Below are 114,718 nucleotides of genomic sequence, written 5' to 3'. Positions count from 1 at the left end.
ACCCCATGGCCATCGAGTTCGGCCTCGACACCTTCGGCGACCGCCCCCGCCACGCGGACGGCACCCTGTACTCCCATCCGGAGTCCATCCGGGCGACCCTCGACGAGGCGGTCGTCGCCGACGAGACCGGCGTCGACGTCATCACCCTCGGTGAGCACCACCGGCCCGAGTACTCGATCTCCACGCCGGAGACCGTCCTCGCCGGCATCGCCACCCGCACCCGGGACATCCGCCTGTCCTCGGGCGTCACCGTACTCAGTTCCGACGACCCGGTGCGCGTGTTCCAGCGCTTCGCCACCGTCGACGCCCTCTCGAACGGCCGGGCCGAGGTCATCCTGGGCCGCGGGTCCTTCACCGAGTCGTTCCCCCTCTTCGGGTACGACCTCGCCGACTACGAGACCCTCTTCGACGAGAAGATCGAGCTCTTCTCCCGCCTCCTCACCGAGGAGCCCGTCACCTGGTCCGGCACGACCCGCGCCGCCCTGGAGGACGCGGACGTCTTCCCGAAGACGGAGTCCGGGAACCTGAAGACCTGGGTGGGCGTCGGTGGTTCTCCGCAGTCGGTCATCCGCACCGCCCACTACGGGTTCGGCCTCATGCTCGCGATCATCGGCGGTGCACCGGAGCGTTTCGCGCCCTACATCGATCTCTACCGCCGGGCCACGGACCAGCTCGGGACTCCCGCCCATCCCGTCGGCATCCACTCCCCCGGATTCGTCGCCGACACCGACGAGGCCGCCGTCGAGGCGTTCTGGCCCGGCTACCACGAGGTGCACTCCCGGCTCGCCGCTGAACGTGGATGGATGCCCGCGGGCCGCCGCGAGTTCGAACAGGAGATGGAGTCCGGTTCCCTCTACGTCGGATCCCCGGAGACCGTCGCCCGCAAGATGGCGCAGACCATCCGCACCCTCGGCGTCGGCCGCTTCGACATGGTCTACGCGAACGCCGGTGCCGTCGACGCCGGGGCCCGCCGCCGCGCCGTCGAACTCTACGGTTCCGAGGTCCTCCCGCTCGTGCGGGACATGCTCGCATGAGCCGGATCGCGATTCTCGGCGCCGGCAAGGTCGGCACCGTCCTCGCCCGCCTCGCACTTGCCGTCGGACACGAGGTCCACATCGCCGGATCCGGCCCCGCCTCCCAGATCGCTCTCACCGTCGAGGTACTCGCCCCCGGGGCCCAGGCCGCCGAGGCGCCCTCCCCGTCCGACACCACCGTCCTCGACGGCGCCGAGCTCGTCGTGCTCGCCCTGCCGCTCGGTCGGTTCACCGAACTCGATCCGACGCTCCTGACCGGTCACGTCGTCGTCGACGCGATGAACCACTGGCGCGAGACCGACGGTGACCGACCCGACTTGTCGGGGCCCGGGATCTCGACGAGTCACCTCGTCCAGGAACATCTGGCCGGGGCGACGGTGGTCAAGGGCTTCAACCACATGGGCTATCACGACCTCGAAGCGGGAGCGCGCCCTGCGGGCGACCCCGACCGCCGCGCCCTCGCGATCGCCGGGGACGACTCCGCAGCCCTCGCCCGCGTGGCGTCCGTCGTCGACGACCTGGGGTTCGACCCGCTCGTCCTCGACAGCCTGGCGGCGGGCATCCACCTGCAGCCCGGGAATCCGTCCTTCGGCGCGAACCTTTCGGTCGACGCACTCCGCGCGCTCCTACCGGCCGCCGCCACCCTCGCCTGACTGCCCACTCGAGTCCGAGGAACCGTCCAGTGGGCAGTTCCTCGCACTCGAGTGGGCGCTTCCTCGTCGATGAGTGCGTGGTCCGGGCACCGTACGGGCCCGGCTCGCCTCACCCCAGGAGCAGCATCACCGCGACACCGATCATCATGACGGCCACGACGCCGTCGAGGATCCGCCAGGATCGTGGGGAGCCGAGGAACCGACCCAGCCACCGCGCACCCCAACCGAGAGCGACGAACCAGACGGCACTCGCGAGGATCGCTCCGAGCGCGAACCGCCACGCGGCCTCCCCGTGCGTCGCGGCGATCGACCCGAGCAACAGGACGGTGTCGAGGTAGACGTGCGGGTTGAGCCACGTGAGGGCGAGGGTCGCGAGCGCGACGGCGAGCGCTCCGGACCGGGCACGTGCAGCACGCTTCCGATCGAGCACGGCGACGCCGCCGTTCGCGCCGGAACCGTCACCTGTCGGATCGAGACCGGCCTCGTTCGACCGTGCCGACCTCTCGTCACCATTGCCGTCCTCCACCTCCAGCGCCTCCCCGGTCCCGACGATCGCCCGCCGGGCCGCCATCGCCGCGTACACGAGCACGAAGGCCGCACCACCCCACTTCGCGACCTCGACGACCAGCGGCGCGGACCGGACCACGGCGCCGAGGCCCGCCGCCCCGGCCGCGATGAGCACGACGTCGGAGACCAGACACACGCCGACGACCACCCACACGTGTTCGCGGCGCAGCCCCTGCCGCAGGACGAACACGTTCTGTGAGCCGATGGCGATGATGAGCGCGAGACCGGCCATGAGGCCGTGGATTTCAGGAGTCACGCGATCGAGACTAGAGATCCACGAGATGAAGCACCAATGAATAATTCTCACGCAACATGATCACTGCTTCATTAGACTCGCGCCATGCCGACATCACACCCAACGCCCCCGTCCGTCGATCCGGCGCTCGCGACCACGCTCGCCGCCGTCGTCGACGAGGGCACCTTCGAGGCCGCCGCCGACGCCCTGCACATCACGCCGTCGGCGGTGAGCCAACGGATCAAGCTGCTGGAGAAGCAACTGGGTCAGCGCCTCGTCGTCCGCGCGAACCCGGTCCGCACCACCCGGGCGGGACGCGCGGTCGTCCGGTACGCGCGCCTGCACGGGCTCCTCGAAGCCGAGACCCTCACCGAACTGGGACTCGACACCCCCGAGGTGTCCCCCACGCTCCCGATCGCCGTCAACGCCGACTCGATGGCCACGTGGTTCATCGACGCGATCGCGACCTTCACCCGCGCCCATCACGCCCGCATCGAACTGTTGCGCGAGGACCAGGGGGCGACGACGCGTCTCCTGCGGGCGGGCACCGCTGTCGCCGCGGTGACCTCCTCCCCGGACCCCGCACCCGGCTGTACCGTCACCCCACTCGGCGAACTCGCGTACACCGCGGTCGCCTCCCGCGCCTGGTGGGACCGCTGGGTCGACCCGCCCCTCACCTCAACCGCCGCCGAGGCGCCCTCCCCACCCGGCACCACCGGTCCCTCCACCGCCGGGCCGTCCACGGAACGCGCAGGGACCGCACCCCGACACGACATCGGCCTCCTCACCGACGAGGTCCTGGGATTCGCACCGCGCCTCGATTACAACCGGGAGGACGGACTGCAGATCGCGTGGCTACGCGAACGCGGGCTCGACCCCGCGACACTTCCCACCCACTACATCCCGTCGACCCACGACCTCGTCGAGGCCGTTCGCGTCGGGATCGGTTGGGCGATGCTCATGCCGCACCAACTGCCGCCAGCGCTGCTCGACGCCCCGGTCGGTACGGAGGTCGACGGTCTGATCCTCCTCGGCGGTGAACCCGTCTCGACCCTGCTGTACTGGCAGATCGTCCGCACGCCCTCGACGACCCTCGACGCCCTCACGAATGCGGTCCTCGAACGCGCCCACGCCTCCCTCGTCCCGTTCCCCGAACGCTGAGCACCGGACACTGGCGGGAGAGTCGGCCGCGGGAACGGGCGAGGTGAATGTCGTCTGCCGTACTGATGCCCGGCAATCAGGTCTGATTGCCGGGCATCAGTACGGCAGACGACCGTGAAGCTGCAGGAGCCGCCGGGCCTGGAGACCGGAGTGCGGATCAGAGCAGGTGCGAGGCGAGGACTCCGGCGAGGACGATCATGAGGATGCCCGTGATCAGGTCGAGCGTCCTCCACGCCTTCGGGTACTTGAGCAGCAGCTTGCCCATCCCCTTCGATGCGACACCGAGGATCGCGAGCCACGCGACGAGCGAGACGATCACGCCGGCGGTGAACACCCAGCGCAGCGCGTCGGCGTAGTTCGAGGACATCGACCCGAGCACGACGACCACGTCGAGGTACGCCTGCGGATTGAGGCACGTGAATCCGAGGACCGTGAGCACCATCGACCACGTGATGAACGGCGCGCGCACCGTCCGTGCGGCTTCCCTGTCTTCGGCACCGTCGGCATCAGCACCGACGGGATCGACACCGCCGGCCTCCCCCGCTCCCGAGGCGCCCCGCCCGCCACCGTCACCCGTACCCACGGCGGCCGCACCTGCCCCCGCCTGTGCCCCGGCGGGGGCACCCGCGTGGGCGGGGATGCGAGCGGCGGGCGCCTCGGCGGCGGCGGAGTCGGTGAGGACGGTACCGGCGGTCGCACCGGATCCGGCCGGCTCGACCTCGTCGAGGTCGAGGATCTCGGAACCGTCCGCGTCGCGATCGGAGCGGAAGGCCTTGCGGAGGCTCAGGGCGCCGTACCCGACGAGGAAGAGGACGCCGACGACGGTGATGATCGTGACGAACCCGGGGTGGCGTGAGATGAGGGCCCCGGTGCCCATGATGCCGAGCAGGGTGAGGACGAGATCGGAGAAGAACGCCACCACCAGCAGCGGGAACATGCGCGCACCGCGGGCTCCCTGCCGGAGCATGAACACGGTCTGCGCGCCGACGGCGGCGTAGAGGACGAGACCTGCGACGAATCCGGTGAGGGCGATGGTGAGGGAGTGCATGCCTGCAAAGTTAGGAGTCGTTCAGACCTACAGACAATCGCAGGAATCTTTCATCACCTGAGAATGCCTTATGATTGAACGGGACGATCACCCGACACATGCACTCTGACCTGGCCTTTCGTCTGTTCCGACACCGCAGCACACGCGTACCGTATGAGAGGACTCACATGCCCATCCATCTCGACGACCTGCCGACCGCCGGCCTGCGGACCTTCGCGGAGGTCGTCGGCGCCGGGTCCATCGAGGCCGCGGCGGCTGAACTGGGCGTGACGGCCTCGGCGGTGTCGCAGCGGATCAAGGCGCTCGAACACCGGGTCGGCGCCGTACTGCTGCAACGCACCCGTCCCGTCCGGCCGACCCCGACCGGTGAGGTCGTCCACCGCCTCGCCCGGCAGGTCGAACTCGCCGCCCACGACGCAGCCCGCGCCCTCGACGACCTGGAGAGCGTGCACGGACTGGCGCGCGTGACCCTCGTGGCGAACTCGGACGCCCTGGCCACCTGGATGCTCGGGACCCTCGCCGACACCGCGATCGAGCACGACCTCCTCCTGGAGATCCTCCGCGAGGACGAGTCCCACACCACCGAGTTCCTGCAGCGCGGCGTCGCCATGGCCGCCGTGAGCACCCGAGCCGAGCCCGTCCAGGGGTGCACGGCGACACCACTGGGCACCTGGGAGTACTTACCGATGGCGCATCCGGCCTTCGTGCGGAGATGGTTCGGTTCCGGCTTCACCCTCGACGCGGCCCGCCGCGCCCCGGTCGTCCAGTTCGACGAGAAGGACACCGACACCCTCGACTACGCGGCCTGGGTGCTCGGCGAGACCGTCACCCCACCGCGCCACTACGTGCCCGACGCGATCCAGTACGTCGCCGCGATCGCACACGGTCTGGGCTGGGGCATGGTCGAGCAGTCGATCCTCGACGCCTACCCCGCGTTCTCCCACCTCGTACCGCTGCCGGGTTCCCGCCCCTTCCACGTCGACCTGCACTGGCACCAGTGGGCGGTCGACTCCCCGACCCTCGACGCGGTCGCCGCCGCCGTCCAGGACCGGGCACGCTCGGTCCTGTCGCCGCGGCATGGGTGATGCCCACACCGTCCACCCGAACCGGTAGATTCTCCCCTCATGCGCGCCGTATACCTGGACTCCTTCGGTTCCCTCCCCACCGTCCGTGACATCCCCTCCCCCACAGCACCCGTCGGCGGCGTCGTCATCGACGTCGAGGCGACCGGCCTGTGCCGCAGCGACTGGCACGCCTGGGCCGGCCACGACGACACCGTCTCCCTCCCGCACGTCCCGGGCCACGAGCTCGTGGGACGCGTGGCGGCCGTCGGAGCCGGGGTATCCGGCTGGTCCGTCGGCGACCGGGTGACGACCCCCTTCGTCTGCGGGTGCGGCACCTGTGGGCTCTGCACGTCCGGCAACGCGCAGGTCTGCCCCGACCAGACGCAACCGGGCTTCACCCACTTCGGCTCCTACGCCGAGCAGGTGGTGATCCACGCCGCCGACGCCAACCTCGTCGCCGTGCCCGAAGACCTCCCGGCCGAGGCGGCCGCCTCCCTGGGCTGCCGGTTCGCGACGAGTTACCGCGGGCTCGCCCACCGGGCACGGGTGGAACCCGGCGAGGTGCTCGCCGTCCTCGGCTGCGGCGGCGTCGGCCTGTCCGCCGTGATGATCGGGGCGGCACTCGGCGCCCGGATCGTCGCGGTCGACATCGACGACGCGGCCCTCGACCTCGCACGTCGCCACGGGGCCGGCGCCACCGTGAACGCCCGGGGGCTCGCCCCGGAGGAGGTGGCCACCCGGGTGCGGGGCGCCTCGGCGGCGTTCGGGACGGCAGGGCCCGCGGTGACACTGGAGGCCCTCGGCCGCCCCGAGACGCTCGAAGCGGCACTGCTCTCGCTCGAACCGCTGGGTCGGCACGTGCAGATCGGCCTGTTCGAGCACCCGCCGGTGACCGCGCTGCCGCGGGTGATCGGGCTGGAGCTCACGGTGCTCGGCTCGCACGGGATGGCCGCCGCCGACTACCCGGACCTCGTCGACCTCGTCGTGTCCGGGCGACTGCGCCCGCAGGACCTGGTGGCCCGCTCGATCACCCTCGACGAGGCGCCCGCGGCCCTGGCGGCGATGAGCGAGGGCACGCAGCCGGGCATGACGATCATCCGACCCTGAGTCGCACGCGGGGTGAATTCCCGGTCCTGAACCGGGTCGGCACTTCCGATTCCGGACGGCTCGGGGCATACTCGGGTGCGTGACTTCTTCCCCCATAGCACGCACAGGCCGTTCCTCGTCCGCACGACACGCCGCGCTCTCCGCATCCGGAGCGCTGGCGGCCGCGGTCACTCTCACCGGACTGCTCACCGCCGGTCCCACCGTGGCGACCCCTGCTGCCGCCACCCCACAGATGCAGGGCAACGCGGTCGATCTCCAGGGCAACGCCGTGGATCTCAACACCCCGGGCGACCCCGCACCCGGGACGGACACCTCCGGCGACGGGGCCGACAGCGGTGTCCCGATCGCCCCGACACAGACCTCGTGGTCCGCGAAGAAGGGCGTCCCGGGCGCATTCGCCGTCTCCGGCGGCGGGTTCGGCCACGGCGTGGGTATGAGCCAGTACGGTGCGCGCGGCATGGCCGAACAGGGCGCCGACCACGAGGAGATCCTCACCCACTACTACACCGGCGCAGAGCTGCGCGACGAGAAGTCCAAGCGCAATGCCGACATCCGGGTGCAACTGCTGGGCGGTATCGACTCGACGAACGTCTACGCCCACGGCGGCGGGGTCCGCGCGACGGTCACCACGGACGGGAAGAAGAAGACCGTCTCCGCGAGCGCCGACGCCCTGACCCTCGACATCGTCCGGGGCGACCGCGTCCGCGTGTGGACCTCCGGGAGCAGCAACGTCGTCGCCGACGCCGGGACCGAGGTCACCCTCGACTGGGACGGCACGCTCGGCGTCCCGGGTTCCACCGGTGGTTCGAACGGCACATATCGCTACGGCACCATGGGTGTCTCCGTCATCGACGGCTCCCTCAACCTCGTCAACACGCTGCGGCTCAACACCGAGTACCTCTACGGCATCGCCGAGGTGCCCGCGAGCTGGCCTGCCGAGGCGCTCAGCGCCCAGGCCATCGCCGCCCGTACCTACGCCTACCGCAACATGTCCGCACTCAAGGACGACTGCGCGTGCCACGTCTACGACGAGGTGAAGTCGCAGGTGTTCACCGGTGCGGCGCAGGCAGGCCAGTCCTCCTGGCGGAACGCCGTCGACGCGACCTACACCCCCGGCGACACCGGTGGCGTCGCGAGCGCCCAGGTGCTCGTGCACGACGGGACCTACATCGACGCCGTCTATTCCTCGGCCTCCGGCGGTGTGACGAACGATTCCGCCGACGTCTGGGGCGGTGAGGTCCCGTATCTGGTGCCGGTCGAGGACCCGACCGTCGCCGGATCGATCTCCGGCAACCCGAACGAACAGTGGGACGTCGAGATCTCCCAGGCGGACATGGCGGACGCCTTCTCGATCTCCGAGGTCGTCGGCCTGTCCTTCACGCTCGCCGAGAACGGCGTGATGGCGAAGACGGTCACCGCGACCGATGCCGACGGCAACTCGACGTCCCTGGGTGGCGAGGAGTTCCGCGCCGCCCTCGGCCTCAAGTCCGCCAACCTCATCTCCGTCGGCGGCGCCTGAGCCTCGGATGAAAGCCGCGGTACTCAGCCGAGGAGGGCGACGAGGTCCGTTCCACCCGCGGTTCCGGGCCACTCCCCGAGCAGGGAACCCAGCGTCTGCATGGGCGACCCGACGACCGTGCCGGCACCGGAATCCGGTGAGGTGACCAGCGGGAAACGGCTGACGGCGAGTCGGTAGCCGCCGACCTCGATCGAGGTGACCCCGTCGACCGTGTGGGGCACGTAGTGGTGCGCGATCCGTGGGTGCATCTCGGCGGAGTCCTGCGGGCCCGTTCCGGCACCGATGATCCCACCGGCACCGCTCTCACCCCCGAGGGGCGAACCGAGCAGACCCCAGGCGGTGGCGGAGGGCTCACGCTCCTCGGGTCCGTCCGGAGTGTCGACGTACTCCCGGACCGAGGACTCCTGTTCGATGACGGTCCGGAGCACCTCGGCGACGTAGACGGGGTCCGCCGGCGCGTCGTAGACCCAGCGGGTCCCGAGCACGGAATGCTCGAGTGTGCCGACGAGCGCGGAACCCGCCCCGTCCAGCTCCTCGTTCCGGTAGGTGAGCGGGACGTGCACCACCGTGCGCGTCCCGTCCGGTGAGATCATCTCGACCAGGTGGGTCTCGATCCCCACCTGCCCGTCGGGATCGTCGAAGCGGAAGGCACCCAGTGGTTCGATCGTCGCCCCCGCGGGGACGTCGATCCAGTCCTGGTGGGGCAGCCAGCTCCGCACGAGATCGGGTTTGGAGGGTTCGAGGGTCGCGCGGTGGAGGATCGCCATGGACCGATCATGTCACCCGGGTGCCGCGTGGGGAACAGGTCGCGGCACCCGGGGAGCGGATCAGGCGGAAGGGGAGGGCGCCTCGGCGGCGGGAGCGGTGTCCGCGTCCTCTGCAGAACCCCGGCGGCCTTTCTGCTTGCCGTCGACGATCCGGGTTCCGGCGAGGTCGCCGGTGACGTTGCACATGGTGCGGACCATGTCGAGGATCGCGTCGATGCCCGCGACGAGGGCGATCCCCGCCATCGGGAGACCCGCCTGCGTGATCGCCAGCGTGAGCATGATGAGGCCCGCACCGGGGACGCCGGCGGTGCCGATCGAGGCGAGCACGCCGACGAGCGCGACGCTCACGAGTTCGGCGATCGACAGGTCGACGCCGGCGACGTTCGAGACGAAGACGACGGCCGCACCGACGTAGAGCGCGGTGCCGTCCATGTTGATCGTCGTGCCCAGGGGCAGGGTGAAGCCGTAGGTGGACTCACGGATGCCCAGCCTGTCGGCCGCACGCATGGTCACCGGCAGGGTGCCACCGGAGGAACGCGTGACGAAGGCGGTGAGCATCGGCTCCTTGGCGGCGGAGAAGAACCGCCGGAGGGAGACGCCGAAGAGCACGAGGAGCAGCGCGTAGACCGCGATCTGGAGGGCGACTCCGCCGTAGACCGTGCCGGTGAGCTTGAGGAGCGGGAGGAGTGCGTCCGCGCCGGTCTCGCCGAGGGTCACCGCGATGAGCGCGAAGACACCGAAGGGGGCGACCTCGAGGATGCCGCGGATGGCGATGAAGGTGACCTCGGAGCCGGCCTCGAAGAACCGGCGCATGTGGGAGCCGAGACCGGACAGACGCTCGTCCGCGCTGTTCATGAGGACACCGAGAGCCATGCCGAAGACGAGGGCGAAGAAGAGGGTGGCGAGCATGTTGCCCTCGGCCATCGCCTGGATCGGGTTCGTCGGGACGATGTTGAGCAGGACGTCGACGAAGGGTTCACCCTCGCCCGACTCGGTCTCGGCGTCCGCCGGGAGGTCCAGTCCCCCACCCGGCTTGATGAGGGTGGCGAGACCCAGGCCCAGGGAGATCGCGAAGAAGGTCGTGACGGTGTGGAAGACGACGATCTTCACGCCGACCTTACCCACCTGTCCGGCACCGGTCGCGGTGACACCGGCGACGAGGGTGAAGAGGACGATCGGGACGACCATCATCTGGAGCAGGCGGAGGAACAGATCGCCGACCGGCGTCCGGATGTCGGGTCCCCGGTTCGGCGATGGATCACCACCGTTTGATCGATCGACTTGTGAGTTGCCCGGAGCACTCTACATGTTTCACAGTGTGGAACGCATCATCGGAGGTGAGTGCGGACCGGGTCGGCGACGGCCCCGTTCGGCGAACTCTCGGATTCGAAGATTCGTGCGCAGGGCGTGCAGCGGAGTAGGATTTTCGAATAGAAGATCCTCCTTCTTCCCCCGATCGCAGAGGACACCACCACGCCATGATGGGCGGACACCACGCCACCACCGGAGCAGCGCTCGGCATTGCCGTCGCGGGCACCTCGGCCCTCACCCTCGGTCTCGTCGACGGGGTCCGGACCACCGAGGTCCTCGCCGTCACCCTCATGACCGCCGGCGCCGCACTCCTGCCCGACGTCGATCACCACAACGGCTCGATCGCCAACTCACTCCCCGGGTTCGGGCCGCTCCCCAGCGTCACCGAGGTGCTCTGCCGCATCGTCGCGAACCTCTCGGGCGGCCACCGTCGGGGCACCCACTCCCTCCTCGGGCTCGCGGTGTTCGTCCTGCTCACCGCCCTGCTCGGGCGATTCGTCGTCGACATCCGGGGCGTGCCCGTGTCGATCGGTGCGGGCCTGCTGGGGATCGTGCTGGCCGCTTTCGCCCTCGACGCGCTGCGGATCAGCCGCGCCGGACGCGTCTGGCCGTGGCTGTTGGCCCTGGCCGCAGGCGTCTACCTGGCCCTCGAGTTCCCCACCGCCGGCTGGGTCCTCCCGCTGTCCGTCGGCCTCGGCTGCGCCGTCCACGTCCTCGGCGACATGCTCACCACCGGTGGCGTACCGCTCCTGTGGCCCGTCGTCGTGAAACCGCCGCGTGCCCTGTCACGGATCCCCGGCCTCAACGCGATCTGGAAGCGATCGGGCCTGTTCGCCGTCCCCGTCCTCGGCAATGCCGGATCCGCACGCGAGTGGGCCCTGTGTTCTCTCGTGAGCATCTACGTCGTCGCCGCACTGGCCGCCGAGATCGGCATCCTCGCACCCACACTCTCCGCACTGGGAGCTCTCACCGGGAAGGGGTGAGGGGCGGACGCCGCCCGGCGGTGCGTTCAACCGCCCCGATATCGTTCACGGCCCTCGATATGTGCTGACATATCGAGGGCCGTCGAACATATCGGGGCGGTGGGGTGCCGGGGCGGGGGCGGCGTCGAGCACAGCCGGGGCGGTGGGGTGCCGGGGCGGGACCCCACCCCCGAGGCGCGCTGCCCTCAGCGCCGGGAGGTGCACTCCGCGGGCGCCTCGGCGGCGGCACCGACCTTGGGGTCGACCCGACCGGACTCCCCCACCGGTGCGGCGGGTTCGACCCGGCGGGACACAAGGGTCGCGATCCCGACTCCGCACAGGGTCACGCCGAGACCGGTGACGAGCGCGCCGCCGAGCGTCTGGACGGCGACCGCGGGGATGAGGTCGACGGCACCGGCGCGCTTCTGCGCGAGTGTCCCGAGGGCGAGCGCGGTGATCGAGACGAGCCCGAGGAGCAGCAGGACGGGCGTCACCCGCCCACCCGAGGTGTCCCCGAGCAGACCCGGGACGAGGACGCCCGCGATCCCGACGAGCGACACCACGACACCGATGACGACGCCGGGCGCCGGGGCCCTCCGGGTGAGGAACGCGACGACGACGGAGGCGAGGATCTGCATGTCGGTCATGCTTGGCGGATCACCACCACCGCGCGCGCCCGATCCGTCAACCGGGACGACGGCCCCCGGGACGCACACCGCGGCCCGGAACCGGCACAGGAACCAGCCCAGTGCGCCGACACCTGGGAAGATGGGTCCCATGAAGATCAGTGCGTTCGCGGACACGTGCCTGCGTATCCTCATGCGCCTGGCCGCCGCACCCGACACCCGGGCGACGAGCGAATCGCTCGCGCAGGCGATCGACGTGCCCTACAACCACGTGAGCAAGGCCGTCCTCGACCTGCGCAGGCGCGGCTTCGTCGACGCCACCCGCGGCCGGAACGGAGGGGTGATGATCGCCCCGGCAGGGTTGCGCGCTTCCGTCGGCGCGCTCGCCCGCGATCTCGACCCCGACCTCGACCCCGTCACCTGTATCCGCGCCGACGGCACCGCCTGCCCGCTCATCGCCGGGTGCCGACTGCGCTCCGCCCTCCACACCGCGCGCGAGGCGTTCTACCGCACTCTCGACCCCCTCGTCGTCGCCGACCTGGTCCCGGAGGCACAGTCCGGAGCGTGTGACTCCGCCGGTCCCACACCACTCCCTTTCCCCGAGGTGCCGGACCCCCGTCGCTGACGCCCCCGCAGTAGGCGCCGCGACCCTGCAGTGCTCTCACCAGGGGCGTAGGATCGACCCTTGCACCCGTTTTCTACCTCGTGTAGAAATACTTCCGTAAATTTGCATTACAGATGCAAGATACCGAGCGAACGGAGCCCCCATGCTGTCGGCCACCCACCGTCCCGTCATCGAAGCCACCCTCCCCGTCGTCGCCGAGCACCTGGACGAGATCACCACCCGCTTCTACGCCGGGATGTTCGCCGCCCGGCCCGAACTCCTGAACGGCATGTTCAGCCGCGCCAACCAGCGCAAGGGCGAACAGCCCAAGGCACTCGCACGGTCGATCGCGCACTTCGCCTCGCACCTGGTGAACGACCCGGACACCCCACCGGCGACGATGCTCGCCCGCGTCGCGCACAAGCACGTGTCCCTCGGGGTCACCGCCGACCAGTACCGGATCGTCCACGAGCACCTCTTCGCCGCGATCGCCGAGGTCCTGGGCGAGGCCGTCACCCCGGAGGTCGCCGAGGCGTGGAACGAGGTGTACTGGCTCATGGCCGACACCCTCGTCGACCTGGAGGCGGGCCTCTACGCGCAGACCCCGGCACGCACCCCCGGCGACGTGTGGAGCCGCTGGACCCTCTCCGACCGGATCGAGAGTGCCCCGGGGACGTGGAGTCTGCTCTTCACTCCGACGGACCCGGACCTCCCACAGATGCCGGCGGCACCCGGTCAGTACGTCTCCGTCCGTGTCCCCGCGGCCGACGGGCTGCTCCAGTGCCGCCAGTACACCCTCTCCGGCGCTCCCGAGGCGACCTCCACCCGGACGATCACCGTCCGTCGCGACTCCGACGGTGAGGTGTCCCCCGTCCTCGTCGACGGACTCGCCGTCGGCGACTCCGTCGAGATCTCCCATCCTTGTGGCGACCTCACGGTCGAGACCGCGGGGACCCGGCCGCTCGTGCTCGCGACGGCGGGCATCGGGTGTACCCCGGCGGCCGCGGCTCTCGATGCCCTCCGAGCGAGCGATTCACGCCGCCCGGTCCTCGCCCTCCACGTCGACCGCTCCCCGGAGCACTGGGCCCTGGCGACCCAGATGACGAGCGCACTCCGGGCCCTGCCCGACGCCCGCCTGGTCTTCTGGTCGAGCCGCCTCGACGAGACGGACCTGCCCACGGCCGGCGCCCCTTTCGCTCCCGAGGCGCCCGGCCCCGCCCCCGAACACCGACCCTCGGTCGAGCTGCGCCACGGTCGGATGGACCTCGCGGGAATCCCCGTCCCGGAGGGCGCGCAGATCCACCTGTGCGGGCCGGACGGATTCATGCAGGACATGCACCGTGTCCTCGTCGCCCGCAGGGTCGCTCCCGAGGACATCAGCATGGAGGTCTTCGGGCCGGACACGTGGACACCCACGGCACGGCGGGTCGTCCCGGCCTGATCGCGGATCCCCCGGTCCGCCCGCTGACGGCGTCGGGAGCACAGACGCCACTACCCTGAGGGCATGACATCCTCGGAGAACGGTCGCCACCTTCAGGACACCGGCGCGGAGGCCGCCCTCGCACACACGCGACCCCACACCGTCGTCACCGGCGGGACCCGTGGCATCGGCGCCGCGGTGGCCCGCCGGTTGGCCGCGGCCGGGCACGACCTCACCCTCGGGTACCACCGGGACGTGGAGGCCGCCCGCGCGCTCGAGGCCGAGCTCGCCGCCCACGGCACGCAGGTGGTCCTCGTCCGGGCGGACCTCCTGACGGACGACGGGATCGGCCGGCTGTTCGAGGAGGCTGAGAGGATCGGCACAGTCACCGGGGTCGTGAACAATGCCGGTGCCACCCAGCACGTCGGCCCGCTCGTGAGCACCGCGCCGGAGACCATCCGGTCCGTCATCGACCTCAACCTCACCGCGGCAGTGCTCGTCGCCCGGCAGGCCGTCAGTCGGATGAGTCTCCGCCACGGAGGCCGCGGCGGCGTGGTGGTCAACGTGTCCTCGGCGGCCGCGACGACCGGGGCTCCCGGCGAGTACGTCCACTACGCGGCGGCGAAGGCCGGGGTCGACGCCCTCACCACCGGCCTCGCCCTCGAGGCCCTCGATCACGGTGTCCGCGTCGTCGGCTGCGCGCCGGGGACGACCGAGACCCGCATCCACGAGGACGCCGGCGATCCCGACCGTGCCGAGCGCGTGGCCCAGGTGCACCCCTTCGGCCGCGTCGCCCGGCCCGAGGAGGTCGCCGACGTCGTCGCCTTCCTCATGTCCGAGGCGGCCGGCTACGTGGTCGGCGAGACGATCCGCGTCGCCGGCGGCAAGTGACGGGAACTCAGGCCTTGCGGGTGCCGGGGATCCAGGCACCGTCCTCGACCGAGTAGTCGGCGAAGATCGCGGGGGCCTCTTCCTTCATGACCTCGGCGATCTTGCCGAAGACGAGGCGGATCTCCTCCTCGGCGCCGGGAGCGGTGCGCATCTCGACGACGTGGCGCAGCGACCGCAGGTTCGCGGTGTAGACGATTCCGGTACCCAGACCCTCGGGCGCGAACCGGCGCATGAACGAGGTCATGTGCTTCTTGTGCGCGAACTTCGTGCCCTCCTTGTCGAGCTCGAAGTGCTCGGCCATCCACTTCTGGTGCTCCTCGAGGGTGTCGAGCACCTGGAGGGAGCGCTCCATGAGTTCCTCGTCCTCCCGTGCCCAGTCCGGGAACCAGAAGGGGATCTCGTCCAGACGGACGTACCGCAGCGACTCCTGCGAGTAGGCGCAGCCGGCCCGGTGACGGATGAGTTCGTGGGTGAGGACACGCGACACGTTGTGCAGGACGAACGTGAAGTTCGCGTGTTCGAGGACCGAACCGTGCTGCGAGCCGATCACGTTGCCCAGGTACTGGGCGGAGTCGGTGCGCACGCGGGAGACGTTGGGGTTGAGGCCCGGCTGCCACGAGCGGTAGCACATGCGACCGGAGAACTCGACGAGGTCCTCGGCATCCGGGGAGTCCTGGGGCTCGACCCGTTCGGACCACTCCTCGCCGCCGACCTCACCGAGGTACTTCTTCAGCGCGTCCCAGTCGATCTGCGGCTTGGCGATGAGTTCGACGGTCGGTTCCACGTGGCGCACGGATGCTCTCCTCGGTGACGGGTGTGGGATTCGGCGGGCGCCCCCCAGCGTAGTCGACACGCGCACTCGGCCCTGCCGCCTCGTGCGGCACCGTCCCGGGCGTCACCGTTTCCTTCGTCACCGCGACCGCGGACACGACGACGCCCGGTGCACCCTTCAACCACAGGACGAGCATGACCACCGTCCCGGCACCCGACGCCATGGAGAACAGCCCGACCAGGTCGGGACCGTACAGGGCGCCGTCGAGCGCAGCCGAGGCCCATCCGAGCGTCTCCGCGACCCAGTCGGCGCAGGTCGCCGCCGCGAGCAACGCACCGGTCCCCCAGGCCGTCGCCCGCACGCGCGTCCCGTGGAGTGGTCGGGACGTGCGGTATCCGGCCTGGACGGGGAGCGCGAGTACGACGAGCACCCCTGCCGCCAACAGGGCCAGGAGGTCGAGGACGTCCCACCCGGACTCCCGCACGCCCCACCACAGCGCGACCGAGGTGCCACGCAGCAGGAGGGTGACCGTGGCGGCCACCAGCAGGGGCGCTGTCCACGGCACGGGAGGGGTGTTCGTCATGTCCTTCACGCTAGTCCTCGCGACGGACACACATCCTGCACAGAGGGTGATCAGGGGGACGTCCCGGCGCGAGTGTCGGGTTTTCCCCCGGGACGGATCAGGACTCCGTGGATCCGGCACTCCGTCGACCCGGTAGGCTCTCGGGGCACCCGTGGCACCGGCCCGAGGTGCCGGTCCGGGCCCGGACCACCACCGGACGTGCGGACGAGGAGGACACCGTGGACACCCCACCTCGTCGGCTCCACCCCCGCCGCCTCCGGGCCCGCCACCTGCGGCTCCACCTCCGCCTCGACCTCCCGGCCACCGCGCGCGCCCTCCGGGACGCACACCCGGGCTCCTCGGTCCTCTGGCTCGACGCCTCCGCCGCCGTTCCCGAACCGGCCGTTCCCGAAGCCTCCGACCCCGCCGCTCCCGAACCGGCCGTTCCGGGCCCCACCGGATCCGAAACCACGGGCCCCGTGCGCTCCCGGGACGCTGCCCGCACCTCCTCTCCCGGTTGGCGGGCGACCGTCCTCGCCACCGATGCCGGTCCCCACGCCCGGGTCCTCACCCACGACGCCGCCACCCGCACGACCACGCTCACCGAGCACGGCGCGACCCGCCGGATCACGGACACCGACCTCCTCCCGCTCCTGCGGGATCTCAGCTCCCACACCCACCTCCTGGGCATGCCCTCGGGCCTGCCCTTCCGGGGTGGCTTCCTGGGTTACCTGGGCCACGAGATGAAGACCGCGACCCTCGCCCCCGGCCCCCACCGCGCACCGACCCCGGACGCCTGGTTCGTCGAACCGCAGACCTTCCTCGTCCACGACCCCCGTACGGACACCGTCGACCTCGTCTCCCTCGGTCTCGACACCCCGATCGCCGACCGGGAGTGCGCTGCCGCTCTCGCTCGGTTCCGCGCGGCGCTCGTCGCAGCCCCGTCCGCCGCGGTCTCGTTCGCCGTCGAAGCGCCCGAGTCGGACTCCGGTCCGTCCGCGACCGGCAACTGGCGTCTGGACGACGCCGCCTACGAGGACGCCGTCCGTACCGCACACGCGCACCTGGTCGACGGTGACAGTTACGAGGTGTGCCTCACCGACACCTTCGAGACCGCGGCCGCGCGATCCACTCCGGGATCGGCACCCGACGGCCTGGACCTCTACACCCGGTTGCGCACCCGGAACCCCGCCGACCACGCCGCCTACCTCCTGCTCCGCCACCCCGACGCCGAGCCCACCGTGCGCGAGGTCGAGATCCTCTCCGCCTCCCCGGAACGCTTCCTCCGGGTCGAGGACGACGGGAGGGCCGAGAGCCGACCGATCAAGGGCACCACCGCACGCCGGGCCGAACCGGCCGCGGACGCCGCGGCCGCCCTCGCCCTGCGCACGGACGCGAAGACCCGGGCGGAGAACCTCATGATCGTCGACCTCGTCCGTAACGATCTGTCGCGGGTGTGCACGCCCGGTTCGGTGGCGGTCCCCGACCTCATGACCATCCGCTCGTTGCCCCGGGTCCACCAGATGGTCTCGACGGTGACGGGCCGCCTGGAGACCGGTCGCGACGGGTTCGACGCGATCCACGCCTGCTTCCCACCCGGATCGATGACGGGCGCGCCGAAACAGCGGACCGTCGAGATCATCGACGCCTTGGAGACCGGACCGCGCGGTGTCTACTCCGGAGCGCTCGGCGCGCTCGGGTACGACGGCACGGTGGACCTCAGCGTCGTCATCCGCACGCTCGTCCGGCACGACGACACCTGGACCCTCGGGGCGGGCGGCGCGATCGTCCTCGATTCCACGGCCCGCGCGGAACGGGAGGAGAAGGACCTCAAGGCCTCCGTGCTCCTCGACCTCCTGCGGTCACACCTGCGGCAGCACGAGCGGTAGGCGTACGCCCACCGCGTCGAGGTCCACCGACTCCCCGCCGCCGAGGCGCCCCGCCCCGGTCCCGACACCGGAGGTCCCGGCGCCGTCCGCGGAGCGCACGAGCAGGTCGAAGGGTCGGGGCGCCTCGCCCACGGAGATCGCGGACCCGTCGGACGCGGTCCCGTCGAGGGCGACGGCGGCGAACTCATCGGGCTGCACGGCGCCCGCGGTGAGCGGCCCGTAGGCGACGGTCCGCGCGCCGGAACGGGACATGAGATTCACCGCGCGGCACTCGCGGTCGAGGTCGACGAGGGTGACCTCGGCGCTCCCGTCGAACTCCAGGCGCCCGCGGTCCTCGATCACGTGATCGGTGCCGTCGACGCGCAGGACGACCCGCGAACCGACGGGCACGAAGGTCCGGTGCAGGCCCGGCAACGCGGAGAAGTCCGCGGGACCGAGCAGCCGGGCGACGCTCAGACGCCAAGGGGCGGGAGACATCACAGCGTCGGCACCCTCGACCAACCCCACCGACGCCTCGAGATCGACGAGTTCGACCGTCTCACCCAGTCCGTTGACCCAGGGCTTCGCCTCCAGGTCGGAGTACCGGCGGGCCACGCGCGAAGGTGGATCATTCCTCATGTCACCCATCACGGCACCCGGTGCGTCCATTCGTAGGTCCCGAACTTGGTGCGCACCAGGTCCTCGGCCGCGGCGAGTTCCGCGTCCGTGTACGTGTCCGCGGTGGCGCCGTAACGTTCGGTGAAGACACGGACCATCGTCGCGATGATCTCCTCGCGGGTCGCGGCCCCGGTCTGCCGGCGCAGCGGGTCGACGCGCTTCTTCGCCGAGGTGATGCCCTTGTCGCTGATCTTCGCCTCGCCGATCCGCAGGACCTCCGTCATCTTGTCGGCGTCGATGTCGTAGGACATGGTCGCGTGGTGGAGGACGGTGCCGCTGGTCAGGCGCTTCTGCGCCGCCCCACCGATCTTGCCGCCGGTCGAGGTGATGTCGTTGATCGGCTGGTACCAGGCGTCGACGCCCACCTCGGCGAGCGCGGCGATCACCCATTTGTCCAGGTAGGAGTAGGACTCGGCGTAGTCGAGGCCGGCGACGAGGGATTCGGGCACGAACATCGAGTAGGTGATGCAGTTGCCGCCCTCCATGAACATCGCGCCACCGCCGCTGATCCGTCGGACGACGTCGATCCCGTACTTCTCGACGCCCTCCTGCCGGATCTCGTTGACGTAGGACTGGAAGGACCCGATGACGGTCGCCTTGTCCTCCCACTCCCAGAACCGAAGGGTCGGGGTGCGGGCGCCGGAGTCGACCTCGCGCAGGAGCACCTCGTCGAGCGCGACGTTCACGTTCGTCGGCAGGACCGGTCCGTGGATGACCTTCCAGTCGTAGTCGGTGAAGTTCGTGGCCCGCGTCAGCGCCCGGCGCACGACGGTGGCGATATCGACCGTCGAGAAGCCGTGCATCTGCAGATCGGGGTACGCCGACAGCGCGTGGTCGAGGCGCCGGGTCAGTTCCTGCCCGCTCTCGCGCACGTGCGCACCGACGAGCGCCGGGGCGATGTCGAAGTACGCCTCCTCCGGTTCGAGGAAGAAGTCCCCGGAGATCTTCACCGCGCTGATCGCGGTGCCGGTCGTCTCCAGGTCCGCGACGACGAGTTTGCCGCCGCCCACCTTGTACTCACCGTGGAAGGTCTCCACGTCTGCAGGGTTCTCGGTCATGGTGCCCACGGTACTCCGCGCGGCGACACGATCACTCCAGCGCCCGCCCCGTCGTCTCCTTCGTCACGAACGCCATGATGACGACGGCCACGACGACGAGCGCGCCGGTGGCGACGAAGGTGGTCACGAGTCCGAAGTACGGCCACAGGAACGACCCGAACACGATCGGTGCGATACCGGTCGCCACCCGGGAGGCCGCCGAGGCCCACCCGAACCCGGAGCCGCGCAGTGCCGTCGGGTAGAGCTCGGTGATGTACGTGTAGAGCGCCGGGATGGCCATCTGGACGAGGAACCCGAAGGCGAGGATGCTCAAGACGGCCCCGGAGTTCAGCTCCGCTCCCCCGGCCCCGAGGGCGATCGCGAATCCGACGAGCGCGGCCGCGGCGGTCACGGCGGAGACCCCGAGCATCCACTTGCGCCCGGTGTACTCGACGAGCAGGGCACAGACGACGACACCCAGGATGCCGATCGCGGTCATCTGACCGGTGGCGATGAAGGCCGCCTGGTCACCCATTCCCTGCTCGCGCAGGATCTTGGGCAGCCAGATGAGCGCGGCGTAGTAGAGGACCATGACGGAGACGAACAGCAGCCAGGCCGTCGCGGTCGTCGCCGGCTGGTGCCGCCACACGGCCACGAGCTGGCCCGAGGCGCCGGCCAGGCGGTCCCGGATCCCGCGGTTCACCTCGGCGGCGGGCGCCGTGTCGTGGACCCATTCGGTCTGCGTACCACCGGTGCGTTCGACGAGGCGGCGGATGACCGTGTCGGCCTCCTCCGTGCGTCCCTTGGCGGCCAGCCACATGGGTGACTCGGGCACGCCGAGGCGGATGGCGAAGACGAGCAGTGCCGGGAGGACCATGACGAGCATGGCCACGCGCCAGTTGCCGCCCAGGCCCACGATCCCGGCGGAGACGAAGGCGCAGAGCGTCGCGCCGATCGGCCACCAGCCGTCCATCGCGGTGAGGACGCGACCCCGGTGCTTCTTCGGCGTGAACTCGCCGACGAGGGCGTAGTCGACGGGGATGCACCCGCCCAGACCGAAGCCGGCGATGAACCGGAAGACGATGAACACCGCGAGGTTGGGACTCAGTGCCCCGAGCACGGTGAACAGCGAGAACACGAGGATCGTGAGCGAGAAGGCGGTACGGCGGCCGAGTTTGTCGGCGATCCCGCCCCACACGAAGGCACCGAGCGCCATGCCGAGCAGGTTCGCGGTGGCGATCCAGGCCGCCTGACCGACGGAGAGTCCCCACTCGTCACTGAGCAGGGGGATGAGGAACCCGTTGAGGGCGACGTCCCAGGCGTCGAACATGAAGCCGAGGCCCCCGATGAGGAAGATGGCGCCCTGCGTCCTCCACTTCCAGGGCAGGTTCGCGACGACCTCCTCGGCGCGCGGGAGGGCTCCACCGGAGGCGCCGGTGCCTCCGGGAGCGGGAGTGGTGTGGCCGGGAGTCCCGGCCGAGGATGCGGATGAAACGGACATGGGGACGAGCCTACGCTCATTTGCGCGCAATTGCGCAAAGAACCGCAGGTTCGTCCCCATCTGTGCCGGAGATCACATCCGAATAGTGAGGGGTTCGGGAGCGCTGTCAGGGCAAGGCGGAGGAGTACGTGGGTTTGGTACTTCGAGCGACGACAACGCCGCCCTGGCGGTGCTCCCGGACCTCTCAGGCCAGACGCACGAGCCAGCCGTGCTTGTCCTCCGCCCGGCCGTACTGGATGTCGAGGAGAGCCCCCCGCATGGCCAGCGTCTTCTCCCCCATCTCGCCCATGTCGATGGTGAAGTCGTTCGACACCAGGCGGCTGATGGGCGTGATGACGGCCGCGGTGCCGCAGGCGAACGCCTCGGTGATGTAGCCGGACTCGACACCCTTGCGCCACTCGGCCACCTCGATGCGGCGCTCGACGGGCGTGAGCCCCAGGTCGGGGGCGAGTTCGAGAACGGAGCGGCGGGTGACACCGTCGAGGATCGTGTCGCTGAGCTCGGGGGTGAGCAGCTCACCGTCGGAGGTGACGAGCATGAGGTTCATGCCGCCGAGCTCCTCGAGGTACCGGGATTCCGCCGCGTCGGTGAACATCACCTGGGCGCACCCGTGGGCAGCCGCCTCACGCTGGGCGGTCATCGAGGCGGCGTAGTTGCCACCGCACTTGGCGTAGCCGGTGCCACCGAGGGCCGCACGCTTGAGCGTCTCCGACAACCAGATGTCGACACCCTTCGCACCCCCGGCGAAGTACGGACCGGCGGGGCTCGCGATGCACAGGTACTGCACCTCCTCGCTCGGACGGACTCCGAGGAACGTCTCCGACCCGATCATGAAGGGGCGGATGTAGAGGGAGACCTCGTCGGTCTCGTCGGCCGGGGTCGGCACCCACACCTCGTCGTGCGACACGAGGGCCTTGAGGGAGTCGACGAAGTCCTCGACGGGCAACTGCGGCAGGGCCAGACGCTCGGCCGACTTCTGGAACCGCAGGGCGTTGAGCTCGGGGCGGAAGGTCCACACGGACCCGTCGGCGTGCCGGTAGGCCTTGAGCCCCTCGAAGATCTCCTGCGCGTAGTGCAGGACGGCCGAGGCCGGGTCGAGCACGAGCGGGCCGTAGGGCTTGAGGGAGTGGGCGTGCCAACCCTGCTCCGAGGTGTACCGGATCGACGCCATGTGGTCGGTGAAGTGGTTGCCGAAACCGGGGTCGGCCATGATCGCCTCGCGCACGGCCGGGCTCTTCGGTTCGGCGTTCTTCAGGAGCTCGAAGTCTGTCATCGCTCGCTCTTCTTCTCGCAGGGTCTCGGGTGTTGCACGCAAGGCTACCGCGTTCCGGAGGACGGAATGCGGCCCACCTCATACCGTCATTCCCGCGCCCGAGGCGTCCTGCACTTCTCATGGGAAGTCCTGCACTTCTCATGGGAAGTGCAGGACGCCTCGGGCGCGGGCAGGGGGTATTCAGCCCAGCAGGGCGGTGATCGCGTCGCCGATCTCGGAAGTGGACCGGGTGCCCAGGTCGGCGCGGGCGGCGAGGTCCTCCTCGACGGCGGTGCGGATCGCCTTGGCGACGACCGGCAGGCCGAGGGACTCGGCCATGAGCGCGCCGGAGAGGATCGAGGCGGTGGGGTCGGCTTTCCCCTGACCCGCGATGTCCGGGGCGGACCCGTGGATCGGCTCGAACAGGCTGGGTCCGGTGCCATTCACGTTGAGGTTGCCCGACGAGGCGAGTCCGATCCCGCCGGTGACCGCGGCGGCGATGTCCGTGATGATGTCGCCGAACAGGTTGTCGGTGACGATGACGTCGTACCGGGCGGGGTCGTTGACGAGGTACATGGTGCACGCGTCGGCGTGCTCGTAGTTGACGGCGACCTCGGGGAACTCGGGGGCCACGTGCTCGACGACGCGGCGCCACAGGTGGCCGGCGTGGACCATCACGTTGTTCTTGTGGACGTAGGTGAGCTTGCGGTTCCGGGTCATCGACTTCTCGAAGGCGAAGCGGACGGTGCGCTCGACGCCGAACCACGTGTTGACCGAGACCTCGGTGGCGACCTCGGCGGGGGTGTCGGTGCGCATGCTGCCGCCCTGGCCGGTGTAGGAGCCCTCGGTGCCCTCGCGGACGACGACGAAATCGACGTCACCCGGATCCTTGAGCGGCGAGGGGTTGCCGGGGAACAGGCGCGAGGGGCGGAGGTTGACCGCGTGGTCGAGACCGAAGCGCATCTTGAGGATGATGCCGCGCTCCAGGACGCCGGAGGGGACGGACGGATCGCCGCAGGCGCCGAAGAAGATCGCGTCGAAGGTCCGCAGGCGTTCCATCTCCTCGTCGGTGATGGTCTCGCCGGTCTCGTGCCAGCGGCGGGCCGAGGCCTCGAACCGTTCGGTCTCCAGCCGCACGGGCTCCCCACTGAGCTCGAGGGCCCGGGTGAGGACCTTGAGACCTTCGGGCACGACCTCGGTCCCGATCCCGTCGCCGGGCATGACGGCGATCCGGTGCGTGGTGACAGCTGCGTCGGTGGTCACGGATTCTGCGCTCATGGCGCGAGTGTAGGGCGGGCGTCTCGGATCGCGGTCGGTAAATCCACGATCCGGACATGTGCGGGGCGGCGCCGGCGTGGGATCAGTGCGCGGTCGGTGCGAGACTCGTACTGTGTCGGTGCGCGACCGGAGCCCCGTGGGCGTGCAGTCCACGGTGTGGGACGTCGACGTGAGGCCCGGCACGATCCGGTCCCGAACCGGGCCGGGGGACCCGGACCCGGCCCTAGAATCGGGGGCATGCCGACCGCAACCATCCGCAATGCCCGCGCCGCCGCCCTCCCCGCCAAGCTGTCCCGCTCCTGGCTGCTCGTGAACGCCGGTTTCACCGACCTGTTCGCCGGGTGCCAGGCCTCCGAGGCGGACTCCGTGATCTTCGACCTCGAGGCCTCGGTCGCCGAGGAGGACAAGGGCACCGCACGCGACAACGTCGTGCAGGCGCTCGACTCGGGCATGTCCGGGTGGGTCCGCGTCAACGCGATGGGCACCGACCACTGGGAGGACGACCTCAAGGCGACGGCCGGGCTCCCGGGTCTGCGCGGCATCATGCTGCCGGAGACGGAGAAGCCCGAGCAGATCACGTGGACGGCCATGCGCGCCGGCGCAGGGGTCCCCGTCATCGCTCTCATCGAGTCCGCGATCGGCATCGAGAACGCCACCCGCATCGCCGAGGCGCCCGGCACCTTCCGTCTCGCCTTCGGTACCAACGACTTCCGCAAGGACACCGGCGTCGGTGACGATCCGGTGGCACTCGCCTATGCGCGTTCGCGGCTGGTGATCGCCACCCGTGTCGGTGGTCTGCCCGGTGCGATCGACGGGCCTTCCGGCGCGGACGCTCCCCGGAACCGCGTCGTCGAGGACTGCGGTTGGACGACGAAGATGGGGATGGCCGGCAAGCTCGTGCTCAACGTCGGTCAGGTGCGCACCGTCAACGAGGCACTGGCGCCGAGCGAGGACGACCGCGCATGGGCCCGCGAGATGCTCGAGACCGCGAAGAAGACGAGCTCGATCCCCGACGGCTCCTACCTGCCGCGCCTCACCCGCGCGAAGAAGATCCAGCAGCTGGCCGACAGCTACGGTCTCTGGAACGCCTGAGGCTCACCCGTCGGCGAGGGGCAGCCGCACCTCGAAGGCCGTCCCCACGTCCCCAAGGACCGGACTCGCGACGGTGATCTCACCACCCATGTATTCCATGAGAGCGTGAGCGATCGCCATGCCGAGGCCGGAGCTGCCCCCGGACGACTGTGCGGAAGCCGATCGCGACCGGCCCGAGCCGGCGGTGACGAACCGTTCGAAGACCCGGGTCCGCACCTCGGCGGGGATCCCCGGACCGTCGTCCTCGACCCGGACGATCGCGGACTCCCCGATCCCGGACCCACCGGTTCCGGTCTCCCCGACTTCGACCTTCCCCGTGCCGTCCGCGACCCGCAGTCCGACCCGCACGTGGGTCCCATTCGGGGTGTGGACGCGGGCGTTGGTGAGGACGTTCCCGATCACCTGGCGGATGCGGCCCTCGACCCCCCGGACGACGACCGGTTCCTCCGGCAGGTCGAGTTCCCACCTGTGACCGGCGGATTCCGATCGCCCGTCCTCGCCGGTTCCGCCCGCCGTGGATCCGCCCACCCCGTCAGCGGTCGCCCGTTCCGTCACGTGGGCGTCCTCGACGAGCTCGATGAGCAGGGCGGACATGTCGACATCGGTGGGGACGAACTCCTCGCGGCCGGCGTCGAGGCGGGCGAGCAGCAGTAGGTCGTCGACGAGCCCCGACATCCGAACCGTTCCCTGGTCGATCCTCTCCAGGCTCGTGACGACGGTCGCCGGCAGTGTGTCCCGCACCGGACGGGTGAGGTCCGCGTATCCACGGATCGTCGCCAGGGGTGTCCGCAGTTCGTGGCTGGCGTCGGCGACGAACCGACGCATCCGCTGCTCGGACTCGTGCCGGTCGTGCAAGGCGCGATCGACGTGCTCAAGCATCGTGTTCACCGCGGCCCCCACGTCTCCGACCTCGGTCCCGGGGGTCGACAGGTCGGCCGGCACCCGGGCGTCGAGGGCCGGGTCATCACCTCCGAGGTCGAGGCGGGACACCTCGGTCGCGGTCCGGGCCACCGCCCTCAGCGGCCGCAGCTGCCGGTTGATGAGCGCGCCCGCCCCGAGTGCCGCGAGCACCACACCCACGGCGACGACGGCCACCGTCGACCACACCGTCGTGCGCAGTGCGTGGTCGACGTCGTCCTGCGGGACCCCGTAGACGACCACGAGGTCGGTGCCCGTCGGCTGCGTCGCGACGAGGCGGTAGGCACCCTGGCCCTCGATCTCCCGTGTGGTCGGTTCGGCCCCGACGGGGACGTCGAGGAGGGAGAGGACGGTGTCCTCCGGCAGGTTCTCGACCTCGCCGAGAGCACGTCGGACGACCACGCCGGTCACGGTGGATCCGTCGGACACGACCGCGATCGACCCGTCCTCCTGTCCCGGGCGGGTGAGGAACTCCAGGCGGGAGTCCGGCGACGGACCGCCGCCGAACGCCCCACCGGAGCCCACGCCGGTGGGGCGGCCGGGGCCGTCCCGGTCGGCGTCCTCGACGAGGGAGTCGAGATCGGCGTCGAGACCGTGCATGAGGGTGCTGCGGACCGCGACGACGGCGCCCGTCCCGATCCCGGCGCCGATGAGCACCAGGATCGTCACCGTCATGAGGATCAGTCGGACGCGAAGGGTCCGTGCGCGCGTCCGCCACCGGGGTTCCCGTCCACCGGTCGTGGTCCCCTGCATCAGTCCGCCCGCAGGATGTACCCGGCCCCACGCTTGGTGTGGAACAGGGGTGGGGAGTCCGGGAACGGTGTGTCGATCTTCTTCCGCAGATAGCTGATGTAGAGCTCCACGATGTTCCCGTTACCACCGAAGTCGTAGTCCCACACCCGGTCGAGGATCTGGCTCTTCGACAACACCACCCGCGGATTGCGCATGAAGAGGAGGAGCACCTCGTACTCACGGGCGGTGAGCTCGATCGGCGTCCCGGCCCGCGTCACCTCGTGGCTCGCCTCGTCGAGTTCGAGATCTCCGACCCGCAGCGGACCGTCCTCAGGTTCCGGTGCGAGGCCGGTCCGGCGCAGGCGGGCGGCGACCCGGGCGACCACCTCGTCGAGGTTGAAGGGCTTGGTCACGTAGTCGTCACCACCCAACCGAAGTCCGGTGAGACGGTCGTCGACCGCGTCGCGGGCTGACAGGAACACGACCGGGGTCTGGTCGCCCTCGCTGCGTAGTTTCTCGATGACCTCGAAACCCGTGATGTCCGGCAGCATGACGTCGAGGATCATCGCATCGAAGGACTGTGCCCGTGCCAGACGGACCGCCTCGCGGCCGGTGCCGGTCGAGGCTGCGTCCCACCCCTGGAGGGTGCAGGCCATCGTGAGCAGTTCCGCGAGATTCTTCTCGTCGTCGACGACGAGCACGCGCATGGCGGACCCGTCGGCGTGCCGAAGTGGTGTCGAGTCCATGTCGTCCATCATCCCACCTCCGTATCCGTGTCGGCGGACGTAGCGCCGGACAGGTCGTAGACGGTCGTGCCGTCGACGTCCTGTGCGGCGAAGGTCGCCTCCACCCACGCCGTGATCTCCGCGGCCGCCGAGGACTGCTGCCCCATCCCGGCCCCCATGCCGCCGCCGGCGACGAACCAGTGGATCTGCCCGGTCGCCACGTACTGCTGGAACTGCGCGAGGGTCGGGGACGGATCGGTCCCGTTGAACCCACCGATCGCCATCACCGGTTCCCCGGTCGACAGTTGCAGGCCGGCGGCATTGTTCGCGCCGATGGCCGCTGCGACCCAGGTGTACTCCGCGGCGTCCGCGAGGAGCGCCTCCTGGAGCGCGTCGCTCGGGGTACTCGCCCCGAGAAGGCCACCCATGCCACCGCCTGCTCCACCGGGTCCGCCGCCGTCCCGTGCGGTGCCGTCCCGTGCGGTGCCGTCCTGTGCCGGGCCACCCGTCATCGCGCTCGGTCCACCGCCGGGCCCCCCGGTCATCCCACCTGGGCCTCCGCTCATACCGGAGCCCGCGATCGTCACGATCGAACCCTGTGTCGACTGCGCGATCGTCCGCGCGGTGAGGTGCGCGGGCACGGCCAGCGCCGTGAACCCGAGCAGCACGAGCAGGAGGGCGGCCACGCCCCGTCGCAGGGACACCGGTGCCTCCACCGCGCCCGAGGCGCCCTGCACCCCGGTGCCTTCCGTGGCCTCCCCGTCCTGCGGGTCACCGGTCTGCGCGACACGATCTCGTGCGGCATCGTCCAGTGCTGCGCCGCTCCGTCCGGCGTGGTCCTCCGTGTCCCGGACGGATCTGAGCACCGCTGTCCCGAGCACGAGAAGGCCTGCTGCAAGACCCGTGAGGAGCACTCCGAGGCGCAGCCAGATGGGCACGCCGCTCGTCTCGCCGATGAGGTGGTACTGCCAGGCACCCGTGAGCACGGGGATGCACGCGAGTGCCACCCGCACCCACGGACGGGTGTCCGTCCAGAGGACGAGGGTCGGCACGACGACGAGGACCGCGAGCGCCGGCGTGAGTGCGACGGTGTAGTACTCGTGGACGATCCCGGACATGAAGGACAGGGTGAGCCAGGTGGCGAGGAGCCAGGCTCCCCAGAGGACACCCGCCACGGCCGGGACCCGCATCGGAGACGAGAGGTACAGGCGCCTGCGGGTGAGCACCACGACCGCCAGCAGTACGAGGAGGCACAGTACCGTCGGCAACAGCCAGGCGATCTGGGTCCCGAAACTGCCGGTGAACAGACGCGCGATCCCGGTCTCGCCCCAGCCCCCGCCGCCCCCGACGGAACCGGTCTCCTCACCGGTGATTCGTCCCAGCCCGTTGTACCCGAGGGTCAGTTCGAGGAAGGAGTTCGTCTGGGAACCACCCACGTACGGGCGCCACGAGGCGGGCACGAGTTCCACGAGGGCGATCCACCATCCGGCACTGAGCACGAGGGTCGCCACGGGGACGAGGGCGAGGAGCACTCGTCGCTTCCACCCCGCGTGGGAGAACAGGAGCCACGCGGCCAGCAACCCCGGTGTGACGAGGAGGACCTGCAGCTGCTTGGTGAGGAACCCGAAGCCGAGCGCGATCCCGGCCAGTGCGAGCCACCCGAGGACCGCGCGACCCCGTCGGCCGGACACGACGGACCTGGTCGGTGCGGTGCCGTCCGTCGGATCCGTGCCGTCGGTCGGATCCGTGCCGTCCGTCGGTTCCGTGCGCGAGGACGCCACGGCGAGTGCCCGTTGTGTCGCGACGACCGCGACCACCATGAGGCACACCAGAAGGGCGTCGGGGTTGTTGAACCGGAACATGAGTGCCGCCACCGGCTGCAGCGCGAACACGAGCCCGACGAGCAGGGCCGCCGCCCGGGACCAGGTCACCGGGATCCGGCCGGAGTCGACCGGTCCCCGCAGCGCCAGACGGGTCGAGTGGACGAGCAGGAGCACCGTCGCGCCGGCGAGCAGCACCTGCGGCAGGAGCATGGAGAAGGAGGAGAACCCGAACAGGCGGGTACTCAGCGCCATGAGCCACAGGGACGCGGGGGGCTTGTCGACGGTGATCGCGTTGGCCGCATCGAGTGATCCGTAGAGGAAGGCCTCCCAGTTCTCGGTTCCCGCCTGGACGGCGGCCGCGTAGAAGCTGTTGGCCCACCCGTTGGCGGTGAGGTTCACCAGATAGGCACCGACCGTGCCGAGCGTGAGGAGCACGAGGAGGACCGCGTACACCCGGGCCCCTCTCCGGTCGTGCCCGTGCCGCGCCGAAATCCTCCCCGCCGTGTCGGGAGGAGAGGGGGAGGTCCGCGTGGAGGGCGCCTCGGCAGCGGGGGACGGCGACGGGACCGAATCGGCCGTGCCGACAGCGGAGGCACCCATGGAGTCGGAGATCGGACCGGTGGTCCTCGGAGCGTTGTTCATGACGGATTCCCTGTGGCGGAGGTGGAGCGGGCGAGGTGGTCGGCAGCGGTACGTCCGCGCGCCGCGGGCGGACGGGCGAAGACCCAGATCCTTTGGAGGAGGAAGCGCAGGACGGTCGCCAGGAGGTTGGCGGCGGTGACGGCGACGAGCACCTCGACGGGAGCCCAGGGGCCGTCGAGACCCGCGGTGAGGGTGAGCGCACCGGCGGTGAGAGCCCAACAGAGGACGAAGACGAGAAGTCCCTTGACGTGGTGGCGGTACAGACCCTCGGGATTCCGGACGCCGAAGGAGTACCGTCGGTTGAGCGCGGTGTTGAGGACCGTGCACCCGAGCAGTGCGAACACGTTGGCGACCTGGGGGTCCATGACGGAGCCGAGGAGGACGAAGGCGAGCGAGTACGCGAGAGTGCACAGGATGCCGACGTCCACGAAGTGGAGGATCTGCGCACCGGTGTTGGGCATCGCGGGCTCCTGGCCGACCACGGCGGCGATCTCGTCGAGCGGGTACTCGCCGGCGGCGAGGGTGCGGCGCATCCGGAACATACCGCGCAGGTCGTCACGGGCGGTCCGGACGACGTCGACGCTGGAGTCGGGATCGTCGGTCCAGTCGGCGGCGAACTCGTGCACCCGCAGTCCCGACCAGCGGGCGAGGGTGAGCAGTTCCGTGTCGAAGAACCAGGCGGTGTCCGTGACGTGGGGCAACAGGGCGCGGGCAGCCTGCCGGGAGACAGCCTTGAAGCCGCACTGCGCGTCGGAGAAGTCGACGTCCATGGTGCCGCGCAGCAACCGGTTGTAGCACCGCGAGACGAGTTCCCGGAAGACCCCGCGCTCGACCCGGGAGTCCGGCAGCAGTCGGCTGGCGATCGCGAGGTCGGCGGTGCCGGCGGCCAGGACGCTCACCATCGGGTCGAGGAGCCGGATGTCGGTGGCGAGGTCGACGTCGGTGTAGGCGAGGACCTCGGCGTCCGAGGTCGACCAGATCCGATTGAGAGCCCGGCCGCGCCCCTTCTGCTCCAACCTCACGTACCGGACGCGGTCGTGGGTGGTCGCGAGCTCCCGGCCGATCGCACCGGTGGCGTCCGTCGAGGCGTTGTCCGCCACGACGATCGTCACGTCGTGGACCGAGTCCGCGGTCTCCGCGAGGAGCCGCTCGACGGAGTGCCGGAGTTGCGCCTCCTCGTCGTACACGGGGACCAGGAGGTCGACCGTCGTCCGAGTGGCGGTGAGGGTGGCCGTGGCGGTGGTCCGGGAGGTCCGGGTGGTCGCCTCGGGAGTGGAGAGTCGGTCGGAGATGGGGGCAGAGGTGGGCGTCGACGACGGGGAGCCGCCTCCCGGAGAGGTGTCCGCCGCCGAGGCGCCGGTGAGTCGATCGTCCATGGACAGCAGGTTCCCGCCGGGTCCCAGGGCGGACACATGACACGACTGTGCCCCACCTGTGAAGGTGGGGCACAGTCGTCGGTGGGGTGCCGGGGCCCGGGCGGCGTCCAGCACGGTCGTCACGCGGCGCCGGCAGGATTCAGGCGCTCTCGGTGGCCGTGGTGTCGGTGGTCCCCGAGGTCGTGGTGCCAGACCCGGACTCCGTCCCGGACTCGGTACCGGAGTCGGACTCGGTGCCCGGTACGGAGCCCGAGTCGGAACCCGGTCCGTTCCCGGGGAATCCCCCGCCCCGTCCTTGACCGGGCCCGCCTTCGGGGAACCCGGAGCCGCGGTCCGTGGATCCGCCGTCCTCCTCGGAGTCGGCGAAAGGGTTCGTCCCGTCACCCGGTGTGAACTGCGAGGATCCCGGGTCCCCGTCGTTGCCGCCGGCGAACGCGGCCGACCCGGCCGCGCCGAGAGCGGTGCCCGCGATCCCACCGATGAGCAGGAGACCCACGCCCGCCAGCGCCGCCGGCACCAGGCTGATCCTGCGTGTACGCCACGCGCCGCGTTTCTTCCGCGTGGCCGCGGCGCCGGTCACACCGGCGGAACCTGCACCGGCGGCGAAGGAACCGGGAACGGATTCACCCGCCCCCGCCGAGCCGGGGACCCGGCCACCGGCTGCGGCCGACCCCGGGGCGATCTGTGGTGCATATCCGGGCTCCGGTGGTACCCAGGCCCCGGCCGGGTCCCCCTCCTGCGCCGGCGTCCCGGCCGCCTCGGCACCCGGGTAACCGCTCGCGGAGTCCTCGCCACTCGCAGGGCTCCCGGCGCCTGAAGGCCCTGAGACCTGGGGATTCACCCGCGTCGGGGCGTCCTCCCACGAGGCGGTCGGATCGCCGCCGTACTCCTGTGCACCCTGGTCCGGGGTCCCCCGGCCGGTGGGCTCCGCCACGGAGTTACCCTGCAGGTCGTATGCGTCGCGGTCGTGGTTCGGTGTGGTGTTCTCGGACGGCATCGTGATCTCCTTCGTTCGGTGTGTCCGTGATGCCATCACTGTCCGCCCGCGGCCTGTCCCGTCCTGTGTTCCCTGCTGTGCCCGGCCTGTGTGCTCACGACGTCGACGCGACGAGAGGGCGCATATCCGTGGATCCCACTGTGGAATCCACGGATATGCGCCCTCTCGATGTTCAGCACCGCTCGGGCGGCGTCGAGTTCAGTCCTCGGCGAGGTTCACGGCGCTGAAGCGGGTCGCGTCGACGGCACCGGCCAGCGTGTTGAGCACCTCGTCCGTCACCTCGGAGTCGACGGCCATGACCGACAGGGCGGCACCCTCGTCGGACTTCCGCGAGACCTGCATGCCGGCGATGTTGATGTCGTTGCGGCCGAGCGCCTGACCGAGCTGGCCGATGATGCCCGCCCGGTCCTGGTACTCGAAGACGATGAGGTGGTCGGTGAGCTCGATCTCCAACTCGTACCCGTCGACCTCGGTGAGCTTCTGCACGAGCTTGGGCCCGGTGACGGTACCCGAGACCCTCACCTGCTTGCCGGAGGCGGTCGTCACGACGACGGAGGTCTGGTTCCGGAAGGACTCCAGGTACCGGTCGGTGACGAGCTCCGTCGTCACCCCGCGTTCCTCGGCGAGGATCGGGGCGTTGACGTACGACACCGGTGTCGAGACGACGTCCTTGAACAGACCCTTGAGGGCGGAGAGCTGGAGCACCGAGACGTCGAGGTCGGCGATCTCCCCGCGCACCTCGAAGCGCATGTGCGTGATCGGTTCGCCGGCGAGTGCCGTGGCCGCACGGCCCAGGCGCTCGGCCAGCGGGATGCCCGGGCGCACGTCCTCGTGGATCGCACCACCGGAGACGTTGACGGCGTCGGGGACGAGGTCACCGGCGAGCGCCAGACGCACCGACTTGGCCACGGCCACACCGGCCTTCTCCTGGGCCTCCGCGGTCGAGGCGCCCAGGTGCGGGGTGACATTCACCGTCGGCATGTCCATGAGCGGGCCGTGCTCCGGCGGCTCCTGGCTCCACACGTCGATGCCGGCACCGCCGACCACACCGTCCTCGATCGCCTTCGCGAGGGCGTCCTCGTCGACGATGCCGCCACGGGCGACGTTGATGATCCGCACACCCTTCTTCACCTTGGTGAAGGCCTCGGCGCCGAGCATGCCGAGCGTCTCCGGGGTCTTGGGCATGTGGACGGTGATGAAGTCCGCCTGCGCGTAGAGCTCGTCGAGGCTCATGACCTCGACGCCCATCTGCGCGGCGCGGGTCTGCGAGATGTAGGGGTCGTAGCCGACCAGACGCATGCCGAAGGCCTTGGCGCGCTCGGCGACGAGCCCACCGATCCGGCCGAGGCCGATGATGCCGAGTGTCTTCTCGTACAGCTCGACGCCGCTGAGCTTCGACCGCTTCCACTCGCCGGCCTTGAGGGTCGCATTGCCCTCGCCGTAGTTGCGGGCCGAGCCGAGGATGTGGGCCATCGTGAGCTCGGCGGCGGAGATGACGTTCGAGGTGGGGGCATTGACCACCATGACGCCGGCCTTCGTCGCGGCGTTCACGTCGACGTTGTCGAGTCCGACGCCGGCTCGGGCCACGATCTTGAGCTTCTTGGCCGCCTCGATCGCCTCGGCGTCGACCTGGGTCGCCGAGCGGATGAGGATCGCGTCCACGTCCGCGATGGCGGACAGGAGCTCGGCGCGGTCCGCACCGTTGCAGGAGCGGGTCTCGAAGTCGGGACCGAGGGCCTCGATGGTTGCGGGTGACAGATTCTCCGCGATGAGAACCACGGGCTTGCTCACGCTTGTTCCTCCTGCTGTAGCCGTGTGTGGGCGGCGGCGGGGCCACGGACGGGCGACCCCGGGCCGGTCGCGGCCGATTCTATGTGACCCCTTGTGAAGACATTCACAAGGGGTCACATGGTGGAACACAAGGGATGATCCGAGAACCTCACGTATCCCCTCGCGCCGACACCTCAGAAGTCGTTCGGCGAGTAGGGCAGCCGCTCCAGCCCGAACATCGCCCGTGCCTTCTTCGCCGCACCCTCGGTGTTCTCCGTGATCCGCCCGGCCCGCGCGAGGATCACGGGATCGACGCCGCCCAGGTAGAGAGAGCCGAGCTGCGAGACGTCGAGCGTGAGGTCCGGCGCCACGGAGTCCGTGCACTTCTCCGTCCGGCCCGTCCCCGACCCGTCGGCCCGGACCTTGAAGGTGCCGGCAGCGTACCCCATGTCGTCCTCGACCTTGAGCACGAGATCACCGGGGACGTACCAGGGGCGGGAGTCGAGCGCGTCGACGACGTCGAGCACCCGCAGCCACATCCCGTCCTTCTCGGACACGGTCTTCACCAGACGCCGATCGGTGAGCAGCCAGGGCAGGGGCGACTCGAAGGCCGCCTCGTCGTACGTGACGGTGGTCGTGAGGTCGATCGAGGCGAGGAACGACCACAGCGCCGCGTAGGCCTCGTCCGAGATCGCCACGAAGTCGACGACGACCACGTTGCCCTTCTCGTTCCAGCCCTTCGGTGTCTTGTAGGCGACGAATCCGTCGACCTCGCCGTCGGCCGTGTAGTGGAGGGCGGCGCGCACGGCCTTGTCCTCCTTGCCGGTCTCCGGGTCCCACAGGCCGGCGGCGATCTGTGTGTACGCCTCCTGCCGTTCGATCGCGCCGGGTGCGGTGAGCAGGAATTTTCCGAACACCTCGGGCGCGATCCACTCCAGCTCCCGGGCCGGGCAGATCTCGACCCGGCGGTCCGGCTCCACGGCCATCCGGAACCGCGCCGAGGTGTCGACCTCGATCTTCCGCTGGAAGGTCGCGGCACCGAACCCGAAACGGCTGTAGATGCCACCCTCGGTCGCGGTGAGGACCGCCATCGGGAACCCGGAGTCCTTCGCGTCCTGCAGGTTCGCGGTCATCATCGACCGTAGCAGCCCGCGGCGCCGGTGGGTGGGGCGCACCGTGACCGAGGAGATGAGGTGGGCGGGCATGAGATTGCCCCCGCCCACGTGCATCTTCTTGGGGAAGTGCACGAAGGTCGCCACAGGGATCGCGGTGTCGACCGCGTGTTCCGGGGCCTTGTCGGCGTAGACGGCCGTCGCAACGCGACCGTCCTTGACGCCCCGGGCCGCGGAGCTCGCCAGCTCCTCGGCCGTCGGATCAGGGAAGTTGAACCCCAGTCGCACGGCCCGGTACCAGGCGGCGGTGCGGTCGTCAGGGGTGCCGTCGGCGTCGACGGCCACGGGGAATGTCTCGAATCGGTAGGCAGTCACCCGCCCACCGTACCGCTCCCACCGTGTCCCGGGACACATGCGAGGCGTTCCACGGTCCGGAACGACGCCGAGGCGCCCTGCACTTCCGACGGAAGTGCAGGGCGCCTCGGGAGCGGGGAGAGAACTCGCTTTCTCAGGCTCAGCCCTGAGCAGCGGCGGGGTGCCGGGGCCAAAGCGGCATCCAACTCAGCGAGCCGCGGTGCCCTCGACGTAGTCGTCGTCGGAGTCCTTGAGCCAGGCGAACATCTGGCGGAGCTCGCGACCGGTCGTCTCGATCGGGTGCGTCTCCTCCTTGGCGCGCAGCTCCTTGAACTCGGGACCGCCGGCCTTCTGGTCGTCCATGAAGCGCTGGGCGAAGGTGCCGTTCTGGATGTCCGCGAGGACGGCCTTCATGTTCTCCTTGACCTCCGGCGTGATGACGCGGGGGCCGGAGACGTAGTCGCCGTACTCGGCGGTGTCGGAGATCGACCAGCGCTGCTTGGCGATGCCACCCTCGACCATGAGGTCGACGATCAGCTTGAGCTCGTGGAGCACCTCGAAGTAGGCGATCTCCGGCTGGTAGCCGGCCTCGGTGAGGGTCTCGAAGCCGTACTGCACGAGGTGCGAGACGCCACCGCAGAGGACGGTCTGCTCACCGAACAGGTCGGACTCGGTCTCCTCGGTGAAGGTCGACTTGATGCCGCCGGCACGCAGGCCGCCGATGCCCTTCGCGTAGGAGAGGACGGTGTCCCAGGCCTTGCCGGAGGCGTCGACCTCGACGCACACGAGGACCGGCACGCCCCGGCCGTCCACGTACTCACGACGGACGACGTGGCCGGGGCCCTTGGGGGCGATCATGACGACATCGACACCCTCGGGCGCCTGGATGTAGCCGAAGCGGATGTTGAAGCCGTGGGCGAAGGCGAGCGTGTCGCCGTCCTTGAGGTTCGGCTTGATCTCGGTCTCGTAGATCTCCGCCTGGACCTGGTCCGGGGCGAGGATCATGATGACGTCGGCCCACTCGGAGACCTCGGCGGGGGTCCCGACCGTCAGGCCCTGCGCTTCGGCCTTGTCGCGGCTCTTCGAGCCCTCGGCCAGGCCGATCCGCACGTCCACACCGGAGTCACGGAGGGACAGGGAGTGGGCGTGGCCCTGCGAGCCGAAGCCGATGACGGCGACCTTCTTGCCCTGGATGACCGAAAGGTCGGCGTCGTCGTCGTAGAAGCGCTCTGCCATGGGAGTTATCTCCTCGGGGATTGTTGCGTGCACCGACCCCGGTCGGGACCGGTCGGAAGTGGTGGTCTGGTTCGGATGTGATGGTACTCACGCGCCCGGGAGGGCACGAATCGTGTCCACCCGGCGGGCGCCTCGTGAGCGGTACGCCGCCGAGGCGCCCTGCCCGCGGGCAGCCCACCGCGGTGGGCACCCGCGGCCGGCCCTCAGTGGCGGAGCACCTTGTCGGAGATCGACTTGGCGCCTCGCCCGATGGCCAGGGAGCCGGACTGGACGATCTCCTTGATGCCGAAGGGTTCGAGCACGGTGTGGAGGGCGTCGAGCTTGGACTGCTCGCCGGTCGCCTCGATGGCCACGGCGTCGGGGGCGACGTCGACGATGTGCGCACGGAACATGTCGACGGTGGCGTTGAGAGCGGCCCGTGCCTGGGCATCGGCCTTCACCTTGAAGATCATGTGCGCACGGGTCACGGACGCCTCGGGTTCGAGTTCCACGATCTTGATGACGTTCACGAGCTTGTTGAGCTGCTTGGTCACCTGCTCCAGCGGGACGTCGGTCACGTCGACGACGACGGTGATCCGCGAGAGCCCCTCGCGTTCCGTGGTGCCCACGGCCAGCGAGTGGATGTTGAAGCCACGCCGGGCGATGAGTCCGGCGAAGCGTGCGAGCACGCCGGGCTTGTCCTCGACGAGCACGGACAGTGTGTGGCGGGTCGTGGTGCTCATGCCCGATCCTCCTCGGTCGGCGTGGGGTACGTGCTCGGGGTGTCGTGTGCGGCATCGGCCGTCTCGGTGCCCGAGGCGTCGGCCGCGGCAGCGGCTGCGGCCGACGCCTCCGCGGCGCGGGTGTGCGTGACGCTCTTCATCTCGTGCGCGACGCTGCCCTCGACCCCGGCGGCCCCGCCGGAGAAGTCGGGCTGCAGGTCACGGGCGTACTGGATCTCGTCGTTGCTCACGCCGGCGGCGACCATCGGCCACACCATGGCGTCCGGCGGGACGGTGAAGTCGATGACGACCGGGCGGTCGTTCGTCTCCAGGGCCTGCTGGATCGCGGCGTCGACGTCGGCGTTCGAGTCGACCCGCAGGCCCAGGCAGCCGTAGGACTCGGCGAGTTTGACGAAGTCGGGGATCCGCACCGTCTCGTGACCGGTGTTGAGGTCCGAGTTCGAGTACCGACCCTCGTAGAACAGGGTCTGCCACTGGCGGACCATGCCGAGCGAGGAGTTGTTGATGACCGCGACCTTGATCGGGATGTCGTTGATCGCGCAGGTGGCGAGCTCCTGGTTGGTCATCTGGAAGCAGCCGTCGCCGTCGATCGCCCACACGGTGCGCTCGGGCTCGCCGACCTTGGCCCCCATGGCCGCCGGCACCGCGTAGCCCATGGTCCCGGCACCACCGGAGTTGAGCCAGGCACCGGGGCGTTCGAACTGCAGGAACTGGCTCGACCACATCTGGTGCTGGCCGACACCCGCGGCGAACACGCCCTCCGGGCCGGTGAGTGCGGCGATCCGCTCGATCACGTACTCGGGGTCGCACAGGCCGGACTCGGTGTGGTCGTAGCCGAGCGGGTAGGTCTTCCGCCAGATGTCCACCTGGGTCCACCACGCACTGTGGGAGTCCTCGAGCGCCTCGGGCACGCGGGTGCGGAACTCGTAGAGCAGGTCGTCGAGGACATGGGCGGCATCACCGACGATCGGCACGTCGACGTCGCGGTTCTTGCCGATCTCCGCCGGGTCGATGTCCGCGTGGACCACCTTGGCATACGGCGCGAAGGAGTCGAGATCACCGGTCACGCGGTCGTCGAACCGGGCACCGATCGCGATGAGCAGGTCCGCCTTCTGCATGGCGCCGACCGCCGCCACCGAGCCGTGCATGCCGGGCATGCCCAGGTGCTGCGGGTGGGAGTCCGGGAAGGCACCGAGGCCCATGAGGGTCGTGACGACGGGGATCCGGGTCGCCTCGGCGAGCTTGATCAGTTCGTCCTGGGCGCGGGACCGGACCACGCCACCGCCGATGTAGAGGACGGGGCGTTCGGCTGCCGCGATCATCTTCGCGGCGGCGCGGATCTGCTTGGTGTGCGGCTTCGTCACCGGCTTGTAGCCCGGCAGTTCCTCCGTCTCCGGCCACACGAAGGGCACCGCGGTCTGCTGCGCGTCCTTCGTCACGTCGACGAGCACCGGACCGGGGCGTCCGGTCGAGGCGATGTGGTAGGCGTTCCGGATGGCCTGCGGGACGTCCTCGGCCCGCGTCACCAGGTAGCTGTGCTTGGTCACCGGCATCGTCATGCCCACGATGTCCGCTTCCTGGAAGGCGTCGGTGCCCAACAGGCGCGAGCTCTGCTGACCGGTGATCGCCAGCAGCGGGACGGAGTCCATGTGGGCGTCGGCGATCGCGGTCACCAGGTTCGTGGCACCCGGACCGGAGGTCGCCATGCACACGCCCACCCGGTTGGTCGCGGCGGCGTAGCCCTCGGCGGCGTGACCGGCGCCCTGCTCGTGGCGGACGAGGACGTGGTTGATCTTCTCGGAGTCGAGGAGCGTGTCGTAGGTGGGGAGGATGGTGCCACCGGGCAGTCCGAAGACCGTGTCGACGCCCAGCAGCTCGAGGCTGCGGACGATGGCCTGGGCACCGGTGAGGACCTCGGGGGTCTCCGGCGACGCGGACCTGATGGTGGCCGGGGTGGGCGTCGGCCTCGCGGCCGGGGCATTCGCTGCCATGGTGTCTCCTGTGACTCCGGTGGTGTCGGTTCGGTGGTCGGGCCCGCCGTCCCCGGGGGTGACCGGTTCACGGTGGGTGGTGCCCGTCGTCCCGACGGATGCATCTGCGTGGGCTCCCTCATTCCCGGGGTGTCCGGTCATGAAAAACGCCCCGGCCGGTTTCGGCGGGGCGCGCGGGACGTCGTCGTGCGACAGCTCTACGGGGTCTCCGCGCGCTGGGTAATGACGACGACAAGAAGCTTGTGCATGCCGTGAACTGTAGTCGCTCACGTTTCGGTCGCGTCAACCGTCGTCGCATTTTTCCCGACATGCGAGACGCGAAAATGAGACAACCGAGTGATCCAGGGCACTCCCCCGCGGTCGAGGTGCGGCACCCTCCCCCGCCCCCGAGGCGCCCTGCAGTTCAGATGAGAACTGCAGGGCGCCTCGGGCGCGGTGTCAGGCGGAGCGGTGGGGTGCCGGGGCTGGGGCGGCGTCAGGCGGAGCGGTGGGGTGCCGGGGCGAGGGCGGTATCAGGCGGAGCGGAGGCGCTCGACGCGGGCGTCGTGGGCGGCGCGGAAGTGCTCGCGGGTGAACTCGCGGGCGGAGTCTACGTCCTGGGCGGCGATCGCGGCGAGGATGCGGGAGTGTTCCTCGACGGTCTCCTGCCAGCGGTCGTCGTCGACGAGCGGCGAGGACCGCGGGTGGTGGACGGGGTGGGCGACGGCGCGTTCGAGGAGTTCCTCGAGGACGGTGTGGTGGGCGGCGTGCCAGAGGGCCCGGTGGAAGGCGATGTCACGGAGGACCCGGTCGGTGACGGCGACCTCGGCGGGTGCGTCGGCGCGGTCGCGGTGGACCAGGTCCTCGGCGCGGATGAGGTCCTCCAGGCGACGTCCCCGGGCGGCGTGGGCGACGAGTTCGATCTCCAGGAGTTCCCACACCTCGAAGACCTGCTGGGCGGTACTGCTGTCGACCTCGGGGACGAAGAGGCTGCGGCCCTTCCGCACGGCGAAGCCGGACTGTTCGAGGACGGTGAGGGCCTCGCGGACGGGGGTGCGGGAGACGCCGAAGCGCTCGGCGAGCAACACCTCGCGCAGGGGCGTGCCCGGGGCGATGACACCGGTGAGGATCTCGCCGGTGAGCTCTTCGCGGATGGTCTCTCGGTCGTGTCGGCTCACGGGACGAATCTACCGCCCGGGCCGGTGGGGTGACCGGAGGTGACGGACGGGTCGACGGACCCGGGGTGACGACGCCCACGGAATTGGTGTCCGTGACGCGCTGTATCGTGCATCACGTGCTCTCCCTCCTCCGTTTCTGGCCGGACATCCGGCGGAAGTTGTACGTCTATCTGACGATCATCGCACTGACCTTCCTGGCCAACGCGATCTCCCTGTTCGTCCCCACGCTCACGGGTGCGGTGGTCGACGGACCGATCGCCGACCGCGACCTCGGGGCACTGTGGCCCTATGTGCTCGCGGTGCTCGGCATCGGCGTGGCGGAGGCCGTGGCGATCTGGGGCCGGCGCATGATCGCCGCCCGGGTCGTCTCCCAGTGGGAGATCACGTGGCGATCCCGGATCTTCGACCGCCTGCAGTACCTGTCGGTCGGCGTCCACGACTCCTGGGAGTCCGGACAGTTGCTCTCGCGCGCCATCCAGGACATGTCGCAGTTGCGCCGATTCTTCGCGTTCGGCGCCCCCTTCCTCCTCTCCACCCCCTTCGTCGTGCTCACCGGGATCATCGTCCTCACGGTGATGGAGCCCTTGTTCGGGCTGTTCGCACTCCTCATGGCCGTGCCGATGGCGGCCGGGATCGCGGTGTTCAACACCCGCTACCGCGTGATGTCGCGCGAGTCGCAGGACACCATGGGCGTCATCTCGACCCAGGTGGAGGAATCGATCCAGGGCATCCGCGTCATCAAGGCCTTCGGGCGGGCACCATGGGTGGCCGAACGGTTCCGCGAGATCTCCCAGCAGTTGCGCTCGATCGAGGTCCGCAAGTCGTTCCTCGACTCGTGGTTGTGGTCGGGCACCATGACGATCCCGCGTCTGGCCATGATGGCGACGCTGGCCTTCGGCACCTGGGGTGTGATCTCCGGGTGGACGACCGTCGGCACGGTGGTCGCCGGCGTCACCCTCATCATGGTCATCCGGATCCCGGTCGAGATGCTCGGGTTCCTGCTCTCCGACGCGATCATGGCCGGCACCGCCGCCCAGCGGTACTGGGAGGTCATGGACACGACCTACGACATCACGGACACCGACGGGGACATCTCCGACACCCCACCGGCCCGGGAGTACCGCGGGGTCCTGGAGTTCGAGGACGCCTCCTTCCGGTTCCCCGACGCCACGGACGACGTCCTCTGCCACGTGGACCTGCGGATCGAACCGGGTGAGACGGTCGCGCTCGTCGGCTCGACCGGTTCCGGCAAGACCGCCCTGGCCGCCCTCGTGCCACGCCTGCATGACGTGACGGACGGTGTGCTGCGGGTGGACGGCACGGACATCCGGGACCTGCCGGTGAACGAACTGCGCCGGATCGTCTCCGTGAGCTTCGAGGAACCGATCCTCTTCTCCGCCTCCGTCCGCGAGAACGTGGCCATGGGTGCGCCCGGATCGACCGAGGAGGAGATCTGGCAGGCCTTGGAGATCAGTCAGGCCGCCAGGTTCGTCCGGGACCTGCCGGACGGCCTCGACACCGAGGTCGGAGAGCAGGGCCTGTCCCTGTCCGGCGGTCAGCGTCAACGTCTGGCCCTGTCACGGGCGGTGATCGGTAGACCACGGATCCTCGTCCTCGACGATCCCCTGTCGGCCGTCGACGTCGCCACGGAGGAGAGGGTGCAGCGGGCGCTCAGGGAGGTCCTCGCGGACTCGACGACGCTCATCGTCGCCCACCGGCCCTCGACGACGGCCCTGGCCGACCGGGTCGCGGTCCTGGAGAACGGGCGGATCGTGGCGCTCGGCCCGCACGAGGAGCTCCTGCGCACCAGCGACGTCTACCGGGAACTCATGGGCGCCCAGGCGCTCGCGCAGGCACACGAGGAGTCCGTGGCCCGGGGGCGGGACGCGGCCGAGGTACACGAGGAGGGCGCACGATGAGGGGCTTCCGGGAGGAATCCGAGGCCGAGGACCTGCCGCCGGACATCGCGCGGAAGGCGCGGCGGCTGCTGTGGTCGCTCACGCGTCCGCACCTGCTCGGCGCCTTCTTCCTCGCACTCGTCACGCTCGTCTCGCTCGTCACCGCGGTGCTCGACCCGATCTTCGTCGCCGCGGCCCTCGACACGGGTCTGCCCGCGGCGGTCGCCGGGGACACTACCCCGCTCGTCACCGCAATCGCCGGGTTCGTGGGGGTCACGCTCGTCGCGGGCGCCTCGATGTGGGCGTCGCAGCGGATCATCGGTGTGCTCGCGCAGCGGATCATGTTCGACCTGCGCCGGCGGGTGTTCCTCCACACGCAGCGTCTGGACCTCGGATATCACGAGAAGCAGACTTCGGGGCGGTTGGTGTCTCGGCAGACCTCCGACATGGAGTCGGTGCAGCAGTTCCTCTCGCAGTCGCTCATCGACGCGATCATGTCGGTCGGCCAGATGCTGTTCATCGCGGTGATCCTCGTCGTCATGGACTGGAAGCTCGCACTCGTCGTGTTCACCGGGTTCGTCCCGCTCGTGTTCATCACCATCGCCGCGCAGAAGACGCAACGCACGGCCTTCCGGAAGACCCGGACCTCGATCGCCAAGGTGATCGTCCACTTCGTCGAGACGATGGGCGGCATCCGCGCCGTCCAGGCCTTCCGTCGGCAGCCGCACGGCCGGGATCGCCTGAGCGAGGAGGACGAGAAGTACCGCGACGCCAACACGGACGCACTGCGCGGTGTCGCCTGGTTCTCCGGGTCCACCCGCCTGGTCGGCAACCTCAGCCAGACGCTCGTGATCGCGCTCGGGGCGTGGTTCGTCATCGAGGACTGGACGCAGGTGGGCGTGCTCGCGGCGTTCATCCTCTACCTTCGTCGGTTCTACGGGCCGCTCGACGAGCTCGTCATGATGCTCAACATGTACCAGTCCGCCTCGGCTGCGCTGGAGAAGATCGCCGCCGTGCTCGACGTCGACCCGGTCATCTCCGATCCGACCGAGCCCCGTGCCCTGCCGGAGCGCGCCCCGGAGGCGGACAAGGGCCGAGAGCTCGACTTCCGGGGCGTGCGGTTCAGTTACGGCGGGGACACCGACGTGCTGCCGATCTTCGACCTCACGATCGACGCCGGGCAGACCGTCGCGCTCGTCGGGGCCACCGGTGCCGGCAAGTCGACCCTCGTCAAACTCGTCACCCGCTTCTACGACCCCACCGAGGGAGCCGTCACCCTCGACGGCGTGGACCTGCGTGACCTGGCGGACGCGGACCTGCGCCGGTCCGTCGTCATGGTCACCCAGGAGTCCTTCCTCATCAGTGGCACGATCGCCGACAACATCCGGGTCGGACGCCCCGAGGCCACCGACGAGGATGTCCGCGCCGCCGGCCGCGCGGTGGGTCTGGACGAGTACGTCATGCGCCTGCCGGAGGGCTACGACACCGACGTGAAGAAACGCGGTGGGCGGTTGAGTTCCGGGCAGCGGCAGCTCGTGTCCTTCGCCCGGGTGTTCCTCGCGGACCCGGACGTGGTGGTCCTCGACGAGGCGACCGCCCACCTGGACATCCCCTCGGAGCGCCTGGTCCAGAACGCACTGGAGACGGTGCTCGCCGGGCGCACGGCGATCATCATCGCCCACCGCCTGTCCACGGTCGAGATCGCGCACCGCGTCCTCGTCATGGACGCCGGTCGGATCATCGAGGACGGGGCGCCCGCGGACCTCATCGGCGGCACGGGCCGGTTCGCCGCGCTCCACCAGGCCTGGAGGGACTCCCTGGTCTGAGGAACGTCCTGGTCCGCTTCACGGTCACCAGGTGCTGGAGAATCTGCGGTACCGCATTCAGCTGCTGCAAGATCTGCGATTTCGCGCCGCGAAGTCGCAGATCTTCCAGCAGCTGATCTCGCTCACCTTCGGTTTCCCCGCGCACAACTGGCTCGATGTAAATGATCCTTGACATGGGATGTACAGGATCCTTAACATTTTCCATGTCAAGAATCATTTACATCCCGAGGACGGTGCCATGCCTGAACTCGATGTCGGGGCCGTCACCGTCAAGGCCGCCCGCAAAGAGGCCGGACTCACGCAGGCGCACCTGGCGCAGCGCGTCGGCGTCTCCCGGCAGACGGTCATCTCGATCGAACGCGGTGACTACGCACCGAGTGTCTACCTCGCCCTGCGGATCGCCCGGGAACTCCGGACGAGCGTCGAACGCCTCTTCCCGCTCGACTGACCGTCCCACGCCTCTTCTCCACGCACTTTCTTCACACCTCGGAGGACCACCATGAACGCCCTCACCTCGGACCCCAACCGCCTGGCCAACTCCTTCGCAGGCCTCCACGACCCGTCCATGGGTGACGAACGCGAGCGCGAGGTCGTCATGCGCGCCTACGTCTTCGCCTATGTGCTCGGCACCCTGCTCGCCGGGGTCGCGGCCATCGTCCTCGTCGCCACCGGTGCGGGGTTCCTCTCGCTCCTGCCCGTCTTCGTGTTCAGCGCTGCCGCCTGGGCTGCGATCTGGTACGCGGGCCGGGAGAAGGTCGACCTCGCAGATCTCGCCGGGTCCGCCACCCGCGGTCGCCGGGTCGCCACGAGCGCGGTCACCCTCGTGATCGTGGCCATCTGGGTCGCGCTCTACGTCTTCCACCTGGCGAACGGCCGCCCCTTCCTGCAGCTGTCCCTCGGCGTGGGCGACGACTTCTCCGGCAGCACGGCCGCCGGAATGGCCTACGGCGCCGCCGTCGGCGTGTTCGGCGTCTGGATCGCCCGGACCCTCCACCGCCGGTCCGTTCGACGCCGCGCCATCGACGAGGCCGAGGCACCCGACGAGGACTGAACTCGACGCCGCCCGAACCCCGGCACCCCACCGAGGACTGATCTTCGAACCGCCCACGTGGACGCGCTATGTGATCCGGACGCGCTATTTGGCCAAATACACCGTCCGCGCCAAATAGCGCGTCGGCCGATGTCAGCCCACCACCCGTCCGTCCCACCCGATTCCCATGCTCGCCGGTCCCGTTCCATGGGAGTCTTGGTGGATGGACACCTCGCACTCTCCGCTCACCCCTACTCCGCTCACCCACGCAGTCCGCGCCGCGGTGAACGTCGGCTCCGGGCTCCTCGCCTACACGCGTCCCTCCGACGTCCCCGCGAAGTTCCGCTGGGCCCACCGCCTCGCCTACTCGGTGGCGAACGGCGCCGCCTCCTACGTGGTCGGCAAGAAGGTCTACACCGGCCGTGACGACCTGCCGATCTCCACCCCCGGCGACGACTCCGGCGCCACCCGGTCGATCGACGTGGCGGGTACGCGTGTCGACACCGATCTCCTGTGGGCCGCCGGTACCACCGCGCTCACCTGGGTCTCCTACGACGTCGCCTTCCGGATCACCGAGAAGACCGACGATCTCCTCACGCGCCTCCACGTCCCGGCACCCCGCCTGCTCGGGGCGCTGGCGACGACCGCGCTCATGTACGGCGTCACCGCGCTCATCGACCGTGCCCCGGCGGACGACCCGGCCCCCGCCGATCTCGACGACGCCACCTCCCCGGACGAGACCTCCACCGAGGGGGACACCACCGAGGACACCGCCGCCACCCCCGCCGCCGAGGCGCCCTCCCCCACCCACACCACCACCGCGGGTACCCCGTCGGCGGACGAGGAGGACCCGGACGCGCTCGTCGCGGCAGAGCACGGATACCCCGAGGAGGACGCGGAGGAACCGGTCACGGAATCGACCGACCCGTTGCTCGCCTCGACGGTCGACCCGGAGGACGCGGGCCGCGACAGCCTGGAGGCCGGCACGGACCCGGAGACCGGTACGGCCTGAACCGCCCACCCGCCGATCCGGCCGTGTTCCCGGTACCCGCGTCCCTTCCGTCACCCGGCGTTCCGCTTCTCACGGCGGAACCGGACCGATGGGGAAGAACTGTGTCGGTGGCAGGGCGTAGAGTGCTGTCCGGCACGAACCCCTGAAGCGAAAGGTGGACATGCATGTCCGTCCCCACCCTCACCCTGAACGACGGCAAGACGATCCCTCAGCTGGGATTCGGCGTCTTCAAGGTGGACCCGGCCGAGACCGAGCGCATCGTCCTCGACGCGCTCGAGGTCGGCTACCGCCACATCGACACCGCTGCCATCTACGGCAACGAGGAAGGCGTCGGCGCGGCGCTGAAGAAGTCGGGCATCCCGCGTGACGAGCTGTTCATCACCACCAAGCTGTGGAACGACCGCCGCGGCAAGGAGGACGCCACCAAGGCCCTCGACGAGTCTCTCACCAAGCTGGGACTCGACCACGTCGACCTCTACCTCATCCACTGGCCCACCCCGGCCAGCGACAAGGTCATCGAGACCTGGGAGACCTTCGGCGAGTTCCGCGAGAAGGGCCTGGCCACCTCCATCGGTGTCTCGAACTTCGACCACCGCTACCTGCCGGCCGTGCTCGAGACCGGTCTGATCCCGGCCGTCGACCAGATCGAGCTGCACCCGCAGTTCCAGCAGCGCGAGTCGCTGCAGCTGCTGGCCGACAACGACATCAAGATCGAGGCCTGGGGCCCGCTCGGCCAGGGCAAGGTCGACTACGCAGGCGCTCCGGCCATCCAGGAGATCGCCGAGGCCACGGGCAAGACCTGGGCCCAGGTCGTCGTCCGCTGGCACCTGGACAAGGGCAACATCGTGTTCCCCAAGTCCAACCGCAAGGAGCGCATGGCGGAGAACTTCGACGTCCTCGACTTCTCGCTCTCCGCCGACCAGGTCGCCGCGATCGACGCCCTCGACAAGAACGAGCGCGTCTCCGCCGACCCCGCCGAGGTCAACTGAGCACCCTCACGCACTCACCTGCGTGACCCGGCGGCGTGAGGTCGGATCCCGTCCTCCCTCCCCCGCTCCCGAGGCGCCGGCTCCCGTTCCGATGAGAACGGAAGCCGGCGCCTCGACGCGTTCAGGGTCGAAAGCACGGACCGATGTCAACATATCTCTGCTGGCTCGGACTCCTTCCCGACCGTGAGATGCATGAAACGCCTCAGCATGCAGCCCGCGCAGACGACATCTCGAGGCAGATCCCGCATCTCACCTCTGCTCCACCTGTCTCCTTCACCCCGAGCCCAGGGAACCCGCGCTGGTCCGCCCCGAGGCACCCAGCCGTCATGCCAAGGAGGGCGCGGCGTGGAGGTGGCCCCGCACTTGTCATGCCGAGGAGGGGGCGGGGCGGAGAGCTTCCCGAGTGGGTGTGGTGGGCGTACGGAGGCAGTACGAAACCCCCGTGCCGGGACCGCGCAGGACTCGGAACAGGGGTTTCGTACTGCTGGAGTGGGCGGGAGGGAAACTCTCCGCCCCGCCCCCGGCCGTCACCGGAATGGGAGGGGCACCCCACCCCGCGCCCGGCACGTGAAATGCCGACGACAGGGCGCCTGAAGGAGCGGAGGATCAGACGGTGACCGCACCCTTGGAGGCCGACCCCACCGTCTTCGCGTACTTGCCGAGCACGCCGTGCAGGCGGGGATTCTCCGGGATCGTCCAGGTCTTCTTCCGCTCGGCCAGGACCTCCGGTTCGACGTGGAGGTCGATGGTGCGGGCGGCGATGTCGACGGTGATGCGGTCGCCGTCCTCGACGAAGGCGATGGGACCGCCGTCGACCGCCTCGGGGGCGACGTGGCCGATGCACAGGCCGGTCGACCCGCCGGAGAACCGACCGTCGGTGATGAGGAGGACGTCCTTGCCGATCCCGGCACCCTTGATGGCGCCGGTGATGGCGAGCATCTCGCGCATGCCGGGGCCACCCTTGGGGCCCTCGTAACGGATGATGACGACGTCGCCCTTCTTCAGCTCGCCGTTCAGCACCGCGTCCATGGCGGGCTGTTCGCGGTCGAAGACGCGGGCGGTGCCCTCGAAGACGTCCGCGTCGAAGCCGGCGGACTTCACGACGGCGCCTTCGGGGGCGAGCGAGCCGGTGAGCACGGTGAGGCCACCGGTCTTGTGGATCGGGTCGTCCATGGCGCGGAGGATCTTGCCGTCGAGGTCCGGCGGGTTGATCGTCTCGAGGTTCTCCGCGACCGTCTTGCCGGTCACGGTCATGCAGTCGCCGTTGAGCAGCCCCGCGTCGAGGAGCGCCCGCATGACGACGGGGACGCCACCGATCTTGAAGACGTCGTTCATGACGTACTGGCCGAAGGGCTTGACGTTGCCCAAGTGGGGCACCTTGTCGCCGATCCGGTTGAAGTCGTCGAGGTCGAGGTCGACATCGGCCTCGTGCGCGATGGCGAGCAGGTGGAGGACGGCGTTCGTCGAGCCACCGAAGGCCATGACGACGGCGATCGCGTTGAGGAGCGACTCGCGCGTGATGATGTCCTTCGCGGTGATGCCCTGGCGCAGGAGGTTGACGACGGCCTCGCCGGACTGGCGGGCATAGTTGGTGCGCGACCGGTGGATGGCCGGGGGTGCGGCGGAACCGGGCAGGGACATGCCCATCGCCTCGGCCGCGGACGCCATCGTGTTCGCGGTGTACATGCCACCGCAGGCGCCCTCACCGGGGCAGACGGCGCGCTCGATGGCGTCGACGTCGGCCTCGGTCATCTTGCCGGCGCGGCAGGCACCGACCGCTTCGAAGGCGTCGATGAGCGTGACCTCCTTCTCCGAGCCGTCGGAGAGCTTGGCCGTGCCGGGCATGATCGAACCGTTGTAGAGGAAGACCGAGGACAGGCCCAGGCGCGCGGCGGCCATGAGCATTCCCGGGATCGACTTGTCACAGCCGGCCATGAGGACGGAACCGTCCAGTCGTTCGCCGCCGAACACGGTCTCGACGGAGTCGGTGATGACCTCGCGGGACACGAGCGAGTAGTGCATGCCCTCGTGGCCCATGCTGATGCCGTCGGACACCGAGATGGTGCCGAACTCCAGCGGATAACCACCCGCGGCGTGCACGCCCTCCTTGGCGTACCCGGCGAGCTTCTGCAGGGTGAGGTTGCAGGGCGTGATCTCGTTCCACGACGAGGCCACACCGATCTGCGGCTTCTGCCAGTCGTCGTCGCCCATGCCGACGGCCCTGAGCATGCCGCGGGCGGCGGCGCGCTCCAGTCCGTCGGTGACGTCACGCGAGCGGGGTTTGATGTCGACCCCGGGCTTGACGGCGCGCTCGGCGCTGCCGGGGGTTCCGGTGCTGGGGGTGGTGTCTGTGCTCATGACCGCAGCCTACAACCGTCGGTCCACATGCTGGGAACATGATCCGCGATCCGGACTTCACTCTTCGATGACGTTGAGCAGCGGCTGTCCCTTCTGGATGCGCAGGATCTGCTCGGCGAGCAGTTTGACGATGCGCGGCTCGAACGCCTCGGTGTCGCCGCCGACGTGCGGGGTGATGAGGGTGTTCGGCGTGGACCACAGGGGGTGGTCGGCCGGGAGGGGCTCCGGGTCGACGACGTCGAGGGCGGCGCGCAGGCGGCCGGACTCCAGTTCGGCGACGAGCGCGTCGGTGTCGACGACCTTGCCGCGGGCGACGTTGACGACGAGCGCCTTGTCGGGCAGCGCCGCGAGGAACTCCGCGTCGACGAGGCCCCGGGTGGTGGCAGTGAGCGGGGTGATGAGGATGACGACCTCGGCCGTGGGCAGCAGCTGCGGGAGTTCGTCGATGCCGTGGACGGTGCCGTACTCGTCCTCGCGGGCGCGGGTGGCCACCCGGGTGAGGTCGACCTCGAAGGGGAGCAGACGGTCGGTGATCGCCTTGCCGATCCCGCCGACACCGACGAGCAGTACCTTGCGGTCGGCCAGGCCCGGATGACGCAGGTGGCGCCAGCGGTGGTCGGTCATGTCACGGGCGGACTCGTCGATCCCGCGCAGCGAGGTGAGGGTGAGGCCGATGGCGAGTTCGGCGGTCGCGGCGGCGTGGACACCGCTCGCGTTGGCGACCTGCACCTGACCGATCAGGTCCGCGACGATGTCGTAGCCGGTCGACTGCGTGTGGACGACCTTGAGGTTCGGCAGTTCGTCCAGTAGCGGCGCGGTCTTCTGCCCGTTCAGGTACGGCAGGACCACCATGTCGATGTCGGCCTTGCTCACGCCGTCGTCCTGGTGCTCGTGGGACCAGACGGGGAACTCGAGACCGAGCTCCTTGATGTCGGGCACCCGGGCCAGGACGGCGTCGCGGAGTTCGGCGGTGGGGAACGCGATGGTGTGGATGTCGAGGGTCGTCATACCCCGGATTCTGGCACGATCACGACCCCACACGGCAGCCGACGTCCGGCTCCCGGACTCGGTCCGGGCGGAGCCCGCAGCGCCTCAGTCCAGCCGATCGGCGATCGCGCGGCTGATGCGTTGCACCTCGGCTGCGTCCCCCGGACCCAGCGCGGACTCGAAGTACCGGCCGATGAGCCGCCGCTGCACGGCCCCCGCCCGCAGGTACTCCTCCATCCCGTGCGGGGTGAGCGCCACGTAGTGCGCCCGTTTGTCCTCCGGGCAGTCCTGCTTCTCCACCCACCCTTTCTTCCCCAGCACCTGCACGCGGTAGGTCAGACGCGGGGCGGAGAAGACGATCCGGCGGGCCAGCTCGTTCATGCGCAGGCGCCGGTCGGGCGCCTCGACGAGCACGAGGAGGAGGTTGAAGTCCGAGAGCGTCATCCCGGTCTCCGCCTTGAGCTCATCCTCGATGCGGTCGACCAGGCGCTGGCCGGTCTCGAAGTAGGCCCGCCACGCGTCGAGGACGGCGGTCTCCCCCAGCAGACCGGACTGTCCCGGCAGACCGGGCCCACCGATCGGCAGGGACTGCCAGGTCGACGGGAGGGACTGCCCACTCGACGGTTCCATGTCAGCGCCCGCCGAGCAGCTGGTCGAAGGGGGTGATCCCGTCCGGGTCCAACTCGTCGAACACGTCGTGCTGCTCGACGGGCCGGCCGATGATCGCCCGGGCCAGCTCACCGGCGGCCCGCTGCACGCGGGCACCCAGACCGGTGGACGCCTCGGGAGCGCCCCAGTCGTCGGTCGCGGCGAAGACCGTTGTCGGCAGTGCCAGACCGTGCAGGTAGCTGACGAGCGGACGGACGTGGCTCTCGACGACGAGCGAGTGCCGCGCGGTCCCACCGGTGGCGGCGAGCGTCACCGGAAGGCCGTCCAGCCCGCCGTCCGGGAACAGCTGGAGGAACAGGCTGAACAGCCCGAAGGGACTCGCGTTGTACACGCTGGTGACCACGACGACGCCGTGGGCCGTGCGGATCGAGTCGAAGGCCGCCTGCAGACGGTCCGAGGCGATCCCGGTGAGCGACATGTCGACCAGGTCGTGCGCGAGCGGGCGCAGGGCGATGACCTCGGTCTCCACCTCATGGCCGGGGAACTGTGCGCGGGCGGCCGTGAGCAGTCGCTCGGCGAGTTTGGTCGAGTTCGAGGGCTCCCCGGTCCCGCCGGAGAGAGCGACGATCCGGTACATCAGTTCTCCTCCGCCTCATCAGCGGCCTCTCGCTCGGCCCGGGCCATCCGGTCCGCGAAGGCCCGCGAGCCCTGGTCGCCACCGGGGACCGGCGCGTTGCCGGACTCCTTGCGCTCCTTGAGCCAGGCGTGGCTCGGGGCGTCGGGGACGTCGGCGGGGCGCGCGGCGTCCATCTCCTTGCGGATGACGGGCACGACCTCCTCGCCCAGGATGTCCATCTGATTGAGAACCATGTCGAGGGGCTGCCCGGCGTGGTCGATGAGGAACAGGAGACGCTGGTAGTCCCCGGCCCACTCACGCATGCCCAGGTACCGTTCGATCACCTGCTGCGGCGAGCCGACGGTGAGCGGCGTCTGCGCGGTGAAGTCCTCGAGGCTCGGACCGTGACCGTAGACCGGCGCGTTGTCGAAGTACGGACGGAAGGTGTTGACGGCGTCCTGCGAGTTCTTGGCCATGAACACCTGACCGCCGAGGCCCACGAAGGCCTGGTCCGCGCGGCCGTGCCCGTAGTACTCGTAGCGCTGGCGGTAGAGCTTGATCATCCGCGCGGTGTGGGAGGCCGGCCAGAAGATGTTGTTGTGGAAGAAGCCGTCGCCGTAGTAAGCGGCCTGCTCGGCGATCTCGGGGCTGCGGATCGAGCCGTGCCACACGAAGGGCGCCACGTCGTCGAGCGGGAAGGGCGCGACGGTGAAGCCGTTGAGGGGCGTGCGGAAGTTGCCCTCCCAGTCGAGGTCCTTCTCCCGCCACAGCTTGTACAGCAGGTTGTAGTTCTCGATCGCCAGCTGGATCCCCGAGCGGATGTCCTTGCCGAACCACGGGTAGACGGGGCCGGTGTTGCCGCGACCCATCATGAGATCGGCGCGGCCCTCGGACAGGTGCTGCAGGTACGCGTAGTCCTGCGCCAGACGCACCGGGTCGTTCGTCGTGATGAGCGTCGTCGCCGTCGAGAGCTTGATGCGCTCGGTGAGCGCGGCGATGTACGCGAGCAGCACCGGCGGGTCGGCGGGTGCGGCGAAGGGCGGGTTGTGGTGCTCACCGGTGGCGAACACGTCGAGACCGATCTCCTCGGCCTTCTGCGCGATGGCGAGGGTGTTCTTCACCTTCTCGTGCTCGCTCGGGGTCCTGCCGGTCGTCGGGTCGGTGGTGACGTCACCGATGGTGAAGATGCCGATGTCCATGTCTGTTCCGTCTCCTCGTGGTCCGGTACCCGGGGTCCTCCGGGTCGGGCCGCGCAGCCTGTCGATCGAGGGTAGTTCAACTCTCAACCAGTTCGTTAAAACTTTAACAGACTGAGCAACGAAAAGGGAAGGGGAGCTATTCCCCTTCCCTTCCCGTATGACCCCGGTCACCCGGAGTCACTCAGGTCGGATCCCCGCGGTTCGGATCCCCGCGGTTCAGATCCCCTCAGTTCAGATCCACAGGGCCGGGTCCTCCAGGACCCCCGCCGGCGTCGCCGCCCCGGAGTCCTCCTGGTTCTCCCGCGGCCGAGGCGCCCTGTCCTTGGCGGGCACCCCCACCGCCGAGTGCCCCTCCGGGACGTCCCGGACGACGACGGCGTTCGCGCCCACCGCGGCACCGGCCCCGATGGTCACCGGCCCCAGGATCTTCGCCCCGGCACCGACGAGCACGCCGTCACCGAGGGTCGGGTGGCGCTTCTCCTGTGCGAGCGAGGTCCCGCCGAGGGTCACCTGGTGGTAGAGCATGACGTCGTCGCCGATCTCCGCCGTCTCCCCGATGACCACACCATTGGCGTGGTCGATGAAGAAGCGACGGCCGATCGTGGCACCCGGATGGATCTCCACACCGGTGGCGGTCCGCACCGCCTGCGAGAGCAGGCGTGCGGGCGCCTTGCCGACCGGGTGCTGCCACAGACGGTGGATGCCCCGGTGGGCCCACACCGCGTGCAGGCCCGGGTAGGACAGGGCGAGGACGAGATCACCCGGCGCGGCCGGGTCCTTGCCCCGAGCCGTGTCGAGGTCCTCCCGCACCCTCTCCCGGGCACCACGGACCGCCTCGGCGGCCTTCCGCAGACCCGAGCCCAGCCGTCCGGCCACGCCCGAGGCGACCCCCGCGGCGGCACCGACGGTGCCGGTGGCACCACCGGACCTCTTCGTACGCACGGCCTTCCTCAACACGTCGACCCCCTCGATCCGGGTGATCAGTCCATGTACTCCGAGAAGAGCGGCGTCGTGAGGTAGCGCTCACCGAAGTCGGGGAGCACGACGACCACGCGCTTGCCGGCGAACTCCGGCTTGCTCGCCACCTGCTCGGCGGCGTGGAGGGCCGCGCCGGAGGAGATGCCGACGAGGACGCCCTCCTCGCGGGCGACACGGCGGGCCGACTCCATGGCCTCCTCGTTGCCGACGGTGACGATCTCGTCGTAGATGTCGGTGTCGAGGACGCCGGGCACGAAGTTCGCGCCGAGGCCCTGGATCATGTGGCCGGCGGCGTGGCCCTCGGACAGCAGCGGGGAGGCCTCCGGCTCGACGGCGACCACGTGCACGCCCGGGTTCTTCTCCTTGAGCACCTGGCCGACACCGGTGATGGTGCCGCCGGTGCCGATGCCGGAGACGAACACGTCGACCTGGCCGTCGGTGTCGGCGAGGATCTCCTGGGCGGTGGTCTCCGCGTGGATCTTCGGGTTCGCGGGGTTCTCGAACTGGCGGACGAGGACGGCACCCTCGTCGGCGAGTTCCTGCGACTTCTCGACGGCACCGCGCATGCCCTCGGCCTTCGGGGTGAGCACGAGCTCGGCACCGAAGGCGCGCAGGAGGGCCCGGCGCTCCTTCGACATGGATTCCGGCATCGTGAGGACGACCTTGTATCCCAGGGCGGTGCCGACCATCGCGAGCGCGATACCGGTGTTGCCGGAGGTTGCCTCGACGATCGTGCCGCCGGGCTTCAGTTCCCCGGACTCCTCGGCCGCGCGGATCATCGCGACGCCGATCCGGTCCTTCACGGAGTTCGCCGGGTTGTAGAACTCGAGCTTGCCGACGACCTCCGCCCCGGTCCGCTCGCTCGCGGACGACAGGTGGACGAGCGGGGTGCGGCCGACGAGTTCGGTGACGTTCGAGTAGATGTTCATTCGGTGTGTGTTCCTTCCACGGTTCCGCGGAGCGGACGCGTGGAGGTGCGTCCGCACGCCGCAGGTCTGAGTCCGGCTTCGCGTCCGGATCGATGCTTCTTCAGCGTGTACACACCGTCCAGCCAATGGCTTCAGCTGCCGGTTTCGTCAACAGCACCATTATGCCCGGTCATGACGCCCTTCACATCCCCGGATGTCACAGATCGTCGGGCGGGCGCCGCGGACGCCCGCCCACGTAGAATCCCAGGCCATGACCGTTCACCCCATCGTCGTGTACGGCGAGCCCGTCCTGCACCGCAAGGCGGATCCCGTCACCGAGTTCGACGCGGACCTCGTAGCCCTCGTCGACGACATGTTCGAGACCCTCAAGCTGTCCAACGGCGTCGGCCTGGCCGCCCCGCAGATCGGCATCGGCAAGCAGATCTACGTCTACGACGCCGACGACGAGGTGGCCGGCGTCCGCCGCCGCGGCGTCTTCGTCAACCCGGTGCTCGTGGCGAACAAGATCCCGGACGGACCGCCGGACCCCCATGACGAGTCCGAGGGCTGCCTGTCCGTGCCCGCTCTCGACTTCCCGCTCAAGCGTTCGTCCAAGGTGACGGTCCAGGGCAAGGACGTCGCGGGGAACACCGTGTCCCTCACGGTCGAGGGCTGGTTCGCCCGTATCATGCAGCACGAGTTCGACCACCTGCAGGGCACGCTCTACGTCGACCGCCTGCAGGGGCGTTGGAAGAAGGACTGGAAGAAGCAGCAGAAGAAGCTCGGGTACACCGAGCCGGGCATCAGCTGGATGCCGGGCGAGGACGAGGACCCCTTCGGTCACTGACCCCCGCGCTCAGCCTCTTTCTCCGCGTCACGGGCCCGCAGGAACTCATGGATCTGCGGGCCCGGTGTCGTCTCCGTGAGTTCACGTGCGGTCTGCCCACCCGCGGTGCGGTCCTCCTGCGCCCGAGGCGCCCCACCGGCCATCCGGTACGTCCCGTCGGGTGCCACCGCCCGGGGCATGCCCACCGGCGCGGGGGCTGCAGAGGTGCCGGGCGCCTCGGGCGCGGTGCCCTGGTCCTTCTTCCGGCGGCCCCGCTGCTTCCCGGCCTGGGACTGTGCCTCGGCCAGGCGCCGGTCGAGGTCGTCGGCCGGGTCGAAGTCGTCGAACTCGCCGGCGGTCTCCTCCAGTTCGGAGAGCAGGCCGCGGATGACGTCGGCGTGGGAGTCGGCGTCGATGTTGAGTTCGCGGAAGGTCCAGTCGGCGTCGTCGTCATCGGCGGTGCGGGCGAGCACGTCGAGCACGCGGTCGCCCAACTGCTTGGAGCGTTCGGTGTTCTCCAGGACGGTGATCTGCCGGTCGAGGTCGAGCAGGTGTTCGTAGTACTCGTGCATCGAGACGACGCGGGAGGCGATCGAGGAGAAGGCCTTCGCGAGCTTGGCCAGGTAGGCGTCCACGCGCTTGGCGGTCACAGGTTCCCGGACGGCTTCGAGCTCGGCGCGGAGTTCGACGAGTTCCTGCAGGCGGGACCCGATCGACCCGACTGCGTGGTCGAGGTCGACCCGGGAGACATGGCCCTCGAGGACCGGGTGGGTCCAGGCGCGGGTCTGCGTGATGCGGCGGGCGATGACGACGGCGAGATGGAAGAGCCGCTGTTCGTCGGTGTCCTGTCCACCCTTGCCCGCGACATAGCCGAGTTCGGCCGGGGAGATCCAGCGGGCGGCGGCCGCATGCTGCTTCTGTTCGGGGCGCAGGCGTTTGGGGTCCCGGCGCGTGGTGAGCCAGGTCCTGAGCGTGAGGCCACCGCCGAGGACCGCGAAGATCCCACCGGTGATGACACCGCCGGCCGCGAGCGTGCCGTCGATGAGCCACACGAGTCCGGTGGGGATGAGTGCCGAGGAGGTCGCGACGGTCGTCGCACCCCGGGAGAACTGGAAGGCCGCGTTCGAGGGGATGACATTCCGGCGCATGCCTGCGTGGACGAGGGCCGCCCCGGGGTCACCGGCGCCGAACCGGTACCCACGTGCGCGCCACACCTGGCGGACGGACGGGGGCACGGAGTCCGGGACGAGGACACGGTAGATCGGATCGGTCTTGCCGACCTCCGATTTCCACAGCTTGCGCCACTGACTCACCATGGCTCACCCTCCTGTGCCTCGCCCCTGCGGGAGCAGTCTAGGAGGCCCGGCTGAGCAAAAGCAGTGGGGAAACCCCACGGTTCCGGCACCTCGACGGCGGGCCGGCACCTCGACGGCGGGATCCGTACCCGGGGACCCGACGGGTCACCGCCAGTAGGCGCAGAACCGGATGCGGTCGTTCGTGAGGCCCACGCCCTTGGCGCGCTTGCGGGCGTCGAGGACCATCGGCTGGGACCCGACGGCGTAGAAGTAGTCCGGCTGCGTGACGGCCAGGTGCGCGTCGAGGGCACGCTCCCAGGACTCCCCGGCCTCCCGGTCCAGCCACCGCACGTGGACCTTGGGGTTCTTGGCACAGAAGAAGCACTCGGCGCAGGCGTTCGCACAGTGCAGGCCGCGTTCGTCATCGCAGTTCGCGACGGTCACGAGCACCGTCGTCTCGGACCCGGCCGGACGGTTGCGCACGATCGCCTCGACGCCGGGCAGGCCGGTCTCGTCGGTGAGGATCGTGACGGTGCCCGGCTCCTCGGTGGGGTCGTAGATGACCGACTGACCGAGGATCCCGGCCCGGTGACCGGGTCGGGCGAGGGTCGACCAGTGGGCGGCCAGGCCCTCCAGTTCGCCGAACTCGTTGCGGTGGAGGACGAAGTCGACGTCGAACTCCCAGCCACCGGGGTTCGCCTCGGTGACGGGGACGGCCCGGAACTCCCGGACGGTGTAGTTGCGGCAGACCGCGCGGGTGTCCTCCGGCAGGGTCGTGTACCGCTTGTACCAGCCGGCGGATCCCCCGCGCGGCAGGACGAGCTCGGCATCGGGGTCGCCCCCGGCCGGCACGAAGAGCCGGAACCACTGGTCGGCGCCGATGTAGGAGAAGGGCGGGAGCTCGCCGCCGTCGACCGACTGCAGGTCGGGCCCGAAGGTGAGGCGCATGAACCCGGGGGTCACCTGGACGCTGCGGACCACCCGGACGGTCGTCACCTGCGGGTCGGTCGCCTCGAAGGCCTCCATCGCGGCGACGGTGCGCTCGGTCATCTCCTTCTCGGCGCGGGCGAGCTCCTCGGCCCGTGCACGCGCCTCGTCCTCGGCGGTGGGGACGGTGGTCCCGGAGGTCTGTGCCGTCATGCTCATGAGTCGAGTGCTCCTTCGATCAGCCCGGTGAGTTCCTCGATCGCGTACAGCTGCGCGCCGACGGTGCCGAGCGAGTACGCGGACTGGAGGTCGCCGTCGATGACGACGGATCGTCCGTCGGCGACCGCCGGGATCTGCTGCCACTGCGGGTCGTCGGTGATCGCGGTGGTCTCGATGTAGATGGGGAACGCGACGATGAGGTCCGCATCGAGGTCGTCGAGGTTCTCCTGGGCGATGTCGACGGAGAACCCGGTGTCACCCACCGGCATGTCCGCGATCGTCGGCGAGGGGACGAAGCCCAGGTCCTTGAGGAACTCGACGCGCTCACCGGGTTCCACGTAGGCGCCCCACCCTTCCGAGGTCCGCGCCGTGGCGGTCGCGGTGAGCCCCTCCCACTCGGGGTGGGCCTCCCGGACCGCGGCGAAGGCGGCGTCGACCTCGTCGAGCAGCGCCTCACCCTCCTCCTGGAGCCCGAAGGCCTGGGAGATCATCGTGACCTGCTGTTCATTGGTCACCAGGTAGTTCTCGCCGCCCTCGGGCACACCGACGGTCGGGGCGATCTCGGACAGGCGGTCGTACCGCTCCTGATCACCGGAACTCTTGACGTCGAGGATGACATCGGGCTCCAGCGCGGCGATCTGTTCGTAGGAGGGCTCCAGGGTGTCGATGATCTCCGGCGACTCCGTGTACGCACCCTCGTTCCACGGCCCCACGCCGTCGCCGCCGAAGGCCAACCAGTCGCTGGCCCCCACCGGCTCGATGCCGAGTTCCAGCGCGGTCTCCGCGTCGCCCCAGCCGAGGGCCACGACAGTGTCCGCGTCGGCGGGCACCTGGACGGGTCCGAAGGCCGTCTCGACGACGTTCACCGCACCCGAGGCGCCCTCTCCGTCAGAGTCCCCCGTCCCTTCCGCGGTGCCACCACCGCAGGCGGTGAGCACGAGGGCCGTCGCGGCGGCGAGGCCGGCGAGCACGGGACGGGTCGGCCGGGAGACCGCACGGGAGGAGGCGCGGAGCGAGGAGAGCGACATGGGACCTCGATATCTCAACAATTCGGTTAGGCTTGCCTGGCCACAATACACAAGAAGGATCTTCGCAAAAACCCATGACCGATACGAGGACCGCAGCGGGCGCCACCCCGGAGGACACTCCCCCGGCCGCCCCACCCATCACCTCGGCCCGACCACGCCCTCGCCGACCACAGCACTGGGCCGGTCGGGGATTCCGCAACCCCGCGGTCGGGTGCGCACTCGGTGTCCTCGTCCTCCTCCTCGCCTGTGCGGCCTCCCTGCTGCTCGGCTCGCGGGACCTCTCCGTGACCCAGGTCGTCGCGGCTCTCACCGGCCACGGCACGCCGGAGACCGCGGTCGTCACAGACCTCCGTCTGCCCCGGACGATCACCGGGCTGGCGGCCGGCCTCGCCTTCTCGCTGGCCGGCGTGCTCATGCAGGCACTCACCCGGAACCCCCTGGCCGAACCCGGTCTTCTCGGGGTGAACGCCGGATCGGCCTTCGCGATCGCGATCGCTGCCGGGGTCTTCGGGTTCGGGTCCTCCGCGGCCTTCCTCCCCTTCGCATTCGGCGGGGCTCTGCTCGCCTCCCTGCTCGTCCTCGCCGTCGGTGGGGTACTGGGGCGCGGTGCCGTCCCTGCGCGCCTGGTGCTCGCCGGCGTGAGTTTCGGGGCGGTCCTCCATGGGGTCACCAGCATGATCGTCCTCGCCGATCCCGCCGCCTTCGACGCCATGCGCGCCTGGCAGGCCGGATCCCTCGAACGCAGTCGGTGGCACGAACTCGCCCCCGTCGCTCCGGGCCTCGCCCTCGCGGTGGTCGTCACACTCCTCCTCGCCCGACCGCTCAACGCCTTGGCGCTCGGTGAGGAGTCCGCCCGGGGCCTCGGAGTGCGGACCGGGACCCTGCGCGTCCTCGCACTCCTGTGTGTCACCGTGCTCGCCGGGTCCGGGACGGCACTCGCCGGCCCGATCGGGTTCGTCGGCCTCGTCGTCCCCCTCGTCGCCCGGTCCTTCATGGGCCCCGAGTACCGGTCCGTCGCACTGTTGTCCCTGCTCATGGGTCCCGCGCTCGTGATCCTCGCCGATGTACTCGGGCGTCTGGTCCTCCCGACCGGAGAACTGCCGGTCGGCATCGTCATGGGGTTCGTCGGGGCGCCGGTCCTCGTCTGGCTGGCCCGTCGGACGGAGGTGGCGAAGCTGTGAGCACGACAGGGACGTCGACTCGGGGAACGGCGCGGGAGGTGCCGGGGTCCGGGGCGCCTCGGGAGCGGTGGGTGTCCGCGGCGAGCGCCGGCGTGCTCGTGCTCGCCGTCCTCGTGGCCCTCGGTCTGGGGGACTACCCGATGTCGCCGGCCCAGGTCGTCCGCGCGATCGTGGACCCGGAGGCCGGATTCACGCGGACGATCGTGCTGGAGTGGCGCCTGCCGCGGGTGCTCGCGGCGGTCGTGTTCGGGGCGGCACTCGGTCTGTCCGGTGCGATGTTCCAGACGCTCACCGACAACCCGCTCGGGTCACCGGACGTCGTCGGGTTCTCGACGGGCGCGTACACGGGGGCGCTCGTCGCGATGATCGTGCTCGGGGCGGGGCTCGCCGGGGCGACGCTCGGGTCCCTCGTGGGCGGGATCGCCACCGCGCTCCTGGTCTACGCCTTCGCGTTCCGTCGTGGGGTCGAGGGGTACCGACTCATCATCACGGGCATCGGCGTGACGGCGGCGCTCGGCTCCGTGAACGTGTGGATCCTGCTCGTCGCCGGCCGCGAGGAGGCCATGCAGGCCGCCATGTGGGGAGCCGGGTCGCTCGCGGACGTGGGTGTGCACGACGTGGCGGGCTCCTCGGCATGCCTGGTGGTGCTCGGTGCCGGCGTCGGGCTCCTGGCGCGGGGCCTGCGGCAGTTGGAGATGGGCGACGACACGGCGCGCGCCCACGGCGTACGGATCGAGACGGTGCGGATGGCGGTGATCCTCGTGGCCGTCGCGCTCGTCTCCGTGGTGACGGCGGTGGCCGGGCCGATCGCATTCATCGCGCTGTCGGCCCCGCAGATCGCGGCGCGGCTGGCGCGCAGTGCCGGGCTACCGCTCGTGCTCTCGGCCTGTGTCGGTGCGGTGCTCCTGGTCGCGGCGGACCTCGTCGCGGCACACGTGTTGCCGGGCGGAGTGACGGCGGGCCAGGTGACGGTCGTCGTCGGAGGCGCATATCTGTTGTGGTTGCTGGTGAACAGCGGGACCGGAAGGAATCGGAAGGCATGAGGACGGAGACGGACGTGGAGACGGGAGTGCGGGGCGCCTCGACGGCGGGGGCGGTGGACGCCGGGACCGGCACCGGCGGGGCCGGGCTCGCGGCGGATGCCGGGCTCGAGGCCCGGGCCGTGCGGTTGGGCTACGACGCGACCCCGATCGTCCACGGGGTCGACTTCCGGCTGCGGCCGGGGTCGTTCACGACGATCATCGGGCCCAACGGGTGCGGGAAGTCGACGCTGCTCAAGGGCATGGCCCGGTTGCTCGCGCCCTCCGACGGGCAGGTGGTGCTCGACGGGAAGACGCTGCAGGACTGGAAGCCCAAGACGGCGGCGCGGCGGATCGGCCTGCTGCCGCAGACCTCCGTAGCACCCGAGGGGATCACGGTGCACGGGCTGGTGAGCCGGGGCCGGTACCCGCACCAGGGGTTCCTGCAACCCTGGTCGGACGCGGACGAACGGGCCGTCGAGGCCGCGCTGGAGAGGACGGGCCTCGTCCAGTTGCGGCACGCCTCGGTGAATGCGCTGTCCGGTGGGCAGAAGCAGCGGGTGTGGGTGGCGATGGCGCTCGCGCAGGAGACGGAGATCCTGCTGCTCGACGAGCCGACCACGTACCTGGACATCGCCTTCCAGCTCGATCTTCTCGAACTGTTCGCCGAGCTCAACGCCGAGGGGACGACGATCCTCTCGGTGCTCCACGACCTCACGCACGCCGCGCGGTACTCCGATCACATCGTCGCGATGAAGGACGGGCGGATCGAGGCCGAGGGCGCACCGTCCGAGGTCGTCACCGAGGCGACCGTCGAGCGGATCTTCGGCATCACCTGCGACATCGTCCCCGACCCGCGCTCCGGAAACCCGCTCGTGATCCCCCTGACGCGGGCGGGGTGAGGCTCGTGAGGTCCGCCGGACCTTCCGTTTCCCAGCAGATGGTCGGCCTCGGTTCCTAGACTGGCGCGGTGACTTCACGACGGACCACCTCGACCGCGAGCGGCTCGACGCGTCGCTCCCCGAGTGGATCGGCGCGCGGATCCTCGACCCGGAAACCGGGGCGGGGTGCGGCCACCCGCGGGAGGTCGAGCGGGACCACCCGGCGGAGATCCGGTGCCTCGACCCGCGGGACGGCGCGGGTGTCGGGGACGCGGAGGGCACCTCGGCGGCGGGGATCGGTGATGACGGGACGCACGGGGACGACCCTCGCCACGACGGTCGTGCTCGTCATGCTCGCGTGCATGGTCGCATGGGTCGCGCACCTGGTGGGTCCGGGCGGCGAGCGCACCGAGGGCGAGCGGCGCGGGACTCCCGGTCCGTCCGCGCTGACGGATGCGCAGGTGGAGAACGCGCGGACGATCATCGCGATCGGCAAGGGTGAGGGGATGAGTGACGAGGCGATCGTCATCGCCCTCATGACCGCCGGGCAGGAGAGCAGTTTCCGGAACCTCGACCACGGGGATCGGGATTCGCTCGGGCTGTTCCAGCAGCGGCCGTCGAAGGGCTGGGGTACGACGGCCCAGGTGAGGGACCCGGTGTGGGCGACGACCTCGTTCCTCGGGACGAACCCGGACGGGGAGAACCCCGGGCTCATACAGATCGACGGCTGGGAGCGGATGCGCCCCACCGAGGCCGCCCAGGCCGTTCAACGCTCCGCCTATCCCGAGGCGTACGCCAAGTGGGAACCGCTCGCCAAGGAGCTCCTCGATGCCCACCGGGACGTCGACCCGATCGGGTGAGGGTGTGAGGCGTCGTCTCAGGCGCGGGTGTGAAGGGGCCTCCGGTTCAACGTCTGCCGGTCTGTGCGTCGTGTTCGGCGAGGCGTCGGGCTTCCCGTGATCGTCGCCGACGTCTCAGGACCGCACCACCGACGGTTCCGATGCCGAGAAGCACCACCCCCGCCCAGAACGGATAGGCCGGGAGGATGTCGTAGGTGGTGTGGACGGCTTCCCACCCCTGCATCCCGTGGATGTCGCAGGTGATCGACGGCGGGACGTACCCGCCGTGGATCCGACCACCCTGGCCTTCGAGCGGGATGTCCGGGGGCGAGTCCGGGCAATACCGCGTGCCATCCATCTCACCGACGTTCGTCGACCCCACCCACAGGAACGTGAGTACCTGGGAACCGAGCACCATGAACGCTCCGAGGATGTTGACGACCCACCGCCACCACTGACGTTCGAACATCGGAGTCCTTCATCCGTCCGCGCGGGCGATCAGGCGAAGAAGTCGACGAGGAGGGCGGAGACCTTCTCCGGCGCGTGGACCGACATCCAGTGGTCGGTCCCGTCGATCCGCTCGTAACGCCAGTCGCCATCCACGTACCACTGGGAGTCCGTCATCTGGCGTTCGGTGAGCGCTATGTCCGCATCGCTCCACACACCCATGACCGGGCAGGACACGGTCGGCAGGTCCGACCGGTCCGCCGCGGTCGCAGTGAAGATCCGCGGGGGCATGTTCGCGCGGTACCAACTCAGGGCGGCACGCAGGGCACCGGGCCGGGACAGGTCGTCGATCTGGCGGTCGGCGTCGGCGTCCCGGCCCCTCGCCGCACCACCGTGGGACCAGGTGCGGAACCACGCGAAGTCTTCGGCCGCGATGATCGGCTCGACCTCCTCGTGCTGGAACCACAGGACGTACCAGGACTTCTGCTTCTGCTCGAAGCCCGCCCCGGAGAAGGCCCGCGGGTGACCGACCGACAGTGCGGCGTACCGCTCGACCCGGTCGGGGTGCGCGGTCGCGAGCATCCACCCGACGAGCGACCCGAAGTCGTGCCCGGCCAACCGGAATCGGTCGACCCCGAGGGCATCCGCGATCCCCAGGACGTCCTTCATGAGGTGCGAGAGGTGGTAGGGCGCCACACCTTCCGGACGATCGCTGTCGCCGAACCCCCGCTGATCCGGCGCGATCACCCGGTGACCGGCGGCGACGAGCGACCGGATCTGGTGGCGCCACATGAGCGCCCTGTCGGGGAACCCGTGCAACAGGATGACGGTCGACACCGGATGGTCCGGCTTGCCCGGATCCCCTGGCTCCCCTACGTCCTTCCCGGTTCCGTCCTGCTCGACGGTGCTCCCCGGGCCCACGTCGATGACCGAGAAACTCAGGTCCCCGACCTCCACCCGGGTCGTCGGCAGTCCGTCCATGGCCAGAAGGTCGACCTCTTCGTCGTGGCTCTGTGTGTCCATACGTGCAGCCTGTCACAACGACGGGTGGACGGGAGGATTCGCCCAGTGAAGAGCAGGAAGTGCCCGGTGGACGGCTCCGGCTCCGCCTCACGCCCGGGTGTCGTGGTGTCGGCCGATCGGCACGACCAGGGGCCCTCCGGACACGGGATCCGGCACGACCAGGCTCTCGAGCCCGAAGACGTCGCGGACCGACTGCGGTGTGAGCACCTCGGCCGGTGGGCCGGAGGCGTACACCTCGCCGTCACGCATCGTCACGAGGTGGTCGGCGTACCGTGCGGCGAGGTCCAGATCGTGGAGCACCATGACGATCGTCGTGCCCCGGGACCGGTTGAGATCGGTGAGGAGGTCGAGCACCTCGACCTGGTGGTTGAGGTCGAGGTAGGTGGTCGGCTCGTCGAGCAGCAACACCCCCGTGTGCTGGGCGAGCACCATCGCGATCCACACCCGCTGGCGTTGGCCACCGGAGAGTTCGTCCACCGTCCGTTCCGCGAGCTCTGCGACCCCGGTGTCCTCCAGTGCCTGCGCGACCGCCCGGTCGTCCTCCCCGGTCCACCGGGTGAACGGTCCGCGGTGCGGGTGTCGCCCGCGTCCCACGAGGTCGGCGACCGTGATCCCCTCCGGTGCGCTCGGTGCCTGGGGCAGCAGCCCGAGGCGCCGCGCCAGCTCCTTCGTGTGCACCCTCCGGATGTCGTCCCCGTCGAGCAGGACCGCCCCGTCGCTCGGCCTCAGCAGCCTGGCCATCGACCGCAGGAGCGTCGACTTGCCGCAGGCGTTCGCGCCGACGATCACGGTGATGTCACCGGCCGGCACCGTGAGCGACAGGTCCGGCACGACGGTGCGCTGCCCGTAGCCGAGCGTCACGCCGTCGACCCGTAGTGTTCCTCCGGACATTCCTACACACCCTTCCGATTGCTGCGGGCCACCAGGTACACCAGGTACGGCGCACCGAGCACACCCGTGATGACGCCGACCGGGTACCGCGTCCCGACCATCCATTGACCGACGAAGGCCGCGGCGAGCGCCGATCCGAGCACTGCGACCCCGATGTACGTCCACGGCGAGGACATCCCGAAATACGCGATCCCGATGACGACCGCGAGTGCGGCCCCGCTGTTCACCCCCCCAGGATCCCGGGGTCGGCGAGCGGGTTGCGGGTGATCCCCTGCATGACGGCGCCGGACAGCGCGAGTGCCGCGCCCACCACCACTGCGAGCAGTGTGCGGGGACGCGGCGGAACACGGCGGCCTCGCCGAAGGTCTCGATGTGGCCCTGCACGCCACGCACGACGTCCTGCCAACCGACCTCGCGTGAACCGAGGGCCACGGAGGCCAGGCACGCGGCGGCGAGCAGGACGAGCGTGAGGGTGAGCGCCAGGGTGCGGCGCGCGGTCAGGACTGGCTCGCCGCCTCGGCGAGTGCGGCGATGTAGTCCTCGGTCACGTGGTCGATGGCCAGCGACGTCGGGTTCGCGGCGGTGCCGGCGGCGGACGACCCGTCCAACCACACGATCGCGTCGTTCGCCACGGCCGGGATCTTCGACAGCAGCGGATCGGCCTTGAGCGCCTCGGCCAGGGATTCGTCCCCGTAGGCGACCATGATGTCGACGTCGTCGAAGGTCTCGACCTGCTCGGCGGAGACCGACTGGCTGACCACGTCGCCGGAGGCGTCGACCACGGACTGTGGCATCTCCAGACCCAGGTCCTCGAAGAACTGCACGCCGGTGTCCAGCGGGATGTAGAAGCCGACCTCAGTGAGGTCGGTGGGGTCCATGTGGGTCATGAACATGGCGGTCTCCTGCCAGGTCGTCCCCCATCCGGTCGTCGGGTAGGCGACCGTCGGCGCGATCTGGCTCAGCGTGTCGTAGTCCTCCTGCGTCATGCCCGGGTAGGCGGCGAGGATGACGTCCGGATCCGTGTCCGCGATGGCCTCGAAGTCGTAGCCGGCGGTGTCGTCGAAGAGCACCGGGGCGGTCTCCGAGTCGAGGCCGGAGTCCAGGTCGTCGAGTGCCTCCTGCGTCCACGGCAGCAGACCGTCGCCGTCGGGATCCGCGAAGTTCGCGGCGGCCGTGCCCACCGGGACGACGCCGAGGGCCAGCGGCACCTCGTGGTTGGCCCAGTTGACGGTCGCCACGCGCTCGGGCGCGGACTCGATGACGGTCGTGCCGAGCGCGTGCTCGATCTCGATCGGGTACTCCCCCGCTCCCGAGGCGCCCTCACCGGCGGCATCACCCGCGGCCGGTGCCTCGGAGGAGGTCCCGCCGCCACAGGCGGCGAGGGTGAGCAGTGCGGCGGCACCGGCGACGGCGACGAGGCCGCGGAGGGTCGGACGAGCGCACGGGGTCGGAGCGGTGGGTGTGAGCACACCCACGCCGGACTCAGGCACGCCTAACTTAGCCCCACCTTCCACCTTTCGCAAACATGAACGTAACCTAATTCCCTGTTACAGTTCCACCGTTTCGTTCCTCACACCACCCACCTGGGAGTTCACCATGACCATGCGCCCTCGATCGATCGCCGGGATCCACCGGCGCGGCACCACCGGCCGGGACACCACCCGAGCCGGTCTCACCCGGCGGTCACTCGGCCTCGGCGCCGCGGCCGCCGCACTCTCTTTCGGGCTCGTCGCCTGCGGTTCGGGCACGACGGAGGCCGGGACCGAGGGCGCGGGTGAGGACGACGGGCAGGGTGCCTCGGGCGCGGCCTTCCCCGTGGAGATCGAGAGTGCACTCGGCACGGCGACCATCGAGGAGAAGCCCGAGCGCGTCGTGACGATCGGGCAGGGATCGGCGGAGACGGCGATCGCCCTCGGCACGGTGCCGGTGGGCATCGAGGCCTACCCGTGGGGCGCGGACCCGGAGTCCGGGTACCTGCCGTGGATCGAGGAGGAGGTCACCGCGAGCGGCGGAGCGCTGCCCGAGCAGTGGGGCGGCGACGGGACGATCGACACCGAGGCGATCATCGCACTGGACCCGGACGTCGTGCTCGCGCCGTGGTCGGGCATCACGCAGGAGGAGTACGACGCGCTGAGCGCCTACGCGCCGGTCGTCGCCTACCCCGAGCAGCCATGGACGATCGAGTGGCAGGACCAGATCGAGATCATCGGGCAGGCGCTCGGGGAGTCCGAGGCCGCCGCCGAGGCGATCACCGGGGTCGAGGAGACGCTCGCCTCCGCCGCGAAGCCCGAGTACGAGGGGCTCACCTACTCGTTCGTCTACACGAACGGACCCGGCACGCTCGGGGCCTTCTACCCGGAGGAACAGCGCTCGGCGACGGTCGCCGCCATGGGCCTGACGCCCGATCCAGTCATCGAGGACATGCGCAGCCAGTTCGACGCGCCGGGCACCATGTCGGCCCTCGTCGGACTGGAGAACGCGGACATGCTCGCCGACTCCGACCTGCTCTTCACCTTCTACACCGACGAGGAGAGCCGGAAGGAGATCGAGGGCCAGGACCTCTACGCCTCGATCCCGGCCGTCGAGCGCGGCTCCGTCGTCGCGCCCACGGACCCCTCGCTCGTGACCGCCTCCTCCATCATCAACCCGCTCACCGTCGAGTGGATGCTCGACGAGTACCAGGTGCTCATCGACGAGGCGGTGGCGAAGCTCTGAGCGTCCGGCACCTCGGGCGCCGTCCGCTGATCCTCCTGACCCTGCTGGTGCTGCTCGGCGCCAGTGGGGTCACGGGGCTGTTCGCGGGGTCGAAGGTCACGGGGTTCGGCGAGGTCTGGGCGGTGCTCACCGGCGGAGGTGACGCGTACATCCGGCAGGTCGTCGACACCCGGATCCCGCGGACCGTCGTCGGCATGGTCGTCGGCGGAGCGCTCGCGGTGTCCGGGGTCGTCATCCAGGGCATCACCCGCAACCCCCTCGGTGAGCCCGGCCTGCTGGGGGTCGGGGTGGGCGCCTCGGCCTCGGTGGTGACGGCCACGGCCTTCTTCGGGTTCACCGGTGCCGCGACGAGTGCCGCGACCGTGTGGGTCGCACTGCCCGGGGCGGTGGCGGCGGTCCTCGTCGTCATCGTGCTCGGGCGGCGCTCCGGGTCCGATTCCGTCGTCCCGCTCGTGCTCGCCGGAGCCGTCGTCACGGCGGTCCTGACCGCGTACGTGAACGCCGTCGTCCTCTCCGACCCCATGACCTTCGACTCGTACCGGTACTGGGTCGTCGGGTCCCTGGCCGGGGCGAACTTCCCGGGGCTCGCCGCCGCGGCACCGGCCCTCGCGCTCGGGGGTCTCGCCGCCGTGGTGCTCGCCCGTTCCCTCGACGTCCTCGCCCTCGGCGACGCCCAGGCGACCGCGCTGGGCATCCCCGTCCGCTGGGTGCGGATCGGCGGGATCGCCGCGGCCACCCTGCTCGCGGCGGCCGCCACCGCGGTCACCGGTCCCATCGGGTTCGTCGGCCTCGCGGTCCCCCACGTCCTGCGACCGCTCCTCGGGGCCGACCACCGGTGGCTCGTCCCGGCCTCCTTCCTGGGCGGCGGGGTCATGCTCGTCGTCGCGGACATCGTCGCCCGCACCGTGCTGCGACCGGCGGAACTGCTCGTCGGGATCGTCACCGCCTTCGTCGGCGCGCCCTTCCTGCTGTGGGCGCTGCGCCGCGGCGCCGCGGGCGGGGGTGAGCGATGACCACTCCGAGCGTCACCCTGCGGCCGCCCGCCGACCGCCGCCGCCGAGGCACCCTGGTCCGAACCCCGACGCAACCGGGCCGTCCCTGCCCGGACCGCGGACGAGTCACCCTGGCACTCCCCTCACTCCTGCCCACCCGGACCCGCCCGTGGGTGGTGTGGGGTGTGCTCGTGGTGCTCGCCGGCGTGCTCGTCGCCCTCACGCTCACCCTCGGGGAGTTGGGGCTCGGGATGTCCGACCTGGTCGCCACACTCGGCGGGGATCCGCCGCGGAAGGTCGTGTACGTGTTCGAGGTGCTGCGCGGGCCGCGGGTCCTCGTCGCGCTCGGCGCGGGTGCGGCCTTCGGGCTCGCCGGGGCCCTGTTCCAGGCGGTCACGCGGAACCCGCTCGGGTCACCCGACGTCATCGGGCTCTCGTCCGGGGCCGGCGCCGGGGTCGCGGTCGCGACCCTGCTGTTCCCGGTGTCCGCCTCGGGGCCGGTGGGTGCGCTCGCGGGTGCGGCTCTCGCGATCGGGCTCGTGTGGGTGTCGACCGGCAGGGGGTTCGACTCGACGGCGCGGCTGATCATCGCCGGGATCGCGGTGGCCGCGATGGCCCACGGTGTCACCCAGTTCGTCGTCACGGCGACCCTGCGGGACCAGGCCGCCCAGTTGGCCGCGTACCTGGTCGGGTCGTTGAACGCGCGGAACTGGGAGCACGTGCTGATCATCGGGACGGTCGTCCTCGTGGCGCTCCCGGTGGTGGTGCGCCTGGCCCACCGGTTCCGCGCGATGGAGTTGGGCGACGAGGTCTCGACGGTGCTCGGGGAACCGGCCGGACGGGTGCGGACGGAGGCGGTCGTCGTGTCGGTGCTGCTCGGTGCCGGGGCGGTGTCGGTCGCCGGACCCGTCCTTTTCATTTCGCTCATGAGTCCGCACCTCGCGCGGATGCTCACGCGGGAGTCCGGGGCTAACGTGTGCGGGGCGGCACTCGTGGGTGCGGTGCTGCTCACCGGTGCGGATCTGGTCGTCCAGCAGGTGCCGTGGGTCGAGGGGCTGCCCGTCGGTGTCGTCACGGCCGGGATCGGTGGCGTCTATCTGGGGCACCTGCTCCTCGCGCAGTGGAAGAAGCAGGGGTGAGGATGCAGGGGTGAGGGCTCCCCGCTTCAGCGGTAGATGAGGCAGGTCTCCGTGCCATGAGCGACCAGCCGGTCCTGGTCGTCGAAGACGCTGCCCTCGGCGATCGCGGTCGAGCGTCCCGAGTGGACGACGTGTCCCACTGCACGCAGGGTCGTCCCGTCGGTCGGGACCGAACGGACGTAGTTGAGTTTCATCTCCAGGGTCCCGTACCCCACACCCGCGTCGAGGGTCGTGTGGACCGCGCACCCGAGTGCGGAGTCGAGCAGGGTCGCGCAGATCCCTCCGTGGGTCTGTCCGAGCGGGTTCGCGAAGTCGGGGACGGTGTCGAGCGTGAACTCGACCTCGCCCTCGTCGACTCGCGACACCCGCATACCGAGCAGTCGCCCGATCGAAGGAGGCAGTTCAGCCCCTGACTCCGCGGCAGCTTCTGCGGCGGCTTGCATGTGTCGGAGGATCTCCAGTCCACTCATCGTCGCGAGCTGCTCGCGGGTCAGGGGGCCGGCCTTCGGCGTCGCCGAGGTGGTCGTGCTCGTCGCAGGGGCGGAGTGCTCAGTAGTCATACCCGACATCCTGCCACCTCAACCCGCTCGACATGGCACAGATCACCCGTACCCTGGCACCATGACCGCGCCCGCGCTCCGCGCCCTGACCGCCACCGATCCCTCCGATCGTCTCCAGGCGGCACTGTCGCTCGGAACTCATCCGGACCCGGCTCAGATCGAGGAGCTCGTCGCACGCTGCGGAGTCGAACCGGACTTCTACGTCCGCGACATGCTCACCTGGGCACTCACCCGTCATCCCCACGACCTCGTGGTGCCCCCTGTGCTGGCCGAACTCACGTCCCCGGTCGCGCAGGCACGCAGCCAGGCACTCCACACCCTCTCGAAAATCGGCGATCCCGCCACCTGGGACCACATCACCGAGGACCACCTCCGCGACCCCGACGACCAGGTCGCCCGCACCGCGTGGCGTGCCGCCGTCGCCGTCGTGCCCGTGGGCATCGAGCCCGAGCTCGCTCGTCTACTCGTCACCCAACTCGGGCGCGGAGATCGCGACGTCCAGTTGAGCCTCAGCCGGGCCCTGGCCGACCTGGGCGACCACGCCCGTCGGCCCTTGGAATCGATCGGTGCCGACGACCCCGAGACTGTCCATGCCCATGCGATCGCCTCCCTCCGTGCGCTCGACGACCCCGAGGAGACCTTCACCGTCGACGTCGAGGAGGCCAAGCGGGTCCGCGCCCTCGGCGATCTCGCGTGATCGGGCGGCGGTGTTGTGGACGAGTGACACCACTGCCCGGTCGCCACGGTCACACCCCTCACCTGGGGTGATGTCCCGGCATGTCCACGACCGCAGATCCGTCGTTCCCAATCCGGGGTGCAGCCGCTAGGTTCTCCACCATGACCGGGTCACAGTTCGCCCCGCACCTGGACGACTTCGACGCCGAAGGCCTGTCCCCGACGACCAGCCATCGCGCCTACGTCGCCGCCGCGCCGGAGAGGTTCTGGTCCCTCGACGACCCGGCCGCTCCCTTCGGCACCGACACCGGATGGGACACCCTCGCGATCCTCACCGAGCACTACCCGGACGGCGGGGAGGACGGTCACATCGTCGGTGCCTTCGCGTCCCTCCTCGGTGACTGGGGCCTCGTCCCCGAGGAGATCTGGACCAGCAGCCAGGCCGAGATCGAGGCCTGGCTCGCGGCCGCCGAGGACCACGAGTCCCTCCTGTACGCCGAGATCCAGGCCTGCATCGCCGCGGCCTGCGCCCACTCCAAGATCTCCGGCTGGATCCACCCGGTCCTCCGGTTCTGGGCGGAACGGGCGCTCATGCTCCTCGAGCACGTCCTCCGGCCCCGGACCGAACGGACCTGGGGCGCCGACGAACCGGGGACCGATCCCGTCCCCACCCTGCTCGAATCCACCCGCGCCGTGCTCACCGCCGCACCCGAGCCCCCACCCGAGCACCGCTTCCCCGAGTACGAACTCTGACCGGACATCCCCCGCCGCCGAGGCGCCCCGCCCTCCCGGCGTCCCACCCGGACGCGGCCGCCTCCGCTCCCGAAACGAGATCACGTGGAACCGGATCTCAGTCGGAACCGGACGAGTGCCGGCCGTGAGTGGCAGGCTGTCTGTGAGTCACCCCGAGGGGCTCACGGAAGGAGGGTGCCACCCACCTCTCATTCCTTGCAGGAGGTCCGGATCCGGTCGCCGCGCTCGGGCAGGTCGAAGGCGCTCTCCGGGTCGACGGAGTCGAATCCGCCGTCGGTGAAGGAGTCGAGCACCGACTCCATGCTCGTGAGCGCCTCCTTGGTGAGCGCTCCGGCGGACTTCTGCCCGGCCTCCTGCTGCCCGCGCTGTTCGATGAGCAGGGACGGTATGCCTTCCAGGGACAGCCCGTTGCGCGCGGTCGTCGCCGTGTCGGACTGCGGGTAGAGCGTGACGGTCGCGTGCCCGTTGCGCGACGCCCCGTCCGCGATGACGGACACGGCCCGCTTCCCGGTGTCGGCGACCTCCGTCGGCACGTCCGGGTGCGTGCCCCACATGAGCGACATCGTCACCATGTCCCCGTCCGCGGTCCCGTAGGTCACCTGGTGGTGGTAGTCCAGGACGAGCTCCGGCTGCAGGTCGCGGAGGAAGTCCTGGACCGCGGCGGACTCCGGCGCCAGGCTCATGTCCTGGTCGGAGGGTCCGAAGGTGCGGTTGAGGTCGACATTGTGACTGTTGCGCCGCGGATCGATGCCGCTCGCCCAGTCGTCCCGGTTGTACCGCTCCCATCCGTCGGGGTTGAGGCGCGGCAGGACCACGAGCGTCACGGCGTCGCGGACCTCCTGGGCGGCCGGCGTCGGCGCAGACACGTTCTTCAGCAGCTGCACCGCGGCCTCGGTCCCGATCGGTTCGTCCCCGTGGATCTGCGTCTGGACGACGAGGGTACGCGGGCCGGTACCCACGGTCACTGCGTGGAGCGGCCGGTCCTCGACGGAACGGCCGATCTCCTCGACGGACACGACGTCACCACGGGTGGCCTCCAGCCGGTCGAGTTCCTGCTGGAGCTGGTCGTTGGAGAGCAGCCCGTTCAGCACGACCGGCTGCAGCCCGCACTGGACGTAGGGCCCGTTCGGGGTCGAGGCGGGGTTCGCGGTCGCGGGTCCGGAGAGCGCGGTGACGGCCAGTGGCAGGGCGAGGGCGGCCGCAGCGAGGGCGGCGACAGGACGACGAGTACGCACGTCGTTCTCCTTCGTTCGGGGATCGAGGGTCACGTCACAGTCAACCCTGAGTGTCCGCTGAACGGAAGACCCCCGCGGCCGAAGCGCCCCGCCCTCTCGACGGTTCCGAACCGTCGAGAGGGCACATATCCGTGGATTCCACACCGGAATCAGCGGATATGTGCCCTCTCGGCGGGCCCGGGAGAACCGGAAGCCCGTGATCAGCCGTTGATCTTGGCCATGATCATCTCGCGGGCCTTGCCGGCATCGGCCTGGCCGCGGGTCGCCTTCATGATCGGACCCATGAGCGCGCCGATGGCCTGCATCTTGCCGCCCTGGATCTTCTCGACCACGTCCGGGTTGTCCGCCAGTGCCTGGTCGACGGCGGCCTCGAGCGCGCCGTCGTCCTCGACGATCTCCAGGCCCTTGGCCGCCATCACCTCGGCGGGTGCACCCTCACCGTCGATGACGAAGCCCAGGACCTTGCGGGCCAGCTTGTCGTTGAGCTTGCCGGCGTCGACCAGCCCGGCCAGTTCGGCGACGTGCGCGGCCGACACGAGGGTGTCCGCCTCGACCTCGTCCTGCTTGGCACGACGGGCGACCTCACCGGTCCACCACTTGCGCGCGGCCGCGGGTGTGGCACCGGCCTTCACCGTGTCCTCGATCGCGTCGAGCAGGCCGGCATTGATGACGTCGCGCATCTCCAGATCGGAGAAGCCCCACTCCTCGATGAGGCGGCGGCGACGTGCGGCCGGCAGCTCCGGCAGGTTCGCCCGGATCTCCTCGATCCATTCCCGCGAGGGCTCGACGGGGACCAGGTCCGGCTCCGGGAAGTACCGGTAGTCGTCGGCGTCCGATTTGGGACGGCCCGAGGAGGTCTCCCCGGTGTCCTCGTGGAAGTGCCGGGTCTCCTGCAGGATCGATCCGCCGTCCGACAGGATCGCGGCCTGCCGCTGGATCTCGAACCGGACGGCCTTCTCGATCGAGCGGAAGGAGTTGACGTTCTTCGTCTCCGTGCGGGTGCCCAGCGGGGCGTCGGGCGACTCACGCAGGGACACGTTGATGTCCGCACGCACGTTGCCCTGCTCCATCCGGGCCTCGGACACACCGAGAGCCTTGAAGATGTCCCGCAGCGTCCGGACGTAGGCCGAGGCGACCTCCGGTGCCCGCTCCCCCGTGCCCTCGATCGGGTGGGTGACGATCTCGACGAGCGGCACACCGGCGCGGTTGTAGTCGACGAGCGAGTGGTCGGCCCCGTGGATCCGGCCGGTCGCACCACCGACGTGGGTGTTCTTGCCGGCGTCCTCCTCCATGTGGGCCCGCTCGATCGGGACCTGCACGAGCGAGCCGTCGGACAGCTCCACCTCGAGCGCGCCGTCGTGGGCGATCGGCTCGTCGTACTGGGAGGTCTGGAAGTTCTTGGGCACGTCCGGGTAGAAGTAGTTCTTCCGGGCGAACCGGCAGGACTCGGCGATGTCGCAGCCGAGTGCCAGGCCGATCTTCACGGCGTACTCGACACCCTTCTCGTTGACGACCGGGAGGGCTCCCGGCAGTCCGAGCGAGACGGGCGTGATGCTCGTGTTGGGTCCGGCGCCGAACGAGTTGGGGGCGGCGTCGAACATCTTGGTGGCCGTCCCGAGCTCGACGTGGACCTCGATCCCGAGGACGACGTCGAACGTCGAGACGGCTTCGTCGTACTTCATGAGTGCTGGCTTCGACACGATGGCGCTCTCCCTCACAGTTCCGGTGCCTGCGCGAGCACCGTGGTGCCGCGGGCTGCGTCCAGGGTGGCCTCCAGGGCGCCACCCACCTCGTACAGGCGCACGTCCTCGCGGGCCGGGGCCAGCAGCTGGAAGCCCACCGGCATGCCCTCGGACAGACCCGCCGGCAACGACATGCCGGGGATGCCCGCCAGGTTGGCCGGGATCGTGGCGATGTCGCCCAGGTACAGGGCCATCGGGTCCGCCGCGTCCTTCTCGGCACCGAAGGGCAGTGCCGTCGTCGGTGCGGTCGGGGACACGAGGACGTCGGCCTGCTCGAAGGCGGCGGCGAAGTCCCGCTGCACGAGGGTGCGGACCTTCTGCGCCGACCCGTAGTAGGCGTCGTAGTAGCCCGCCGACAGGGCGTAGGTGCCCAGGATGATGCGGCGCTTGACCTCGGCACCGAACCCGGCGGCACGTGTGGCGGCCATGACGGTCTCGGCGGTGACGGGGCCGTCCTCCGGCTCCACCCGTAGGCCGAACCGCATGCCGTCGTAGCGGGCGAGGTTCGAGGACGCCTCGGAGGGCATGATGAGGTAGTAGGCGTCGAGTGCGTACCCGAGCGACGGGCAGTCGACCTCGACGATCTCCGCCCCGTTCCTCGCAGCGACGTCGAGCGCCTCCTGGAAGGCCGCGCGAACCCCGGGCTCGTAGGCGTCGGAGACCAGCTGCTTGATGACACCGAGCTTCTTGCCGGCGAGCGAGCCGGACTCGGCGGCGGCCTTCGCCGCGGCCAGGTAGTCCGGGACGTCCCCGGGCAGCGAGGTCGAGTCGTGCGGGTCGTGCCCGGCGAGGATGCCGTGGAGCGCGGCCGCATCGGACACCGTGCGGGCCAGCGGCCCCACCTGGTCGAGCGAGGAGGCCATCGCGATGACGCCGTACCGCGAGACCGAGCCGTAGGTGGGCTTCACGCCGACGGTGCCGGTGAAGGCGGCCGGCTGGCGGACGGAACCGCCGGTGTCGGTGCCCACGGACAGGGGCGCCTCGTACGCGGCGACGGCGGCCGCGGCACCACCGGAGGACCCGCCGGGCACCTTCGAGGTGTCCCAGGGGTTCGTCGTGTTGCCGAAGGCGGAGTGCTCGGTCGTCGAGCCCATGGCGAACTCGTCGAGGTTCGTCTTGCCCAGCAGCGGCAGGCCGGCGGCCTGGGTACGCGCGTAGACGGTCGCGTCGTAGGGGGCGACCCAGTCGGCGAGGATCTTCGACCCCGCGGTCGTCCGGATGCCCGTCGTGCAGACCAGGTCCTTGTGGGCGACGGGCACACCGGCGAAGGGGTGCAGGTCCGCGCCCGCGGCCCGGTCGGCGTCGACCTTCGCAGCGGTGGCGAGCGCCTGCTCACCGGTCACCGTGATGTAGGAGTGGACGGTCGGCTCGACCGCCTCGATGCGCGCCAGGTGCGCCTTCGTCACGTCGGTGGAGGAGTACTCCCCCGTCTGCAGCCCGGCCGCGAGTTCGACCGCGCTGAGCGTGGTGAGGTCCGTCATCTCACTCCTCCCCGAGGATCTGCGGGACGAGGAACTTCTCCTCGTCGGACGCCGGTGCCCCGGCGAGTGCCTGGTCGTTCGTCAGCGTCTCGCCCACGACGTCGGCGCGCATGACGTTGGTGAGCGGGATCGGGTGGCTGGTGGCCGGGACCTCGTCGGTGGCCACCTCGCTCACGCGTGCGACATTGGCGAGGATGGCGCCCAGGTCGTTCGCCTGCGCGGCCAGTTCCTCCTCCGACATGGCGATCCGGGCCAGGCCGGCCAGGTGCGCCACGTCCTCGGTGGTGATTGCGGATTCCTCCGGCATCGTCACCCTTTCTTCTCCAAGTGGCCCGGGGCTCCGGCGCCCGCCTGCGCTGCCCGTGTACGCACACCGCGTGTACGCACACGACCGTGCACGGGCGCGCTCGCCCCGGTGGTGTCGGTGATCGCCCGCCAGTCTATCGCCCGTAGCGCTTCCGGGATCCCGCTCCCGAGGCGCCCTGATCCGATCCCCGACGCAACCGGACCGACCCTGCCCGGCACCCGATCCCGAGGCACTCTGGCCCACTCCCCGACGCAACCGAGCCCACCCCGCCCCGGCACTCGCTCCCGAGGTGTCCCATCCAGGCAGGTCGCCCTGCCTGTCACGACTGCGCGGACAGTCCCCGGCACGTCACCCTTCGTCACGTCCGGTCACCGGACGACACACCGAGGGGTGACGCGGAGGGTGGTTTTGCGCATTTGTCGTAATTTGCCGCTTGTACCGCGTCCTCCCTGTTGACAGGCTCATGGCCAGGCCATGACACCGGTTTCCGCTACCGATCGAACCCTGTTCCTGCTTCCTCGGAGGCTCTAGGATCACCCCACCACGCGGCTTCGTGCCGGGAACCGACGCATCATCACCCCTCGGGTGACCCGCTTCGTCCCGGGCGGGGCCCACCGCCCGCCGACCCGTCCACTGACCACCCGGTGAACGAATCATTCGTCGCACCACACCGGACCCAGTGAGGAGGACCGACATGCCGTCCGTCCGCCGCGTCCTCTCGTCGACCCCCGAGGTCGACCTCCTCGTCGTCACCGGACCTGCCGGTTCCGGCCGGATGCGCTACGCCGGGGAATGGCTGGACAAGACCACCTCCCGCTGCTGCACCATCACCCTCACCGACCTCCTCGCCGGCCGCGGCACCGACGCCCTTCGCGACGCGTCCCTGTGCTGTGACCCCGAGGATTCGACGGACCAGGGCACCTCGACCGCGGACCGGGGAGGGACGGACCGACTGCGTCGGGGATCAGAACAGGGCACCTCGCCGGCGGCCCCGGACGACGGCCCGTGCGGGCTGCTCGTCGACGCCCGGTCGCCCCTCGACCGGGACCGCATCGAGCAGGCACTGCCCGCCATCGACGCACTGCGCGAGAGTTCACCCGGGTGCCACATCGCGATCGTGCTCGGCGGGACGCTGCCGGACCCCACACCGTGGCGGCGACGGTTCGCGCACGTGTGCGGGCCGGCGGACCTCATGTACACCCGCGACGAGATCGCCGCACTCATGGCCGAGCACGGCGAGGTCTCCGACTGCGACGTCGCCGAGCTGTGGCGGACCACGGGCGGGTGGTCGTTCGCCGTCGCCCGGCTCGCCCACCTGCGCGGACGGGACATCGCCGCACGGTCCTTCGAACTCCAGCCGACCACTGACACCGCGTGGACCTCGTGGCTGTTGTCCCACCCCGACCAGGGCGCCCTGTTCGCCGCAGGGTTCCTCACGAGCCTCGATCCGGAGGTCATGACGACCTTCGCGTCTCCCACCGTGCCCGTCGCGACGATCCAGCGCCTGCGGACCGCCGGGATCGTCCGCGGTCTGGAGCCGGAGAACGCCTTCGTGCCGCGTCTGGTGCGCACCGCCCTCACCGGCTTCGTCGAGTCCGCCTCCCCGGAGGACGCCCGCGTGGGCTGGCTGCGGTCGGCCCGCGCCGCGGACTCCCACGGACACTTCACGGAGGCACTGCGAGCCCTCCACCGGCTCAACGACCGGTCCCCGGAGATCGTCTTCTCCCTCGGGTCCTGGGTCCACGCCCTGACCGAGGAGGGCAACCGGGCGCTCGGGGACCTGCAGACCTACATGCCCGGCTGGTCCGAGTCCGACGACCCCGAGGCGCTCGTGGCCGGGGCACTGGCCTCGAACGTCTCCGGCGACTCCTTCTACGTCCACCTCACCCGCTCGGAGCACAGGAGTGCCCGCCGCCTGGCCGACCGGTACACGGACACGCTCGTGCCCTACGACCGCACCGAGGAACCCACTGCCCGGCACCTCAACCAACGGCTGGCCCTCACGGCCTTCCAGAGCATGCACTGCTGGTTCGACGAGGCCCTGGCCTCCGCCGAGGAGCTCGCGGAGATCTCCCAGGCCGTCCCGGAACGGTCCCACCTGACCCTCCTGGCCGCCTGCGGGCTCGTCCGGGCTGGTCTGTCCTTCCAGCTCTCCGGCGAACCGGACCGCGCCTTCGACGCCTTCGAGGAGGCCTGGCGGCGGGCGACCTCGACCAAGAACGCTTTCGTCACCGCCGATGCCGCCGGTCGGCTGGCCCTGTGGAACGCGCTGTACGGCACGCGTGCCCGCTGCCTGCTGTGGCTCGATCGACTCGCCGCCGCCCTCGAGGGTGTCACCTGGGGCGTGCCCTACCTCACCCGCGCCGGAGATCTGGCACGGATATGGATGGCGCTCGAGGACCTCGACCCCGTGTCCGCCGAACAGGTGTCCGCCGTGCTCGACGACGCGATGGACACCGACGAGATGTGGCCGGTCCTCGCCGCCGCCCGGGTGCGCATCCTCTCCCACTCGAACCAACAGTCCCTGGCCATCCGCCTGTCCGAGCGCTACGAGCGGGAGCGGTCCACGATGTTGGAATCCGTCTTCGCCCGCACCCTGCTCGCCGGCGCCCGCGTCGAGTCGTACATCTTCGCGGGCAACAGCGCCCGGGCACAGGACGCCATCAAGGAGTACCCGCCCGGTGCGAGCGCGAGTGCGGCCTACTACTCCTCGTGGCTCGGGGCCCTCATCGGGGACCGGACCGCGGCCCGCGACTGGGCCGGCCGCGCCATCGACGACCCCACGTGCTCGGAACGTCTGTGGGCGAAGGCGGCGATCATGCGCCAGGTCGTCGAGTCCCCGGATCCGGCCCGCGCCGAGACCCTGGGGGCGGGGATCCGGGACATGGGGACCGCACTCTCCACCTATCTACCGGCCTGGTACGTCGAGGCGCTCCGTCCGGGTCTCGTGGCCGGCGCCGGACTCACGAGTGAACAGGTGGGGCGCCTCGACGCGACCGTCGGACGCCGGTTCATCCCCGACGAGGACCGGCCCGAACTCACCCAGCGCGAGGTGCAGATCGTCCGCCACATGGCCCAGAAGATGACCCGGGCGCAGATGGCCGAGGCGGACTTCGTGAGCGTCAACACCGTCAAGACGATCGTACGGCACATCTACCGGAAACTCGGGGTGCGCAGCCCGCAGGAAGCCGTGACCATGGCCGTCACCTGGGGATACGTCTGAGGTCGCACCCTCGGTAGGGTGACGGGCAGGGATCCGCTGCGACCAGGAGGAATGCCCGTGAGTGTTCACGCCCCGGAGGACTGCACGTTCTGTGCGATCGTGGCGGGCACCTCGCCCGCGGTGCGGATCTTCGAGGACGACACGGTCCTCGCGTTCCTCGACATCTTCCCGGCGACCGACGGACACCTGCTCGTGATCCCGAAGGAGCACTCGACCGACCTGCTCGACATCCCGCCCGGACACCTGAGCGCGGTGACGCTCACGGCCCAGCGGATCGCCCGGCACGTGGTCGACGACCTGGGCGCCGACGGGGTCAATCTCCTCAACTGCTGCGGGGCGGACGCCTGGCAGACACAGTTCCACTTCCACCTGCACGTGATCCCGCGCTACCGCGACGACGACAGGGACACCCTCCGACCGCCGTGGCGACCGGGTGTGCCCGGTGACCGGGAGACGCTGCGCCGTGTCGGCGGGGTCCTCGCCGCGGCCCTGGCGGACTGACCCGCGACGACAGCGTCCCGGCACCGGTCGCGAGGCCCGTCAGATCACGTGGATACCGCACTCCACCTTCGTGCTGCCGGCCCAGCGACCGGAGCGAGGGTCGTCGCCGGGTGCGACCGGCTGGGTGCAGGGCTCGCAGCCGATCGACGGATACCCGTGGTCGAGCAGCAGGTTCATGGGCACCCGGTGATCCGCCGCGTACTGGTAGAGCTCGTCCGTCGTCCACCGGACGAAGGGGTTGACCTTCACGAGCCCGTTCTTGTGGTCGAAGGTCACGAGCGGGGCGCCGATCCGGGTGACGGCCTCCTCGCGTCGGACACCGGAGATCCACACCTCGTACCCGCGCAGGGAGTCCCGCAGGGGTTCGACCTTGCGCATGGCGCAGCAGTACTCGGAGTCGTGGTCGTACAGGTTCTTCCCGTGCACCTCGTCCTGTTCGCTCACCGAGAGGTCCGGGGTCACGTCGACGACCCGGATGTCGAGGCTGCGCTGCGCCTCGTCCCGTGTGGCGATCGTCTCGACGAAGTGGTATCCGGTGTCGAGGAACAGCACGTCGACGCCCGGGATCGACTGCGACACGAAGTGCGGCAGCACCGTGTTCGCCATCGACGAGGCGACCGCCACCGCTCCCGGTTCGAAGGTCCGGACCACCCAGTCGAGGGCCGCCTGCGCGTCCGCCTCGTGGTCGGTCCCGCTGCCCAGTTCGGCCACACCGGCCAGGGCGATCTCCTTGAGGTCGGCCGCGGAGCGGCGCAGACCCGTCCGGGGTCGTTCGCTCACCGTCACTGCAGTGCCTCCTCATCGGCGCGGTGCGCCCACTGGGCGAAGGTCTCCTCGCCCTCCTTCTGCGCGGTGTACCGCCGGGTCAGACGCTCCACGTAGTCCGCGATCCCCGTCGCCGGCACCTTGAGTCCGCGGACGGTGCGGCCGAGTCCCGCCTCCGGGCGGTCGTGCGCGGCGAGACCCCCACCCAGGTGGACCTGGAAGCCGGGGACCTGGTTGCCGTCCTCGTCGGTGATGATCTGGCCCTTGAGCCCCACGTCGGCCGTCTGGATCCGGGCGCAGGAGTTGGGGCACCCGTTGATGTGCAGGCTCAGGGGCGCCGGCCGGTCCTCGCCTTCGAACCGCTTCTCCAGGTCGAGGACCACCTGCTTCGCCGTGTCCTTCGTGTCGACGATCGCGAGCTTGCAGTACTCGATCCCCGTGCAGGCGATGGTGCTGCGGCGGATGAAGCTGGGATCAGCACTCAGCCCGAGCTCGGCCAGATCGGCGATGAGCGCATCCGTGTCGGAGCCCTCGATGTCGAGGATCACGAGCTTCTGGTGCGGGGTCGTCCGCAGGCGGAACGATCCGTAGGACTCCACGAGGTCGGCGAGCTTCTCCAGCTCCGGCCCGGACACCCGGCCCACGATCGGCGTGACGCCCACGTGGAACCGTCCGTCCTTCTGCGGGTGGACACCGATGTGGTCGCCGGGGCCCGTGGGCCGCTTGGGCGCGGGACCGTCCGGCAGGGGGTAGCCCAGGTACTCGGTCTCCAGGACCTCCCGGAACTTCTCCGGGCCCCAGTCGGCCATGAGGAACTTGAGGCGGGCCTTGTTCCGCAACCGCCGGTAGCCGTAGTCCCGGAAGATCTGCACGACCCCGTGCCACACCTCGGCGGCCTTCTCCGGCGCGACCCAGGCGCCCAGGCGCTCCCCCAGCCGCGGCACGGTCGACAAGGCGCCCCCGACCCACAGGTCGTAGCCGACCCCGAGCTCGGGGTGTTCGACGGCGACGAGGGAGATGTCGTTGATCTCGTGGACGACGTCCTGGGCGGGGTGGCCGGTGATCGCCGACTTGAACTTCCGCGGCAGGTTGGCCAGTTCCGGGTCACCGATGAACCGCTCGGTGATCTCCTCGATCTGCGGGGTGGGGTCGATGAGTTCCGCCGCGGACACACCGGCCAGCGGCGAACCGAGGATGACGCGCGGCACGTCGCCGCAGGCCTCCGTCGTGCCCAGGCCCACGGATTCCAGCCGACTCCAGATCTCCGGCATGTCCTCGACCCGGATCCAGTGGAGCTGGATGTTCTGCCGGTCGGTGAGGTCGGCGGACCCCCGGGCGAACTCGGTCGAGATCCGCCCGATCACCCGCAGTTGCTCGGTCGTGAGCTGCCCGCCGTCGATCCGCACGCGCAGCATGAAGTACTCGTCCTCGAGCTCGTGCGGCTCGAGCGTGGCGGTCCGGCCGCCGTCGATCCCGGGCTTGCGCTGGGTGTAGAGACCCCACCAGCGGAAGCGACCGTGCAGGTCGTCCGGGTCGATCGAGGCGAAGCCCTCCTTCGAGTAGACCTCCTCGATCCGCTGCCGGACGTTGAGCCCGTTGTCCTCCTGTTTGAAGACCTCGTTCGGGTTGAGCGGGTCCGTCCCGTCGACCTTCCACTGTCCGTGGGGCTTCCGGGAGCGCTTGGCCGCACTCGTCCGCGCGCCCCGCGCAGGAGCGGCGATCGTCGCGGTGGTGTCGTCGGCTGCCATGTCCACCCCGTCCTTCCGTGTCCGGTCGGTGTGCCCGACGGGAGGGGATTCCGCCGGATCCGTGTGTACGGCACGTGGGTACGACCACGTGCGCCGGGCCAACCTAACATTACTTGCATGTTCAAGTGTTTATGTGACGTCCAGGGTCGTCACAGGGAGTCATGAAGGCCTCTTCCAGGTGTCATGGGACCTTGTCGACCCGGTTGTCAGGCACGCTTGTGCACATTGAAAGACCGACCTCTCGACGTCGATCCATACATTTTTCGTCGCAGATACTTGCGCATCGGGTATCACCTCCTAGACTCTTGCCGTCGGATACCGTCCGACCAGACACGAGGAGGTGTCATGAGCAACGACGCTCAGCAACCCCAGAACCCTCCGGCCGACGGCGCACACACCGCCACCGGAGGCACCGACGGGACCCCGACCGGTCCCGCGAGCACATCCAGGGTCGACTTCGTCGCGAGGGAGGACTCCCCGCAGTTCCGGCAGCTCAAGAGGACCCACCGGTCCTTCGTCCTGCCGCTGGCCGCGGCGTTCTTCCTCTGGTACATCGGCTATGTGCTCCTGGGCGCCTATGCCCATGACTTCATGTCCCGCCCGGTGGTCGGGTCGATCAACGTCGGAGTGGTCCTCGGCCTCGCCCAGTTCGTCACGACCTTCGTCATCACCATGGCCTACGTGTCCTTCGCCAACCGCAAGCTCGACCCGCAGGCCGAGGCCATCCGTGCCGAACTCGAGGCCGAGGAAGCCGCACTCGCCGAGCAGACCGGAGGGAACGCATGACCCCGACCGCCATCGCACCCCAGGTCCTCGCGAGCGTCGAGCCCGTCGAGGTCGAGAACAACCCCGTCCTCAACATCGCGATCTTCGCGGCCTTCGTCGCCGTCACGATGTTCATCGTCTTCCGCGCCAGCCGGAACAACGCCTCGGCGGCGGACTACTACGCCGGTGGTCGCTCCTTCAGCGGCACCCAGAACGGGTTCGCCATCAGTGGTGACTACCTGTCCGCGGCCTCGTTCCTCGGCATCGTCGGTGCGATCGCCGTCAACGGCTACGACGGGTTCCTCTACTCGATCGGCTTCCTCGTCGCCTGGCTCGTCGCGCTGCTGCTCGTCGCCGAGCTCATGCGCAACACCGGCAAGTTCACCATGGCCGACGTGCTGTCCTTCCGCCTCCGGCAGCGTCCGGTCCGGATGGCCGCGGCGATCTCCACGCTCGCCGTCTGCTTCTTCTACCTGCTCGCCCAGATGGCCGGAGCCGGTGGCCTCGTGTCGCTGCTGCTGGGCATCGACGGTCGCGTGGGTCAGTCGGTCGTCGTCGCCGTCGTCGGCGCTCTCATGATCCTCTACGTCCTCGTCGGCGGCATGAAGGGCACCACCTGGGTCCAGATCATCAAGGCGGGCCTGCTCATCAGCGGTGCTCTCCTCATGACCCTCTGGGTCCTCGCCCTCAACGGATTCAACCTCTCGACGATCATGGAGAACGCGGTCGCCGTCTCACAGTCCACCCCGCCGGAGGCCATCCTCGGACCGGGCCTCAAGTACGGTGAGCTCCCGCTCGACTTCGTGTCGCTCGCACTCGCACTCGTCCTCGGTACCGCCGGCCTGCCCCACGTGCTCATGCGCTTCTACACCGTGCCGACGGCCAAGGAGGCCCGGAAGTCCGTCGTGTGGGCGATCTGGCTCATCGGCTTCTTCTACCTGTTCACGCTCGTCCTCGGCTACGGCGCGGCCTACCTGGTCGGACCCGACAACATCCTCGCCGCCCCCGGTGGCGTGAACTCCGCGGCGCCGCTGCTGGCCAACGCACTGGGCGGCCCGGTCCTCCTGGGCATCGTGAGTGCCATCGCCTTCGCCACGATCCTCGCGGTCGTCGCGGGTCTGGCCATCACCGCCTCGGCGTCCTTCGCCCACGACATCTACAACTCCTTCATCAAGAAGGGTCAGGCGGACCCGCAGGAGGAGGTCAAGGTCGCCAAGCGCACCGTCGTCGTCATCGGCGCCGTCGCGATCATCGGCGGCATCGGCGTGCAGGGACAGAACATCGCGTTCCTCGTGGCACTCGCCTTCGCCGTCGCCGCGAGCGCCAACCTGCCGACGATCCTCTACTCGCTGTTCTGGCGTGGCTTCACCACGCGGGGCGCCGTGTGGAGCATGTACGGCGGTCTGGGTTCGTGCATCCTGCTCATCATCTTCTCCCCGGTCTTCTCCGGGTCGGAGACGGCGATGCTCGGCGCGAACGTCGACTTCGTGCTGTTCCCGCTGTCCAACCCGGGCATCGTCTCGATCCCGATCGGCTTCCTGCTCGGCTGGATCGGTTCGATCACCGAGTCCCGCAAGGAGAACCCGGAACTCGCCGCGGAGATGGAGGTCCGCTCCCTCACCGGCCACGGTGCGGAGGGCGCGGTCGACCACTGACCGATCCCCCGCTACGGGCACACCCCGCTCCCGAGGCGCCCTGGCCTCCCGGCTTCGAGCTGGGAGCCCAGGGCGCCTCGGTGTGCGGTCCGGGACGGGACGATCCGCCTGCGTCGGGGATCGGACCTGGCGCCTCGGTGGGTCGGGAGAGGGCGTGTCAGCCGAGCGCGTCCGGCCCGCCGGCCAGGAGCTTGTCGAAGGTCTCCTCGTCGAGGACCGTGACACCCAGCGACTCCGCTTTGTCGAGCTTGGACCCGGCCTTCTCGCCCGCCACCAGGTAGTCCGTCTTCTTCGAGACCGACCCGGAGACCTTGCCGCCGGCGGCGGTGATCGTCTCCTTGATGCCGTCCCGCGTGTAGCCGGACAGCGAACCGGTCGCGACGATCGTGAGACCGGCGAGGGTCTGCGGGGTGTCGTCGGGCTCCGGTTCCTCGTCGGCCATCCGGACCCCGGCGGCCGCCCACTTCGTCACGATCTCCTGGTGCCAGTCGACGGCGAACCAGTCCGCCAGCGACTCCGCGATCGTCGACCCGATCCCGTCGACCTCGGCCAGTTCCTCCGTGCTCGCGGCCCGGATGGCCTCCATGGTCCGGAAGTGCGCGGCGAGCGTCTTGGCCGCCGTCGGGCCGACGTGCCGGATCGAGAGGGCCACGAGCACCCGCCACAGCGGCTGCGATTTCGCCTTCTCGATCTCGTCGAGCATCGTGAGCGTGTTCTTCCGAGGCTTGCTCGGGGTCTTGGCGGTCGCCTTCGTGTAGAAGTAGTGGATGCGCTCCGTCCTCCCCGTGAGCTCGCCCTTCTTGCGCTCCGGCCGCTCGATGACGACGTCCGCCAGGTCCTCGACACGCAGGTCGAAGAGGTCCGCCTCGGTCGTGAGCGGTGGGACCTCCGGCTCCAGCGGCTGGGTGAGGGCGGTCGCCGCCTCCTCGCCGAGTGCCTCGATGTCGAACCCACCGCGCCCGGCCAGGTAGAACACGCGGTTCTTCAACTGTGCCGGGCAGGAGCGGGCGTTCGGACACCGCAGGTCCTTGTCGCCCTCCTTCTGCTCGTACAGCTCGGCCCCACAGGACGGACATTCGGTGGGCATGACGAAGGCGACCTCGTCACCGGTCCGTTTGTCCACGACGGGCCCCAGGACCTCCGGAATCACGTCCCCGGCCTTGCGCAGCACGACGGTATCGCCGATGAGCACACCCTTGCGCTTCACCTCGTGGGCGTTGTGCAGGGTGGCACGCTCGACGGTGGAGCCGGCGACGAGCACCGGTTCCATGACGGCGAAGGGGGTGACACGGCCGGTCCGACCCACCTGCACCTGGACGTCGAGCAGCCGGGTCGTGACCTCCTCCGGTGGGTACTTGAAGGCGATCGCCCAGCGGGGTGCACGGGAGGTGTACCCCAGGGACTCCTGGGTGGCGATGTCGTCGACCTTCACGACGATCCCGTCGATCTCGTGGAGCACCGAGTGCCGGTTGCGCCCGTACTCCTCGATGAACGCGTGGACGTCCTTCACGGAGTCGAGCACCCGGTAGTACGGGCTCGTGGGCATGCCCCACTCCCCCAGGAGCGCGTAGACCTCCGACTGGGCCGCCGGTTCCGGGTGCCCGGCGTCGGCCGGGGTCCACGCGGCGATCCCGTGGACGAGCATGTGGAGCGGCCGCGAGGCGGTGACGGCCGCGTCCTTCTGCCGCAGGGACCCGGCCGCCGCGTTGCGGGGGTTGGCGAAGGGCGGCTTGCCCGCCTCGACGAGTCCGGCGTTGAGGTCCGCGAAGGCCTCGACGGGGAAGAAGACCTCCCCGCGGATCTCCACCCGCGCCGGTGGGGTGTCGGTGTCCAGACGGTGCGGGATGTCCTGCAGCGTCCGGACGTTGGCCGTGATGTCCTCACCGGTCACGCCGTCGCCGCGGGTGGCGGCACGCACCAGTTCCCCGTTCTCGTAGAGGAGGTTGACGGCCAGACCGTCGATCTTGAGCTCGCACAGGTAGGAGGTCCGGTTCTCCCGTTCCGCGGCCTCGGTGGCCTCCGTGGTCCCGGAGCCCTCCGTGGTCTCCGCAGCCGAGGTGCCCTCCCCGTCCGCGGCGAGCGCGGCGGCCTCCGCGCGGGCCTCCTCCTTGGCTTCCTCCTCCGACTTGCCGGCCATCCGCTTGCCGACCCGCAGGAACCATTCGTCCAGTTCCCCGTGCGAGAACACGTTGTCGAGCGAGTACATGCGTGCCACGTGGTCGACGGGGTCGAAGGTCCGGGAGTCGACGGTGCCGCCGACCGTCCGGGTCGGGGAGTCCGCGCTCGCGTACTCGGGGTGGGCGTCCTCCAGCGCACCGAGTTCGCGCAGCAGGGTGTCGTACTCGGCGTCGGAGACCGTCGGGGCGTCACGGTCGTGATAGGCCGCGCGGTGTTCCTCGATCTCCCGGCGCAGATGCGCGATCCGCTCCTGGACCCGCGCCGGGTCCTGTCCCGCGTCGACCTGCGGGGCCTCGCTCGTGTCCGTCATGCGTCCTCCCACTCCTCACGGTTCCCACACCTGCGTCGATGCGCGAACCTGCCTCAGTTCTCCCACGCGGCCTCGGTCCGACCGGGGACCTCAGCCCTCCCACGCCGCGAGCGCCGCGGCCACCCGGGACGCGAGTTCCGCCTGGCCCCGGGCCGCGGCGGTCGTGGCCGCAACCGGCAGGACCGGCGGGACACGGTGCGGTGCCTCCCACCCGGTGAGCACGCCGAGATCGCGCAGTCCCGTCGTACCCATTCCTATCCTGCCCCACGGCACGGACACACTTCTCGTCCAGTGGGACACCTCACCCGGTCGGTCCCCGGCCCCGGCGGGCAGACCGACCCAGACGCCCCTGCCCTCCTCGACGAGGACGGCGAGTTGTTCCCACCCGTGATCGTCCAGGGTATGCAGCGGCACCACGAGACCGGGACGGTCGGTCCCGGAGGCGACGGAAGCCTCGGCGGGGGTCTCGTCCAGGGCACTGCGCGCGGTGCCCATCTCAGCGGTGTCGGGCGGGGCGGGGAGCACCTCGGCGGCGAACCGCCCGTGGGGGATCCGCTTGCCCGCGATCTCGAAGAACCCGGCACGCGGCAGGGACAGGAGGGGGTCGGCACCACACCGGGCGAGGAAGGACCGCAGCCCCGCGGCCACCTGGAGGTCGGGGACGGCCGGCAGGGTCCGCAGACCGGAGGCGGTGGGCACCGTGCCGGTGAGGATCGCGTCGAGGTGGTCCTCCCGCAGGCGCAGGCGCAGCACCTCGTCGCCGCGTCCGGAGGTCCCGCGGCCGAACAGACGACCGAACTCCGCGCGCAGACCCAGGACCCCGGCGGCATAGGCCTGGACGACGTCCCGGCGCGCCCCGGGATCGGACAGGGCCGGATTGCCGCCGGGCAGGTCGAGGGCGTGGAGGAGTTCCCAGGGGCCGGGCAGGGTGAGCAGGAACCGACCGGCGAAGCCCTCGCCGTATTCCCCGAGGGCGTCGAGCGTGCGCCGGAACCGGGAGGTCTCGACGCGCAGGTCCGCCGCGGAGCGCGGCGAACTCCCGCGGGCCAGCCGCCAGCCGCGGGTCGTCCGGTCGACCGGCATCCCGTCGAGGAACTGCACCGCGAGCCCGGTCAGATCCGCGGCCCAACGGGTGTCGCCCTCGGCCGGGGTCGACATGAGCGGGACGGGCACGTGGGCGTCGGCGAGCACGTCGAAACCGTCACTGGCCGCGAGCCGGGGTTCGTCACCCGGCCACACGCCGGTGGTCGCGGCCCGGGACGGCACGGGGAGGTGGGTAGTCATCGTTCCCTTCTGAGGTCGTGGATCGGGAGTACGGTCAGCGGCGTTCTCCGCGGTCGGATCCGCCACTGACCGTACTCCCGATCATCGGTGGGATCAGCGGCCGCGGCCGCGCATCCGCACGGGTGGGACGCCCGGGGTGGCGAAGCCGAGGACGCGGCCGTAGAAGCCCAGTTCCGCCTCCAGGGCCCGGGCGACGTTGTCGGGGCGGACGAATCCGTGCGACTCGTCGGGGAAGAACAGGGAGGTGTACGGCAGTCCGTGGTCCTCCAGGGCGGCGATGAGGCGCCGGGCCTGCGCGGGCGGGACGATCGGGTCGAGCCCACCCTGGAACACCGCGACCGGCACGCGCAGGTCGTCGAGGTGGTTCACGGGCGCGCGTTCGGACAGTACCGCGGCGGTCCCCGGGTCGTCGCGGGGGCCGACGAGCGAGTCGATGTAGTGGCTCTCGAAGTCGTGGGTCTCGGTGACGAACCGGGCGAGCTCGGCGACCCCGAAGTACGAGGTGCCACAGGCCGGGACGTCACTCGTGGTGAGCGCCCGCAGGACGGTCCACCCACCGGCGGAACCACCGGAGACGGACAGCCGGGCCCGGTCGGCCGAGCCCTCCGCCGCCAGTCCTTCGAGGACCGCGAGGGTGTCCTCCACGTCGACGATCCCCCATTGTCCGCGCAGACGGTTGCGGTAGGCACGGCCGTAGCCGGTCGACCCGCCGTAGTTGACGTCGACGACCCCGATCCCGCGTGAGGTGAAGTAGGCGTGGTGGAGCGAGACCTGCGGGACCGCCTGCCCCGTCGGGCCGCCGTGGACGAAGGCGACGTACGGGGGCGCCTCGCCGTCGGCGGCGGTGAACCCGGGGTTGTGCGGAGGGTAGACGAGGGCGTGGACGGGGCCCTCCGGCCCCTCGAACTCGCGGACCTCGCAGCGGGGGAAGTACTCGGCCTCGGGCAGCTGCGCGATCGACAGGTGCACGGGTTCCGTCACCCCGGTCGCGAGGTCGACGGTGTAGAGGCCGGAGACCCGCTCCCCCGACCCGCCGATGAGCAGGGCCGTCCCCGCCCCGGCCGCGAACCACCCGGGTCCCGGCCCGTCGGAGACGTCCTCGAGGGAGAAGGTGGTCAGCGGGGTGGGGACGTCGACGGTCTGTCCCTCCGCGTGGTCGTGCGTGGTGCTCGGCAGGGTCCACACGAGGCTGCTCGTCCCCCGCCGGGACTCCAGGACGAACCGCGTGCCGTGGCGGACCGGGGAGTACCAGCGGGCGCCGACGGTCCACAGGGGGCCGCCGGTCTCGTGGCCGTCCCGGCGGAACAGGAGTTCCTCCTCGGCCCACACCCCGGCCTCGCCGCGGGCCCGGGCCAGGAAGTCCGGGACGTGCAGGCGGTAGAGGTCCCAGGTGCCCGACCGGTCGGCGAGCACCGTGAGGCGGGAGTTGCTCACCCATTCGGGCTGGAGCACCGATTCCTCGGGCATCCCGAACACCTGGAGGGGCGAGCCGACGGGCGCAAGGGGGTCGGGGTCCGCCGCCGAGGCGCCCTGCGCCCCGGTCTCCGCGGGCGCGGTCCCGGCGGGGTCGGGTGCCGTGGTGAGCCGCTGGACGTAGAGCCCGGTCGTGTCCCAGGGCATGTCCGGGTGGTCCCACCCGATGAAGGCGAGCATCGACCGGTCCGGGGACAGGCGCGGCCACGCGAGGAAGTGGGGACCGTGGGTGAGCACGGTCGTGCGGTGCGGCGTGTGGGGTCCGCGCGGGACCCGGGTGTGACCGTCCGTGCTCATCGGCGCATCGGGGTCGGCGGGGAACGGGGAGTCCGCGGGGGTCGGTGAAGGGTCCGGGGTCGGTGAAGGAGCGGGCGCCGCGGGAGCGGGCGCCTCGGGAGCGGGCGGGTGAGGGAGGCCTGCGGAGACCTGCGGGTGGAGTGTCACGTGGATGATCGCGCGCTCGGTGCGGCCGGTCGGCAGGTCCGTCTCCTGAACGGCGAGGATCCCGTCCCCGGCCGCCACGAGATCGCCGTGATGGACGCGGCCGTCGGTTGCCGGGGTGATCGGGACCGGGACGCGGGGTGTGGTGGGTGCCTGCGGGCCGGTGAGGAGGGGGACGCGCACGTGGTGGAGGCGCTGGTCGGCGCCCTCGACGAAAAACAAGTGGGCGAGGTCGCCCTCGACGAGGACGGTCCACGCTCCCCCGCCGTACTCGTGCACGCGCGACCGGATGTTGTAGCCGGCGGGGAGGACGGGTACCGGAGCGAGGAAGAAGCCGTTGACCGCGGAGGGTTCGGGCCGGGCGGACGCTCCGGTGAGGAGTGCCGGCGGTGCGGTCCGGAAGAGGACACTGCGGCCGTTCTGGGCGTTCGACCGGGCGAGGAACCAGATCTCGTCGCCGACGAACCGGGCGTCGTGGACGGGCTCGGTGCCCGCGGCGACACGGGCGGCGCTCAGCGGCGAGGCCCAGGAGCCGTAGGGTGCGGTCGACATGCCCTCCAGCCTACTGGTGAGCGGCACCTCGGGTCCTTCGCCTCAGCGGGTGCGGTCGATCGTCGCCTGGCCGAGCACGCGGGTGCCGCGGTAGACGACCATCGTCTGGCCCGGGGCCACGCCGGACAGGGGTTCGTCGACCGCCACATGCATGAGCTGACCGGCGGGGCGGGCGGTCGGCACCGCGTACTCGGAGGCCGGCGGTTCGCTCACGTAGTCGCCCAGCCAGGCACGGGCCGGCACCGGCTCGGAGTGCGCACGGATCTGGATCTCGCAGGTGATCGCGCCGGCCTCACCGGTCCCGATGTCCTCCGGCTGCGTCCCGCACCACGTGGTGCGGATGCCCTCGAGGCGGTCGACGGACAGGTCCGCGCGGGATCCGACGGTCACCTCGTTCGAGCGCGCGTCGACGTCGACGACGTAGCGCGGCTTCCCGTCGGCGGCCGGCCGTTCGATGCCCAGTCCTTTGCGCTGACCGATCGTGTAGGTCATCGCGCCGTCGTGTTCGCCCAGGACCTCGCCCTCCGTGTCCTTGATGAGACCGGGGCGCAGCGGGATCTTGTCCGCCAGCCACGACTTCGTGTCGCCGTCGGGGATGAAGCAGATGTCGTAGGAGTCCGGCTTGTTCGCCACCGGGAAGCCGCGGCGTTCGGCCTCCGCGCGGACCTCGGCCTTCGATGCCGAGGCGCCGATCGGGAAGTAGCAGTGCTCCAGCTGTTCCCCCGTGAGGACGCCGAGCACGTAGGACTGGTCCTTGTTCATGTCGACGCCGCGGTGGAGCTCCGGGCGGCCCTCGGCGTCGCGGATCACCTCGGCGTAATGACCGGTCGCGATCGCGTCGAACCCGAGGGCGAGCGCCCGGTCGAGGAGCGCGGCGAACTTGATCCGCTCGTTGCACCGCATGCAGGGGTTGGGCGTGCGGCCCTGGGAGTACTCGGCGATGAAGTCGTCGACGATGTCCTCCTTGAACCGCTCGGAGAAGTCCCACACGTAGAACGGGATGTCGAGCATGCCCGCCACCCGGTGCGCGTCGCGGGAGTCCTCGATCGTGCAGCACCCGCGCGAGCCGGTGCGCAGGGTGCCGGGCATCCGCGAGAGCGCCAGGTGCACGCCGACCACTTCGTGGCCGGCGTCGACGGCACGGGCCGCGGCGACGGCGGAGTCCACTCCGCCGGACATCGCTGCGAGGATCTTCACAGGGGGCTCCCTTCCGCGGGTGCGGGGTCAGAGGAATCGTGCGGGGTGGTGGTGCTCTCCCCCATCCAGGCGGGTGTCGCGGACACCATGCCGGCTTTCCGCGCGCGGGTGACCGCCTCGGCGACGGCCGTGATCAGCCCGTCGATCTCCGCCTCGGTCGTGTCGGGGCCGAGGGTGAACCGCTGGGTCGAACGCGCGGTGTCCTCGTCCCGACCACAGGCCATGAGCACATGGCTGGGACGGGACACCCCGGCCTGGCAGGCCGAGCCCGTCGAGGTGGCGAAGCCGGCGACGTCGAGGAGGAACAGCATGCTGTCGCCCTCCGCGCCGGGGAAGGTGAAGTGCACGTTGGCGGGGAGGCGGGAGGGCGCCTCGGCTGCTGGGGTGGGTGGTGGGATACGGCCAGCAGCTGGTGTCGGCGCGTCGAGGGTCGGCGCGTCGACGGTCGCCGGGCGGGGGCCGGAGAGGCGGGCGTCTGGCACTGCGGTCTCGATACCGCGGATGAGGCGATCGCGCAGTGTGCACAGACGCGCGGCGTGGGCGGCGAGGTCGGTGGTGACGAGCTCGGCCGCGGTGGCGAAGGCGACGGCGCCGGCGACGTCGAGCGTCCCGGAGCGCACGCCGCGTTCCTGTCCGCCGCCGTGGAGGACCGGTACCGGGGCGAGGTCGCGGCGCAGCAGCAGGGCACCGACGCCCACGGGTCCGCCGATCTTGTGGGCGGAGACGGTCATCGCGTCGACGCCCGTGGCCGCGAAGTCGAGCGGCACCTGGCCGAGGGCCTGGACGGCGTCGGTGTGGACCGGGACCCCATGGGCATGGGCGAGTTCGACGACCCGGTCGAGCGGCTGGAGGGTGCCGATCTCGTTGTTCGCGTACATGACGGAGACGAGGGCGGTGCGTTCCGGGGCCGCAGAAAGATGTGCGGCGAAGGCGTCGAGGTCGAGGCGACCCTCGGTGTCGACGGGGAGCCACACGACCTCGGCACCCTGAGTCTCCAGCCATTCGGCGGTCTCCATGACGGCGTGGTGTTCGACCGTGGAGACGAGGATCCGGGGGCGGGGCAGGTCCGTGGGTGCGGAGGTGTGCGTGGACGGTGCCGACGCGGCGGCCCGGGCCTGGGCCGGTGCCTGCGCGGGGACGCCGTTGCGGGCCCAGAAGATGCCCTTGAGGGCGAGATTGTCGGACTCCGTGCCGCCGGAGGTGAAGAGGACCTCGGCCGGGGAAGAGGCACCGAGGACGCGGGCCAGGTCCTCCCGGGCGGTCTCGAACCGCATGCGGGCGGACTGGCCCTCCGCGTGGAGCGAGGACGGGTTGCCCACACGGGTGAGTTCCGCGGTGTACGCCGTCAGGACCTCCGGTCTCAGGGGCGAGGTCGCGGCGTGGTCGAAGTAAGCACGCACTGGAACGATTCTACGCCCGTGGTCCCGGCCACCCCAGGGGTCTGTGCGCACTCTCACGCGGTTGCGCACTCTCACGCGGTCAGGCGGATGCGCGGACCGTGCGGCTCACGTGACGCAGCCACCACAGGCCGAGGACCGGGAGGACGAGCGGCACGAACCCGTACCCGATCCCGAACAACGACCACACGGAGTCGACCCGGAACATCTCCGGGTGGGTGAGGCTGAGGAATCCGACCACGACGACGCCCACGAACTCGAACACGCACGAGGCGACCGCCACGTGGTGGGTGATCCGGGTGCTCACGACCAGGCAGACGGTCGCGACCAGGTACACGGCCGCGGCGATCCCGGACAGTGTGAGCGCCACGGGCGCCTGGTCGAAGTCCCGGGGGATCTGGACGACCGAACGCATCCCGGCGGCGAGGGTGAAGAAGCCGTACAGGGCGGCGAGGAGCCTGCCCGGCCCGGTCCGCATGGCGGAGAAGGTGCCGGCGGTCGCCTCGGCGGCGGTGAGGTCCGGGCGGGACTTCTCCTCACGCCGGGACAGTGCGTCCTTCAGACCCAAATCTGGTCCATCCTCTCGATCATGACGAACACGGTGATCCCGGCGGCCGCGAGCACCGCGGGCCCCCACCGACTCAGTTCCGCCCACGCCCAGGCGCCGGCGAGGGGGACGAGGACGACGGCGGTGAGCAGGTACCCGAAGAACAGGAGCGCATCCGTCCCGTCGTGTCGCCCCCACAGGACGAGCGCGAGGACCCCCTGGACGACGAGGAGCACCTCGAGGGCGCCGGTCGAGAGGATGAGCCACTTCCCCGCGGGGACGCCCCGGACGGTCGTGACGACCGCCCACAGGGTGTAGGCCACGCAGAGGGCGTAGAACGCATAGGTGAGTGCCGGGATCACCGGGCCATTCTACGGCCGGTGGAAGCGCCGGGTCCGTGGGACGGCTCACGCCGCGGGCCTGCGGTCACGCACCGGTGGTGTCACCCGGTGGCGGTCTCCGCGGAGAGCAGGAACCAATCCGGGGCGGACACGAAGGCCGAGGGGTCGTCGCCTTCCGTCCCGGTGAGGTTGACGTAGTACGGCAGCGAGGAGTGGATCGACACGGTGTTGCCGTCGGAGTCCGTCGTCATGACCGCCTCGATCTGCTCGCCGAGGTCCAGCGAATAGGACGAGGCGACACTGAAGGTGATGGTGCAGCGCATCTCCCCGACGGAGACCGATCCGGATTCCGTGGTGAGCGCGTGCGCGCCGAGGTCGACTGTCGTGTCCTCACCGCACTCGACACCCACGCTCTCGAAGTCCTCGGAGGCGGCGAACTCGTCGACGTAGGACCGGAAGTCGCTGAAGGCCTCGGTCGGAAACTCCGTGGCGACCCCGTCGATCTCCGTGAGGTTCCCCGTCTCCAGGTACCCGGCCAACTGGCTGGAGATCTGGTCGGCCACCTGCCCGTGTGCCTCCGGGGCCGCGGGGACCCCGCCGCTCTCGTCCGTGACGAGGGTGGGCATCTGCGAGCGCGGGACGAACAGGCCCTGGGGCACCATCCACTCCTCGGAGGCCGACTCGCGGGTGGCCAGGAGGACCTGGACGTTCTCGGAGTCCTCCGTCGGCTCCGCGAAGGCGAGGAACCACAAGGGGTACTCGGTGAAGGTGGGGCCCGCCGCGGTGACCCGGGCGAAGTGCACGGCGCTCAGCTCGCTGCCGCCCGCCTCGGCGATCACCTGTTCGGCCCGGGTGCGGTCGAGCATCGGACCGTACATGGTCCGGTCGATCCCGTCGCCCCCGGAATCGAGTGCCTCCTCCAGCACCTGTGTGTAGTTCTCCATGAAGGCCGCGCCTCCGCCGGGGAGCACCGCCGGGCGACGGGGTTCCTCCAGGACCGGCTGGGAGGGACGGGCGAAGTCGAGCGGGGCACACCCGGCGAGCACGAGGGCGAGCACCACGGCGGCGGCCGGCACGAGCAGCCGTGGTCGCACGGCGCCCCGATCGGAACCGGACGTCGCGGAGTCCGTCGGGCCCGCGCCGGAGGTCACCGTGCCTACCCGCCGTTTGCGGGGACGGATCCGACCGTTCCACCACAGGAGGAAGAAGAAGGCACCGAGCCCCAGGAACAGCACGACGAGGCCGATACCCAGCACCGCAAGACCGAAGACCCCGTCGGTGCGCATGGACATCGACACCTGGGTGCCGTCGAGGGTGGCGGGCGCCTCGGCGGCCTCGGAGTCCTCCGCACCGTCCTCGGCGGTCCCGTCCTCCGCGGCGGCCGCGGCCGGGAGCACGACGAGCATCTGTGGGTCCGCCTCGAGGTCGAAGGTGTGGGAGACCTCGGTGCCCACCTGCTGCTCGGTCCACCAGTCGCGGCTGTCCGGCGAGGCGCCCGGCGACTCGGCACCGTCCCGGGACCGGTGCTCGAGGGACCCCGGGAAGGTGACGGTGGTGACCTCGTCCGTCGACACGCCGGCCAGGTAACTACGGACGTCCACCCCGTTGGCCTGCCCGAGGAACACCTGTGTGCCCTCGGGTGCCCGCACATGGAGGGCCGCGGTCGTGTTCTCGTAGGGGACGACCCCCTGGTTGAGCACGAACGCGCTCACGCCGTCGTCGAGGGTGAGGACGGGAGTCTCCGTGACGTCGTCGGGGCCGACGACGGACAGGGCAGACACCACGGGCACGAGCAGCAGCACGCCGACGAGCGCGCTCACCACGGCGAGGACGAGACGGGTCATGGGTGTGGCCGTCGCCTCAGAACAGGGCGCGCATCAGCTGACCCCGGGCCTTGACGACACGGGGGTCCTGCACGCCGACGACCTCGAAGAGTTCGAGCAGCCGGACGCGGACACGTTCGCGGTCGTCACCGGCCACGAGGCGGATGACCGTGAGCAGACGGGCGAAGGCGTCGGCGACGAAACCGCCGGCGACGTCCAGATCGGCCATGTCGAGGGCCGCGTCCACGTCCTTCGTGTCGCGGGCCGCGGCATCGCGCACCTGCTGGAGGTCGAGGTCCTTGACCCGGCCGAGGAGGCCGACACGGGCCAGACCCACGCGGGCGTCGTCGTCGCCCGGGTTCTCCTTGAGCGCACGGCGGTAGATCTCGGCGGCACCGTCGAGGTCACCGGCCTCCATGGCGGCGATCGCCTCGGGGTGGGCGACGGGGTCCTCGGCCGGGGCCTGGTCGCCGCCGTCCTGGGCGACAGCGGTACCGGTCACACCGTTCTGTGCGGCCAGCTGCTTGAGCTGCCCGAACAGGTCCTTGATCTGGCCCTCGGGCACCGCGTTCTGGAACAGCGGCACCGGCTGGCTCTTGACGAGCGCGCCGACCGTCGGGACGACCTGGGCCTGGAAGGCCTGGGCCAGTGCCTGTGCCACGCGCGGGTTCGCCTCGACGTCCAGGCGCACGAGCACGAGAGCTCCGCCCTCGGCACGGACCAGCGTGGCCATCGACTCGCCCAGCTGGGTTGACTCCGGGGACTTGTCGGAGGCGAGGTGGACGACGACCGGCACCTGTTCCGACAGGGCGACGACGTCGTTGAAGGTCTGCTCGTCGGCCTCGAACACGAGCGAGGGCACGGGCACGCCACCGGCGGCCGCACCACCGGCGGGAGCGCCTGCTGCGGAGGCAGGGGCCTGCTCGGTTGCGACGGAGCGGGCCGCCGACAGGTCGAGACCCTGGGGCGCTGCGGCCTGTGGATCCTGCGGGGAGGGGGGAACGGTCACGAGACGTCGGTCCTTTCCGTGTGCATCATGCGGGCGACCTGTCAGGCTACACGGCCCTGCGGTCGAGGTGGGCGGTGGAGGCGTCCGGGCAGGGTCGGACACAGTCGGGTCATTCGAGCTCGACGGAGGAAACCGTGTCGGCGGTGCCGATGAGCTGCACCTTCTGTTCCTCCTCCGGGGCGTCCTTCGACGGTACGAGGAAGGTCATCTCCATGACGTGGGTGGTCGTCACCTCGTCGCTCGTGGTCTCCGTCCCGGACATCTCCTTCTGCGGCGTGCCCAGCGTGAGTTCGCCGGTCCCGCCCTCGCCGACCTCGGGCTTCATCGTCTCGGTCCACTCGATGACACCGGACACGATGGCCGCGCCGTCCTCGGTGGCCTGTGCGAAGACCTCCTGGTCCTCGGGTGCCGTGTACTCGAACTCCGCGCTGGCGTTGCCCTCGGACAGGGCGTCGACCAGGTCGTTCTCGTCGGTGGCCCGCTTGACGCGGTACCGGTCGTCGGCGAAGGCCGCCCGGAAGTCGGAGTCACTGCGTTCCTCCAGGAGGTCCGCGTAGTTCTTCATGACGTCCTGCGGCTTCATCACGAGGTCCTCGGAGTCCAGTGCCACGGGTGGGGCGCCCAGACGGGGGTCGGGGATCGTGGGCAGTTCCGTACCGGGCAGCAGCACCGTCTGGACCTGGAGCTTGTAGTAGGCCCGGGGCGTGGGCTGCTCCCACAGGAGGTACTGGGTCTGTTCGAGTTCCTGGTCCTGGGCGATCACTGCCGTCTGCCGTGGCCACTCGTCCGTCTGGTTGGTCCAGTTGACGAGGATCTCCTCGTCGGCGATCGCCGGGGGAATGGGAGCGTCGTCCCAGCCCTTCTTCGCGGAGTAGGCGGCGCGCCGCTGATCGACGAAGGGACCGGCGGCCCGGTCGACCATGTGCTTGGGGTCGAGCTCCTCGTCGGCCTTCTGCACGTCGGAGGCGGTGTCGGCCAGGAGTTCCTCCACCTGTGCATCGGTGATCGAGGCGGGCGCGGTCGTCGGCGGGGCGGCCGGCTGCGGCGTCGGGAGTTCCTCCTGCGGGCCGCACCCGGCCAGGGCGAGCGCCGGCACGGCGATCATGGCCATCCCGGTCTCGGCGAGCTTCTTGCGACGCTTCACCCGTTCGGCCTCCCGGGCCCGGATCTTCCGGGTCCGGACGATCCCGGTGCCGAGCAGGACGAGACCGGCGAGAACGAGCACGCCACCGCCGATCATGAGGGGCATGGCCCAGGGGGTGTCCGTGTTGTTCGGCCAGGTGATCGTCACGGAGTCGGCGGCCGGGGCCTCACCGTCGGTGGCGATCAGGAAGGTGGTGCGCTCCGGCTCCTCGTCCCAGTCGAGTGTGATCTCCCCGTCGCCGGTGTGCAGGGCGTCCCAGGTGTCCCCGGTCGACAGTGGCCGGGCACCGCCCTCCCCCGCGGTCGTCGTGGCGAGCACGCCCTCGGACGCGAGGCCGGTGACGGTGGTGACTTCGGACTCCGCCACCCAGGCGTCCACGAACTCCTTGGTCGCCCGGGCCATCTCCATCTCGCCCTCACCGGTCACGGTGAGCTCCGCCGGGGTGTCGTAGAGGTTGAGCACACCGGGGTCGATGACCAGCAGGGGCGCGTCCCCGTCCACCTGGGCGGAGGCACTGATCCTCTCGCTCGGGGCCCAGACGGTCTGCTGGGCGATCCCCAGCCCACCGACCACGAGCCCGGCGACGAGCAACAGTGCGGAGAAGATGTAGCGCACGTGGGTTCCCTTCGGTTCTGTTCGGTCCGTCCGCCGACTTCCACCGGCCCGACCAGGATACGGCGGGCCTCGGACGCCATTCGGCAGTCGACGGCGGATCACGCTATCGGGCGCGTCTGACAGCTTCCTCAGCACGGCCGTGACCTGCGCCACCACCCGCCGCCGAGGCGCCGGCCCCTTCCCCTTTCTCCCCTCCTCCCGGAAGTGTGTCCGTCCCACCTCGTAGAGTGGGGACCGTGAGCAACGACAGAATCGTGTGGATCGACTGCGAGATGACAGGCCTGGAGCTCGGCACGGATGAGCTCATCGAGGTGGCGGTGCACGTCACCGACTTCGAGCTCAACGTGCTGGACGAGGGCATCGACGTGGTGATCGCGCCCTCGCAGACCGCCCTGGACAACATGAACGACTTCGTGACGGACATGCACACGAAGTCCGGTCTGCTGCCGGAACTGGCCCACGGCACCACCGTCGCCGACGCCCAGCGACAGGTCCTCGAGCACGTGCGCACGTACGTCCCGGAGGCCGGCAAGGCCCCGCTCGGCGGCAACTCCGTGGGTACGGACAAGGGCTTCCTGCAGCGCCAGATGCCCGAGCTCGTCGACCATCTGCACTACCGGATCATCGACGTCTCCTCGGTGAAGGAACTGGCCAAGCGCTGGTACCCACGTGCCTACTACCGTGCCCCGGAGAAGACCGGTGGCCACCGGGCCCTCGGGGACATCCAGGACTCGATCGCGGAGCTCAAGTACTACCGCTCCATCGTCTTCCGCCAGGACGGGGGTCCGACCTCCGACGAGGCCCAGGCCGCCGCGGAGGCCGTCGTCGCCGCACGTCCGGACGCCACCGGGGCGGGCGTCTCGGACGCGGACGCCTGAACCCCGACCACGTCGAGTCCTGACCGCACCCAGTCCTGACCACGCCGGGTCCTGACCGTCGGGTCCGGTGACACTCGTCACCGGACCGACCCGGGAACTTCACACGGTCCTCACCGGCGGTTCGCACGGACAACGCACCCTGTCCTCATGAGGGACTTCCGCACCCCGGTCACGTCGTCCGCCTCCGTCCTCCACGCCCCGGCCGCCCGGGTGGGCACCGCCACGAACGAGATCCCACTCGGCCGCCGTACCCGTGCCTACCGACTGTTCGAGATGCTCCCGGCCCTGGTGAGCGGCACGCTCCTCCTCGCGGTGTTCGTCCTACCGTTCCTCGATCCGCGCTGGGGCGCCTACTACGTCCTCGCCGTCGTCCTCGTCATGTTCGTCCGTGGTCTGCGCGGCGCGGTCGACCTCACGCGGGGGCACCTGCGGTACCGCGCAGCTTGTCGGGTCGATTGGCGCGCCCGGCTGGAGGACATCCGGTGGGCCGCGGCCGGACGGCGCGACCGCCCGGCTCCCCCGCATGCCTTCCGGCAGGACCACCACCGGCAGGTCCTCGCCCGCGTGCGGCAGGGCAGCGGGGAGGTCCTCGACCCGGAGACCGTCCACCACGCCATCGTCCTCGCCGCCTACCGCGAGCCCTACGAGGTGATCGAACCGACCGTCCGGGCTCTCGTGAACTCGACGACGCCCGGGGAGCGGATGATCCTCTTCTTCGCCTACGAGGAACGCGGGGGCGACCCGATCCGGGAGACCGTCCACCGTCTCAAGGCGGAGTACGGTCACCGCTTCGCCGCCTTCGAGCCCGTCATGCACCCGGCGGATCTGCCCGACGAACTCGCGGGCAAGGGCGCGAACATCACCTTCGCCGCCCGCCGGTTGTCGACCTGGGTCCGGGACCACGGTCTCGACTCCGCCCGTGTCCTCGTCACCTCGCTCGACTGTGACAACCGCCCGCACGAGTCGTACTTCGACAACGTGGCCTACGAGTTCGTCACCCGGCCCGACCGGTCCCGGTTGTCCTTCCAGCCGGTGTCCCTCTACCTCAACAACATCTGGGACGCCCCGGCGATCACGCGCGTCGTCGCGGCGTCCAACTGCTTCTGGAATCTCACGGTCTCGGTCCGGCCGAACGCCCTGCGGAACTTCGCCTCGCACACCCAGCCCCTCGACGCCCTGGAGTCGATGGACTACTGGTCCGTCCGCACGATCGTCGAGGACGGACACCAGTACTGGCGGTCGTGGTTCCACTTCCGCGGGGACTACGGCGTCGTCCCGATCCACGTGCCGATCGGGCAGGACGCCGTGCTCGCCGGTACACTGCGCCCCACCCTCGTCGCCCAGTACAAGCAGTTGAGCCGCTGGTCGTACGGCGCCTCGGACGTGCCCTTCGTCGCGACGAACGTCCTCCGTCACGCCGTCACCGCCCGCGGGATCCGGTGGCGGTTCCTGCTCGCCGGCCTGTACCGCCTGTGGTTCCTCCTCGACGGCCACGTCACCCAGGCGTCCGTGCCCTTCGTCATCGCGTTCGGTGGCTGGGTCCCGTTCCTCGCGATGAAGGGCACCGGCGAGTTCGACGCCCTGGCCTCCGAGATGCCCTTCCTCGTCGGTGCCGTCCAACAGGTCGCGATGATCAGCCTGTTCGTGTCGATCCTCGTCTACCGCGACCTGCTGCCCCCGCGCCCCGTGCACCACCCGCGGAGCCGACACCCGTTCATGTACCTCCAGTGGCTGCTGTACCCGCTCACGATCATGGGGTTCCAGGGCACCTCGGCGGTGTATTCGCAGGCGCGGCTGCTGCTGGGCCGCTACCGGGAGACCTTCGCCGTCACCGAGAAGGTGGCCGCCGACCACGCACCGGCCCACGGACCGGACCTCCGCGACGCCGTCCCCCGGGAAGCTCGTACAGTGGCGTGATGTGAGTGACGCGAAGAACTATGTCTTCCTGGTCCTGGCGAACGTCTTCTGGGCCGGCAACTTCGTCGTGGGCGGCCTGTTGGCCGATTCCGTCGACCCGCTGTTCCTCACGACCGTGCGCTGGGCGATCGCGACGCTTCCGCTGTTCGTCCTCGCCCACCTCATGGAGCGTCCGCACTGGCCGGACGTCTTCCGCGAGTGGCCTCGTCTGCTGGTCCTCGCGGTCCTCGGCCTCATCGGGTACGGGTTCCTCACCTATCTCGCCCTGTCGTTCACCGATTCGACCTCGGCCTCGCTGCTCAACGCGGTGAGCCCGGCGCTCATCGCCGTCGGTGCCGTTCTCATCTCCCGGGAACGGTTGCGCCGCACCGCGATCCTCGGTCTCGCGGTCTCGCTCCTCGGGGTCGTGCTCGTACTCGTGCGGTTAGGCGACGGGTTCTCGCTGGCCTTCGGGACCGGCGAGCTCATCATGACCGCCGCGGTCCTCACCTGGGTGACCTACACCGTCGCCGGCCGCACCGTCCGGTCGCCTGTCGTCTCCGCGACGGCCGTGCAGTCCCTCATCGCAACGGCCGTGCTCGTCCCGGTCGCCCTCGTCGTCGCTCCCCCGCTCCCGGCCGCCGCGCAGAACTGGTGGGGGATCCTCTTCATCGCGGTCTTCCCCTCGGTGCTGTCCTATCTCATGTGGAACGTCGGGATCCGCGGGATCGGCGCGGCCCGCGGTGGGGTGTTCCTCAACCTGCTCCCCTTCTTCGCGGCGATCGCGGGCCTGTTCGTCGGGCAGCCGATCACCGTCATGCAGGTGGTCGGCGGGGTCGTCATCGTGCTCGGTGTCGTCATGGTCTCCCGTCCCCGCCGGACCCCGCGGTACACCTCCCGCAACCCCGCCGCCGAGGCGCCCTCCACCTGACACCGCCCTCCGCCACGTCGGCCACACCACATAGCGCGTCGGGAACCGAAGGATCTCGATTCGGGTCAGCCCTCCAGGTACGGCTCCAGGGCGGCGCGCTGGGCGTCGGTGAGGGCGGCGGACCCGCGGGCCTCGGGGTCCCAGAGGACGCTCACGGCCTCGATACGGGCGGCTACCTCGCCGTCGGGACGGCGCATGACCTCGCGGGTGCGGATGCTCTTCGAACCGATGCGCTGGACGGTGACCTCGACGTCGACCGTCTTGGCGGTGCCGTGGGCGATCTCGGAGACGTAGTCGATCTCGATCCGCCCGAGCACGTAGCTGTAGTCGGTGCCGTCGAGGACGAGTTCGTCGAGGAACGGTGTACGCACCTCGTCGAAGAGCGCCAGGTACTCGCCGTGGTACATGTGGCCGAGCGGGTCGAAGTCGCGCCAACGCAGCGGGACGGTGCGGGTCCATGTGGTGTTCGTCATACCGCCACCGTAGACGACGGACCCGTCCCGGGTCGGGCTCGGGGAGTCGTCCGCCTCCGGATACACGTCGGCGTCGGTCCGGACCCACGCAGGATCTCTCCCCCGGCCCACCCCTCGCTCCTCCCGTGTTCACCCTCCCGCCGGGTCCCCGCCACCGTCCCGTCACCTGTCGTTTTCGTCCTGTCGGCCGCTCCGGGCAGGATGGCGGGCATGGATCTGCGTCGCGCCACCGAGGTGTTCCTCGTCTTCCTCCGCCTCGGCCTCACCTCCTTCGGCGGACCGGTCGCGCACCTGGGGTACTTCCGCGAGGAGTTCGTGCGCCGCCGGTCCTGGCTCACCGATGCCGACTACGCGGACCTCGTCGCGCTCTGCCAGTTCCTGCCGGGCCCCGCGTCCTCCCAGGTGGGGATGGCGCTCGGACACCGGCGGGCCGGTTATCCCGGCATGTTCCTCGCGTGGCTGGCGTTCACCCTGCCCTCGGCGGTGCTCCTCGTCGCCTTCGCGTACGGGATGATCGCGCTCGAGGACTCCGCACTCGGCGCGATGCTCGGCACCGGCTGGCTCCACGGCATCAAGGCCGCGGCGGTGGCCGTCGTCGCCCATGCCGTCCTCGGGATGGCCGGGAACCTGGCGACCGGCCGGCTGAAGGCGGGCATCGCGCTCGGGGCCTTCGCCGTCGTCGTCCTCGTCCCGCAGTCCTGGGCGCAGGTGGCGGTCGTGGCGCTGGCCGCGTTCCTCGGCTGGATGTGGGTCCGCGTGCCGGACGCTGCGACTGATTCCGCGGAGGACGACGCGGACGACGACCCCACGAACGACTCTGCCGACGGCGCGGGTGCTGCGGACTCCGCAGGCGCCTCGGCGACGGCTCCGTCCCCCTCCCGCTCCCGAGGCGCCCGCCGCCTCGCCCTGACCGCCGCGGTCCTCTTCCTCTCCCTCCTCGCGGGACTCCCGGCCCTCGCCGCGGCGACCGGGAACGGACTCGTGGCGACCGTCGACACCTTCTACCGCGCTGGTGCCCTCGTGTTCGGCGGCGGGCACGTGGTCCTGCCCTTCCTGGAGACGCAGACGGTGGCCGCCGGGACCGTGACCGCCGACGACTTCCTGGCCGGCTATGCCGCGGCCCAGGCGGTGCCGGGTCCGCTCTTCACCTTCGCGTCGTTCCTCGGCACGGTGAGCGGACAGGGGCCCGGCGGGGTTCTCGGCGCACTCGTCGCACTGCTGGCGATCTTCCTGCCGGCGGTCCTCCTGTTGCTCGCGGCCCTGCCGTTCTGGGAGCGGTTGCGTCAGATCGGACCGGTCCGGCGGGCGCTGGCCGGGGTGAATGCCGCGGTCGTCGGTCTGCTGGCCGCCGCGCTCTACTCCCCCGTCTTCGTCCAGGGGATCACCGGGGTCACGACGATGGTGATCGGCGCGGTCGCGTTCGTGGCACTCGCGGTGTGGCGGGTCCCCGCCTGGGCCGTGGTGCTCGGCGCGGCGGTCCTCGGCGCGCTCGCGCTCTGAGGTCTCCCATCTGATCGAGAAGGCACATATGGTCGGATCCGAGGCCTGAATCCGACCATATGTGCCTTCTCGATCGGATTCGCGAGGAGCACACGCGACCCGGACACGACGAAGGCCCGGAACCGAACGGTTCCGGGCCTTCGTCGTGTCCGGGTCGCGTGTGCTCCTCGCGAATCCGATCGAGAAGGCACATATGGTCGGATCCGAGGCCTGAATCCGACCATATGTGCCTTCTCGATCGGATTCGCGAGGAGCACACGCGACCCGGACACGACGAAGGCCCGGAACCGAACGGTTCCGGGCCTTCGACCTGGTGTCTTGCGACAGGGTGCCCGACGGGACTTGAACCCGCGACCCCCGCGACCACAACGCGGTGCTCTACCGACTGAGCTACGGGCACCATCTGCGCGAAACGGAATTTCGCAGCGGGAACAAGCTTAGCCACACCACGGTCGTTCGGCCAAACCCGCCCCCCATGATCCGCGTCACAGGAGGATCCGGTCCCCTCCCCGAAGCCGGCGCCGGAGCCCGCACCCTACTCCCGCGTACAACGATGAGGTATCGACCGGGTTCCTGACAGCGCCCTCCCACCCGGACGCTCGTACCATTGGGGCTCGTACGCCCACCTGTTCCCGTGAGGACTTCATGACCGCTGCCTTCCTGACCGTCGCCGACGACAGATCCGTCGATCTGACCTTCGGCGGCACGTCCTCGCACCACCCGGACCTCGGCGACGCGATGGCCCGGTTGAGCGCGACGGCACGACGGGAAGGGATCACGCTGGACGTCGCGATCGACGACCGGAACGTGCGCCGGCACCTCGTCATCGACTCCACCGGGCGAGTGGCCCCGAGCACTGCGAGCTCCGTGGACCCGGCCGTTTCCACCCCGGGCACCGGCTCCACCCCGGGCACCGCCGCGACCTCCACGTCCCCTAACGACCGCGGTGCCGCGACCCCGGAACCGTCCGCCGCACGCCGCGCCACGTTCCAGGCGCCGGACCGGACCACCGCCGCCGAGGCGCCCTCCGCTTCCGACCCCACCGGCGCGGGCACCGGTGCAGGCACCGCCGGAGGCATCAGTGCAGGTCAGCAGGCCCCAGGGACCTCGACCCCGGGGACGACCGCCGGGATGACCGACTCCGGCCCGACCGGCGACGGCACCACCGACTCCGCGGCAGCCGAGGGAACAGTCCGGGGCCGGGGGCAGGGCGCCTCGGGAGCTGAGTCGCGGAACCCGATGCGGACGGTCGACCCGGCCCGACCCACTCCCCCGCCCGGTGCCCCTGGCGCGACACCAGGGCAGGCGACCCCCTACTCCGGCCCGGCCCGGCCCACGGGCACCCCGGTGCAGACCATGCGCGGCGGGCAGGCGGACCAGCGCCCGACGCCTGCGAACGCCGCCCGCGTTCCCTCACCCGTGCCCGCGGACCGGACTCCGCGGCCTCCGCGGCGTCCCCGGACCCGGCGTCGGTTCTTCTCCGGCTTCACGGTGCCCACCCTCGTGCTCGTCGCGTTGCTCGTGGTCGCGTGCATCGCATGGTTCGTGCCGAGCGTGCGCGACTTCCTGGGCGAGGAGACCACCACGCCGGTCGACGTGTCCGCGACGGCCGACGACCAGGCGGAGGCCCTCGTCGTGAGCGAGGAGGAGGTCGTCGTACCCGGCTTCGCGTCGGAGCCCGCCTGGGAGGCGGAGATCTCCGCCGGGGCGAGCACGGCGGCGAGCGACCGGGGCGTGTTCGTCACCGACGGGTCCACCGTCACCGTCCTCGACACCGCGACCGGCGAGACCCGGTACACCGGCGAGTTCCCGGGCGAACCGAGCTTCGCGATCGACACCGTCATCGACGGTCGCAAGGCCCTGTTCTGGCGGGCCGGCACGCACGCACAGGCGCTGCTCGACGGCGAGGACACCCCCGTCGACTACGAGATCCCCGCCGACTCCCGCGTCACCAGCGCCGGGACGAGCGTGATGATCAAGAACGACAACGACCTGTGGACGCTCGGGGCCGAGGGCCTCGAAGCGCTCACCACGCCGCCGGCCGGCGCGACCCCGCTGGCCGTCGACGACGACACGCTCGTCTACAACGAGTTCGGGTTCCCCGTGTACCGGTGGAACGAGGAGACGGGGCAGACGACCGAGGTCGAGCTCGAGGTCCCCACCGACGCGAACGACCAGGACCTGCACCTCATGGACTGGCGGACCGCCGGGCACGGGAAGACCGTGACGATCTGGGGCGCCGAGGGCGCTCAGCTCGACTCCGGGCACGACGTGCAGCTGGTCGTCCACTCACTCGAGGACGGCCGCATCCTCTCGACCTACACGACACGTACCGAACTCATGGCCAGTGCCGCGTGGAACCGCGGGCAGGGCTACCGGCTGGCGACCATCGGACCGTACCTCTACGACATGGACAGCGGCGCCCTCGTGCGCGACGGGGAGATGGACGGTGTCAGTTTCGGCAATCCCGTCGGCGACCTCGTCCCCATGGTCCGCGGCGACGAGGCGTTCATCCTCGACGGGTACACGGCCTACCGCACGAGTGCGACCGTCCTGGCCGTCACCGGTGTCGAGAAGTCCGCGCCTGAGGAGGGCGAGGGTTCGGACTCGAACGCCGACCCAGGCGCAGAACCGGAGACGGACGACACCGCCGAGACGGCAATCGTGCGCGACTCCAGCGCGGGGGTCGTCCGCGGCTACCCGGCGCTGGGCTGAGGTGCTCCGGGCTGAGGTGCGCTGGGCTGGGTTCAACCGTGCTGGGCGGCATCTGGCTGGGTGGTTCGGCGGCCCGAGGACCGCTCGGACCCGTGCGTTATCCTGGACTTCATAACGATTCCGTCACGAGGACCTGAGTGATCTCCCCGAAAACGTCGCGCCCCGCGCAGAAACCCACCCGCTCCGCGCTGCTCCACGTCGCCTCCGGCGCCGCCGCTCTCTCGGTGTGCGCTGTCCCTCTCGTCGCCTCGACGGCGTTCGGCGAGGTCTCGCCCACTCTTCCCGCCGCCGAGGCGCCCTCTCCCTCCCCGGCTCCCGTGACCGCATCCGCCACGCCGACGGCGACGGAGACGGCGACCGCGGAGCCCACCGAGAGCACGTCGGCCACGGCGGAGCCGACCGCTCCCGAGGCGCCCGAGACCACCGTGGCCCCGGAACCGACGGAGAGCCCGGAGCCGACCTCGCCGGTGTCGACGGAAGCTTCGGAACCGACCGAGTCGTCGGAACCGACTGCTCCCACGACGACGCCGGAAGAGACCACGACGCCGACGGAGACTGAAACGACGACCTCGGCGCCCACGACGGAGGAGACCGTCACCGCGGAGCCCACCTCCGCCCCGACGACGGAGGAACCGACCCCCACTCCGACCACCGAGGAACCGACCCCGGAACCCACCGCCACGACGACCGGAGACGCGAACGAGGAACCGGGGACACCGATCTCGACGATGACGTCGAAGGCGTCGACCTCACCCTCGCCGGAGCCGACGCACACGGCCGAGCCGACCCCGACGACACCACCCACGACGGAAGAGCCGCCGACGGCACAACCGACGTCCGAGCCCACGGGCGATCCGACCGACCTGCCCACGCAGTCACCGGAGCCGGACCCGACTCCGACTCCGACTCCGACGGAGGATTCCTCGACCGACGGCGGATCCACGATCTCCCCGGACCCGGCCCCGGAGCCCACTCTCGTCTCTTCGCCGTCATCGACCGCGACCACCGAACCCACGGCAGAACCCACCTCGGCGGAGCCGACCGTCACGCCCGAGCCCACCGAGTCGGTCACCGCCACCGCGGCACCGACCGCCGGGCCCACGGCGTCCCCGACCACCGCGGAGCCGACCCCCACGCCGTCCACGACGACACCGGACGAGACGACGACGCCGACCGAATCGGCACCGACCACCGAGAACCCGACGTCCGAGCCCACGACCTCCGAGCCGACCGTTCTTCCCAGCACGTCCGCACCGTCCGAGGAGCCGGAACCGACTACGGAGCCCACCGGCGACCCCGTGGCTCCCGTGGATCCGGAACCGACCGAATCGTCCGAGCCCGTACCGGAACCGGAGCCCACGGAGGACACCGACCGGACCGACACCGGGGACGACACCACGACAGAGCCCCTCCCCGACCCGGAGCCCGCCCCGGAACCAGAGCCCGAACCCGTCGATCCTCCGGAACAGGAGAGCCCGGACACCGGCGAGGACGTGCCGGAGGGCGATACGGAGGAGGGCACCTCGGCGGAGGGCGATACGGAGGAGGGCACCTCGGCGGAGGGGCCGACCGACGACGATCTCGACACCGGGAGTGGCGAGGACGAGCCGATGGACCCGTTCCCGTCTTCGGACGAGGTCGTCCCGAACCAGGCGGACGGTGACCCGTACCCCGACAACGGACTCGATCGGGGCGGCGCCCCGATCACCGAGGAGAACTACGCGGATCCGGTGCCGCGTGCCCCGAACGACCCGCTCGGTTCGTCCGCCGACCAGATCGTCGCGGAGGGCGGCGAGACGGAACCCGCCGGTGAGGACGAGGACGGCACGGAGAACGCCATCGCCTCGGACCCGTCGGGCACCGATGTCTCCACGAACGCCACGCCGCTCGACGGTCCCGGCGGGTCCTGGGCGCTGCCCACCCTCGTCGGCCTCGGGGTCGTGGCACTCGGCGCGATCGCGTGGGTGGCCTTGCGCCGCAGCTGAGATCTCCTGAAGCTGCCCGAGGCGCCCGGCCGGCCGTGACGACGAGCATGATGTCGAATCGCAGGACCCATGTCTCGTAGTCACGTGTGACGACGAGACATATGCTTCGTCGAACGACATCGACCTCGTAGTCCTGCGCGACACGGTCGCGGCCGGTACCGGGTGTGAATGCGGAAGTGGCCCGGAACCGGAGTTCCGAGCCACTTCCAATGCTGGTGCGCCCTCTGGGGATCGAACCCAGGACCCACTGATTAAGAGTCAGTTGCTCTGCCAGCTGAGCTAAAGGCGCGTGCTGTTCCCGACGATTCCTCGTCGGCAACAGAAGAAAACTATACCGGCTCGCGCGCCGCAGTCCAGCCGGATCGGCCGAATCCGGACCGATTGTGGTGCACTTCACCGGGCGGTCGAGTTGCGGTCCCAGCCGCCCGGTGAAGCCCGTGATCAGAGATACAGACCGGTGGACTCGGAAGCCCCTGGTTCCCGGACTCCGTGCAGGTCCCGCTCGCGCAGCAGCGTGTAGGACGTGCCTTCGAGTTCGACCTCGGCGCGCTCGTCCGGGTCGAAGAGGACCGTGTCGCCGAGGTCTACCTGCCGGACGTGCGGGCCGGCCGCGACCACGCGACCCCAGGCCAACCGTTTGCCCACCTCGGCGGTCGCAGGGATGACGATTCCCGCCGAGGACCGCCGTTCACCGTTCTCGGTGTCCGGGTCGACCAGCAGGCGGTCGTGGAGCATCCGGATGGGCAGTTCCTTCGTTCCGGCGCCGTGCGTGTCGGCCACGGTCACTTCCGAAGTGCGAGCGCCAGACCGACGATTCCACCGACCACGCCAAGGGCGACGCCGCCCATGAGTGCGACGTTCGCGGTCTTCAGCTCACCCGTGGGCTCGACGACCGTGCCCCGGGCGGCCTCTGCGGCCTTGTTCGCCAGGGTCTTGGGATGGATGCGCCCCATGAGCTCCTCGACGTTCGCCGCGATGCGCTGTTCACGCAGGCGAATGGACTCGACGAGCTGGTCCTTGCTGGCCTTGTCGACCGTCACGTCGGACGTGTAGACGATGCTGGACATGTGGAGGTCCTCACTGTGGTTCGCTGTCAGCCTGTTCACCGGTGAGCTTACCGGTTACCCGGGCTCTTCCGAGGGCACGGATAGGCTGGTGGGGTACATCAGATCCCGTCCGACGAAAGGACTTCCGATGCCTCGCTACGAGATCGGCGACGTCCCGGCCCCGTTCACCCTCCCCGACTCCGAGGGCAACCAGGTCTCCCTCTCCGACTACGCAGGTCAGCGCGTCGTCGTGTACTTCTACCCGGCGGCCATGACCCCCGGGTGCACCACCCAGGCCTGCGACTTCCGCGACAGCCTCTCCGCCCTGCAGGCCGCCGGTGTCCAGGTACTGGGGATCAGCCCGGACAAGCCGGAGAAGCTGGCGAAGTTCGTCGAGAAGGAAGGGCTCAACTTCCCGCTCCTCTCCGACGCGGACAAGAGCGTCATGACCGAGTGGGGCGCCTTCGGTGAGAAGAAGAACTACGGCAAGGTCGTCCAGGGCGTCATCCGCTCCACGGTCGTCGTCGACGCCGAGGGCAAGGTCGAGCTGCCCATGTACAACGTGAAGGCGACCGGGCACGTCGGCCGACTGCGCAAGAAGCTGGGACTCGACGACTGATCCTCGTCTCGGCCCCACCCGCCCCGCCCGGTAGGATGGGGCGGGTTCGCGCGAGTGGCGGAATTGGTAGACGCGCTGGGTTTAGGTCCCAGTGTCCTTGGGATGTAGGGGTTCGAGTCCCCTCTCGCGCACGACTACCGTAAGCGACGTGACCTTTGCCGCTTCCGGCCGGATCAACTTGGTGAACGTCTGGCGAACGTGTAGAGTATTTTCTCGTTGTCACGGCGTTCTCCGCCGGGAACAGCACGCGCCTTTAGCTCAGCTGGCAGAGCAACTGACTCTTAATCAGTGGGTCCTGGGTTCGATCCCCAGAGGGCGCACCAGCGTTGGAAGTGGCTCGGAACTCCGGTTCCGGGCCACTTCCGCATTCACCGCCCGGTACCGGCCGCGACCGTGCTGTGCAGGACCACTCCGCGTCGTGCAGGACTACGAGGTCGATGTCGTTCGACGAAGCATATGTCTCGTCGTCACCTGTGACTACGAGACATATGCCCTGTCGATCGACATCATGCTCGCAATCACGGTGGGGAGGGCCACGCAGGCGGGCGCTCCCCTCACCCCTTCCGGGCGGCGAGGACCGTGAACCTCCGGTCGCGGGCCCACTGCTCGACCCTCCCACCGCCGAAGGTCTTCGACACCACCGGGCGGTACTGCAGGTGCGAGTTGAACACCATGACGAGCAACCCACCGGGGGCGAGCAACCGATGCGCCCGGTCGATCATCCGCCGAGCCGTCTGCTTCGTCACGCTCGTACCCTCGTGGAACGGCGGGTTGAGCGACACGAGGTCGAACCGCCCCTCCGGCAGCCGCTCGCCCGCATCCGCCAGGTGGAAGCCGACATCCGCCACGACCGTGTCGCCCTCCGCCCGCAGGCCTTCCACCGTCGCCGCGGCCGAGGCGCCCGCCGCCCGCGACACGTCCGTGCCCGTCAACTGCACGCCCGGGAAGAGCACCGCCAGGTTCGCGAGCAACCACCCGTTCCCGCACCCCAGGTCGAGAACCCGCAGACCACTCCCCTCACCGGCCTCCGGCGAGCCACCGGCCTCCAGCGCGCCACCGGCACCGGGTCCATCGCCGGCTCCGAACGTCACGTCTCCGGCCTGCACCCTCTCGCCGAGTGTCCGCACGAGCAGATCCGTCCCCGGGTCCTTCTTTACCCCGCCGAACACGGCGCCGTGCGCGTGGACCGTCACGGCCAGCAGTCCCCGCGCCGCCGCGGGGATCCGGGCGCTGCGCGGGTACGGCGCGGTGTACCCGCGCGACTCCGGCGGCAGCGGTTCCGAGGCGATCAACAGCCGCGACTTGCCCATCCCCGGCGATACATCGACCCGGTCGAACCGACGCCCGAGCACCTCGCCGAGCGACCGACTCATGTGTTTGTCCCGCCCGGCGACCACGACGGTCTTGACGGACTCCGCCAGCGCCAGGAGCGTCTCCTCCAGCGTGTCGACCGCCTTCGGCGCATGCATCACGACGGTGTCGATCTCCTGACCGACCGCGCCACCGGACCCCGCGCCACCAGCACCGACGGACTCACCCCGACCGACCTCCGCATCGGCTTCGCCACCGTGAACCAGCAGATCGACGTCGACCTCCGGGGCCGCCACGACGGAATCCGCGTACACCGACAGGGGCACCTCGGGGTGCACCGTGCGCACCGCGTGGGCGATCTCCCCCGTGTCGTCGTCGACCACGAGGATCCGCCCGCCGCGCTCCCCGGGCAACTGAACCGCCGCAGCCCGCCCGTCCCCGGAGCGGGCCCCCTCCACCGGCCGCCCGGACACGTCGAGGACGCCCGCGGCCCGGCCCGCCAGGTATTCCAGGACGATCGCACCGACGGGTGTCCCCTCCGGCCAGGCAGAGAACTCCGGCAGATCCGGAACCGACGACCCGGCGCCGTCCCCCGCACCCCGCGCACGCGCGTTCCAGAATTCCGAGGACGAGGATTCGAGCAGGTGGGAGGCCATGGGGAGAATCCTACGTAGGATGGGCACGCAGCGCTGTCCAGCCCGTCGACCACGCGCCACAGCATCACCGACACGTCGTCGCGAAAGGCCCTCCCCATGACCATCATCCTCGGCTACACCCCCAGCCCCGAAGGACTCGCCGCCCTCGACTTCGCCCTCGCGGAGGCCAAGGCCCACGGCGACCGGCTCCTCGCCATCAACGCCGGCATCGGCGAGGCCCGCCCCACCGAGGAGAAGGGCCTGTGCGACGACGACCAGCTCCACCGCCTCCGCGCCGTCCTCGAGGACTCCGGCGTCGACCACGCCGTCGAGCAGCACCTGCGCGGCAAGGACGCCGCCGAGGAACTCCTCGACGCCGTCCAGACCACCCCGGACACCCGCATGCTCGTCATCGGCTCCCGCCGCCGCTCCGCCGTCGGCAAACTCATCATGGGCTCCATCGCCCAGCGCCTGATCCTCGGCTCCGACGTCCCCGTCGTCTCCGTCAAGGCCCCGCACTGACACTGCGCTCCTGCACTGACATTGCCCTCCTACACGGGACACCGGGAGGGCAGGGCGCCTCGGGAGCGGTGACCGCCGCCGAGGCGCCCT

General features: G+C 70.3%; 103 protein-coding genes and 4 tRNA genes. 43 read left to right on the top strand and 64 right to left on the bottom strand.

The features are described from left to right. The first annotated feature begins 5 nt into the window (after nt 1–5). Both AAD496_RS04915 and AAD496_RS04910 read left to right on the top strand, forming a co-directional pair. A complete protein-coding gene (locus AAD496_RS04915; RefSeq protein ID WP_349827536.1) occupies nt 6–1,034 on the top strand; it encodes an LLM class flavin-dependent oxidoreductase in 1,029 nt (342 codons plus the stop codon). Next, nucleotides 1,031–1,687: an NADPH-dependent F420 reductase gene (locus tag AAD496_RS04910; RefSeq protein WP_349827535.1), complete on the top strand. Its 657-nt coding sequence runs from the start codon at nt 1,031–1,033 to the stop codon at nt 1,685–1,687. The genes AAD496_RS04915 and AAD496_RS04910 overlap by 4 nt, the downstream gene beginning before the upstream one ends. Before the next feature lie 109 nt (nt 1,688–1,796). Here AAD496_RS04910 and AAD496_RS04905 read toward each other — a convergent pair whose 3' ends face one another. After that, a complete protein-coding gene (locus AAD496_RS04905; protein WP_349827534.1) occupies nt 1,797–2,510 on the bottom strand; it encodes a LysE/ArgO family amino acid transporter in 714 nt (237 codons plus the stop codon). A gap of 84 nt (nt 2,511–2,594) precedes the next feature. On the opposite strand from AAD496_RS04905, the gene AAD496_RS04900 reads away from it, so the two are divergent. Next, complete coding sequence (locus AAD496_RS04900) at nt 2,595–3,650, top strand: ArgP/LysG family DNA-binding transcriptional regulator (RefSeq protein ID WP_349827533.1); 1,056 nt, start codon at nt 2,595–2,597, stop codon at nt 3,648–3,650. 157 nt (nt 3,651–3,807) lie between these two features. Here AAD496_RS04900 and AAD496_RS04895 read toward each other — a convergent pair whose 3' ends face one another. Next, nucleotides 3,808–4,698, bottom strand: a complete 891-nt coding sequence (locus AAD496_RS04895; RefSeq protein WP_349827532.1) for a LysE/ArgO family amino acid transporter — start codon at nt 4,696–4,698, stop codon at nt 3,808–3,810. A 167-nt stretch (nt 4,699–4,865) separates the two neighbouring features. Between AAD496_RS04895 and AAD496_RS04890 the strand changes: the two genes are divergently transcribed. From AAD496_RS04890 to AAD496_RS04880, 3 genes are all read left to right on the top strand, one after another. Further along, a complete protein-coding gene (locus AAD496_RS04890) occupies nt 4,866–5,783 on the top strand; it encodes an ArgP/LysG family DNA-binding transcriptional regulator (RefSeq protein WP_349827531.1) in 918 nt (305 codons plus the stop codon). A 39-nt stretch (nt 5,784–5,822) separates the two neighbouring features. Continuing rightward, a complete protein-coding gene (locus AAD496_RS04885) occupies nt 5,823–6,869 on the top strand; it encodes an alcohol dehydrogenase catalytic domain-containing protein (RefSeq protein WP_349827530.1) in 1,047 nt (348 codons plus the stop codon). A gap of 79 nt (nt 6,870–6,948) precedes the next feature. Then, nucleotides 6,949–8,388, top strand: a complete 1,440-nt coding sequence (locus AAD496_RS04880; protein WP_349827529.1) for a SpoIID/LytB domain-containing protein — start codon at nt 6,949–6,951, stop codon at nt 8,386–8,388. A 23-nt stretch (nt 8,389–8,411) separates the two neighbouring features. Here the strand turns inward: AAD496_RS04880 and AAD496_RS04875 are convergent, their stop codons facing one another. Beyond that, complete coding sequence (locus AAD496_RS04875) at nt 8,412–9,155, bottom strand: maltokinase N-terminal cap-like domain-containing protein (protein ID WP_349827528.1); 744 nt, start codon at nt 9,153–9,155, stop codon at nt 8,412–8,414. 60 nt (nt 9,156–9,215) lie between these two features. Continuing rightward, a complete protein-coding gene (locus AAD496_RS04870) occupies nt 9,216–10,346 on the bottom strand; it encodes a dicarboxylate/amino acid:cation symporter (protein WP_433913721.1) in 1,131 nt (376 codons plus the stop codon). A 287-nt stretch (nt 10,347–10,633) separates the two neighbouring features. On the opposite strand from AAD496_RS04870, the gene AAD496_RS04865 reads away from it, so the two are divergent. Further along, complete coding sequence (locus tag AAD496_RS04865; RefSeq protein WP_349827527.1) at nt 10,634–11,449, top strand: metal-dependent hydrolase; 816 nt, start codon at nt 10,634–10,636, stop codon at nt 11,447–11,449. A 185-nt stretch (nt 11,450–11,634) separates the two neighbouring features. Here AAD496_RS04865 and AAD496_RS04860 read toward each other — a convergent pair whose 3' ends face one another. Beyond that, the gene (locus tag AAD496_RS04860; RefSeq protein ID WP_349827526.1) at nt 11,635–12,075 is read right to left on the bottom strand and encodes a hypothetical protein; all 441 of its coding nucleotides are present in this window, start codon (nt 12,073–12,075) and stop codon (nt 11,635–11,637) included. Between the two features lie 130 nt (nt 12,076–12,205). Between AAD496_RS04860 and AAD496_RS04855 the strand changes: the two genes are divergently transcribed. From AAD496_RS04855 to AAD496_RS04845, 3 genes are all read left to right on the top strand, one after another. Next, entirely contained in the window at nt 12,206–12,679 is a 474-nt protein-coding gene (locus tag AAD496_RS04855) for an RrF2 family transcriptional regulator (protein WP_349827525.1), read from the top strand. A 142-nt stretch (nt 12,680–12,821) separates the two neighbouring features. Beyond that, nucleotides 12,822–14,099 (top strand): globin domain-containing protein, encoded by a 1,278-nt coding sequence (locus tag AAD496_RS04850; protein WP_349827524.1) that lies wholly within the window; start codon nt 12,822–12,824, stop codon nt 14,097–14,099. 63 nt (nt 14,100–14,162) lie between these two features. Further along, a complete protein-coding gene (locus AAD496_RS04845) occupies nt 14,163–14,969 on the top strand; it encodes an SDR family oxidoreductase (RefSeq protein WP_349827523.1) in 807 nt (268 codons plus the stop codon). 7 nt (nt 14,970–14,976) lie between these two features. Here AAD496_RS04845 and thyX read toward each other — a convergent pair whose 3' ends face one another. Together thyX and AAD496_RS04835 are read right to left on the bottom strand one after the other, a co-directional pair. Then, a complete protein-coding gene (thyX, locus tag AAD496_RS04840; protein WP_349827522.1) occupies nt 14,977–15,762 on the bottom strand; it encodes an FAD-dependent thymidylate synthase in 786 nt (261 codons plus the stop codon). Continuing rightward, entirely contained in the window at nt 15,683–16,324 is a 642-nt protein-coding gene (locus AAD496_RS04835; protein WP_349827521.1) for a hypothetical protein, read from the bottom strand. Before AAD496_RS04835 ends, thyX begins: the two co-directional genes overlap by 80 nt. A 218-nt stretch (nt 16,325–16,542) precedes the next feature. On the opposite strand from AAD496_RS04835, the gene AAD496_RS04830 reads away from it, so the two are divergent. Beyond that, nucleotides 16,543–18,192 (top strand): anthranilate synthase component I family protein, encoded by a 1,650-nt coding sequence (locus tag AAD496_RS04830; protein WP_349827520.1) that lies wholly within the window; start codon nt 16,543–16,545, stop codon nt 18,190–18,192. Here the strand turns inward: AAD496_RS04830 and AAD496_RS04825 are convergent. The 5 genes from AAD496_RS04825 to AAD496_RS04805 all read right to left on the bottom strand — a co-directional run bounded on the left by AAD496_RS04825 (nt 18,166) and on the right by AAD496_RS04805 (nt 23,917). Further along, nucleotides 18,166–18,810, bottom strand: a complete 645-nt coding sequence (locus tag AAD496_RS04825) for a HutD family protein (protein ID WP_349827519.1) — start codon at nt 18,808–18,810, stop codon at nt 18,166–18,168. The genes AAD496_RS04830 and AAD496_RS04825 overlap by 27 nt on opposite strands. A gap of 8 nt (nt 18,811–18,818) precedes the next feature. Continuing rightward, a complete protein-coding gene (lplB, locus tag AAD496_RS04820) occupies nt 18,819–19,907 on the bottom strand; it encodes a lipoate-protein ligase small subunit (protein WP_349827518.1) in 1,089 nt (362 codons plus the stop codon). A 31-nt stretch (nt 19,908–19,938) separates the two neighbouring features. Then, entirely contained in the window at nt 19,939–21,387 is a 1,449-nt protein-coding gene (locus tag AAD496_RS04815) for an MFS transporter (RefSeq protein WP_349827517.1), read from the bottom strand. 184 nt (nt 21,388–21,571) lie between these two features. Next, nucleotides 21,572–22,660: a branched-chain amino acid aminotransferase gene (locus AAD496_RS04810; RefSeq protein WP_349827516.1), complete on the bottom strand. Its 1,089-nt coding sequence runs from the start codon at nt 22,658–22,660 to the stop codon at nt 21,572–21,574. A 180-nt stretch (nt 22,661–22,840) separates the two neighbouring features. Then, on the bottom strand, nt 22,841–23,917 hold the full coding sequence (locus AAD496_RS04805) for a 3-isopropylmalate dehydrogenase (protein ID WP_349827515.1): 1,077 nt from the start codon (nt 23,915–23,917) through the stop codon (nt 22,841–22,843). Between the two features lie 237 nt (nt 23,918–24,154). Between AAD496_RS04805 and AAD496_RS04800 the strand changes: the two genes are divergently transcribed. Further along, nucleotides 24,155–25,009 (top strand): HpcH/HpaI aldolase/citrate lyase family protein, encoded by an 855-nt coding sequence (locus AAD496_RS04800; protein WP_349827514.1) that lies wholly within the window; start codon nt 24,155–24,157, stop codon nt 25,007–25,009. 3 nt (nt 25,010–25,012) lie between these two features. Here the strand turns inward: AAD496_RS04800 and AAD496_RS04795 are convergent, their stop codons facing one another. The 11 genes from AAD496_RS04795 to AAD496_RS04745 form a co-directional block, all read right to left on the bottom strand. Next, nucleotides 25,013–26,602 (bottom strand): sensor histidine kinase, encoded by a 1,590-nt coding sequence (locus AAD496_RS04795; protein WP_349827513.1) that lies wholly within the window; start codon nt 26,600–26,602, stop codon nt 25,013–25,015. A gap of 77 nt (nt 26,603–26,679) precedes the next feature. Further along, the gene (locus tag AAD496_RS04790) at nt 26,680–27,405 is read right to left on the bottom strand and encodes a response regulator transcription factor (RefSeq protein WP_349827512.1); all 726 of its coding nucleotides are present in this window, start codon (nt 27,403–27,405) and stop codon (nt 26,680–26,682) included. An 8-nt stretch (nt 27,406–27,413) separates the two neighbouring features. Then, a complete protein-coding gene (locus tag AAD496_RS04785; protein ID WP_349827511.1) occupies nt 27,414–29,849 on the bottom strand; it encodes an ArnT family glycosyltransferase in 2,436 nt (811 codons plus the stop codon). Then, nucleotides 29,846–31,225 (bottom strand): glycosyltransferase, encoded by a 1,380-nt coding sequence (locus tag AAD496_RS04780; protein WP_349827510.1) that lies wholly within the window; start codon nt 31,223–31,225, stop codon nt 29,846–29,848. The genes AAD496_RS04785 and AAD496_RS04780 overlap by 4 nt, the downstream gene beginning before the upstream one ends. 139 nt (nt 31,226–31,364) lie before the next feature. Next, on the bottom strand, nt 31,365–32,222 hold the full coding sequence (locus AAD496_RS04775; RefSeq protein ID WP_349827509.1) for a hypothetical protein: 858 nt from the start codon (nt 32,220–32,222) through the stop codon (nt 31,365–31,367). 198 nt (nt 32,223–32,420) lie between these two features. After that, the gene (serA, locus tag AAD496_RS04770) at nt 32,421–34,013 is read right to left on the bottom strand and encodes a phosphoglycerate dehydrogenase (RefSeq protein WP_349827508.1); all 1,593 of its coding nucleotides are present in this window, start codon (nt 34,011–34,013) and stop codon (nt 32,421–32,423) included. Nucleotides 34,014–34,186: 173 nt separating this feature from the next. After that, nucleotides 34,187–35,479: a GNAT family N-acetyltransferase gene (locus AAD496_RS04765; RefSeq protein WP_349827507.1), complete on the bottom strand. Its 1,293-nt coding sequence runs from the start codon at nt 35,477–35,479 to the stop codon at nt 34,187–34,189. 186 nt (nt 35,480–35,665) lie between these two features. Beyond that, complete coding sequence (gene ilvC, locus AAD496_RS04760) at nt 35,666–36,694, bottom strand: ketol-acid reductoisomerase (protein WP_349827506.1); 1,029 nt, start codon at nt 36,692–36,694, stop codon at nt 35,666–35,668. Nucleotides 36,695–36,897: 203 nt separating this feature from the next. Further along, nucleotides 36,898–37,416, bottom strand: a complete 519-nt coding sequence (ilvN, locus tag AAD496_RS04755; protein ID WP_349827505.1) for an acetolactate synthase small subunit — start codon at nt 37,414–37,416, stop codon at nt 36,898–36,900. Next, the gene (locus AAD496_RS04750) at nt 37,413–39,407 is read right to left on the bottom strand and encodes an acetolactate synthase large subunit (protein ID WP_349827503.1); all 1,995 of its coding nucleotides are present in this window, start codon (nt 39,405–39,407) and stop codon (nt 37,413–37,415) included. Before AAD496_RS04750 ends, ilvN begins: the two co-directional genes overlap by 4 nt. 512 nt (nt 39,408–39,919) lie before the next feature. Then, entirely contained in the window at nt 39,920–40,564 is a 645-nt protein-coding gene (locus tag AAD496_RS04745) for a GntR family transcriptional regulator (RefSeq protein WP_349827502.1), read from the bottom strand. A gap of 116 nt (nt 40,565–40,680) precedes the next feature. Here AAD496_RS04745 and AAD496_RS04740 point away from each other — a divergent pair, with 116 nt between their 5' ends. The 7 genes from AAD496_RS04740 to AAD496_RS04710 all read left to right on the top strand — a co-directional run bounded on the left by AAD496_RS04740 (nt 40,681) and on the right by AAD496_RS04710 (nt 47,319). Next, the gene (locus AAD496_RS04740) at nt 40,681–42,483 is read left to right on the top strand and encodes an ABC transporter ATP-binding protein (RefSeq protein ID WP_349827500.1); all 1,803 of its coding nucleotides are present in this window, start codon (nt 40,681–40,683) and stop codon (nt 42,481–42,483) included. Beyond that, complete coding sequence (locus AAD496_RS04735) at nt 42,480–44,288, top strand: ABC transporter ATP-binding protein (protein WP_349827499.1); 1,809 nt, start codon at nt 42,480–42,482, stop codon at nt 44,286–44,288. The genes AAD496_RS04740 and AAD496_RS04735 overlap by 4 nt, the downstream gene beginning before the upstream one ends. Nucleotides 44,289–44,319: 31 nt before the next feature. Continuing rightward, a complete protein-coding gene (locus tag AAD496_RS04730) occupies nt 44,320–44,460 on the top strand; it encodes a hypothetical protein (RefSeq protein WP_349827497.1) in 141 nt (46 codons plus the stop codon). A gap of 66 nt (nt 44,461–44,526) precedes the next feature. Further along, entirely contained in the window at nt 44,527–44,736 is a 210-nt protein-coding gene (locus tag AAD496_RS04725; protein ID WP_349827495.1) for a helix-turn-helix transcriptional regulator, read from the top strand. Between the two features lie 51 nt (nt 44,737–44,787). Further along, nucleotides 44,788–45,339: a hypothetical protein gene (locus AAD496_RS04720; RefSeq protein WP_349827494.1), complete on the top strand. Its 552-nt coding sequence runs from the start codon at nt 44,788–44,790 to the stop codon at nt 45,337–45,339. Between the two features lie 202 nt (nt 45,340–45,541). After that, the gene (locus AAD496_RS04715; RefSeq protein ID WP_349827492.1) at nt 45,542–46,330 is read left to right on the top strand and encodes a hypothetical protein; all 789 of its coding nucleotides are present in this window, start codon (nt 45,542–45,544) and stop codon (nt 46,328–46,330) included. 164 nt (nt 46,331–46,494) lie between these two features. Then, complete coding sequence (locus AAD496_RS04710; protein ID WP_349827491.1) at nt 46,495–47,319, top strand: aldo/keto reductase; 825 nt, start codon at nt 46,495–46,497, stop codon at nt 47,317–47,319. A gap of 606 nt (nt 47,320–47,925) precedes the next feature. On the opposite strand, the gene ilvD is transcribed toward AAD496_RS04710, so the two are convergent. The 7 genes from ilvD to cysK form a co-directional block, all read right to left on the bottom strand. Then, nucleotides 47,926–49,677: a dihydroxy-acid dehydratase gene (gene ilvD / locus AAD496_RS04705; RefSeq protein WP_349827490.1), complete on the bottom strand. Its 1,752-nt coding sequence runs from the start codon at nt 49,675–49,677 to the stop codon at nt 47,926–47,928. 57 nt (nt 49,678–49,734) lie between these two features. Continuing rightward, the gene (locus tag AAD496_RS04700; RefSeq protein ID WP_349827489.1) at nt 49,735–50,685 is read right to left on the bottom strand and encodes a 2-hydroxyacid dehydrogenase; all 951 of its coding nucleotides are present in this window, start codon (nt 50,683–50,685) and stop codon (nt 49,735–49,737) included. 84 nt (nt 50,686–50,769) lie between these two features. Continuing rightward, on the bottom strand, nt 50,770–51,294 hold the full coding sequence (locus tag AAD496_RS04695) for a MarR family winged helix-turn-helix transcriptional regulator (protein ID WP_349827488.1): 525 nt from the start codon (nt 51,292–51,294) through the stop codon (nt 50,770–50,772). 1 nt (nt 51,295) lies between these two features. Then, complete coding sequence (locus tag AAD496_RS04690; protein ID WP_349827487.1) at nt 51,296–51,910, bottom strand: CE1759 family FMN reductase; 615 nt, start codon at nt 51,908–51,910, stop codon at nt 51,296–51,298. After that, nucleotides 51,910–53,088 carry an LLM class flavin-dependent oxidoreductase gene (locus tag AAD496_RS04685; RefSeq protein WP_349827486.1) on the bottom strand — a complete coding sequence of 393 codons (1,179 nt, stop codon included), beginning with the start codon at nt 53,086–53,088 and terminating at the stop codon, nt 51,910–51,912. Before AAD496_RS04685 ends, AAD496_RS04690 begins: the two co-directional genes overlap by 1 nt. Before the next feature lie 231 nt (nt 53,089–53,319). After that, nucleotides 53,320–53,952: a serine O-acetyltransferase EpsC gene (gene epsC, locus AAD496_RS04680; RefSeq protein WP_433913724.1), complete on the bottom strand. Its 633-nt coding sequence runs from the start codon at nt 53,950–53,952 to the stop codon at nt 53,320–53,322. 116 nt (nt 53,953–54,068) lie between these two features. Then, nucleotides 54,069–54,995 (bottom strand): cysteine synthase A, encoded by a 927-nt coding sequence (cysK, locus tag AAD496_RS04675; protein WP_349827484.1) that lies wholly within the window; start codon nt 54,993–54,995, stop codon nt 54,069–54,071. A 250-nt stretch (nt 54,996–55,245) separates the two neighbouring features. Between cysK and def the strand changes: the two genes are divergently transcribed. Beyond that, nucleotides 55,246–55,821, top strand: coding sequence for a peptide deformylase (def, locus tag AAD496_RS04670; protein WP_349827482.1), 576 nt, complete (start codon nt 55,246–55,248; stop codon nt 55,819–55,821). On the opposite strand, the gene AAD496_RS04665 is transcribed toward def, so the two are convergent. The 3 genes from AAD496_RS04665 to AAD496_RS04655 all read right to left on the bottom strand — a co-directional run bounded on the left by AAD496_RS04665 (nt 55,815) and on the right by AAD496_RS04655 (nt 59,269). Continuing rightward, on the bottom strand, nt 55,815–57,116 hold the full coding sequence (locus tag AAD496_RS04665) for a hypothetical protein (RefSeq protein WP_349827481.1): 1,302 nt from the start codon (nt 57,114–57,116) through the stop codon (nt 55,815–55,817). The genes def and AAD496_RS04665 overlap by 7 nt on opposite strands. 144 nt (nt 57,117–57,260) lie before the next feature. Then, nucleotides 57,261–58,235: a siderophore-interacting protein gene (locus AAD496_RS04660; protein WP_349827479.1), complete on the bottom strand. Its 975-nt coding sequence runs from the start codon at nt 58,233–58,235 to the stop codon at nt 57,261–57,263. Between the two features lie 2 nt (nt 58,236–58,237). After that, nucleotides 58,238–59,269: an iron-siderophore ABC transporter substrate-binding protein gene (locus tag AAD496_RS04655; protein ID WP_349827477.1), complete on the bottom strand. Its 1,032-nt coding sequence runs from the start codon at nt 59,267–59,269 to the stop codon at nt 58,238–58,240. A 74-nt stretch (nt 59,270–59,343) separates the two neighbouring features. Here AAD496_RS04655 and AAD496_RS04650 point away from each other — a divergent pair, with 74 nt between their 5' ends. The 3 genes from AAD496_RS04650 (at nt 59,344) to AAD496_RS04640 (ending at nt 62,371) form a co-directional block, all read left to right on the top strand. Next, nucleotides 59,344–60,450 (top strand): FecCD family ABC transporter permease, encoded by a 1,107-nt coding sequence (locus tag AAD496_RS04650; protein ID WP_349827476.1) that lies wholly within the window; start codon nt 59,344–59,346, stop codon nt 60,448–60,450. Nucleotides 60,451–60,521: 71 nt separating this feature from the next. Next, entirely contained in the window at nt 60,522–61,493 is a 972-nt protein-coding gene (locus tag AAD496_RS04645) for a FecCD family ABC transporter permease (protein WP_349827475.1), read from the top strand. After that, on the top strand, nt 61,490–62,371 hold the full coding sequence (locus AAD496_RS04640; protein WP_349827473.1) for an ABC transporter ATP-binding protein: 882 nt from the start codon (nt 61,490–61,492) through the stop codon (nt 62,369–62,371). The genes AAD496_RS04645 and AAD496_RS04640 overlap by 4 nt, the downstream gene beginning before the upstream one ends. A gap of 55 nt (nt 62,372–62,426) precedes the next feature. On the opposite strand, the gene AAD496_RS04635 is transcribed toward AAD496_RS04640, so the two are convergent. Continuing rightward, nucleotides 62,427–62,666, bottom strand: a complete 240-nt coding sequence (locus AAD496_RS04635; RefSeq protein ID WP_349827471.1) for a hypothetical protein — start codon at nt 62,664–62,666, stop codon at nt 62,427–62,429. Here AAD496_RS04635 and AAD496_RS04630 point away from each other — a divergent pair. Then, nucleotides 62,653–63,210 carry a peptidoglycan-binding protein gene (locus AAD496_RS04630; RefSeq protein ID WP_349827469.1) on the top strand — a complete coding sequence of 186 codons (558 nt, stop codon included), beginning with the start codon at nt 62,653–62,655 and terminating at the stop codon, nt 63,208–63,210. The genes AAD496_RS04635 and AAD496_RS04630 overlap by 14 nt on opposite strands. A 46-nt stretch (nt 63,211–63,256) precedes the next feature. Here the strand turns inward: AAD496_RS04630 and AAD496_RS04625 are convergent, their stop codons facing one another. From AAD496_RS04625 to AAD496_RS04600, 6 genes are all read right to left on the bottom strand, one after another. Further along, nucleotides 63,257–63,658: a hypothetical protein gene (locus tag AAD496_RS04625; protein ID WP_349827468.1), complete on the bottom strand. Its 402-nt coding sequence runs from the start codon at nt 63,656–63,658 to the stop codon at nt 63,257–63,259. A gap of 29 nt (nt 63,659–63,687) precedes the next feature. After that, the gene (locus tag AAD496_RS04620; protein WP_349827467.1) at nt 63,688–64,659 is read right to left on the bottom strand and encodes an alpha/beta fold hydrolase; all 972 of its coding nucleotides are present in this window, start codon (nt 64,657–64,659) and stop codon (nt 63,688–63,690) included. 87 nt (nt 64,660–64,746) lie between these two features. After that, nucleotides 64,747–65,550: an ABC transporter ATP-binding protein gene (locus AAD496_RS04615; protein WP_349827466.1), complete on the bottom strand. Its 804-nt coding sequence runs from the start codon at nt 65,548–65,550 to the stop codon at nt 64,747–64,749. 2 nt (nt 65,551–65,552) lie between these two features. Next, complete coding sequence (locus tag AAD496_RS14875; RefSeq protein ID WP_433913720.1) at nt 65,553–65,777, bottom strand: hypothetical protein; 225 nt, start codon at nt 65,775–65,777, stop codon at nt 65,553–65,555. Continuing rightward, nucleotides 65,774–65,860: an iron chelate uptake ABC transporter family permease subunit gene (locus tag AAD496_RS04605; protein WP_349827591.1), complete on the bottom strand. Its 87-nt coding sequence runs from the start codon at nt 65,858–65,860 to the stop codon at nt 65,774–65,776. The genes AAD496_RS14875 and AAD496_RS04605 overlap by 4 nt, the downstream gene beginning before the upstream one ends. 187 nt (nt 65,861–66,047) lie before the next feature. After that, nucleotides 66,048–67,040: an ABC transporter substrate-binding protein gene (locus AAD496_RS04600; RefSeq protein WP_349827465.1), complete on the bottom strand. Its 993-nt coding sequence runs from the start codon at nt 67,038–67,040 to the stop codon at nt 66,048–66,050. Between the two features lie 106 nt (nt 67,041–67,146). Here AAD496_RS04600 and AAD496_RS04595 point away from each other — a divergent pair, with 106 nt between their 5' ends. Genes AAD496_RS04595 through AAD496_RS04585 form a run of 3 tightly spaced genes read left to right on the top strand, consistent with a single transcriptional unit; the run spans nt 67,147 to nt 70,396 of the window. After that, nucleotides 67,147–68,265 carry an iron-siderophore ABC transporter substrate-binding protein gene (locus AAD496_RS04595; protein WP_349827464.1) on the top strand — a complete coding sequence of 373 codons (1,119 nt, stop codon included), beginning with the start codon at nt 67,147–67,149 and terminating at the stop codon, nt 68,263–68,265. 47 nt (nt 68,266–68,312) lie between these two features. Next, complete coding sequence (locus tag AAD496_RS04590) at nt 68,313–69,278, top strand: FecCD family ABC transporter permease (protein ID WP_349827462.1); 966 nt, start codon at nt 68,313–68,315, stop codon at nt 69,276–69,278. Further along, complete coding sequence (locus AAD496_RS04585) at nt 69,275–70,396, top strand: FecCD family ABC transporter permease (protein WP_349827461.1); 1,122 nt, start codon at nt 69,275–69,277, stop codon at nt 70,394–70,396. The genes AAD496_RS04590 and AAD496_RS04585 overlap by 4 nt, the downstream gene beginning before the upstream one ends. Nucleotides 70,397–70,422: 26 nt before the next feature. Here the strand turns inward: AAD496_RS04585 and AAD496_RS04580 are convergent, their stop codons facing one another. Further along, nucleotides 70,423–70,956: a PaaI family thioesterase gene (locus AAD496_RS04580; RefSeq protein ID WP_349827460.1), complete on the bottom strand. Its 534-nt coding sequence runs from the start codon at nt 70,954–70,956 to the stop codon at nt 70,423–70,425. Nucleotides 70,957–71,017: 61 nt separating this feature from the next. On the opposite strand from AAD496_RS04580, the gene AAD496_RS04575 reads away from it, so the two are divergent. Next, on the top strand, nt 71,018–71,653 hold the full coding sequence (locus tag AAD496_RS04575) for a HEAT repeat domain-containing protein (RefSeq protein ID WP_349827459.1): 636 nt from the start codon (nt 71,018–71,020) through the stop codon (nt 71,651–71,653). Nucleotides 71,654–71,793: 140 nt separating this feature from the next. Next, a complete protein-coding gene (locus tag AAD496_RS04570; RefSeq protein ID WP_349827458.1) occupies nt 71,794–72,384 on the top strand; it encodes a hypothetical protein in 591 nt (196 codons plus the stop codon). A gap of 188 nt (nt 72,385–72,572) precedes the next feature. Here AAD496_RS04570 and AAD496_RS04565 read toward each other — a convergent pair whose 3' ends face one another. The 4 genes from AAD496_RS04565 to gatC all read right to left on the bottom strand — a co-directional run bounded on the left by AAD496_RS04565 (nt 72,573) and on the right by gatC (nt 77,149). Further along, a complete protein-coding gene (locus tag AAD496_RS04565) occupies nt 72,573–73,619 on the bottom strand; it encodes a M14 family zinc carboxypeptidase (protein ID WP_349827457.1) in 1,047 nt (348 codons plus the stop codon). Nucleotides 73,620–73,819: 200 nt separating this feature from the next. Then, nucleotides 73,820–75,301, bottom strand: a complete 1,482-nt coding sequence (gene gatB, locus AAD496_RS04560) for an Asp-tRNA(Asn)/Glu-tRNA(Gln) amidotransferase subunit GatB (RefSeq protein WP_349827590.1) — start codon at nt 75,299–75,301, stop codon at nt 73,820–73,822. A 32-nt stretch (nt 75,302–75,333) separates the two neighbouring features. Then, entirely contained in the window at nt 75,334–76,842 is a 1,509-nt protein-coding gene (gatA, locus tag AAD496_RS04555) for an Asp-tRNA(Asn)/Glu-tRNA(Gln) amidotransferase subunit GatA (protein WP_349827456.1), read from the bottom strand. A gap of 1 nt (nt 76,843) precedes the next feature. Next, nucleotides 76,844–77,149 (bottom strand): Asp-tRNA(Asn)/Glu-tRNA(Gln) amidotransferase subunit GatC, encoded by a 306-nt coding sequence (gene gatC / locus AAD496_RS04550; RefSeq protein WP_349827455.1) that lies wholly within the window; start codon nt 77,147–77,149, stop codon nt 76,844–76,846. 694 nt (nt 77,150–77,843) lie between these two features. Between gatC and AAD496_RS04545 the strand changes: the two genes are divergently transcribed. Then, complete coding sequence (locus tag AAD496_RS04545) at nt 77,844–80,372, top strand: helix-turn-helix transcriptional regulator (RefSeq protein WP_349827454.1); 2,529 nt, start codon at nt 77,844–77,846, stop codon at nt 80,370–80,372. Between the two features lie 57 nt (nt 80,373–80,429). After that, nucleotides 80,430–80,873, top strand: coding sequence for an HIT family protein (locus AAD496_RS04540; protein ID WP_349827453.1), 444 nt, complete (start codon nt 80,430–80,432; stop codon nt 80,871–80,873). 39 nt (nt 80,874–80,912) lie between these two features. Here AAD496_RS04540 and AAD496_RS04535 read toward each other — a convergent pair whose 3' ends face one another. Continuing rightward, nucleotides 80,913–81,653 (bottom strand): phosphoadenylyl-sulfate reductase, encoded by a 741-nt coding sequence (locus AAD496_RS04535; RefSeq protein WP_433913719.1) that lies wholly within the window; start codon nt 81,651–81,653, stop codon nt 80,913–80,915. Between the two features lie 2 nt (nt 81,654–81,655). Beyond that, the gene (locus AAD496_RS04530; protein WP_349827451.1) at nt 81,656–83,386 is read right to left on the bottom strand and encodes a nitrite/sulfite reductase; all 1,731 of its coding nucleotides are present in this window, start codon (nt 83,384–83,386) and stop codon (nt 81,656–81,658) included. 345 nt (nt 83,387–83,731) lie between these two features. Between AAD496_RS04530 and AAD496_RS04525 the strand changes: the two genes are divergently transcribed. Beyond that, entirely contained in the window at nt 83,732–84,172 is a 441-nt protein-coding gene (locus AAD496_RS04525) for a DUF485 domain-containing protein (RefSeq protein WP_349827450.1), read from the top strand. Beyond that, nucleotides 84,169–85,806, top strand: coding sequence for a solute symporter family protein (locus tag AAD496_RS04520; RefSeq protein ID WP_349827449.1), 1,638 nt, complete (start codon nt 84,169–84,171; stop codon nt 85,804–85,806). Before AAD496_RS04525 ends, AAD496_RS04520 begins: the two co-directional genes overlap by 4 nt. 157 nt (nt 85,807–85,963) lie before the next feature. Here the strand turns inward: AAD496_RS04520 and ligA are convergent, their stop codons facing one another. From ligA to AAD496_RS04470, 10 genes are all read right to left on the bottom strand, one after another. After that, nucleotides 85,964–88,294 carry an NAD-dependent DNA ligase LigA gene (gene ligA, locus AAD496_RS04515; protein ID WP_349827448.1) on the bottom strand — a complete coding sequence of 777 codons (2,331 nt, stop codon included), beginning with the start codon at nt 88,292–88,294 and terminating at the stop codon, nt 85,964–85,966. A gap of 90 nt (nt 88,295–88,384) precedes the next feature. Further along, entirely contained in the window at nt 88,385–89,578 is a 1,194-nt protein-coding gene (locus AAD496_RS04510) for a uroporphyrinogen decarboxylase/cobalamine-independent methonine synthase family protein (RefSeq protein ID WP_349827447.1), read from the bottom strand. A gap of 93 nt (nt 89,579–89,671) precedes the next feature. Continuing rightward, entirely contained in the window at nt 89,672–92,044 is a 2,373-nt protein-coding gene (locus AAD496_RS04505; protein WP_349827446.1) for an alpha/beta hydrolase family protein, read from the bottom strand. A gap of 42 nt (nt 92,045–92,086) precedes the next feature. Then, nucleotides 92,087–93,241, bottom strand: coding sequence for a tRNA 2-thiouridine(34) synthase MnmA (mnmA, locus tag AAD496_RS04500; RefSeq protein ID WP_349827445.1), 1,155 nt, complete (start codon nt 93,239–93,241; stop codon nt 92,087–92,089). Beyond that, nucleotides 93,238–94,641, bottom strand: a complete 1,404-nt coding sequence (locus tag AAD496_RS04495; protein ID WP_349827444.1) for a cysteine desulfurase family protein — start codon at nt 94,639–94,641, stop codon at nt 93,238–93,240. The genes mnmA and AAD496_RS04495 overlap by 4 nt, the downstream gene beginning before the upstream one ends. Before the next feature lie 79 nt (nt 94,642–94,720). Then, entirely contained in the window at nt 94,721–95,206 is a 486-nt protein-coding gene (locus AAD496_RS04490) for a hypothetical protein (RefSeq protein ID WP_349827442.1), read from the bottom strand. Beyond that, nucleotides 95,197–95,547 (bottom strand): hypothetical protein, encoded by a 351-nt coding sequence (locus AAD496_RS04485; protein ID WP_349827441.1) that lies wholly within the window; start codon nt 95,545–95,547, stop codon nt 95,197–95,199. The genes AAD496_RS04490 and AAD496_RS04485 overlap by 10 nt, the downstream gene beginning before the upstream one ends. Before the next feature lie 80 nt (nt 95,548–95,627). Further along, nucleotides 95,628–97,370 carry a DUF8094 domain-containing protein gene (locus AAD496_RS04480; protein WP_349827440.1) on the bottom strand — a complete coding sequence of 581 codons (1,743 nt, stop codon included), beginning with the start codon at nt 97,368–97,370 and terminating at the stop codon, nt 95,628–95,630. Nucleotides 97,371–97,386: 16 nt separating this feature from the next. Beyond that, nucleotides 97,387–98,358: a co-chaperone YbbN gene (locus AAD496_RS04475; protein WP_349827439.1), complete on the bottom strand. Its 972-nt coding sequence runs from the start codon at nt 98,356–98,358 to the stop codon at nt 97,387–97,389. 109 nt (nt 98,359–98,467) lie between these two features. Further along, entirely contained in the window at nt 98,468–100,117 is a 1,650-nt protein-coding gene (locus AAD496_RS04470; protein WP_349827438.1) for a DUF8094 domain-containing protein, read from the bottom strand. A gap of 236 nt (nt 100,118–100,353) precedes the next feature. Between AAD496_RS04470 and orn the strand changes: the two genes are divergently transcribed. From orn to AAD496_RS04455, 3 genes are all read left to right on the top strand, one after another. Continuing rightward, nucleotides 100,354–100,995 (top strand): oligoribonuclease, encoded by a 642-nt coding sequence (gene orn, locus AAD496_RS04465; RefSeq protein ID WP_349827437.1) that lies wholly within the window; start codon nt 100,354–100,356, stop codon nt 100,993–100,995. 147 nt (nt 100,996–101,142) lie between these two features. Beyond that, the gene (locus tag AAD496_RS04460; protein ID WP_349827436.1) at nt 101,143–102,912 is read left to right on the top strand and encodes a glycosyltransferase family protein; all 1,770 of its coding nucleotides are present in this window, start codon (nt 101,143–101,145) and stop codon (nt 102,910–102,912) included. A gap of 1 nt (nt 102,913) precedes the next feature. Then, complete coding sequence (locus AAD496_RS04455) at nt 102,914–103,822, top strand: DMT family transporter (RefSeq protein WP_349827435.1); 909 nt, start codon at nt 102,914–102,916, stop codon at nt 103,820–103,822. Nucleotides 103,823–103,887: 65 nt separating this feature from the next. On the opposite strand, the gene AAD496_RS04450 is transcribed toward AAD496_RS04455, so the two are convergent. After that, complete coding sequence (locus AAD496_RS04450) at nt 103,888–104,295, bottom strand: acyl-CoA thioesterase (protein WP_349827434.1); 408 nt, start codon at nt 104,293–104,295, stop codon at nt 103,888–103,890. A gap of 210 nt (nt 104,296–104,505) precedes the next feature. Between AAD496_RS04450 and chrA the strand changes: the two genes are divergently transcribed. Beyond that, nucleotides 104,506–105,795, top strand: coding sequence for a chromate efflux transporter (gene chrA / locus AAD496_RS04445; protein WP_349827433.1), 1,290 nt, complete (start codon nt 104,506–104,508; stop codon nt 105,793–105,795). A gap of 327 nt (nt 105,796–106,122) precedes the next feature. Here the strand turns inward: chrA and AAD496_RS04440 are convergent. After that, a tRNA-His gene (locus tag AAD496_RS04440) sits at nt 106,123–106,195 on the bottom strand. A 245-nt stretch (nt 106,196–106,440) separates the two neighbouring features. Between AAD496_RS04440 and AAD496_RS04435 the strand changes: the two genes are divergently transcribed. Further along, nucleotides 106,441–108,510: a hypothetical protein gene (locus AAD496_RS04435; RefSeq protein ID WP_349827432.1), complete on the top strand. Its 2,070-nt coding sequence runs from the start codon at nt 106,441–106,443 to the stop codon at nt 108,508–108,510. Between the two features lie 109 nt (nt 108,511–108,619). Here AAD496_RS04435 and AAD496_RS04430 read toward each other — a convergent pair whose 3' ends face one another. After that, nucleotides 108,620–109,756: a hypothetical protein gene (locus AAD496_RS04430; RefSeq protein WP_349827431.1), complete on the bottom strand. Its 1,137-nt coding sequence runs from the start codon at nt 109,754–109,756 to the stop codon at nt 108,620–108,622. Between the two features lie 52 nt (nt 109,757–109,808). Here AAD496_RS04430 and AAD496_RS04425 point away from each other — a divergent pair, with 52 nt between their 5' ends. Beyond that, nucleotides 109,809–110,495, top strand: a complete 687-nt coding sequence (locus AAD496_RS04425) for a hypothetical protein (protein WP_349827430.1) — start codon at nt 109,809–109,811, stop codon at nt 110,493–110,495. A gap of 213 nt (nt 110,496–110,708) precedes the next feature. On the opposite strand, the gene AAD496_RS04420 is transcribed toward AAD496_RS04425, so the two are convergent. From AAD496_RS04420 to AAD496_RS04410, 3 genes are all read right to left on the bottom strand, one after another. After that, a tRNA-Lys gene (locus AAD496_RS04420) sits at nt 110,709–110,784 on the bottom strand. Between the two features lie 152 nt (nt 110,785–110,936). Then, the gene (locus AAD496_RS04415; protein WP_349827589.1) at nt 110,937–111,230 is read right to left on the bottom strand and encodes a GroES family chaperonin; all 294 of its coding nucleotides are present in this window, start codon (nt 111,228–111,230) and stop codon (nt 110,937–110,939) included. A gap of 47 nt (nt 111,231–111,277) precedes the next feature. Beyond that, nucleotides 111,278–111,562, bottom strand: coding sequence for a DUF3618 domain-containing protein (locus AAD496_RS04410; RefSeq protein ID WP_349827429.1), 285 nt, complete (start codon nt 111,560–111,562; stop codon nt 111,278–111,280). 127 nt (nt 111,563–111,689) lie between these two features. Between AAD496_RS04410 and bcp the strand changes: the two genes are divergently transcribed. The 3 genes from bcp to AAD496_RS04395 all read left to right on the top strand — a co-directional run bounded on the left by bcp (nt 111,690) and on the right by AAD496_RS04395 (nt 112,483). Further along, nucleotides 111,690–112,160 carry a thioredoxin-dependent thiol peroxidase gene (gene bcp, locus AAD496_RS04405; protein ID WP_349827428.1) on the top strand — a complete coding sequence of 157 codons (471 nt, stop codon included), beginning with the start codon at nt 111,690–111,692 and terminating at the stop codon, nt 112,158–112,160. Nucleotides 112,161–112,208: 48 nt separating this feature from the next. Then, nucleotides 112,209–112,291 (top strand) — tRNA-Leu (locus AAD496_RS04400). A 116-nt stretch (nt 112,292–112,407) separates the two neighbouring features. Then, a tRNA-Lys gene (locus tag AAD496_RS04395) sits at nt 112,408–112,483 on the top strand. A gap of 231 nt (nt 112,484–112,714) precedes the next feature. Here the strand turns inward: AAD496_RS04395 and AAD496_RS04390 are convergent. Further along, nucleotides 112,715–114,127, bottom strand: a complete 1,413-nt coding sequence (locus AAD496_RS04390; protein ID WP_349827427.1) for a class I SAM-dependent methyltransferase — start codon at nt 114,125–114,127, stop codon at nt 112,715–112,717. Between the two features lie 96 nt (nt 114,128–114,223). On the opposite strand from AAD496_RS04390, the gene AAD496_RS04385 reads away from it, so the two are divergent. Further along, nucleotides 114,224–114,628 (top strand): universal stress protein, encoded by a 405-nt coding sequence (locus AAD496_RS04385; RefSeq protein WP_349827426.1) that lies wholly within the window; start codon nt 114,224–114,226, stop codon nt 114,626–114,628. The last annotated feature ends 90 nt before the right edge of the window (nt 114,629–114,718 follow it).

It is taken from the genome of Brevibacterium litoralis (genome assembly GCF_040212315.1).
Taxonomy (GTDB): domain Bacteria; phylum Actinomycetota; class Actinomycetes; order Actinomycetales; family Brevibacteriaceae; genus Brevibacterium; species Brevibacterium litoralis.
This window is presented reverse-complemented; position numbering and strand designations above follow the sequence as displayed.

Bases quoted from the DNA above. Each gene is read 5' to 3' on its own strand.
- AAD496_RS04915 (WP_349827536.1), top strand. From the start codon at position 6: ATGGCCATCGAGTTCGGCCTCGACACCTTCGGCGACCGCCCCCGCCAC.
- AAD496_RS04910 (WP_349827535.1), top strand. From the start codon at position 1,031: ATGAGCCGGATCGCGATTCTCGGCGCCGGCAAGGTCGGCACCGTCCTC.
- AAD496_RS04900 (WP_349827533.1), top strand. From the start codon at position 2,595: ATGCCGACATCACACCCAACGCCCCCGTCCGTCGATCCGGCGCTCGCG.
- AAD496_RS04895 (WP_349827532.1), bottom strand. From the start codon at position 4,698: ATGCACTCCCTCACCATCGCCCTCACCGGATTCGTCGCAGGTCTCGTC.
- AAD496_RS04890 (WP_349827531.1), top strand. From the start codon at position 4,866: ATGCCCATCCATCTCGACGACCTGCCGACCGCCGGCCTGCGGACCTTC.
- AAD496_RS04885 (WP_349827530.1), top strand. From the start codon at position 5,823: ATGCGCGCCGTATACCTGGACTCCTTCGGTTCCCTCCCCACCGTCCGT.
- AAD496_RS04875 (WP_349827528.1), bottom strand. From the start codon at position 9,155: ATGGCGATCCTCCACCGCGCGACCCTCGAACCCTCCAAACCCGATCTC.
- AAD496_RS04870 (WP_433913721.1), bottom strand. From the start codon at position 10,346: ATGATGGTCGTCCCGATCGTCCTCTTCACCCTCGTCGCCGGTGTCACC.
- AAD496_RS04865 (WP_349827527.1), top strand. From the start codon at position 10,634: ATGATGGGCGGACACCACGCCACCACCGGAGCAGCGCTCGGCATTGCC.
- AAD496_RS04860 (WP_349827526.1), bottom strand. From the start codon at position 12,075: ATGACCGACATGCAGATCCTCGCCTCCGTCGTCGTCGCGTTCCTCACC.
- AAD496_RS04855 (WP_349827525.1), top strand. From the start codon at position 12,206: ATGAAGATCAGTGCGTTCGCGGACACGTGCCTGCGTATCCTCATGCGC.
- AAD496_RS04850 (WP_349827524.1), top strand. From the start codon at position 12,822: ATGCTGTCGGCCACCCACCGTCCCGTCATCGAAGCCACCCTCCCCGTC.
- AAD496_RS04845 (WP_349827523.1), top strand. From the start codon at position 14,163: ATGACATCCTCGGAGAACGGTCGCCACCTTCAGGACACCGGCGCGGAG.
- AAD496_RS04835 (WP_349827521.1), bottom strand. From the start codon at position 16,324: ATGACGAACACCCCTCCCGTGCCGTGGACAGCGCCCCTGCTGGTGGCC.
- AAD496_RS04825 (WP_349827519.1), bottom strand. From the start codon at position 18,810: ATGAGGAATGATCCACCTTCGCGCGTGGCCCGCCGGTACTCCGACCTG.
- lplB (WP_349827518.1), bottom strand. From the start codon at position 19,907: ATGACCGAGAACCCTGCAGACGTGGAGACCTTCCACGGTGAGTACAAG.
- AAD496_RS04815 (WP_349827517.1), bottom strand. From the start codon at position 21,387: ATGTCCGTTTCATCCGCATCCTCGGCCGGGACTCCCGGCCACACCACT.
- AAD496_RS04810 (WP_349827516.1), bottom strand. From the start codon at position 22,660: ATGACAGACTTCGAGCTCCTGAAGAACGCCGAACCGAAGAGCCCGGCC.
- AAD496_RS04805 (WP_349827515.1), bottom strand. From the start codon at position 23,917: ATGAGCGCAGAATCCGTGACCACCGACGCAGCTGTCACCACGCACCGG.
- AAD496_RS04800 (WP_349827514.1), top strand. From the start codon at position 24,155: ATGCCGACCGCAACCATCCGCAATGCCCGCGCCGCCGCCCTCCCCGCC.
- AAD496_RS04795 (WP_349827513.1), bottom strand. From the start codon at position 26,602: ATGACGGTGACGATCCTGGTGCTCATCGGCGCCGGGATCGGGACGGGC.
- AAD496_RS04790 (WP_349827512.1), bottom strand. From the start codon at position 27,405: ATGGACTCGACACCACTTCGGCACGCCGACGGGTCCGCCATGCGCGTG.
- AAD496_RS04785 (WP_349827511.1), bottom strand. From the start codon at position 29,849: ATGAACAACGCTCCGAGGACCACCGGTCCGATCTCCGACTCCATGGGT.
- AAD496_RS04780 (WP_349827510.1), bottom strand. From the start codon at position 31,225: ATGGACGATCGACTCACCGGCGCCTCGGCGGCGGACACCTCTCCGGGA.
- AAD496_RS04775 (WP_349827509.1), bottom strand. From the start codon at position 32,222: ATGCCGTCCGAGAACACCACACCGAACCACGACCGCGACGCATACGAC.
- ilvC (WP_349827506.1), bottom strand. From the start codon at position 36,694: ATGGCAGAGCGCTTCTACGACGACGACGCCGACCTTTCGGTCATCCAG.
- ilvN (WP_349827505.1), bottom strand. From the start codon at position 37,416: ATGAGCACCACGACCCGCCACACACTGTCCGTGCTCGTCGAGGACAAG.
- AAD496_RS04750 (WP_349827503.1), bottom strand. From the start codon at position 39,407: ATGGCAGCGAATGCCCCGGCCGCGAGGCCGACGCCCACCCCGGCCACC.
- AAD496_RS04735 (WP_349827499.1), top strand. From the start codon at position 42,480: ATGAGGGGCTTCCGGGAGGAATCCGAGGCCGAGGACCTGCCGCCGGAC.
- AAD496_RS04725 (WP_349827495.1), top strand. From the start codon at position 44,527: ATGCCTGAACTCGATGTCGGGGCCGTCACCGTCAAGGCCGCCCGCAAA.
- AAD496_RS04720 (WP_349827494.1), top strand. From the start codon at position 44,788: ATGAACGCCCTCACCTCGGACCCCAACCGCCTGGCCAACTCCTTCGCA.
- AAD496_RS04715 (WP_349827492.1), top strand. From the start codon at position 45,542: ATGGACACCTCGCACTCTCCGCTCACCCCTACTCCGCTCACCCACGCA.
- AAD496_RS04710 (WP_349827491.1), top strand. From the start codon at position 46,495: ATGTCCGTCCCCACCCTCACCCTGAACGACGGCAAGACGATCCCTCAG.
- ilvD (WP_349827490.1), bottom strand. From the start codon at position 49,677: ATGAGCACAGACACCACCCCCAGCACCGGAACCCCCGGCAGCGCCGAG.
- AAD496_RS04700 (WP_349827489.1), bottom strand. From the start codon at position 50,685: ATGACGACCCTCGACATCCACACCATCGCGTTCCCCACCGCCGAACTC.
- AAD496_RS04695 (WP_349827488.1), bottom strand. From the start codon at position 51,294: ATGGAACCGTCGAGTGGGCAGTCCCTCCCGTCGACCTGGCAGTCCCTG.
- AAD496_RS04690 (WP_349827487.1), bottom strand. From the start codon at position 51,910: ATGTACCGGATCGTCGCTCTCTCCGGCGGGACCGGGGAGCCCTCGAAC.
- AAD496_RS04685 (WP_349827486.1), bottom strand. From the start codon at position 53,088: ATGGACATCGGCATCTTCACCATCGGTGACGTCACCACCGACCCGACG.
- cysK (WP_349827484.1), bottom strand. From the start codon at position 54,995: ATGAACATCTACTCGAACGTCACCGAACTCGTCGGCCGCACCCCGCTC.
- def (WP_349827482.1), top strand. From the start codon at position 55,246: ATGACCGTTCACCCCATCGTCGTGTACGGCGAGCCCGTCCTGCACCGC.
- AAD496_RS04665 (WP_349827481.1), bottom strand. From the start codon at position 57,116: ATGGTGAGTCAGTGGCGCAAGCTGTGGAAATCGGAGGTCGGCAAGACC.
- AAD496_RS04660 (WP_349827479.1), bottom strand. From the start codon at position 58,235: ATGACGGCACAGACCTCCGGGACCACCGTCCCCACCGCCGAGGACGAG.
- AAD496_RS04655 (WP_349827477.1), bottom strand. From the start codon at position 59,269: ATGTCGCTCTCCTCGCTCCGCGCCTCCTCCCGTGCGGTCTCCCGGCCG.
- AAD496_RS04650 (WP_349827476.1), top strand. From the start codon at position 59,344: ATGACCGATACGAGGACCGCAGCGGGCGCCACCCCGGAGGACACTCCC.
- AAD496_RS04640 (WP_349827473.1), top strand. From the start codon at position 61,490: ATGAGGACGGAGACGGACGTGGAGACGGGAGTGCGGGGCGCCTCGACG.
- AAD496_RS04630 (WP_349827469.1), top strand. From the start codon at position 62,653: ATGACGGGACGCACGGGGACGACCCTCGCCACGACGGTCGTGCTCGTC.
- AAD496_RS04625 (WP_349827468.1), bottom strand. From the start codon at position 63,658: ATGTTCGAACGTCAGTGGTGGCGGTGGGTCGTCAACATCCTCGGAGCG.
- AAD496_RS04620 (WP_349827467.1), bottom strand. From the start codon at position 64,659: ATGGACACACAGAGCCACGACGAAGAGGTCGACCTTCTGGCCATGGAC.
- AAD496_RS04615 (WP_349827466.1), bottom strand. From the start codon at position 65,550: ATGTCCGGAGGAACACTACGGGTCGACGGCGTGACGCTCGGCTACGGG.
- AAD496_RS04595 (WP_349827464.1), top strand. From the start codon at position 67,147: ATGACCATGCGCCCTCGATCGATCGCCGGGATCCACCGGCGCGGCACC.
- AAD496_RS04585 (WP_349827461.1), top strand. From the start codon at position 69,275: ATGACCACTCCGAGCGTCACCCTGCGGCCGCCCGCCGACCGCCGCCGC.
- AAD496_RS04580 (WP_349827460.1), bottom strand. From the start codon at position 70,956: ATGACTACTGAGCACTCCGCCCCTGCGACGAGCACGACCACCTCGGCG.
- AAD496_RS04575 (WP_349827459.1), top strand. From the start codon at position 71,018: ATGACCGCGCCCGCGCTCCGCGCCCTGACCGCCACCGATCCCTCCGAT.
- AAD496_RS04570 (WP_349827458.1), top strand. From the start codon at position 71,794: ATGACCGGGTCACAGTTCGCCCCGCACCTGGACGACTTCGACGCCGAA.
- gatB (WP_349827590.1), bottom strand. From the start codon at position 75,301: ATGAAGTACGACGAAGCCGTCTCGACGTTCGACGTCGTCCTCGGGATC.
- gatA (WP_349827456.1), bottom strand. From the start codon at position 76,842: ATGACGGACCTCACCACGCTCAGCGCGGTCGAACTCGCGGCCGGGCTG.
- gatC (WP_349827455.1), bottom strand. From the start codon at position 77,149: ATGCCGGAGGAATCCGCAATCACCACCGAGGACGTGGCGCACCTGGCC.
- AAD496_RS04545 (WP_349827454.1), top strand. From the start codon at position 77,844: ATGCCGTCCGTCCGCCGCGTCCTCTCGTCGACCCCCGAGGTCGACCTC.
- AAD496_RS04530 (WP_349827451.1), bottom strand. From the start codon at position 83,386: ATGGCAGCCGACGACACCACCGCGACGATCGCCGCTCCTGCGCGGGGC.
- AAD496_RS04525 (WP_349827450.1), top strand. From the start codon at position 83,732: ATGAGCAACGACGCTCAGCAACCCCAGAACCCTCCGGCCGACGGCGCA.
- AAD496_RS04520 (WP_349827449.1), top strand. From the start codon at position 84,169: ATGACCCCGACCGCCATCGCACCCCAGGTCCTCGCGAGCGTCGAGCCC.
- ligA (WP_349827448.1), bottom strand. From the start codon at position 88,294: ATGACGGACACGAGCGAGGCCCCGCAGGTCGACGCGGGACAGGACCCG.
- AAD496_RS04510 (WP_349827447.1), bottom strand. From the start codon at position 89,578: ATGACTACCCACCTCCCCGTGCCGTCCCGGGCCGCGACCACCGGCGTG.
- AAD496_RS04505 (WP_349827446.1), bottom strand. From the start codon at position 92,044: ATGTCGACCGCACCCTACGGCTCCTGGGCCTCGCCGCTGAGCGCCGCC.
- AAD496_RS04480 (WP_349827440.1), bottom strand. From the start codon at position 97,370: ATGACCCGTCTCGTCCTCGCCGTGGTGAGCGCGCTCGTCGGCGTGCTG.
- AAD496_RS04460 (WP_349827436.1), top strand. From the start codon at position 101,143: ATGAGGGACTTCCGCACCCCGGTCACGTCGTCCGCCTCCGTCCTCCAC.
- AAD496_RS04450 (WP_349827434.1), bottom strand. From the start codon at position 104,295: ATGACGAACACCACATGGACCCGCACCGTCCCGCTGCGTTGGCGCGAC.
- chrA (WP_349827433.1), top strand. From the start codon at position 104,506: ATGGATCTGCGTCGCGCCACCGAGGTGTTCCTCGTCTTCCTCCGCCTC.
- AAD496_RS04435 (WP_349827432.1), top strand. From the start codon at position 106,441: ATGACCGCTGCCTTCCTGACCGTCGCCGACGACAGATCCGTCGATCTG.
- AAD496_RS04415 (WP_349827589.1), bottom strand. From the start codon at position 111,230: ATGCTCCACGACCGCCTGCTGGTCGACCCGGACACCGAGAACGGTGAA.
- AAD496_RS04410 (WP_349827429.1), bottom strand. From the start codon at position 111,562: ATGTCCAGCATCGTCTACACGTCCGACGTGACGGTCGACAAGGCCAGC.
- bcp (WP_349827428.1), top strand. From the start codon at position 111,690: ATGCCTCGCTACGAGATCGGCGACGTCCCGGCCCCGTTCACCCTCCCC.
- AAD496_RS04390 (WP_349827427.1), bottom strand. From the start codon at position 114,127: ATGGCCTCCCACCTGCTCGAATCCTCGTCCTCGGAATTCTGGAACGCG.
- AAD496_RS04385 (WP_349827426.1), top strand. From the start codon at position 114,224: ATGACCATCATCCTCGGCTACACCCCCAGCCCCGAAGGACTCGCCGCC.